Origin of the sequence: Pelosinus sp. IPA-1 (genome assembly GCF_030269905.1) — a bacterium.
GTDB lineage: Bacteria > Bacillota > Negativicutes > DSM-13327 > DSM-13327 > Pelosinus.
The window spans coordinates 461373-576715 of sequence record NZ_BSVC01000002.1 but is presented as its reverse complement, the minus strand read 5'-3'; the positions used below and the strand labels follow the sequence as shown (position 1 = coordinate 576715).

General features: G+C 38.2%; 99 protein-coding genes, 4 tRNA genes, 2 riboswitches and 1 other annotated feature (2 of these 106 cut by a window edge). Of the genes, 9 read left to right on the top strand and 94 right to left on the bottom strand.

Annotated features, from left to right (window positions below):
• The 6 genes from QSJ81_RS06440 to QSJ81_RS06415 all read right to left on the bottom strand — a co-directional run.
• Positions 1-136, bottom strand: partial view of an NAD(P)-dependent oxidoreductase gene (locus QSJ81_RS06440; RefSeq protein WP_285716589.1) — the 5' portion only. It extends 497 nt beyond the left edge of the window; the window shows 136 of its 633 coding nt (coding positions 1-136); the start codon lies at positions 134-136; its stop codon lies beyond the left edge, outside the window.
• Positions 137-709: 573 nt separating this feature from the next.
• Positions 710-784, bottom strand: a tRNA-Arg gene (locus QSJ81_RS06435).
• 80 nt (positions 785-864) lie between these two features.
• Positions 865-1260, bottom strand: coding sequence for a zinc ribbon domain-containing protein (locus QSJ81_RS06430; RefSeq protein ID WP_285716588.1), 396 nt, complete (start codon positions 1258-1260; stop codon positions 865-867).
• Between the two features lie 312 nt (positions 1261-1572).
• Positions 1573-2892: an MFS transporter gene (locus tag QSJ81_RS06425; protein ID WP_285716587.1), complete on the bottom strand. Its 1320-nt coding sequence runs from the start codon at positions 2890-2892 to the stop codon at positions 1573-1575.
• A gap of 169 nt (positions 2893-3061) precedes the next feature.
• On the bottom strand, positions 3062-3844 hold the full coding sequence (locus tag QSJ81_RS06420) for a FadR/GntR family transcriptional regulator (RefSeq protein WP_038672242.1): 783 nt from the start codon (positions 3842-3844) through the stop codon (positions 3062-3064).
• A 265-nt stretch (positions 3845-4109) separates the two neighbouring features.
• Positions 4110-5738, bottom strand: a complete 1629-nt coding sequence (locus tag QSJ81_RS06415) for an L-lactate permease (protein ID WP_285716586.1) — start codon at positions 5736-5738, stop codon at positions 4110-4112.
• 357 nt (positions 5739-6095) lie between these two features.
• Between QSJ81_RS06415 and QSJ81_RS06410 the strand changes: the two genes are divergently transcribed.
• Together QSJ81_RS06410 and ldhH are read left to right on the top strand one after the other, a co-directional pair.
• The gene (locus QSJ81_RS06410; protein ID WP_285716585.1) at positions 6096-6704 is read left to right on the top strand and encodes a LutC/YkgG family protein; all 609 of its coding nucleotides are present in this window, start codon (positions 6096-6098) and stop codon (positions 6702-6704) included.
• Positions 6705-6708: 4 nt separating this feature from the next.
• Entirely contained in the window at positions 6709-8880 is a 2172-nt protein-coding gene (gene ldhH / locus QSJ81_RS06405) for an L-lactate dehydrogenase (quinone) large subunit LdhH (protein ID WP_285716584.1), read from the top strand.
• A 59-nt stretch (positions 8881-8939) separates the two neighbouring features.
• Here the strand turns inward: ldhH and QSJ81_RS06400 are convergent, their stop codons facing one another.
• The 5 genes from QSJ81_RS06400 to QSJ81_RS06380 form a co-directional block, all read right to left on the bottom strand.
• Positions 8940-9458: a transcription repressor NadR gene (locus tag QSJ81_RS06400; protein WP_285716583.1), complete on the bottom strand. Its 519-nt coding sequence runs from the start codon at positions 9456-9458 to the stop codon at positions 8940-8942.
• A 20-nt stretch (positions 9459-9478) separates the two neighbouring features.
• Positions 9479-11083 (bottom strand): sensor histidine kinase, encoded by a 1605-nt coding sequence (locus QSJ81_RS06395; RefSeq protein ID WP_285716582.1) that lies wholly within the window; start codon positions 11081-11083, stop codon positions 9479-9481.
• 144 nt (positions 11084-11227) lie between these two features.
• Positions 11228-11303: transfer RNA gene (locus QSJ81_RS06390), tRNA-Val, on the bottom strand.
• Positions 11304-11311: 8 nt separating this feature from the next.
• Positions 11312-11386 (bottom strand) — tRNA-Glu (locus QSJ81_RS06385).
• A 5-nt stretch (positions 11387-11391) separates the two neighbouring features.
• Positions 11392-11467: transfer RNA gene (locus QSJ81_RS06380), tRNA-Asn, on the bottom strand.
• A 477-nt stretch (positions 11468-11944) separates the two neighbouring features.
• Between QSJ81_RS06380 and QSJ81_RS06375 the strand changes: the two genes are divergently transcribed.
• Entirely contained in the window at positions 11945-13057 is a 1113-nt protein-coding gene (locus QSJ81_RS06375; RefSeq protein ID WP_285716581.1) for an aminopeptidase, read from the top strand.
• Between the two features lie 216 nt (positions 13058-13273).
• Here the strand turns inward: QSJ81_RS06375 and speE are convergent, their stop codons facing one another.
• The 3 genes from speE to dcuC all read right to left on the bottom strand — a co-directional run bounded on the left by speE (position 13274) and on the right by dcuC (position 16373).
• Positions 13274-14107, bottom strand: a complete 834-nt coding sequence (gene speE / locus QSJ81_RS06370; RefSeq protein ID WP_285716580.1) for a polyamine aminopropyltransferase — start codon at positions 14105-14107, stop codon at positions 13274-13276.
• Between the two features lie 497 nt (positions 14108-14604).
• On the bottom strand, positions 14605-14880 hold the full coding sequence (locus tag QSJ81_RS06365) for a hypothetical protein (RefSeq protein WP_285716579.1): 276 nt from the start codon (positions 14878-14880) through the stop codon (positions 14605-14607).
• Between the two features lie 125 nt (positions 14881-15005).
• On the bottom strand, positions 15006-16373 hold the full coding sequence (gene dcuC, locus QSJ81_RS06360; protein WP_285716578.1) for a C4-dicarboxylate transporter DcuC: 1368 nt from the start codon (positions 16371-16373) through the stop codon (positions 15006-15008).
• Between the two features lie 230 nt (positions 16374-16603).
• Here dcuC and QSJ81_RS06355 point away from each other — a divergent pair, with 230 nt between their 5' ends.
• The gene (locus QSJ81_RS06355; protein ID WP_038672260.1) at positions 16604-16834 is read left to right on the top strand and encodes a hypothetical protein; all 231 of its coding nucleotides are present in this window, start codon (positions 16604-16606) and stop codon (positions 16832-16834) included.
• A 128-nt stretch (positions 16835-16962) separates the two neighbouring features.
• Here the strand turns inward: QSJ81_RS06355 and QSJ81_RS06350 are convergent, their stop codons facing one another.
• From QSJ81_RS06350 to QSJ81_RS06330, 5 genes are all read right to left on the bottom strand, one after another.
• Positions 16963-17421, bottom strand: coding sequence for an 8-oxo-dGTP diphosphatase (locus QSJ81_RS06350; RefSeq protein ID WP_285716577.1), 459 nt, complete (start codon positions 17419-17421; stop codon positions 16963-16965).
• 260 nt (positions 17422-17681) lie between these two features.
• Positions 17682-18476 carry an HD domain-containing protein gene (locus QSJ81_RS06345; protein WP_285716576.1) on the bottom strand — a complete coding sequence of 265 codons (795 nt, stop codon included), beginning with the start codon at positions 18474-18476 and terminating at the stop codon, positions 17682-17684.
• 11 nt (positions 18477-18487) lie between these two features.
• A complete protein-coding gene (locus QSJ81_RS06340; protein ID WP_285716575.1) occupies positions 18488-18808 on the bottom strand; it encodes a hypothetical protein in 321 nt (106 codons plus the stop codon).
• Positions 18809-18866: 58 nt separating this feature from the next.
• Positions 18867-20630, bottom strand: a complete 1764-nt coding sequence (locus tag QSJ81_RS06335) for a helicase-associated domain-containing protein (protein ID WP_285716574.1) — start codon at positions 20628-20630, stop codon at positions 18867-18869.
• Positions 20620-22374: a DNA repair helicase XPB gene (locus tag QSJ81_RS06330; protein ID WP_285716573.1), complete on the bottom strand. Its 1755-nt coding sequence runs from the start codon at positions 22372-22374 to the stop codon at positions 20620-20622. The genes QSJ81_RS06335 and QSJ81_RS06330 overlap by 11 nt, the downstream gene beginning before the upstream one ends.
• Before the next feature lie 234 nt (positions 22375-22608).
• Between QSJ81_RS06330 and QSJ81_RS06325 the strand changes: the two genes are divergently transcribed.
• The gene (locus tag QSJ81_RS06325) at positions 22609-23019 is read left to right on the top strand and encodes a hemerythrin domain-containing protein (RefSeq protein WP_285716572.1); all 411 of its coding nucleotides are present in this window, start codon (positions 22609-22611) and stop codon (positions 23017-23019) included.
• A 168-nt stretch (positions 23020-23187) separates the two neighbouring features.
• Here QSJ81_RS06325 and QSJ81_RS06320 read toward each other — a convergent pair whose 3' ends face one another.
• The 18 genes from QSJ81_RS06320 to QSJ81_RS06235 all read right to left on the bottom strand — a co-directional run bounded on the left by QSJ81_RS06320 (position 23188) and on the right by QSJ81_RS06235 (position 46694).
• Positions 23188-24483, bottom strand: a complete 1296-nt coding sequence (locus QSJ81_RS06320; protein ID WP_285716571.1) for a dicarboxylate/amino acid:cation symporter — start codon at positions 24481-24483, stop codon at positions 23188-23190.
• A 267-nt stretch (positions 24484-24750) separates the two neighbouring features.
• Positions 24751-26241, bottom strand: coding sequence for a UxaA family hydrolase (locus tag QSJ81_RS06315; RefSeq protein WP_285716570.1), 1491 nt, complete (start codon positions 26239-26241; stop codon positions 24751-24753).
• 31 nt (positions 26242-26272) lie between these two features.
• Entirely contained in the window at positions 26273-27796 is a 1524-nt protein-coding gene (locus QSJ81_RS06310) for a tagaturonate reductase (RefSeq protein ID WP_285716569.1), read from the bottom strand.
• A 176-nt stretch (positions 27797-27972) separates the two neighbouring features.
• Entirely contained in the window at positions 27973-29316 is a 1344-nt protein-coding gene (locus QSJ81_RS06305) for a glycoside-pentoside-hexuronide (GPH):cation symporter (protein ID WP_285716568.1), read from the bottom strand.
• Between the two features lie 387 nt (positions 29317-29703).
• The gene (locus QSJ81_RS06300; protein WP_285716567.1) at positions 29704-30966 is read right to left on the bottom strand and encodes an ROK family transcriptional regulator; all 1263 of its coding nucleotides are present in this window, start codon (positions 30964-30966) and stop codon (positions 29704-29706) included.
• A gap of 100 nt (positions 30967-31066) precedes the next feature.
• Entirely contained in the window at positions 31067-32257 is a 1191-nt protein-coding gene (locus QSJ81_RS06295) for a metallophosphoesterase (protein WP_285716566.1), read from the bottom strand.
• A 263-nt stretch (positions 32258-32520) separates the two neighbouring features.
• On the bottom strand, positions 32521-33213 hold the full coding sequence (locus QSJ81_RS06290) for an L-ribulose-5-phosphate 4-epimerase (protein WP_285716565.1): 693 nt from the start codon (positions 33211-33213) through the stop codon (positions 32521-32523).
• Between the two features lie 50 nt (positions 33214-33263).
• A complete protein-coding gene (gene yjfF, locus QSJ81_RS06285; RefSeq protein WP_285716564.1) occupies positions 33264-34247 on the bottom strand; it encodes a galactofuranose ABC transporter, permease protein YjfF in 984 nt (327 codons plus the stop codon).
• The gene (locus tag QSJ81_RS06280; protein WP_285716563.1) at positions 34222-35298 is read right to left on the bottom strand and encodes an ABC transporter permease; all 1077 of its coding nucleotides are present in this window, start codon (positions 35296-35298) and stop codon (positions 34222-34224) included. Before QSJ81_RS06280 ends, yjfF begins: the two co-directional genes overlap by 26 nt.
• Positions 35299-35301: 3 nt before the next feature.
• Positions 35302-36813, bottom strand: a complete 1512-nt coding sequence (locus QSJ81_RS06275; RefSeq protein ID WP_285716562.1) for a sugar ABC transporter ATP-binding protein — start codon at positions 36811-36813, stop codon at positions 35302-35304.
• Between the two features lie 150 nt (positions 36814-36963).
• Positions 36964-37974, bottom strand: a complete 1011-nt coding sequence (locus QSJ81_RS06270; RefSeq protein ID WP_285716561.1) for an ABC transporter substrate-binding protein — start codon at positions 37972-37974, stop codon at positions 36964-36966.
• 123 nt (positions 37975-38097) lie between these two features.
• Entirely contained in the window at positions 38098-39963 is a 1866-nt protein-coding gene (locus QSJ81_RS06265) for a substrate-binding domain-containing protein (protein ID WP_285716560.1), read from the bottom strand.
• Between the two features lie 5 nt (positions 39964-39968).
• Complete coding sequence (locus QSJ81_RS06260) at positions 39969-41180, bottom strand: response regulator transcription factor (RefSeq protein WP_285716559.1); 1212 nt, start codon at positions 41178-41180, stop codon at positions 39969-39971.
• Positions 41181-41195: 15 nt separating this feature from the next.
• Positions 41196-42959 (bottom strand): sensor histidine kinase, encoded by a 1764-nt coding sequence (locus QSJ81_RS06255; protein ID WP_285716558.1) that lies wholly within the window; start codon positions 42957-42959, stop codon positions 41196-41198.
• A gap of 170 nt (positions 42960-43129) precedes the next feature.
• Complete coding sequence (locus QSJ81_RS06250) at positions 43130-44860, bottom strand: methyl-accepting chemotaxis protein (RefSeq protein WP_285716557.1); 1731 nt, start codon at positions 44858-44860, stop codon at positions 43130-43132.
• Positions 44861-44884: 24 nt separating this feature from the next.
• Complete coding sequence (locus tag QSJ81_RS06245) at positions 44885-45940, bottom strand: SpoIIE family protein phosphatase (RefSeq protein ID WP_285716556.1); 1056 nt, start codon at positions 45938-45940, stop codon at positions 44885-44887.
• Positions 45941-45956: 16 nt separating this feature from the next.
• A complete protein-coding gene (locus tag QSJ81_RS06240; protein WP_285716555.1) occupies positions 45957-46262 on the bottom strand; it encodes an STAS domain-containing protein in 306 nt (101 codons plus the stop codon).
• A 54-nt stretch (positions 46263-46316) separates the two neighbouring features.
• Complete coding sequence (locus QSJ81_RS06235) at positions 46317-46694, bottom strand: ATP-binding protein (protein WP_285716554.1); 378 nt, start codon at positions 46692-46694, stop codon at positions 46317-46319.
• Between the two features lie 333 nt (positions 46695-47027).
• On the opposite strand from QSJ81_RS06235, the gene QSJ81_RS06230 reads away from it, so the two are divergent.
• Complete coding sequence (locus QSJ81_RS06230; protein WP_285716553.1) at positions 47028-48101, top strand: M48 family metallopeptidase; 1074 nt, start codon at positions 47028-47030, stop codon at positions 48099-48101.
• Between the two features lie 142 nt (positions 48102-48243).
• Here the strand turns inward: QSJ81_RS06230 and QSJ81_RS06225 are convergent, their stop codons facing one another.
• The 18 genes from QSJ81_RS06225 to QSJ81_RS06140 all read right to left on the bottom strand — a co-directional run bounded on the left by QSJ81_RS06225 (position 48244) and on the right by QSJ81_RS06140 (position 74523).
• Entirely contained in the window at positions 48244-49203 is a 960-nt protein-coding gene (locus QSJ81_RS06225) for a D-2-hydroxyacid dehydrogenase (protein ID WP_285716552.1), read from the bottom strand.
• Between the two features lie 231 nt (positions 49204-49434).
• Positions 49435-51468 (bottom strand): glucose-specific PTS transporter subunit IIBC, encoded by a 2034-nt coding sequence (gene ptsG, locus QSJ81_RS06220; protein ID WP_285716551.1) that lies wholly within the window; start codon positions 51466-51468, stop codon positions 49435-49437.
• A 439-nt stretch (positions 51469-51907) separates the two neighbouring features.
• On the bottom strand, positions 51908-53323 hold the full coding sequence (locus QSJ81_RS06215; RefSeq protein ID WP_285716550.1) for a GntP family permease: 1416 nt from the start codon (positions 53321-53323) through the stop codon (positions 51908-51910).
• Positions 53324-53587: 264 nt separating this feature from the next.
• A complete protein-coding gene (locus QSJ81_RS06210; protein WP_285716549.1) occupies positions 53588-55585 on the bottom strand; it encodes a methyl-accepting chemotaxis protein in 1998 nt (665 codons plus the stop codon).
• A gap of 196 nt (positions 55586-55781) precedes the next feature.
• The gene (locus tag QSJ81_RS06205) at positions 55782-57299 is read right to left on the bottom strand and encodes a CoA-acylating methylmalonate-semialdehyde dehydrogenase (protein WP_285716548.1); all 1518 of its coding nucleotides are present in this window, start codon (positions 57297-57299) and stop codon (positions 55782-55784) included.
• Positions 57300-57723: 424 nt separating this feature from the next.
• Positions 57724-58662 (bottom strand): phosphatase domain-containing putative toxin, encoded by a 939-nt coding sequence (locus QSJ81_RS06200; protein ID WP_285716547.1) that lies wholly within the window; start codon positions 58660-58662, stop codon positions 57724-57726.
• 66 nt (positions 58663-58728) lie between these two features.
• Positions 58729-59688 (bottom strand): protein-tyrosine phosphatase family protein, encoded by a 960-nt coding sequence (locus tag QSJ81_RS06195; RefSeq protein WP_285716546.1) that lies wholly within the window; start codon positions 59686-59688, stop codon positions 58729-58731.
• Positions 59689-59787: 99 nt separating this feature from the next.
• Positions 59788-60951 (bottom strand): twin-arginine translocation signal domain-containing protein, encoded by a 1164-nt coding sequence (locus QSJ81_RS06190; RefSeq protein ID WP_285716545.1) that lies wholly within the window; start codon positions 60949-60951, stop codon positions 59788-59790.
• Positions 60952-61031: 80 nt separating this feature from the next.
• The gene (locus QSJ81_RS06185; protein ID WP_285716544.1) at positions 61032-63956 is read right to left on the bottom strand and encodes a purple acid phosphatase family protein; all 2925 of its coding nucleotides are present in this window, start codon (positions 63954-63956) and stop codon (positions 61032-61034) included.
• Between the two features lie 275 nt (positions 63957-64231).
• Complete coding sequence (locus QSJ81_RS06180; protein WP_285716543.1) at positions 64232-64942, bottom strand: phosphatase; 711 nt, start codon at positions 64940-64942, stop codon at positions 64232-64234.
• A gap of 26 nt (positions 64943-64968) precedes the next feature.
• Positions 64969-66342, bottom strand: a complete 1374-nt coding sequence (locus QSJ81_RS06175; protein ID WP_285716542.1) for an MFS transporter — start codon at positions 66340-66342, stop codon at positions 64969-64971.
• 153 nt (positions 66343-66495) lie between these two features.
• Positions 66496-67392 carry a myo-inosose-2 dehydratase gene (iolE, locus tag QSJ81_RS06170; protein ID WP_285716541.1) on the bottom strand — a complete coding sequence of 299 codons (897 nt, stop codon included), beginning with the start codon at positions 67390-67392 and terminating at the stop codon, positions 66496-66498.
• A 134-nt stretch (positions 67393-67526) separates the two neighbouring features.
• Positions 67527-68552, bottom strand: a complete 1026-nt coding sequence (gene iolG, locus QSJ81_RS06165) for an inositol 2-dehydrogenase (RefSeq protein WP_285716540.1) — start codon at positions 68550-68552, stop codon at positions 67527-67529.
• Positions 68553-68589: 37 nt separating this feature from the next.
• Positions 68590-70527 carry a 3D-(3,5/4)-trihydroxycyclohexane-1,2-dione acylhydrolase (decyclizing) gene (gene iolD / locus QSJ81_RS06160; RefSeq protein WP_285716539.1) on the bottom strand — a complete coding sequence of 646 codons (1938 nt, stop codon included), beginning with the start codon at positions 70525-70527 and terminating at the stop codon, positions 68590-68592.
• A gap of 111 nt (positions 70528-70638) precedes the next feature.
• Entirely contained in the window at positions 70639-71427 is a 789-nt protein-coding gene (locus QSJ81_RS06155; RefSeq protein ID WP_285716538.1) for a 5-deoxy-glucuronate isomerase, read from the bottom strand.
• Positions 71424-72452, bottom strand: coding sequence for a 5-dehydro-2-deoxygluconokinase (iolC, locus tag QSJ81_RS06150; RefSeq protein ID WP_285716537.1), 1029 nt, complete (start codon positions 72450-72452; stop codon positions 71424-71426). The genes QSJ81_RS06155 and iolC overlap by 4 nt, the downstream gene beginning before the upstream one ends.
• An 18-nt stretch (positions 72453-72470) precedes the next feature.
• Positions 72471-73316, bottom strand: a complete 846-nt coding sequence (locus QSJ81_RS06145; protein WP_285716536.1) for a class II fructose-bisphosphate aldolase — start codon at positions 73314-73316, stop codon at positions 72471-72473.
• A 52-nt stretch (positions 73317-73368) separates the two neighbouring features.
• Positions 73369-74523: an iron-containing alcohol dehydrogenase gene (locus QSJ81_RS06140; RefSeq protein ID WP_285716535.1), complete on the bottom strand. Its 1155-nt coding sequence runs from the start codon at positions 74521-74523 to the stop codon at positions 73369-73371.
• Positions 74524-74861: 338 nt separating this feature from the next.
• Between QSJ81_RS06140 and QSJ81_RS06135 the strand changes: the two genes are divergently transcribed.
• Positions 74862-75638 (top strand): DeoR/GlpR family DNA-binding transcription regulator, encoded by a 777-nt coding sequence (locus QSJ81_RS06135; RefSeq protein WP_285716534.1) that lies wholly within the window; start codon positions 74862-74864, stop codon positions 75636-75638.
• A 173-nt stretch (positions 75639-75811) separates the two neighbouring features.
• Here the strand turns inward: QSJ81_RS06135 and QSJ81_RS06130 are convergent, their stop codons facing one another.
• The 19 genes from QSJ81_RS06130 to QSJ81_RS06040 form a co-directional block, all read right to left on the bottom strand.
• On the bottom strand, positions 75812-76981 hold the full coding sequence (locus tag QSJ81_RS06130) for an ABC transporter substrate-binding protein (protein ID WP_285716533.1): 1170 nt from the start codon (positions 76979-76981) through the stop codon (positions 75812-75814).
• A 309-nt stretch (positions 76982-77290) separates the two neighbouring features.
• Positions 77291-78838 (bottom strand): L-glutamate gamma-semialdehyde dehydrogenase, encoded by a 1548-nt coding sequence (gene pruA, locus QSJ81_RS06125; protein ID WP_285716532.1) that lies wholly within the window; start codon positions 78836-78838, stop codon positions 77291-77293.
• A 51-nt stretch (positions 78839-78889) separates the two neighbouring features.
• Positions 78890-80038, bottom strand: a complete 1149-nt coding sequence (locus QSJ81_RS06120) for an NAD(P)/FAD-dependent oxidoreductase (protein WP_285716531.1) — start codon at positions 80036-80038, stop codon at positions 78890-78892.
• Positions 80031-80309, bottom strand: coding sequence for a (2Fe-2S)-binding protein (locus QSJ81_RS06115; RefSeq protein ID WP_285716530.1), 279 nt, complete (start codon positions 80307-80309; stop codon positions 80031-80033). The genes QSJ81_RS06120 and QSJ81_RS06115 overlap by 8 nt, the downstream gene beginning before the upstream one ends.
• A complete protein-coding gene (locus QSJ81_RS06110; RefSeq protein ID WP_285716529.1) occupies positions 80296-80748 on the bottom strand; it encodes a 4Fe-4S binding protein in 453 nt (150 codons plus the stop codon). Before QSJ81_RS06110 ends, QSJ81_RS06115 begins: the two co-directional genes overlap by 14 nt.
• A 1-nt stretch (position 80749) precedes the next feature.
• Complete coding sequence (locus QSJ81_RS06105) at positions 80750-81838, bottom strand: NAD(P)/FAD-dependent oxidoreductase (RefSeq protein ID WP_285716528.1); 1089 nt, start codon at positions 81836-81838, stop codon at positions 80750-80752.
• Positions 81835-82140, bottom strand: coding sequence for a (2Fe-2S)-binding protein (locus QSJ81_RS06100; RefSeq protein ID WP_285716527.1), 306 nt, complete (start codon positions 82138-82140; stop codon positions 81835-81837). Before QSJ81_RS06100 ends, QSJ81_RS06105 begins: the two co-directional genes overlap by 4 nt.
• A gap of 267 nt (positions 82141-82407) precedes the next feature.
• Entirely contained in the window at positions 82408-83880 is a 1473-nt protein-coding gene (locus QSJ81_RS06095) for a sigma-54 interaction domain-containing protein (RefSeq protein ID WP_285716526.1), read from the bottom strand.
• A 159-nt stretch (positions 83881-84039) separates the two neighbouring features.
• Positions 84040-84687, bottom strand: coding sequence for an alanine--tRNA ligase-related protein (locus QSJ81_RS06090; RefSeq protein ID WP_285716525.1), 648 nt, complete (start codon positions 84685-84687; stop codon positions 84040-84042).
• A gap of 38 nt (positions 84688-84725) precedes the next feature.
• Complete coding sequence (ilvA, locus tag QSJ81_RS06085; RefSeq protein ID WP_285716524.1) at positions 84726-85964, bottom strand: threonine ammonia-lyase; 1239 nt, start codon at positions 85962-85964, stop codon at positions 84726-84728.
• Positions 85965-86015: 51 nt separating this feature from the next.
• Positions 86016-86239 (bottom strand) — a binding site (T-box leader).
• A 168-nt stretch (positions 86240-86407) separates the two neighbouring features.
• Positions 86408-87031, bottom strand: a complete 624-nt coding sequence (locus QSJ81_RS06080) for a DUF47 domain-containing protein (protein ID WP_285716523.1) — start codon at positions 87029-87031, stop codon at positions 86408-86410.
• 16 nt (positions 87032-87047) lie between these two features.
• Positions 87048-88085: an inorganic phosphate transporter gene (locus tag QSJ81_RS06075; RefSeq protein ID WP_285716522.1), complete on the bottom strand. Its 1038-nt coding sequence runs from the start codon at positions 88083-88085 to the stop codon at positions 87048-87050.
• 57 nt (positions 88086-88142) lie between these two features.
• Positions 88143-88502 carry an MmcQ/YjbR family DNA-binding protein gene (locus QSJ81_RS06070; protein WP_285716521.1) on the bottom strand — a complete coding sequence of 120 codons (360 nt, stop codon included), beginning with the start codon at positions 88500-88502 and terminating at the stop codon, positions 88143-88145.
• Between the two features lie 144 nt (positions 88503-88646).
• Positions 88647-89108, bottom strand: coding sequence for a chemotaxis protein CheX (locus QSJ81_RS06065; protein ID WP_285716520.1), 462 nt, complete (start codon positions 89106-89108; stop codon positions 88647-88649).
• A gap of 175 nt (positions 89109-89283) precedes the next feature.
• Positions 89284-89598: an immunity 53 family protein gene (locus tag QSJ81_RS06060; RefSeq protein ID WP_285716519.1), complete on the bottom strand. Its 315-nt coding sequence runs from the start codon at positions 89596-89598 to the stop codon at positions 89284-89286.
• Between the two features lie 88 nt (positions 89599-89686).
• Entirely contained in the window at positions 89687-90052 is a 366-nt protein-coding gene (locus QSJ81_RS06055) for an immunity 53 family protein (protein WP_285716518.1), read from the bottom strand.
• Between the two features lie 259 nt (positions 90053-90311).
• Positions 90312-91598: a homocysteine synthase gene (locus QSJ81_RS06050; RefSeq protein ID WP_285716517.1), complete on the bottom strand. Its 1287-nt coding sequence runs from the start codon at positions 91596-91598 to the stop codon at positions 90312-90314.
• Positions 91599-91611: 13 nt separating this feature from the next.
• Positions 91612-92769, bottom strand: coding sequence for a homoserine O-acetyltransferase MetX (gene metX / locus QSJ81_RS06045; RefSeq protein WP_285716516.1), 1158 nt, complete (start codon positions 92767-92769; stop codon positions 91612-91614).
• A gap of 80 nt (positions 92770-92849) precedes the next feature.
• Positions 92850-92950, bottom strand: a riboswitch (SAM riboswitch).
• An 85-nt stretch (positions 92951-93035) separates the two neighbouring features.
• Positions 93036-93578 (bottom strand): hypothetical protein, encoded by a 543-nt coding sequence (locus QSJ81_RS06040; protein WP_285716515.1) that lies wholly within the window; start codon positions 93576-93578, stop codon positions 93036-93038.
• 260 nt (positions 93579-93838) lie between these two features.
• Here QSJ81_RS06040 and QSJ81_RS06035 point away from each other — a divergent pair, with 260 nt between their 5' ends.
• A complete protein-coding gene (locus tag QSJ81_RS06035) occupies positions 93839-95155 on the top strand; it encodes a 6-phospho-beta-glucosidase (protein ID WP_285716514.1) in 1317 nt (438 codons plus the stop codon).
• A gap of 74 nt (positions 95156-95229) precedes the next feature.
• Here the strand turns inward: QSJ81_RS06035 and pepF are convergent, their stop codons facing one another.
• The 19 genes from pepF to thiD form a co-directional block, all read right to left on the bottom strand.
• Positions 95230-97119, bottom strand: a complete 1890-nt coding sequence (pepF, locus tag QSJ81_RS06030) for an oligoendopeptidase F (protein ID WP_285716513.1) — start codon at positions 97117-97119, stop codon at positions 95230-95232.
• Between the two features lie 105 nt (positions 97120-97224).
• Entirely contained in the window at positions 97225-98043 is an 819-nt protein-coding gene (locus QSJ81_RS06025; RefSeq protein WP_285716512.1) for a Cof-type HAD-IIB family hydrolase, read from the bottom strand.
• A gap of 145 nt (positions 98044-98188) precedes the next feature.
• On the bottom strand, positions 98189-98908 hold the full coding sequence (locus QSJ81_RS06020; protein ID WP_285716511.1) for a KDGP aldolase: 720 nt from the start codon (positions 98906-98908) through the stop codon (positions 98189-98191).
• Entirely contained in the window at positions 98908-100029 is a 1122-nt protein-coding gene (locus QSJ81_RS06015) for a DgaE family pyridoxal phosphate-dependent ammonia lyase (protein WP_285716510.1), read from the bottom strand. Before QSJ81_RS06015 ends, QSJ81_RS06020 begins: the two co-directional genes overlap by 1 nt.
• Positions 100030-100066: 37 nt before the next feature.
• Positions 100067-100729 (bottom strand): DUF4310 family protein, encoded by a 663-nt coding sequence (locus tag QSJ81_RS06010; RefSeq protein WP_038672423.1) that lies wholly within the window; start codon positions 100727-100729, stop codon positions 100067-100069.
• Positions 100730-101515 carry a DUF4311 domain-containing protein gene (locus tag QSJ81_RS06005; RefSeq protein ID WP_285716509.1) on the bottom strand — a complete coding sequence of 262 codons (786 nt, stop codon included), beginning with the start codon at positions 101513-101515 and terminating at the stop codon, positions 100730-100732.
• Between the two features lie 32 nt (positions 101516-101547).
• The gene (locus tag QSJ81_RS06000; RefSeq protein ID WP_285716508.1) at positions 101548-101886 is read right to left on the bottom strand and encodes a DUF4312 family protein; all 339 of its coding nucleotides are present in this window, start codon (positions 101884-101886) and stop codon (positions 101548-101550) included.
• On the bottom strand, positions 101886-102266 hold the full coding sequence (locus QSJ81_RS05995) for an SFCGS family glycine-rich protein (RefSeq protein WP_285716507.1): 381 nt from the start codon (positions 102264-102266) through the stop codon (positions 101886-101888). Before QSJ81_RS05995 ends, QSJ81_RS06000 begins: the two co-directional genes overlap by 1 nt.
• A gap of 21 nt (positions 102267-102287) precedes the next feature.
• Positions 102288-102596, bottom strand: a complete 309-nt coding sequence (locus tag QSJ81_RS05990; protein WP_285716506.1) for a PRD domain-containing protein — start codon at positions 102594-102596, stop codon at positions 102288-102290.
• Positions 102597-102634: 38 nt separating this feature from the next.
• Positions 102635-103765 (bottom strand): amidohydrolase/deacetylase family metallohydrolase, encoded by a 1131-nt coding sequence (locus QSJ81_RS05985; RefSeq protein WP_285716505.1) that lies wholly within the window; start codon positions 103763-103765, stop codon positions 102635-102637.
• A 12-nt stretch (positions 103766-103777) separates the two neighbouring features.
• On the bottom strand, positions 103778-105694 hold the full coding sequence (locus QSJ81_RS05980; protein ID WP_285716662.1) for a BglG family transcription antiterminator: 1917 nt from the start codon (positions 105692-105694) through the stop codon (positions 103778-103780).
• A gap of 441 nt (positions 105695-106135) precedes the next feature.
• A complete protein-coding gene (locus QSJ81_RS05975) occupies positions 106136-107488 on the bottom strand; it encodes a lipase family protein (RefSeq protein ID WP_285716504.1) in 1353 nt (450 codons plus the stop codon).
• A gap of 38 nt (positions 107489-107526) precedes the next feature.
• On the bottom strand, positions 107527-108423 hold the full coding sequence (locus QSJ81_RS05970; RefSeq protein ID WP_285716503.1) for a B12-binding domain-containing radical SAM protein: 897 nt from the start codon (positions 108421-108423) through the stop codon (positions 107527-107529).
• A 15-nt stretch (positions 108424-108438) separates the two neighbouring features.
• Positions 108439-109125: a DNA/RNA nuclease SfsA gene (gene sfsA / locus QSJ81_RS05965; RefSeq protein ID WP_285716502.1), complete on the bottom strand. Its 687-nt coding sequence runs from the start codon at positions 109123-109125 to the stop codon at positions 108439-108441.
• 13 nt (positions 109126-109138) lie between these two features.
• Positions 109139-109576 (bottom strand): peptide-methionine (R)-S-oxide reductase MsrB, encoded by a 438-nt coding sequence (msrB, locus tag QSJ81_RS05960; protein ID WP_285716501.1) that lies wholly within the window; start codon positions 109574-109576, stop codon positions 109139-109141.
• 157 nt (positions 109577-109733) lie between these two features.
• Positions 109734-110363: a thiamine phosphate synthase gene (gene thiE, locus QSJ81_RS05955; RefSeq protein ID WP_285716500.1), complete on the bottom strand. Its 630-nt coding sequence runs from the start codon at positions 110361-110363 to the stop codon at positions 109734-109736.
• Positions 110356-111168 carry a hydroxyethylthiazole kinase gene (gene thiM, locus QSJ81_RS05950; protein WP_285716499.1) on the bottom strand — a complete coding sequence of 271 codons (813 nt, stop codon included), beginning with the start codon at positions 111166-111168 and terminating at the stop codon, positions 110356-110358. Before thiM ends, thiE begins: the two co-directional genes overlap by 8 nt.
• Positions 111132-112364 carry a putative hydroxymethylpyrimidine transporter CytX gene (gene cytX, locus QSJ81_RS05945; RefSeq protein WP_285716498.1) on the bottom strand — a complete coding sequence of 411 codons (1233 nt, stop codon included), beginning with the start codon at positions 112362-112364 and terminating at the stop codon, positions 111132-111134. The genes thiM and cytX overlap by 37 nt, the downstream gene beginning before the upstream one ends.
• Positions 112354-113163 carry a bifunctional hydroxymethylpyrimidine kinase/phosphomethylpyrimidine kinase gene (thiD, locus tag QSJ81_RS05940; protein WP_285716661.1) on the bottom strand — a complete coding sequence of 270 codons (810 nt, stop codon included), beginning with the start codon at positions 113161-113163 and terminating at the stop codon, positions 112354-112356. The genes cytX and thiD overlap by 11 nt, the downstream gene beginning before the upstream one ends.
• A 98-nt stretch (positions 113164-113261) precedes the next feature.
• A riboswitch (TPP riboswitch) is annotated at positions 113262-113373 on the bottom strand.
• A 373-nt stretch (positions 113374-113746) separates the two neighbouring features.
• Here thiD and QSJ81_RS05935 point away from each other — a divergent pair.
• Complete coding sequence (locus QSJ81_RS05935) at positions 113747-114175, top strand: hypothetical protein (protein WP_285716497.1); 429 nt, start codon at positions 113747-113749, stop codon at positions 114173-114175.
• A gap of 75 nt (positions 114176-114250) precedes the next feature.
• Here QSJ81_RS05935 and QSJ81_RS05930 read toward each other — a convergent pair whose 3' ends face one another.
• Positions 114251-115343, bottom strand: partial view of an efflux RND transporter permease subunit gene (locus tag QSJ81_RS05930; RefSeq protein WP_285716496.1) — the end only. The gene runs 2075 nt beyond the window's last position; only the last 1093 of its 3168 coding nucleotides appear in the window; its start codon lies off the right edge, out of view — the gene reads right to left on this strand; the stop codon is at positions 114251-114253.

The following is a 115343-nucleotide window of genomic DNA, read 5'->3' as shown; positions in this document are numbered from 1 at the left end:
CACGTAACTTTTCATCTTGTTGAGTAACACGGGAAGGATCACGCACAATTGCTACGACTTGATGCCCTCTTGTTAATGCTTCCTTTAAAATACGCTGTCCCACAGTACCACTCGCTCCGATTAATGCAATTTTCATAATTAATTCATTCCTTTTTATTTTATTAAGAGATTGATGCAAATTATTTCAGTTTATTGTAACTGTTTTAGTTACAACCAATCTAAAAAAATAGGTTAATCAGGACCTTTTTTTCAAGTAAGCTAGCAACTAATTGCGCCATTGTTACCTTCATTAGTATTTATTGCATACAGATTTGATATTGCTCTAACGGGTTATTTAGGATTGGTTGTTTTCAGCTTCTTTTACTTACCCAAAAAACTCTACAATAATTACATGATTTGTCTTGGCACTTCCCGCGATCCATTCTGATTATTGTGAGATGTTGGCCTTACTGTTAATTTTCATCTGCATCACCTTTCCGTTGTAACCATTATAATTACAACGGAAAGTATAGTCAAGGGGTCAAATAAAAATTTGATATTTTACACTTCATTGAGAGCTTTATCTCCCTTAAAATCCTTGCAGCCCCCCCATCGTAAAAAGAAGATCCCAAAAACAAAATCACCGTCGGTTTCCAACATGGTAAGAAATAAGCAATTGGTTGCATACAAAAAGCCTTCTAGCAACAGCTAGAAGGCTTAACTCTCTTTATGGTGCGCCCGGCAGGAATCGAACCTACGCACATGGCTTCGGAGGCCAATGCTCTATCCCCTGAGCTACGGGCGCAATTATGGGCTTTAGACCACGAAATTCATTATACCACATTATGAATAACCTGTCTAATCATTTGTCTAATCAGAACCGTGTTATTTCCGATCAACCTGCGCCTGACAGTTAGGACATACCTTCCATTCCCGATTTAGATCTTGTCCACAGGAATGACACTTAGGATGTAATGTATTACTACAGTACGGACATACCTTAAAGTCCTCTTGCACCATTCTGCCGCACATGGGGCAAGGCACCGTCTCCTCTACCACAGTTGCTTCCACATCAATGATATCGGTGCCAGAGTCAGTTCTCTGTTTATCACCAACACTAACTTTACGACCAATCAATAAATATAATGGTACAACTATAATGGGCATTGCCACACTACCTACAGCCCACAGCACCGAGGTGAAAAAAGCTTGGCCTCTCCTTTGTGCATCATTATATACAAAAAAGGCAATTACCAACCCAATTAACATACTAATTCCCATAAAAAAACCACCCTTAAAAAAGTTATATGTAATTATATCACCAAGTTATTTACAGACGCAATAAATAAGAATAATACGAATGCATCCTTTTAGACGAAAAAACATATAACTCTGAATAAGACTTGCTCCATGCCATGTCTTATTACTGTCAGTAACAATATAGTAACTTGCTTATAAATTAAATCAAATGTTTAGATGGCATCGACTGGGATATAGGATTGAGTGGCGTTCGTAGGGAGCAAACGATGCCCTATATCCCATTACTTACAGACCAACAATATAGAGTTGAATTTTTTAATGCAATGTATATCGTTATCCACTGATTTCTTTTAAGGTTCTGCCCTTTGTCTCTTCTCCAAGAAACCATACAACTGCAGCTACCCCTAGCATTACAACAGTGAACATAGTAAAAACCTTGTTAAACCCATTATCACCTGCAATCATATAGCCCACAACTGTTGGTGCTAAAATTCCCCCAATCCGACCTACAGCTGCTGCCCAACCTGAAGCATAAGCACGGACTTTCGTAGGGTATAACTCGGGCGTATAAGTATAAACGACTCCCCAAGCTCCTAGATTAAAAAAGGACATGAAACTTCCCCATAGCACTACTGTCGTTTCGCTCCCTCCCTGTCCAAAAAAATATGCACATACAGCAGAAGCACCTAAAAACCCAGCCAGAGTGGCTTTGCGGCCAATACGATCTACTAAATACGCAGCGGCAAAATATCCAGGTAATTGAGCTAATGTCATTATTAATACATACTCAAAGGTTTTAAGTACCGTATACCCTTGTCCTACCATTAGTGATGGTAGCCAAGTAAAAATTCCATAATAAGAATAAACAATTCCAAACCATAATAACCACAACATAATTGTTCGTTTTAGAAACTGGGGCGTCCATAGGTCTGCAAAAACGGCTGACTTCTTTAAACTTGCTTTTGGGGCAATCATTGTTGGATTGGGCTTTATCCCCGCACTCTCTTCCAAATGACTTACAATATCATGAGCCTCTTGTACACGCCCTTTTTCGAGTAAATAGGGGACGGATTCCGGTACAGACTTCCAAATTTTAAATACATATAATGCTGGTAATGCACCAATAAAGAAAGCACTATTCCAGCCATAGTTAGGGATAATTAAATACGCAATCAATGCGGCAACTAACCACCCGACACCCCAAAAACTTTCTAACAATACAATAAAACGTCCTCTAGCTGAAGGTGGTGCATATTCAGACACTAAGGTCACAGCTACGGGTAACTGCCCCCCTAAGCCAAAGCCTACCAAAAATCGAAATAACAATAAAGATTCGAAACTCCACGCCAAACCACACAAACCTGTAGCAATGCTATAAATCACGAGAGTCGCTGCAAACACATTTTTACGGCCAAAGCGATCTGCTATCGATCCAGATAAAACAGCCCCTAATGCCATTCCTACAAGTCCAATACTACCAATAAAGCCCATTTGCGCTGTTGTCAATCCCCATGCCTTTGCAAGAGTTGGCAATACAAAAGCAATTATGCCTGTATCCATAGCATCGAACATCCAACCCAAGCCCGTAATAATTAATAAGTAATAATGAAATTTGGTCACAGGTACCTTCTCAAGTCGTGTAATAATATCCATAATACCCTCCAATGTAAAAACAACTGTCTTGTCACTGTTCTTTATTATAACGTCTGCCTTAGGTTATGACAATAGTATTATAGGAAAAGATCTGGATTATCCAAATTCCAAGGTTACCACGAGAATCTCTTAATCACTTTTGGCAAAAGAAAAAGCCTCCCAGCTAGTTTCAAGATGGAAAGCCAAAGTCTGTTTTTAAATTGTAATCTCGAGAGAATTCTTCCATTGTACTTAGGGAAGTTACTCCTCCACTTTTAAATTGAACCATTGCCTTCTCTATCATTAGCAAATGTTTGGCCATTCGGTTACTCGCTAATTTGCCTTTCTTCTGAACAATCGCTTGAAATATAGCACAATGAGAATCATATAAAATTTTCGGCATATTTTCCGTCATAAACAGTCTTTGTCTTGAGAAATGAAAAGTACTGCTCATTAAGTCAGATACGGCGCTCATTAATTTGATTAAAATGGGATTATGAGCTGCTTTTAGTATTGCAAAATGAAACTCAGCATCCGCCGAATCACCAATTTCTCCTGCATTTACTTCTTCTACCATTCGATTTAAGGCTTGGCGTATATCCTCTATATCTTCCTCTGTCGCTCGTTCTGCTGCTAAGGCAGCAATTTCAACCTCTAAAATTTTTCGAACTTCTAAGAGTTTCATAACATCATCAATATCTACATGCAATAAAAACGATAGTGGTTCTAACATACCTTCAAAGGATACTTGGCGGACAAAACTTCCTTCACCCGGACGGATGGTTATAATCCCCATTATCTCCAATGCACTAAATGCCTCACGGATTGAAGCCCTACTAACACTAAGTCGCTCTGACAATTCACGTTCGGATAACAGTTTATCGCCGGGCTGTAATTTCCCATCGACAATCAATTGTTTCACTTGTTCAATGACTTCCTCATAGATTTTTTTCGTTTTAACTGGCTTAAACATGTAATCCTCCGTATTCCTGTAGTCATGCAGAGACAAAACTTTATCATCGGTAGCATCATTATTATATACTGTCGTATTTAAAAAGATAGTGGTTAGAGATACATGGCGGGCTGCAATGTGCCGCCCGCCATGTGTCAGATAAGTGCTAGCGACTAGTAATAACTACTTCACTTTTCACTTACAACCATTTTCTTTTAATAATATACTATTTTTCGGAGTAAGTCTATATCCTATATTAGTATATTATCCTAATTCTTAACAATTATTAAGGAATCATCCATTGTAACCAGTATGCTTGCGCATAAGTCATAATACCAACGATAATAGCCAATACAAGAGAATGTTTTACGGTAAAGCTAAACAAATCTCCTTCTTTACCAACAAGCCCAGTAGCTGCTGTAGCTACTGCGATACTTTGTGGAGAAATCATCTTACCACAAACACCGCCTGAGGAGTTTGCTGCTACTGTTAAGATTGGATCAACACCAACCTGTGTTCCTGTTACAGCTTGCAAGTTGCCAAATAATGCATTTGCAGAAGTATCGGAACCTGTTAAGAAAACGCCTAACCATCCTAAGAAAGGAGAGAAGAAGGGGAAGAAAGAACCAGTTCCAGCAAGGAATAGACCAAGAGTGGAACTCATTCCTGAGTAATTCATAATATAAGCTAAACCAAGTACACAAGGAATTGTGATCAAAGGTTTTAATAATTGAGATATTGTCTTTGTTAAAATAGAAATAAATCTTGCTGGGCTAACTCCTAGTACCACTGCTGTAATCATGCTAGCAATAAATAAGGAAGTACCTGCAGCACTTAACCAGTTGATTTTGTAAAGCGCAGCCAATGCTGTTGGTTGTTTAGCGATCGGTGCAACTTGCATAACTACCTTGTCCAAACCTGGTACCAGCCATTTGATTGTTACAGCATCTAAAGCAGCTACTACAGGTTTTAAGCCCCATAAAATAACCATGACAGTCAAAATAATGAACGGTGACCATGCTTTGAATACTTTACCAAACGTTAATGCTTCTCTGTTAGCAACAAGAGTAGGTGCTGGTTCATTTTTAAACCGCCAAATTGTTGCTGGTTTCCAGTATTTTAAGAAAATAGTTAATGAAATGATACAAGCTAAAGAGGATAAAATATCAGGAAGTTCTGGTCCTACATAGTTTGAGGAGAACCATTGTACGCCAGCGAAAGAGATACCTGCTACCAAACAAGCTGGTAATACTTCTTTCATCGCTTTCCAACCTGACATAAGAACGACCAACCAGATAGGAATAATTACGGAAAGGAATGGTAACTGTCTACCAACCATAGCACTGATTTTCATTGTATCAATACCAGTAACCTGACCTGCTACAATAATAGGAATACCGATACCACCAAACGCTACTGGAGCAGTATTGGCAATTAAGCATAATCCAGCTGCATAGAGAGGATTAAAACCAAGGCCTACAAGCATACCAGCGGAGATTGCAACAGGAGTACCAAAACCTGCTGCGCCTTCCAAAAAGGCACCAAACCCAAATGCAATTAATAGAGCTTGCAAACGACGGTCATCTGTAATTGTAGCGATAGAATCTTTTACAATCTCAAATTGTCCAGTCTCTACTGTCATATTATAAATGAAAATAGCAGTAAGAACGATCCAGAAAATAGGGAATATTCCATATAAAGCGCCCATACCTGTCGCTGTAAGAGCAAGGGCTGCAGGCATTTTATATACGAAAATTGCTACAAGCACTGCAGACGTTACGGCAACTGCACCAGCAATTTGACCTGGAGTACGACGAATAGCCAGAAGATAGAAAATTACGATAATTGGAATTGCTGCGAAAAGGGATGATAACGCCAAATTGTTCATAGGATCATAAACTTGAGTCCATGCCATTAATAAACACCTCTTTTTCCTATATTTTCCATCATATTAAACTTTTAGTAGGCTGTCTTCACTGGTCTAATCTTTTCTCACCTCTCTTCGATCAACCAGTATTTAATTTTGAGACAACTGGACTAGTGGTCTGACCACTTTACAAATTTATAATTTCAACACAATCTCGCAAATTCCTGCTACTAAATTTAAAAGATTCAAATAAATATATAATTTTTTGTGTTTTCAATTTATATTTTCTTTTTTTTACTTATTTAAGAAGGATTTTAAATGTCGAACTTAGAATATATTTAGCAGACCACTGGTCAGACCACCAGACCGCGTTTAAAAATTTTTACTAAATAAAGGACGTGAATTATGAAAAAAGTAAGTAATAACTGGAAACAATCCTTCCCAGCCGATCGTTTTGGTACTCAATTTTTTGAAGAATTCTCAACACGTGCACAAAATGTTGCAGCAAAAGTATATCGCGTAAAAACAGGAGCAGAGGCCCAATCGGTTATTGTTGATATTATTAAATCGAGTGAGGCAAAAAAAGTTGTCGCTACCAGTGAGGTGATTTCCCCATCTGCAGGACTACATAATACCTTAAAAGGAATGAATGTTGAACTCTATACAGAGCAAGGAGATATTAGAACCCACGCAGACACATCGGATGTGGGGATTGCCTGTGTCGAATTTGGCATTGCAGAAACAGGTAGCGTCTGCGAAGACAGCTTCTCCATTGAACAACGTCTTGTCACAACTCTTCCCCCTATCTCCATTGTTGTCATGCACAGTGGCAATGTTGTACCTGACATAGCAACAGCCTTTGAAGTGATTTCTAAAGTATTTAACCGCGGCTATATTAGCTTCATTACTGGACCGAGCCGTACATCTGACATCGAAAGAGTTCTGACCATCGGCGTACATGGTCCAAGCCAATTCGTCATTATTGCTATTGATGAAGATACGAGGGAGGTATAATATTATGACAAGCACTAACCGTAACCTAAGACAAGAAATTAATGAGAAATTAATGGATGAAACCTTACGTGGTTCTTTAAACCGATTCGCAGAAGCCTATCCTATCGCTCGGGCCAAAGCTTATGAAAATGTAGATGATTTGGATGCATTACGTAATTCTGTACGAGATATGAAAATAGATACAGTGGAAAGATTGGAAGAAATTGCGGACCAATTTGAAGAACAAGTTACTTTACGCGGTGGTAAAGTCTTCCGTGCCAAAGATGGTGACGCTTTAAAACAGTATCTTTTTGACCTCTGTAAACAAAAAGGTGTTAAACGCATTGCAAAATCAAAATCCATGGCAACGGAAGAAATTCATTTGAATCACTTTCTGGAAGAAGAGGGATTACATGTAAAAGAAACCGACTTGGGTGAATGGATCATTTCCATTGCAGGTCATAAACCTTCCCATATGGTTATGCCCGCTATCCACCTAGATCGTAATCAAGTTGCAAAATATTTCTCTCAGGAACTAAACAAAGATATAGAGCCTGATATTGCTTACATGGTACAAGAAGCCAGAGCTGCCTTGCGCGAAGAATTTCTACTAGCTGATATGGGTATTACAGGCGCTAATTTTGGCATTGCAGAAAATGGTGCTACTGGACTTGTAACGAATGAAGGAAATGCTCGTCTAGTCGCCACGTTGCCACCGATTCAAGTGGTCATTATCGGCTACGAAAAACTCATTCCTACAATTAAAGATGCTGTACCTATTTTGAGAACCTTACCAAGAAATGCGACAGGTCAACTTATGACCAGCTATATGAGTATGATTTCTGGTGCAGCACCTGCTTTAGTAAAAAAAGATGGTCAATGGGTAGAACAAGAAAAAGAACTTCATGTTATTCTCTTTGACAATGGTCGTCTTAAAGCTGCCAAAGATGAAAAGTTAAAGCAGATTTACCAATGTGTTCGCTGTGCATCCTGTCTGAATGTCTGCCCCGTTTACACCTTGGTTGGCGGACATGTTTATGGTCATATTTACGCTGGTGGTATCGGCGCAATTCTAACAGCGTTACTAAACAGCATGGATGATTTTAAACAAATCAATGAAATGTGTATTGGCTGTCGCCGTTGTACCGAAATTTGCCCTGGAAAAATTGATATTCCTGGACTAATTGAATACCTAAGAGCCAAATCGGTAAAAGAAGATGGCCTTCCTTTTGGCGTAAAAGCAGTATTTGAAAATGTTCTTGCAAATCGGAAAGTATTCCACTCTTTATTACGCTTGGCTTCTATTGGGCAAAAACCATTTACAACAGGACGTGTCATCAGACACTTACCATTGTTTTTTGCTGGCTTAGCCGAAAATCGCAGTTTACCAGCTGTAGCCGATACACCTTTCCGCGATCGAGTTAAAAAAGTTACAAAACAAATCAACCAACCTAAAAAACGTGTTGCTTTTTTCAGTGGCTGTAATATTGACTTTATTTTCCCTGAAACAGGTGAATCTGTTTATAAAGTGCTACAAGATCTGAATATGGAAGTTGTTTTCCCTGAAGATCAAAGCTGCTGTGGTAAACCTGTATTAGGTATGGGTGACCACGAAACGGCCAAAAAGATTGCAAAACAAAATATTATAGCCTTTGAAGAAGCCAAAGCAGATTATATTATGTTTGCCTGCCCTACTTGTGCTGAAACTTGGCATGTTACTTATGTAGAATTGTTTAAAGATGATCCTGAGTGGAGCAAAAGAATTGAAAAATTGGCTCACAATGTTAGAGAATTTACTAGCTTCGTTGCTGGAGAATATGAGAAATCGGGTCGCTTGATAAAATCCCAAGGCGGACAGAAAGTAACATATCACGATTCCTGTCACATGAAACGTGGTCTTAATGTTCACACCGAACCTAGAAAACTTCTAGAATCAGCCCCTGGCTATGATTTCGTGGAAATGAAGGATTGTGATAAATGCTGCGGTATGGCCGGTGCTTTCGGTGTTAAATACACAGAACTTTCCATGCCTATCTTAAAGAAAAAAATCGATAATATCCGGGATAGTGGTGCTGAGATAATCGCTGTAGCTTGCCCAGCCTGCATGATGCAAATCCAAGGTGGTCTAGATAAACAAGCCCCTAATATTAAGATTAAACATGTTGCAGAAATTATCGCGGAACAAATTAAAGAATAATATTCACTCCAAATCACAAAGAGGTTGAGAGCAAATGCTCTCAACCTCTTTGTATCTTCTTATGAAGACATTAGAATTCCCTTATTCTTTAATTCCTCTTTTATCTTAGACAACACTTCTTCACTAGGCACTTCAACAGTATGCAAATGCACACCACCTGTGATATTTGCTAGCTGTTCCGCCTTAGAACTTTTTAGTTTGTGCAAAAATTCTCCGATTTCTCTACGTGATCCTATCATTAAGTTGGCTTTTAGCTCTCCATAAAGGGAATGCTCAACAATAACATCAATAACTTTGCCACCATTGTCAACAATAATCGATAGCTCCTCATCTACCTTGTCCTGCTTATGCTTACAGGCCAAGGTAGCCCTAAGGCTCTTGGTACTTTCCACTTGGGGCAATAAATAGCCTTGCGGCGTTGCATAAATTACATTTCCTGCTGCGCGTAAAATAGCAAAGTCGCCAACAATAATCTGACGACTGACCCCTAGCTCTTTCGCCAACCATGTGCCAGTTAGTGGCTCCTTTGCCGCTGTTAGGCGCTCTAACAGCAGTCTTCGTCGTTCTTTTGCATCCACTACTATAATCCCCCTATAGTCTATTCAGCACAAGGTAGTTTTATCGAGAATATTGTGCCCTGACCAAATTCACTCTGCACTTTAATTGAGCCACCATGGCCTTCAATAATATTATAGCATACAGATAGACCTAATCCATTGCCACCTTCCTTTGTTGTATAAAAAGGCGTGCCAATTTTTTTTAATATCTCCTTAGACATACCTATCCCATTATCTTTTACCTCCATCACGATAAAGTCCTCTTTACGTGATAATAGAATCTTAACTTCTCCATTTATCCCTACTGCATCAATTGCATTTTTCACCAAGTTAATCAGTACCTGTTTTAATTGAGCCTCATCACCCAAAATAAAAGACGATCGATTCACTAACGTTCCTTCCATGATACCGATGTATTTATGTGATAATAGGTTCATCTTATTAAAAAAGGCTAATGTTATGTTTTTTATTACAGCCTGATTCTCCATCAATAATACAACATCATGAATCATTTGCTCAATGTTGACTTTTACAAATTGAGGCGTTTTTAATGGACGAGTCAATTGCTGAAACTCATTAGTCAGTTTATCTATCCGATCAATCTCAGTTAATATGATTTTTATATGTTCTTGGTTTGGTACTCTTTCACTCTCACGGTTCATTAACTGAATAAAACCTTTAATAGATGTTAGAGGGTTACGAATTTCATGAGCCAAACTTGCCGCCAATTGATTGACACTCATTAAACGCTCCATACGAAACCTGCGTATATTTTCTTCAAAAAGCTTCTTATGTAGAAAATTTCTATACAATAAACCTGCACATAGCGTCATTAAACATAAAATTATTAGTTCTGGAAGAGACTCTTTAAATACGGTTCTATATATTTCACTAATAGGCGTAACCAAAACAACCCGCCACTTAGTGTTATCAACGGGCATATATAAATATATTTTATCTTGATTATAGACAGGCTCAGCTTTTTCACTGTCAGAAATTTGATCAAATTCCTCATTAGGAGGCATTAATTCACTTAAAAGCCCTGAAGCATAAACTTTTCCATTATTACCATCTTTTATAAATATAGTCTGATTAGAAGATAATCCATGATCCCCGATAAAGCCGCCTATTTCGGTCAGTAATATTTCACTTGATATTACCCCTTGAACATATCCCTTTTCATTATACACAGGTACACTTAAATTAATATAGGGTTGATAAGATGTGCAATGAATTACATCGGTAATTATCCTTTTACCTGATAATACAGTATTAAATTTCTCCATGTCATAGTTCGGATTTGGACAAGTCTCACGTACTTGCGATAAGATCCTACCTTGCCTATCGAATACTCTAATATTAGAAAAATTAACTATCTCCCGAGAATCGATTAACTCATTATGCACCTTTTCAGGATTAAGACTTCTTATTTCAGGATCTGCAGCCAAAAATTGTAATGCCAATAACTGTGCATTTAAATTTAATTCTAAATGCTTACTCACCATACCAAGAGTTTCACGCTGCTTCGCAACAACTACTTGATATTGGCTTTTTGCACAATAAAAGGTTACGGTACTTAACAAAAGTAAAATAAATAAAACCATAAATAAGCGCATCCAGCGACTTGTTTTATGTAATCCTGCCAAATATACCCCCCCTTTATTCTCCATAATTCGCCAAAAACAGCATATTTCCTGCTATTACTCTTTATGCTTACACATCTGGCATCTTTCGAAATAAAAAAAGTGAGCATTAGAATAAAATCTAACACTCACTTATCAATTCTTGTTTGGTGGGCGATGACAGGATCGAACTGCCGACATCCTGCTTGTAAGGCAGGCGCTCTCCCAGCTGAGCTAATCGCCCGATTTGTTTGGTGACCCGTGGGGGAATCGAACCCCCGTTATCGCCGTGAAAGGGCGGTGTCTTAACCGCTTGACCAACGGGCCACATATGGCTCCTTGAGTAGGACTCGAACCTACGACCGATCGGTTAACAGCCGATTGCTCTACCAACTGAGCTATCAAGGAATGGTAACAACATTTATTATTATATAGCAGATTAACCATAAATGCAATAGGTTAATCTATTATTTTTTATTTTTTTCTTTAAGTTTTTCGGATATAATATAAAGAAGACTTGATTCAGATAGAGTTTTAACTCCCATCTGATCTTAGCCCTTCTTATCCAGGGACTTAGCCGCTCTTAACTCCCACTTATATAATTATATAAGTGAGCCTTGGATTCGAAAATCCTTAGAGCGAACTTACTTCGAGTTTTACAGACTGTTATCCTAACCAAAGGGCAGGATATTACAGGCTGTTAACGAGATAAGTGAGCCTTGGATTCCGAAAATCCTTAGAACGAACTTACTTCGAGTTTACAGACTGTTATCCGGACCAGAGGGCAGGATATTATAGGCTGTTAACGAGATGAAACTGGGAGTCTTAGAGCGGTTTAGTCATCGGATAAATAGTCATATACAATGCATACAGGAGGCGTTTTTATTGGATCCAAGAATACAGCAACTGGCAAAAAATCTTATTAACTATTCAACTCATCTACAAAAAGGTGAAAATATTCTAATTGAAATTTTTGATGATGCCCTACCTCTTGGAAAAGCACTCATTGAAGAAGCTTATAAAGTGGGCGCTAACCCCTTTCTTTCTTTAAAAAATAATAAACTCCAGCGCAGTCTTTTACTCCATTCTACAATTCCTCAATTAGAACAAATTGCAAAGTGGGAAACTGAGCGTATGGAACAAATGGATGCTTATATCGGCATTCGAGCTAATGAAAATAGTAGTGAATTCGCTGATATTCCCTCCGAACAATTGCAGCTTTATCAGCAATATTGGCTAAAACCAGTACATACTGACCTGCGTGTTCCTAAGACCAAATGGTGTGTACTGCGCTATCCAAACAATTCTATGGCTCAACTGGCAAACATGAGCAGCGAGGGTTTTGAAGAGTTTTATTTTAATGTTTGCAACCTAGATTATTCGAAAATGGACGATGCTATGACTCCTCTAGTCGATTTAATGCAAAAAACTGATAAGGTCCATATTATTGGTCCTGGTACAGACCTCTCTTTTTCGATTAAAGACATACCCGCTATAAAATGCTGCGGCCTGCGCAATATACCCGATGGAGAAGTATATACTGCTCCGGTCAAGAATTCTATCAATGGTCACTTAACCTATAATACACCTGCTGTTTACCAAGGTGTGACTTATGAAAACATTCACCTTGAGTTTGCAGATGGAAAAATTATTAAAGCTTCGGCAAATCATACGGAAAAAATCAATAAAATATTTGATACAGATGAGGGTGCCCGTTTTATCGGTGAATTCGCTCTGGGTGTCAACCCCCATATTAGCATCCCGATGAAAGATACCTTATTCGATGAAAAGATTAAAGGTAGTTTTCACTTTACTCCGGGCAATGCCTATAAAGGCGCTTTTAATGGTAATAAATCGGCAATCCATTGGGATTTAGTATGTATTCAAAACCCAGAACATGGTGGCGGAGAGATTTGGTTTGATGATGTTCTTATCCGCAAAGATGGAATTTTTGTTATACCCGAATTAAAGGGGCTCAACCCAGAAAACTTACTATAGTCAGTAATCATTTTGAATTCAGCAAATTTCTCCATACTATGAGAAATGTTGAGATATTTTTTAACCACAGAGACACAGAGAACACAGAGAAAAAATAGATAAGGGTATTAAGATATCCCTCAGCGTACTCTGCGTCTCTGTGGTTAAATCATACTTTCTCACACAATAAGGGAAAAGGAACAGCTATTTAAAGCCGTTCCTTTATTTTTCATACTACTATTTTAATAATTCTTGCACAAAATTAGGCAATACAAATGAACTCTTATGAATGTCTTTATTGTAATAACGAGTTTTTAGGGGTTGAATATTTCCTATATTTGCAGCAGTAGGATCATACTTTTTCGACCCCATAGTAAAGCAATGTAATCCACTTGGATACGTAGGAATGTTCGCTAAATATGTTTTTGTAATAGGGAATAATTGACCAATTTCCTTATGTAAATAAGTAATAAGTTCTTGATGATAAAAGGGGGATTCTGTCTGTTGTACAAATAAACCGTCCTCTTTCAATGCCTTATATACATTCTGGTAAAATTCAGGGGTGAATAAACCTTTACCAGGACCGATTGGGTCAGAACAATCCACAATAATAACATCATACTTATTTTCAGCATCTTTCATATGCCCAATCCCATCACCAATTTTAAGCTCAAGCTTAGGATCATGATTGATCAAAGCCTGGCTAATTTCCGGTAGGAATTTTTTGCAAACTTCTACTACCATGCCATCAATTTCAACCATTTCAGCCTTCTCTACTGCATCATGTCTGACAACTTCTCGAATCGTACCACCATCACCGCCACCAATAACTAATACCTTCTTCGGATTTGGATGGGTGAATAGGGGCACGTGGGCAATCATCTCGTGGTAGATAAATTCATCAGCAATTGTAGTTTGAAACACACCATCCAGCACCAACATACGGCCAAATTGATGGGTATCAACAACAGCCACATCTTGAAAATCAGATTTTCCCATAAACAGAGTTTCTTTTATTCGGGCTTGCAAGCCTAGATTCTTAGTTTGTGATTCAGTAAACCATAAGTTCATCTTTGTATTCCTCCTACTCTTTTTCATTATATTAACATTGAAGCCACACATAGTATCCTTATGACCCACCTTAGAGCCTTTGGATAAAGAAGACTTGATTCAGATGGAGTTTTAACTCCATCTGAATCTTAGTCGCACTTATCCAGGGACTTAGCCGCTCTTAACTCCCACTTATATAAGTGAGCCTTGGATTCGAAAATCCTTAGAGCGAACTTACTTCGAGTTTACAGACTGTTATCCGGACCAGAGGGCAGGATATTACAGGCTGTTAACGAGATGAAGATGGGAGTCTTAGAGCGGTTTAGTCATCGGATAAATGGGATTAAGGATTCAGAAAGAGTAAAGCGCTCCATCTAAATCCTTTTATAACTCATTTCGCTTTATATCTATAAAGATTTGCCCTATAACAGGCCCATTACTAGTTTTCTATACAATAATAAATTTTATCACAAAACAGGCCCGCAGAAAAGGTCTAATTCTTATCTTTACATTATATCCTAATTACTATTAGGCTTACCTGGTATATTCTCTTTTATTCTAATGCCTTCAACACCTGCCCCTTTTGGGCTATTCCAAATAGAGTTAATCGCATGAGTGGCATTTAATTGAGTCATTAACCAGATATAAGTATCACGCAATTGATTAACATCAAAATTGGTACCTTTTATGCCATTTAAAATCCACGCAGCTAACCAGACAAAAATAAACATTACGGTATAGATACCAATACACATATTGGGAAAATAAATAAATTGCCTAATGTTTTGCCACATTCTTTTTCCCCCTCCACCAGATAAATTGTTTTCGAAAAATTACTTACTACATGCTATTCAACAATAAAAAAAAGTCCTCCAGTTATCCCGTTGGATAAAACTGGAGGACTTTTCATTTTTCGCTACTATCTGTAGAAGTAAATGAAGGTAGCCGCTACGTTAACAATAAGCGCACCAATCATGGGAATGGACGTACGTTTTACCACATCAATTGGTGAAACGTTCGCGATACCCGAAACAACTACAATAACAGCAGTTATCGGTGACATACTACGAGCGATACTGGCAGCAAAATGCATTGGTAATAGCATTAACACAGGAGCAATGCCCATCTTAGCCGCTACCACAGGAGTTAAAGCTACAAAAGCAAAGAAAGGTGCATTACCTGAGCCCATTACCACGGAAGATACTGCAATAATAGATACCATTACAATAATCATACCAGCACCACCAAAGCCCGCCGTTTGTGCTGAGCTAATAATCGTTTCAATAGCACCAACTGATTTTAAACCTTGGGCAAAGGTTTCCCCAGCTACTACGAGAGTAACTACTGCCGCAAATTGAATACCCATACCATCAAAAAATACTTGCAAATCACTAAATACTTTTTTAATATCTCGCCTACGAATAAACTCAAAAATCATAGATACAAACAAACTGATAAACATAGCATTTACAATGTCCATCTTGATAGTCTTAAAACCAATATCACTGAAAGCTAAAATAAGCACTAAAGGTACAATCGGTAATAAAGCAAAAATTCCTGGCGGAAGGTCTTTATCATCTTGATCATTCATTAATTCCGCTTTTTCCACAACGTGGCCTTGCTTTTTATCGAACCATTGTTGTACAAAATAATGTAAAACGGCAACGACTACCATAACTGTCAACGCAACAGGAATTTGATATTGGGTCCAGTAAGTAGCAATATCCATACCAGCCGTGTTTGCTGAAAGTACGCTACCAGGATCTCCTGGGCTCCAATCTAAGCACAAGGTAGTACCAATAACAGCAGTTGCTGCTAATCGGCTCACACCAAGACGTACTAATACAGGAAACATGGTTACCATAAGTAACATCCCTAAACCAGAAGCACTATTAATAAACAAACCTAATACTTGACCAACTAAATAGCAAGCAGCCAACATAACATAAGGAGCATGAAGTTTCTGCAATGGTTTTATGGCAATTTTAACTAACGCTTTACTCGCGCCAATATGATCCATATAGCGAGCAAAACCACCCACTGCCATGATACTAAGACCAAGACCAGCAGCCCTGCCGCTTAAAGTCTTTTTAATAAATTCAAATAAATCAAACCATACTAACCCTGTACTATCCTTCACAGGTAAAATCGTTCCCAAACCAAAAATAACAGCACACGACATAAGAATAAGACCGCCAAAAACCAAAACAGCTTGCGTCTTGTACTGTTTCAAGATCATGTAGACAACCATTGATGTAACTATAATTGCTAAAACTATACCTAACATTATTGCGATTTCCTCCATACATATTTTTTTTACTACAAGGAGTCAAATACCTTATAGCAATGCATTTTTGCATACATTATACATATTTCGCGAAATATGTCTTTTTTCCTGCTAGTGTACATATAATTTCAAATAGTTTCATGTGCTCCTCAATGTTTTTTAGTTACTTTTCGCTCTGAATCATATATAATCAATTTACAAATCACTTTACAGAATTAATGAGGTTAAATATGAGTAGAATGACAGCAGCCCATTTAAAAGCAGGTATTATTTTCGGTGATAACAATACGGGAGAGTATGTTTATTTACCCGCTAGTGAAATCGGCATGGAGGATCCTTTATGTGTTATTGAAACTACGAAGGGGCAACAAGATATTACGCTGAAACAAGCATTGTTATTTGTCCTAAAGCTTAGTTTAAAGCCAGTATCTCACCCCCGTTTAGGCCGCAGTTCCTTTTAAAGCATCCTATACTATTATTACATTACTTCAAATAAGCCTTAGGCGTTCTTACTTGGAATCAAGAAAGTGTTATACCTCTGATTCCGTAAAAAGCTTCTACCATGCGCTAGCGCATGGTAGAAGCTTTTTTAAATAATCTCTACGGTATGTACATCCTCATTATTATCGGCAAATACTACCTTACCCTTGATTTTATTGCCTGCTAGTACCTGAGGTAACCAATGTATATCATCTTGCCACATTTTGTCATACGGAATTTCAGAGATTGAAAACCATTGGGGTTTCATCTCTTCTGTTTCAACCGGTTCCCCCTGCCAAGTATGAGCGAGGAAAATATGCACATCATGCCGCAGTTCGGGATTAGCAGGAAAGATAAAATCTATGAAACCGACATTCTCTAGCTGTTCTTTTTTTACTTGGACACCACTTTCTTCTTCTAGCTCACGCGCAGCTCCCTCTAATACGGTTTCATTGCTCTTAATCTTACCACCAAAACCATTATATTTTCCTTGGCCAAAACCAGTTTTCTTCATTCCTAACAAAATATCTTGCCCTTTTACTAAAAAACATAAGGTCGTTGAATACATCCTTTTCCTTCTTTCCATTATTAGTTCAATTATCCGATGGCTAAACCGCTCTAAGACTCCCATCTTCATCTCGTTAAGAACGGCTAAATCCCTGGATAAGTGCGACTAAGATTCAGATGGAGTTAAAACTCCATCTGAATCAAGTCTTCTTTATCTAAATAAAAAACAGCTGCCCTTCATGAAGACAGTTGCCTATAAACTCTAAGTGTAAATCCGGTAAAAGTTCTTCATTATATGATTGATAAATACCTTAAACATCCCTAATCATTCATATTATTACCCATAACATTAAGATTTGTATACTCCCTTAAACATTGATATACTGAATAAACCTCTTGCGTATCAGGAAGCATAGCAATCAATTTTTCTAAGTAGCCTTGCTTTAATACAACGGAAAAAGAATATGGAAAGTAAAGATCATACAACCAGGACAAGCGAAAGAGCAATAAGTCATTCTCCGTTTTAATATCTGGATATTCTACCAACCGCCCCTGTAAAATATCTTCAATTACTTTTTCAGAATACAACAAAACATTTTCAAACTCTGTTGCTTGAGGAATTTTATTCTTATCATCCTTCGTTACTAGCATAGCAAAAATATCAAGTTTATCTGCGTCGCGAATAATCTTAGCTGGCATACTATATTTTTCTATCTCTTCCGATGGTAGGTTACGCCGATTATGATAAAGTACTGCCCTTTCCACAATTTCCTGCTGCGTACCGCTTAACCCTGAAGATTTTAATATATTAGATTGCTGTATGATTTCCACTCCCAATTGGGCATGGTTAATAGATAAAGCATCATTAAATGTCCTATAAGTCTGATACTGCTTAAATCGCCCAAGATCATGGAACAAGGCTGCTATCTTGATTAAATCTAGCTGTTCTGGAGTACATTCAAGCCATTCGCCAATCCTAGCAGCATTCTCTAAGACTCTTAAGGTATGTTCTTCCTTTAAGCGAACATGAAATTGCAGCTGCTCATCTGCCGAATAAAACCCTTGTACGTACTGATGAAACCAATCTTTTAGAAATACAAAAGCACATTCCTTCATAGAACCTCCGGTTATCTCAGCTTTTTCTTCTCTGCTTTACTAGGAACTCCTGTGAGAATAATTTGTTTATCTTGACTTGTAACCTTAATATCAAAATCTACAATACCTTCTCGGTATAAGGCTAGTTTTAACTCTAGTAACGCTTTTCCTACTTTCTCCTGTAACTCTGGAGTAAAAAATTCACTAGCATAGGCTGGACTGGATTTTTTTGCTACTTTCATAGGCTGTGAAGTGGAGATTTCATCCTCAAAATTTTCATTTTCAAATGTAATATTCTCTTTATAGTTACCAATCATTGCTGTGTCACTTAAATTTTTAGGTATTTTTGCCATCTAAATTCACCCTATCATTTTTTATTTACTTACCATTATATCACAAATGGCAGCTTTTTTAGCCCTTTCCTGCCGTTAACCAGGTATATAAACGTTCTCCAGAAACCACCCCAGGTCTAGGAACCCAATTTTTCTTTTCCAGCCATTTACGAATAATTCCTTCTCCTTCAGGTCTTATCAGCAAAGTTTGCGGACCAACTAAACCAATGACCCATTTAGAGAATTTACTTTGCGCAAGAATTTCAGTTGCCATTTCAGGATTGTCACAAGCTAAAATCATTGCTCTAGAAAACAGCGTTCGATCGTAAGCAGCAACCCACTGCTGTAAATTATATAATACATTTTCAGCAGGCAAAACCTTACTATGATCCTGTATTAAAGCAAATAAGTCGCTAATAGATGCTCCCCCTTTTAGGGCACGAAGCACACTATTGCGAGTGAAAGCACCTTGGTAAACATAGTCTTGTATTTGCGTCTCACCAAATACAGATAACATCCATAATAAGTAGGGCTGTGTACTTCTCGGCACAAAAAAAGTAAGATCCGGCTGAACAATCAACTGCTGTTCTAGTTCTGCAGGTAATACCTTGCGCCACTTATCAAATAAGGCCAAAAAGGTGATATCTAGCTCTTTAGAAAATGTATCAATTTTTATTAACTGATTTATAGCTTTGCCTGCATCCTTTTCTTCTGCTAGCCATTCTGCTGTAGAAAGGCCAAGTGGTGTTAGCCGCCAAAAATTTCTTGGCATCTGTTCTTCCTTACGCCACCCAGTTGGCAATTCAGCAGTGGTCTTTTCAAACAGGCCTAAGTACATCATAGGCTCTAACACAGTGGACTCTAACCATTCTTCACTGCTAAAAGGGTCTCTGTCGGAAAACAATACCGTCGATTCTGCTACAATGCTTTCCATCATTAAGGAGGCTCCTGTTCGCCAACATCCCTCCACTTGTGCCGCGTATTTAAATAAGCTGGCAACAAAGGGTAAGCTCCCCCCTTTATGGTAATTAATCCGAGTCATTTGCCAACTCAATATGGCTAATAAACGGTGAGAGGCAGAAGAAAAAACAAAGTCATCCCATTTCTCCACATTAAGCTGATAATAACAATGTTCTCCCTTATCAACGACTAACTGTAAGGCTTGAATTTCCTGTAACCCGCCCAAAAGCATACGCATTGTACTGGTGTATAAATTTTCATCAGCGGCTTCTTCCCAGTTGTTTGATACCATTTCACTTAGCCGAGACATTAAACGCCTAAGAGTTGATTTTGCGATGAATTTTTTAACCGTAAGTTTTGGTTTTTCTACGTAGATAAAAGCAGCCATTTCAATCAAATCAGCTAAATATTGTCCGCCACTGAATGTTGCTGAATGACTGGAAGGTAACTCCGCCTCTAAAAAATAATAGAACGCTGACATTTTATCTAATGTCTTTTTAATCTCAGGTAAAACGAGGAGTGTTTGAAGCTTTTCCCCCTCTAATAGCCACCCCTGCTTTAGCAAATTACCAACAAGGGTATCCACCTTTTTCATCGAAAAATCGGTAAACTTTTCGTAGATTTGTTGAATTGGAACTGGTATGCCCGCTGAATCACACAAAAAGTCTACTATACTTTGCTCTTCTTCATTAAGTGCTTGGTAAACACCTGCAAAGCGAGGAATATGAAAGATTGCTTCACGAAGCAATCTGGGAACGTCACCAACCCAACCACTGACATCAAATAACCAGCACATTTTATTTAATGCAGTCTTATCCAAGGCATAGATCTTTTCTAAAGTATATTTTTCGTCCACTTCCAAAGGCAGTCTTTTATTTAGCAACGCGATCCATTCCTTCCATTGGCAATGTCTCATCAAAATCTAAAATTTGATATTGATATCCTTGCTCCGTTAAAAACAATTGGCGATGATGGGCAAACTCTTGTTCCCGAGAATCCTTCGAAACTACACTATAGAAGTAAGCCGCTCTACCATCTTGTTTTGGTCGTAAGATTCTACCTAAACGCTGTGCTTCCTCTTGGCGAGAGCCAAAAGCCCCGGAAACCTGTATGCCTACTGCTGCATCTGGCAGGTCAATCGCAAAATTAGCTACTTTTGATACAACTAATACGGGGATAGTTCGACTACGAAACTGCTGATACAAGGAATCTCTTTTTGCCGTTGGCATTTTGCCAGTAATTAAGGGAAAGTTAAAATGTTCGGCAATGGTTTCTAATTGTTGAATATATTGACCTATGATTAAGATACCTTCACCGGCATGTTTATGTAAAATATATTGTATAGCCTTTATTTTATCTGGATTTTCTGCTTCTAGCCGATACGCCGTTCGCTCTGGCACTTGGGCACATTCCATACGCAGAGAAAAATCCATAGGTACACGCACTTCGGTACAAATTGCCGTTGCAATCCAACCAGCACTCTCCATTTCAATCCAAGGTACATCCAATTTTTTTGGTCCTATCAATGTAAATACATCTGCTTCCTTACCGTCTTCTCGCACTAAAGTTGCTGTCAAACCTAACCTTCGCTTGGCTTGTAACTCAGCTGTAACTTGAAATACAGGTGCGGGCAGCGTATGTACTTCATCATAGATAACTAAACCCCAAGCACGAGCGTTAAAAATCTCAAAATGAGGAAAAGGGCCGTTCTTAACTGGGCGATATGTTACCATTTGATAGGTAGTAACAGTGACTGGACAAATATCTTTTTTATCACCGGAATATTCCCCTACCAATTCAGGGGATAAATCCGTTTTCTCAATAATTTCTCGTATCCATTGGTGCACTGCACTTGTTGATGTTGTTAATATTAGGGTGTTCATACCGATTTGTGCCATAGCGCCAATGCCAATTACGGTTTTACCTGCACCACAAGGTAAAACTAATACTCCCGAACCACCAGACTCTCGGCCCCCATCGTAAAAAAGATCAATCGCCTGTCGTTGATAATCCCTCAGAGAAAATTCACGTCCATTGATATCCTCGCTTCTCAGTTCAACTGGCAGTTTTTCACCATCCACATAACCAGCCAAATCTTCCACAGGATAGCCAATTTTCACCAATAATTGTTTAATGATTCCCCTTTTTCCTGCTGGTAAAACCAAAGTACATTCATCTAATTTCCCTAAAAAGATTGCCTTCGTTTCTTTATGTCCAGCAATGGCCAGTATAGTTGGGATATCTTTGGAGTAAAGGTAGAGAACTTCTCCCGGTGCAGCCGGTTTATCCAAATCCGCCTCTACTACATTGGGAGGATAGGCCATTAATTTTACTAGGCCATAACGCCCCATATATCCTTTAATATCTCGACATACATTATTAGGTAAAGGGAATTTTACATACTCTAATAAAAACGCAAGTACTTCCTCTGCAGTTTGCCCTGTTGCAGCTGCGTTCCATAAAGATAAAGGTGTAATACGGTATGTATGAATATGTTCAGGACTTTTCTCTAAATCTGCAAAAAGAGATAGTCCACTGCGCACTATTTCAAAATCAGCATGATATGCTTCTAATAAGACAGAAAAGTCCCCCTGAACAATAATTGGATTTGCAGGATTATATACCACATTTACCTCCTAAAATTGTACCTGATTCGCTATCTTCCATTCGAGTCCAATGTTCACTTCAATTGTACGACTGTTAAAAGAATTCGTCAAAAAAATATACTTACTTTTGAATCATTTATAGCAACTTCTTAAATACAGTTATTGTGACTAGAATCACAGTAACTATGTATCCTATATTATATACTAAATTCATCAAGAATAAGAAAAAATTATTCACTTTGGGGGTTTTATACTATGGATACGACTAATTTAGAAAGACAGCACCAAGATTTCCTTGATCTAATAAAAAAAATAGCTATACATAGGTCTGAAGAGCAAGTAAAAAACAATGCTGCTACTATCTCACTTTTACTTAGCCAGTTGTCTGGAAAACTGAAAGTTCATTCAATCAGTGAAGATAAATTCTTATACCCTGCTTTAATGTACCACAAAGACCCTAAAGTCAAAGCTACTAGCCAAACATTTTATGCAGAAATGGGTGGCTTAGCAACATCATTTGATGTTTTTAAAACCAATTTTGCCACTTCCAATAAAATTACTGCAAACCCGAGAGAATTTCTTGCCGAATCGCAAAAAATTTTCACGGCTTTTAAAAAACGAATTGATCGCGAAAATCATGATTTGTATCCTTTAGTTTCTATTTAAGCTAAGTAAAACTAAATAGTAAACAGGCTTTGCTTTTTTAAAAAGCAAAGCCTGTTATTTTTTTACGGAATCAGAAAATATAACACTTTCTTGATTCCAAGTAAGAACGACTAAGGCTTCTGCCAGCGTCCGAGGACTTGGCACAAGCCAAGTCTTTTCTTATTGCAATTAGAGAGCTTGTTTATGCAGCATGTCCACGTCTGTGCTGGCATCTGACAAATCATTTAAAGCATCATGAAACCTTTTTTCATCTAGCTCATTTTCCCATTTAGAAACAATCACTGTAGCAACGCCATTACCAATGAGATTAGTTACTGCTCTAGCTTGTGACATAAACCGATCAATACCAAAGATTAAAGCTAACCCAGCCACCGGAATCGTTGGTATGGCCGAAAGAGTAGCGGCGAGAACAATAAAGCCACTTCCTGTAACACCAGATGCTCCCTTTGATGTTAACAATAATACAGCAAGGATTGTTAGTTGCTGCATTATTGTAATATCTGTATTAGTCGCTTGGGCTACAAAAATAGCCGACATGGTAAGATAAATAGAGGTGCCATCTAAATTAAAGGAATATCCTGTTGGGATTACTAAGCCAACTACTGATTTGGAACAGCCCATCTTCTCTAACTTATTAATCATACGAGGTAGTACGCTTTCTGAAGAGGCTGTACCTAGGACGATTAAAAATTCTTCCTTTATATGAGAAATAAACTTAATAATACTAAATCCTGCCCATCTACAAATAAGACCAATAACAACGAGCACAAAGACAATACAAGTAATATAGAAACACGCTAACAATTTCCCTAAAGGTATTAAAGAAGCAATTCCATATTTACCGATCGTAAAAGCCATTGCACCAAAAGTACCAATTGGCGCCAGTTTCATGATTAGGTCTACAATACCGAATAAGCAATGTGAAACCTCTGTAATTACACCGAATAATGCTGTTTTCTTACCACCCATTGCAGATAGAGCCCCACCAAACATAACTGAAAATAAAAGGACTTGTAAAATATCACCTTTTGCAAAAGCATCTACCACGGTTGATGGGATGATATTCATAATAAAGTCAGCTGTACTATGTGCTTTTGCTGCCGTAGTATAAGCTGAAATAGCTCCAGCATCTAAGCTCTTCACATCTACATTCATGCCAACTCCTGGTTGAAACCAGTTTACAACAAACATCCCCATAATTAAGGCAAATATTGTAACAACTTCAAAATAAATAAGTGCTTTGGCACCAACTCTGCCGACTTTTTTCATATCATCCATACCAGCAATACCTGTTACTATGGTACAAAAAATAATCGGAGCAATAATCATTTTTATTAACTTTATAAATCCATCACCCAGTGGTTTCATGCTTTCGCCTAACCCAGGATAAAAGTGCCCTAAGGCTATCCCACAAACAATTGAAAAAAACACTTGAAAATGAAGCGATGTACAGAATTTTTTCATTGATTTTTCCTTCCTCCCTTAACTAAAGTAACTCATTTCACTAAGTTAAAAACTTCACTTTTAGAGTTCCTACTATAGCCATACATAAAAAGATATCATAAATCCCTGAAAAAACAATGGTTTTTAGCCGAAAATACAAAATACATTACACTCCTCCCCTTTTTTTACTACTGCCCCATGAAGTTAACCCCTAAAAAACATAGGACAACGGTTTTGAGGCATAGAAATGCCCGATAAACCGTTGTCCTACTTTACTCTTTCCTTTTTTTACAATGTGACTCCATTTTTAAATATGGCAATTTCACGAAATCCCATTTCTTCTGACTTAGTAAAACGTCCAGAAGCTACCTCAATAACGTGAAGCAACAATTGTTCTGCTACCGAGTCCATTGATTGTCCTTGTAATAAAACGCCTGCATCAAAATCCATCCAATTGGATTTCCTTTGGTAAATTTCACTATTCGTCGCGATTTTCATCGTCGGCACAGCTGTTCCTAGAGGAGTTCCCCTGCCTGTTGTAAACAAGATAATTTGGCAGCCAGAGGCTGCAAGGGCAGTTGCTGCTACCATATCGTTACCAGGTGCACTGAGCAAGGTAAGCCCTTTCTTTTTTACCACATCTGTATACCCAAGTACGTCAACAACCTTGCTGCGACCGCCTTTTTGCGTACAGCCTAAGGATTTTTCTTCTAAAGTAGTTATGCCACCTTTCTTATTACCCGGGGATGGATTTTCATAAATAGGCTGATTGTGATCTTCATAATACTGCTTAAAATCATTAATTAAGTGAACGATTTTTCCAAAAACCTCTTCATTTTCGGCACGATCCATCAGAATGGTTTCGGCACCAAACATCTCTGGTACTTCCGTCAGAATCGAAGTACCTCCATTTGCAACCAGCTTATCGGAAAATTCACCAACTAATGGATTGGCAGTAATACCAGAAAAGCCATCAGAACCACCACATTTCAGTCCTACAACAAGTTCTGAAATGGGGCAGGCTTCCCTTTTATCCATTGCAGCCTGGGCGATCAGCTCCTCAACTAATTTTATACCGCACTCTACTTCGTCTTCTACATCTTGTGCAGCTAAAAACTTCACTCGTTCATTATCATACTGCCCTAGCACTTTTTTAAATTCTTCAATATGATTGTTTTCACACCCAAGACCTAGTACTAAAACGCCAGCTGCATTCGGATGATTGACTAAATCTGCAAGAATCTTCTGGGTATTACTTTGATCTTCTCCTAATTGAGAACAGCCATATGGATGGGTAAATTCATAAACCCCATCTATATTTTCTACCGCCTTACTTACATCATTTGCACCTTTGGCAATAAGTTGTGCCGTCCGGTTGACGCAGCCAACAGTAGGAATAATCCATATTTCATTTCGCACGCCAACCCGACCATTCTTTCTACGATACCCAGCAAAAGTAGCTGGAATGGTCTTTTGGTCAGGACTTTCTACTCCTTCAGGATGATACTGGTACTCTAGAATTTCTCCTAAATTGGTTTTTACATTATGAGAATGAATCCATTCCCCTATTTTTATATCTTCTGTAGCATGCCCAATAGGAAATCCATATTTCACAATGTTTTTTCCTGCGGGAATATCTTCTAAAGCGACTTTATGCCCTTTCGGAATGGTAACCTTCGGTGATACCGTAGTAGATCCTACCGTATAACTTTGGCCCACTGTAAGCTCTTCAATCGCTACAGCAACATTATCATGGCGACTAATTTGATTTAATAACAAAATAAAAACCTCCTATTGGTTGTAGAATTGATTAGCTAATCAATTCTGCAACTGTTTTTTGCATGCCCACGTTAACAATTTTATATAAATACTCTCCTAGAGTCTCTACAAAACCTTCAATTTCAGACAAATCTTTATCCCACAATTGTGTGTTTTTCAATACTTTTGCTGCAACCTCTTGGGCAGATTGTTTACTACCATCGAAATTCGACCATGTGGCGGCAAAAAATTCTAATGCCCACATATCATCTTTCATGATAAATTCACCTTTTTCTCTAGTTGCCTTCATTCCAGTACCATCAATTTTTCCATCTTTGTACACGGCAATCAATGCAGCTAAGGAGAAAACCAATTTCTTCGGCAAAGTTCCATTTAACTTATGATATTCAATGATAGATGGTAGAACCCGAGCCTTAAATTTAGAAGAAGAGTTTAATAGAATGCTTAATAAATAATGTTTAATATAAGGGTTTTGGAATCGTTCCACTACCGCATTTGCAAATTCTTCTAACATATTTTTATCTAAATCAATAGAAGGGATAATCTCATCTTGAATAATCTGCCTTACATACTTACCCATTACCTCATGATCCATCATTTCACCAACTGCTTCTAAGCCATACAAAAATGCTGCTGGCACTGATGCAGTATGCGCTCCATTCAGTATCCTTACTTTACGGGTTCTATAAGGAGTCATATCTTCTGTCCAAATGACTTGCAAGCCAATTTTGTGGAAAGGTAATCTTTCTGCCAATTCCTTAGGTCCTTCAATAACCCATAAATGAAATAATTCCCCTGTGTTTACTAAAGAATCTGTGTACCCTAAGAAGTTGGTGATTTCTTTTATTTCTTCTCTTGGATAACCTGTTACAACACGATCCACCAAAGTATTTAAGAAATGATTACTACCAACAACCCAGCACGCAAACTCTTCTGGCAAATTCCAAAGTTTTATATATTGCAAAACTGCTTTCTTTAAATTATCGCCATTGCGGTCAATCAATTCGCAAGGAATAATAACCATCCCTTTACTGGCATCACCCTTAAAGAATTGATAACGATGATACAAATAAGATGTAAGTTTTCCTGGATAGGAAGTCGGAGGTTGATTTTCAAATTTATCCTCTTTGTCAAAGGTAATTCCCGCTTCTGTAGTATTGGAAATTACATATTCAATCAATGGATCTTCTGCGCATTTTAAATAAGCATCCCATTGTGTGTAAGGATTTAAGCAGCGGCTAATAGAGCTAATTACTGCTTTTTCTTCGACTGGCTTTCCCTCACGCAGACCGCGCAACAATAACGTATAAAGTCCATCTTGTTCATTGACCATATCAGCTAGGCCTTCTTTAATGGGTTGTGCCACCACTACGCGACCATTAAATAAGTTTTGCTGATTCAGTAAATGGATCATCCAATCAGCAAACGCCCTTAAAAAGTTACCTTCGCCAAATTGAATGACTCTCTCTGGTAAAGCATCAGGATATTTTTGAACCTCTACATCTACAGGAAATTTGAAATCACTATTGACTAATGCACGATTTAATCTTGTCATTATATACTCCCCCTACATCCCTTTTATTTTTGAGAACAAGTGTATAATACTCGTCTCTTTATCGCATATGCTACATTGTTAATTTCAAATACAATAACTTATTTAATTTAATTAAATAAGTTCTTGTATTTTTTCGCTTTATGAACAATGAAATCCTGCAAATAAACAATATTTTTTTATGCTGATTTTCCCTTTAGTTCTGCAATAATCTCGCCATGTCTTTTATCGCTTAAGGTATAAAGGAAAAATATCACTATGCCAGCACAGAATATAGTAACTGCTGGATATAAAAGTAACAGACCTTTTATTCCTCTTAGGGATTCTACAGTTTGCACCGCATTTGGCACATATCCAACAAGAGATAACCCGATGCCTGAAGCAAAACCTGAAACAGATTGGGCAATTTTTCGAGAAAAGTTGAAGAATGAGTAGGTGATACCTTCTCTTCTTTCACCTGTTTTCCATTCTCCAAAGTCGATGGAATCAGAAACAAAAGCCCAAGTAACGCCATTAGGAATGCTGATACCTACGAAGGCAATACTAGCTAATATGGTAAAGGTAACAATATCTCCCGGAATTAAAAAGTTAATTAAATCAGCAACAGCACTTATTCCAAAACCAATGAGTGCTGTATTCTTCTTACCAAATCTTTTTGTCAATTTAGGGATAAAGGTAATGCCTACGCAGGAGCAACCAATGGTAATAAAGCTAATATATGGCATCAAACTGATATCGCCAAGATTATATTGACAATAATAGATCATCATTGCCGATTTGATATTGTACGCGGAAATTGTAAAGATCGTCATTAATATCAGTGCCAATAAAGGTCTATTGGTAAATACAGACTTTGCCATCGCCTTAACTGAAAATTTTTCATTAGAAGAAATTGTTTTACCAAGAATAACTTCTTTGCAATTTTTAAAACAGAAATAGAACGCTGTAATACCAATCACAGAAGTAAGAGCAACCACTACAGGCCAGCCAATACGCGGATCAGAAAATTGTTTAATAAGAGGAACTACCATTACACTGGTTATTAATAAAGCTCCTAAAGAACCAGCCTGACGCCACGATGCTAAGGAGGCCCGATCTACGGGATCTTGTGTCATTGAAGCACCTAATGCACCATAAGGAACATTCGTGAAAGAATATCCTACGCCCCATGCCATATATGTGGCATAACCAAATATCATTTTTCCAGTAGGTGAGAAATCGGGAGATAAAAATACAAATACAGATAAAATACCAAGAATAATACTTCCTCCAAACATCATCCCACGGAACTTCCCTTTATTAGGATCAAACTTTCTGGCATCAATAAAAGCACCAGCGATTGGATCCATAAACGCGTCAAATATTTTGGTAAGTAGGAATATACTTCCTGCTACCGCTGCTGGAATACCAAAGACATCCGTATAAAATTTAAGCAAATAGATCTGTCCCATATCGAACATAAACCCATTACCAAAATCACCTAGACCATAAGAAACCTTTTCTTTTAATGTTAGTTTGCTCATTTACTATTGCCTCCTTTAATTCTTCAATTTCGAAAATAGTGCTACAAGTATTCTGCAAAGAATCAATCCTTAATATTAGTTATTTCCTTTCTATTAGAGATTATTTTATATAACAGATAAGATGTATTATTCATCTATCTGATTACCCCAACTTTAGGATTTATTAAATTTTACCAGTTACTTATTTAACTTAATTAACTATCTTTTATGATGTATTCTATGTTTTCTGAAAAAGTCCTTCTTTTCAGAAATTAATTTATAAAAAAAAATAAAATAGCTTAAATACATCAGGATTTAAACCATTTTATCTGCAACCTTAGTTAGTCGCTCTAAACCCTGTCGTCAATCTAAGCCTTAGAGCAACATCGTTGGTAGTATTAACTGCTATCATCCTTTATACTTTTGCTCTCTATCATCTACTATCTCATCAAATATCTCCGTGTTAGGTGTTTTTAATATCTTTTTAAGAGCGAGGGCGCATGCTCCTATCACGCCTGAATCTGCACCTAGTTTCGAGATAACAATAGCAGTTGCATCTTCAACTTCTGAAAAAGTATGAGATGCGATCACTTCACGAAATTCTTCTCTAAAGAATTCGGCTACCATAGCTAATTTTCCACCGATAAAAACTGCATCCGGATTATAAAGATTAATCATGTGAGAAGTTGCTAACGCTACATACCGACTAGCCTGTCGTAACACTTCTCTTGCATAAGATTCTTCTCTAAGAGCAACTTCCAGTATGTCATTGATTCCAATCTCTTTTCCGCTGCCCAAATACTTCTTTAAGGCATCTTCGCCAGTAATAAAAGGTAACTCCGTATTTACCTTTCGCAAGATAGCAGGAATACCGCATATGGTTTCAAGACAACCACGATTGCCACAATTACACAATGCTCCCTGCTCAATCATGACTGTGTGGCCGATTTGCCCAGCATAACCTTGAGACCCTTGTACAATACATTCGCCCATAATTATGCCTGCACTAATTCCTTCTCCCATGTTTATATATATCAGATTTTCACAACTGGTGCCACCACCGAACCATTTTTCCCCCAAAGCCGCTACCTTCGAATTTGTCTCAATAAATACGGGCATAGCAAATTGGTTTTCTAATATCGATTTTAAGGGAAATCCTTTCCATTCTTTACCTAAATTAACCGCTCTCTTTACTGTGCCTTCCTGCCCCTGCAGCATACCCGGAAATGCGATAGCGATCCCCAAGAATTTTTTTGATTTATGCTCTTCATGGAAAATAATTTGGTTTATGATATGAATAAGTTCTTTAACCGCAGCATTAGGATCCTTCATCGCAACCTTCATACGCTCAATCGAGGTGGGCATGTTTTTTAAGTCGGCAAGTGCAACAGTAATTTCTTGACTCGTGATTTCAATTCCAATTACATAACCTGCTTCACTATTAAATTGTAAGCTAACAGGTCTCCTCCCGCCTTGTGATTCCCCTAAACCAACTTCTTTTACAAAACCAGTATCAATTAACTCACGAATAATCCCTGTAATTGCTGGTGGTGTAAGGCCAGTTAACTCCGCTATTTGTTGACGAGAAATTAGTTCATTTTCCTTAATAATGTTCACGATAGTCATTCGATTTAACTTTTTAACATATTTACTATTTCCAGGGCTTTTCATCTTTCTTCCTATCCTCAACTTTTGCTTAAATTTTCACTCTACATGCTCAATAGCTAAATTATACCCTACAGAACATACCAAGCCAATCAATTTCTTACTCTTACTTGTTTTCAAGAGTGAAGATACTAATTTCAGGTGGACAACCTAGGCGAAAAGGGATCCACTGACCAGCTCCAGGATTAACATAACCATAAGTATCGTTTTCCTGGTAAAGCCCACGCATATAGTAATAGCTAACTGGCAACAAAGAACGACCTAAGAAATTGACTTGACCTCCATGGGTATGCCCCGACAAGGTCAGAGGAATTTTTTCTGCAAAGCCCTCAAAAAGAAAGTCTGGATGATGTGCCAATAACACTTTAAAAGCTCCATTTGGTATATTTTCGACCGCTTTTTTCATAAACTGTTGTCGTATAGCATCTTTTTTTGATACATTTTCAGGCCAAGGATAATCAACACCCAACAAATAAAAAGTTGATGCTCCTACAGTTATCGGTGTATTACTATTTTGTAGTACATGAATCTTACTTTTTCCTAGTTCCACTCGAATTCGATTTATGTCTCGAAAATATTCATGATTGCCCCAGCAAAAATAGATGCCGTAAGGTATAAGGGCGTCCATCTGATTGAGTTTTTCAACAGCCGGGACAAGTAAGCTTAAATCATCAATTAAATCCCCTGTAATTACTACCATATCTGGTTTTTCTTGAATCACCAAATGAATGACTTCATCGAATCGATCTAATGTAAAAAAGGGACCTAAATGAGTATCACTAATTTGTGCAATTTTAAACCCCTTTAGTTCCTGATCAAGTCCAGGAAAGGGCAAAGTAAAATGACGGACCACCATCTCTTTTTCTGCCGAATATACGCCTGTCCCACTTACTCCTAAGGCTAATACAGGAGCAGCATATAGTATACTTTGTATAAAGGTTCGGCGACTAGTATCCGCCACTCCCTTATTGTCTTTGCTTATTTCAGTAGTACGTACCCTATGCAGTATTTTTCTGAGAGCAAATAAAATAGGGAAAAATACTAGTAAAAGAATTTGGCCTATGACCCAAACAAAGGAAAGGTCTACCAGGGGTATGATCCATTCATAATAAAATGTACTGTCTGGACGGAGTAGCCAGCTAGCGCCAACCAACGACCAGGATACTGCTGTCATTAGCCAATATATAGTGCCACTTATATAACTCTTCCAAGTAGGAAACCACTTCACTAGTAAGCGCCAATTCCCATAGGATATTATCAATATCAGCAGCATTAATATAGGTTGTATTGTTCGCATTCATTATCCTCCAATTGCTCTTTCTATCTTATCATTATAATTTGCTAAAATGTAACCATCACTATTCATTCTCCATCTAATTCATTATTTCCTAGTTATTTTTTTCTGTATTAATAAAAGACCTTATCAACCGATCGTAGTGGTTGATAAGGTCTCTTGTGTTTTTTTTACGGAATCAGAAAGTATAACACTTTCTGGTTCCAAGCAAGAACGACTAAAGCTTCTGCCTGCGTCCGAGGATTTGGCACAAGCTAAGTCTTTTCTTATTTTTTTTGTCCATAGTAAGCGTCACTGCCATGTTTCCGCAAGAAATGTTTATCTAATAATACAGAATCAATGCTTTTGCCATCTTCTTTCAACTGTGATGTATAAAGAGCCATCTTGGCAACCTCTTCTAATACGGTAGCATGATATACCGCTTCATGAGCGTCTTTCCCCCAAGAAAAAGGCCCATGATTAGCAACCAAAACACTAGGCACATGTCTAACCTCTTTATTGATAAAGGATTCTATTATTACATTGCCTGTTTCTTCTTCATAATTTCCTTGTATTTCTTCTTCTTTCAAAGTTCGTGTACAAGGTACCTCACCATAAAAATAATCCGCATGTGTAGTTCCAAAGGCTGGGATGGATTTTGCAGCTTGTGCCCATATGGTGGCATAAGTTGAGTGAGTATGAACAACTCCACCAATTGTTAAGAAGTTACGGTACAAAACCAAATGAGTGGGTGTATCTGACGAAGGTCTAAGGTCCCCTTCTACTTGATTTCCAAATAAATCGACAACTACCATGTCTTGGGGACGCATTTTATCATAATCTACGCCGCTTGGTTTAATAACAACCAAACCTTTTTCTCTGTCAATTCCACTTGCGTTCCCCCAAGTATATAACACCAGGCCATTTTTCTGCAGTTCTAAATTGGCTTCCAAAACTGCCTTTTTCAACTCTTTTAACAATGTAATTTCTCCCTTCTTCAACAACGGTATTTTCGACATCTCAGGTTCTATTATGCAATTGCTTTAGTACGTTCTTTTCGCGCAATAATAACTCTCTGCAATACGATAAATATACACAATAGGAATGCAATCGCAATCTTAGTCCACCAAGAACTTAACGTACCTTGGAACATAATGAGAGTTTGTATAACCCCTTGAATTAAGACTCCAAAGACAGTTCCTGTCACAAAGCCAACTCCCCCCGTCAGGGGTGTTCCACCAATTACTGCCGATGCAATGGCATCCATCTCTAAACCAACAGCATGTAATCCATAACCAGAAAGCATATAGAAACTAAATACAATCCCAGCCAGGGCGGAACAAAATCCATTAAAAGCATATACTAATACTTTTGTTCTCCCAACTGGCAACCCCATTAACATAGCGGATTGGGCATTGCCACCAATGGCATATACAGTACGTCCAAACTTAGTGTAGTTAATAAGATACAATGCTGCTAAGACTAAGGCTCCAGCAATAAGAACACTAATTGAAATAAAGGTGTCAAAAGGCAAGGGAATTCGATAAGTAGCAATTTGCTGATAAAAGGGATCCGTAATCATAATGGTATCAATACTTATGACATAACATAATCCTCTAGCTAAGAACATCCCTGCAAGGGTAACAATAAAAGGCTGTATATTGAAAAAATGAATAAAACTACCTTGTGCAAGGCCAAAAAGAGAGCCCATAATCAGCATTACAGGAATCACTATAAAGGGACTCCAATGCTGCATTTCAAGTAAATAAGCTGACAACATACATACTAATGCGATGACTGAGCCGATGGATATATCAATACCGCCAATAATTAAAACAAAGGTCATTCCAATAGAGGTAATAATTAAAAAGGAATTATCAATTAACATATTTAATAGCACTTGCGCTGAAAAGAAACCAGTGTAAAGCCCTGATCCGACAGCAAATAAGACAATAAATAAGAAAATCGTAATAAATAGATTTATGTACTTATAACTTAGCTGCATTCTTTTCATCTGAAATCCCCCCTTTATGAGCCCACTTAGCAAATACAACTTTTCGGAAATTAGCGGATTGCAGCAGGCAAATCAATATTACAACAACGGACTTAACAACAAGGGTAATTTCTGGGGGCACACCAATGGCATAAATTGTCGTCGTTATACTTTGAATAACTAAGGCTCCAATTAGGCTGCCTACTAAAGAAAACCGACCACCATCTAAAGAATTTCCGCCTAGAGAAACAGCCAATATTGCATCGAGTTCAATAAAAAGTCCCGCGTTATTTCCATCGGCTGAACTTACATTTGAGCAAATGATCAGCCCTGCGATACCTGCACATAGGCCAGAAAAAGCATATACGGAAAAGATATATTTACTAACACTAATCCCAGCAAATTTACTAGCTACAGGATTAATGCCAATTGACTCAATAAACATCCCAAGTGCTGTTTTGCGCACTGCGTATAAGGTAATAGCAAAAACTACTGCGACGATAAACAGAGAAAAAGGTAATCCTAATAGATAACCGGTACCAATGTATTGAAAAGGTTTGTAATAGATAGTAATAATTTGTCCTTGGGTAATCAGCTGAGCAATTCCACGACCAGCCACAAGTAATATTAATGTCGCAACAATAGGTTGGATTCCCACTCTAGAAATTAATAATCCATTCCACATCCCAAGTAAAGTAGTTGCCAGCAGTGCCACAAGTATAGCTACCGGCATAGGCACTAAGGTTACTAACTTTTGTACGCCATCCACATACTCTAATTTACCACCAATCAAAGAGGCCGCTACTGCCCCTGATATAGCAATCACTGATCCTACAGATATATCAATTCCTTTTGTAGCAATAACTAATGTCATGCCAATGGCTAAAAGCATAAGAGGGGTAGCACGATTAAGGATATCAATCGTAACGCCATAAAGATGACCGTCTTTAATTTCAATCGAAAAAAAATCTTTCGTAAAAAGGAGATTAAACAGTAAGACTATACATAAAGCGGCTAAAGGCCAGCACAGTTGAGAGCTTTTTAGTCGATTCCACATATTTTTTATATCCATCTGCTACACCCCTGCTATCGTCTGCATAATAAATTTTTCTTCAATTTCTTCACCAGAGATCTCAGCTATCTTTACTCTATCTCGTAAAACGGCCATACGATTAGAGCATCTCACTGATTCATCTAGCTCTGATGAAATAAAGATAACTGACATTCCATCCGTTGCAAGAGACAGTATGAGTTTTTGAATTTCAACTTTAGCGCCGATATCAATGCCGCGAGTAGGTTCATCTAATATAAGCAATGTTGGTTCTGTCAGTAACCATCTAGCTAATATTACTTTCTGTTGGTTGCCTCCGCTCAAATTCTTGATTAATTGATCCGGCCCTGAGGTTTTAATATTTAATAATTTAATATAGCGATCCGCAATTTCTTCTTGCTTTTTCTTCGTAATATACTTTATCCAACCTTTCTTTGCTTGTAATGCAAGGATAATATTCTCTCTAACCGTAAGATTATCAATGATACCTTCTGTTTTTCTATTTTCCGAACAATATGCCAGACCATGTTGAATTGCATCAACTGGAGTATTGATCTTGGCTATTTTCCCATTAATTTCAATTTTACCGCAATCTGCTTTATCAATACCAAAAATAGTACGGGCAACCTCTGTCCTCCCCGATCCTAACAATCCCACTAGGCCAAGAACTTCCCCTTTATTCACATAAAGGTCGAAGGGATTAATTGAACCTTTATGACCAAGGCCATGTGCCTTTAAAAAGACTAGACTACTATCTTGACTAACATTGTCTTCTGTTTTTTTGCAAGTATTTTCCAGTTCATCAAACGCTTTGCCAATCATTTTTGCAATTAACTGAACACGAGGTAATTCCGTTGTTTTATAAGAACCTACTAATTCCCCATTACGCAATATAGTGATACGATCCGATACAGCATAAACTTGCTCAATAAAGTGAGTAATAAATATAATTCCCATGCCTTCTTCTTTCAGTTTGCGGATAAGATCAAAAAGCTGCCCTACTTCCTTCGCATCTAAGCTAGAAGTTGGTTCATCTAAGATAAGAACCTTTGCTGATATATCAAGGGCTCTGGCGATAGCGACCATCTGTTGTATGGCCACTGAATATCGTTCTAAGGGTTGCGTGACATCAATATGAAGCCCCATCTTTGCCAGTAACACTTCTGAACGACTATGAATCTCCTTCCAATGAATCCTACCAAAATGTAAGGGTTCCCGCCCAATAAAAATATTTTCCGCGACAGACAAATTCGGACAAAGATTCACTTCTTGATAGACTGTGCTAATCCCTAATTGTTGTGCATGGTGAGGAGAACTTGGCTTGATTGGGTTATCCTCCAAAAAGATATGACCACCATCTAATACTTCAACACCTGTCAACACTTTAATTAAGGTAGATTTACCTGCACCATTTTCTCCCATTAAGCAATGGATTTCTCCCGCTTTTAATTCAAAATCTACATTAGTAAGTGCTTTAACTCCCGGGAAAACCTTGCATATACCTTGCGCCTTTAATAATGATGTCATTTTATCCATAATTGCTTGTTCACCTCCATAGCAAATCAATCCTTACAGTGGTAAAAAAAATAATCCACTCCATTAGGGGCCATCTCTAGCAGACAACCCCTAAATGTTTCTATCTTACATAGAACTCTGGGTGGATGAGGAAGGTATCACATTATGATTTTAATATTTACGATTTGGTAATTCCTTAGCAGCTACTTCTGCAGGGAATACACCTTCTTTTGTCACAATGCGTTTATCAATCGTCTTGCCTGCTACAAGATCTTTAGCAGCTGCCATTAATTGATCACCAAGTAATGGACTGCACTCAATACTAGCATTCAATTTTCCAGCTATCATTGCTTCAAAAGCACCTTTTACACCATCAATTGAAACAATAATTATATCTTTACCAGGTTTCAAACCAGCTTCTTCAATGGCTTGGATTGCACCAATTGCCATATCATCATTATGAGCATAAAGAACATCAATTTTTTGTCCATCAGCCTTAGCTGATTTTAAGAAGGATTCCATAACTTCTTTGCCTTTTGCACGAGTGAAATCACCAGTTTGGGATTTAATAATTTTATAATTTGCATTTTGTTTTAAAACTTCTTCAAATCCAGTTTTACGATCAATAGCAGGTGCAGAACCTACTGTTCCCTGAAGTTCAACAATATTAACAGGTTCTTTATCTTTTTTCATGAAATCAACTAGCCATTTACCAGCTCTACGACCTTCTTCCACAAAGTCAGAACCCATAAAGGTAACATAATAGTCTTCTGCTTTACCATTACTCATCTTAATGGAGCGATCTGTCAGGATAACAGGTATTTTAGCTGTTTTCGCTTCTTGTAATACTGCATCCCAGCCTGTTTCAACAACAGGTGAGAAAGCGATTACATCGACTTTTTGTTGTATAAATGAACGTATTGCTTTTATTTGATTTTCTTGTTTTTGTTGTGCATCGGAAAATTTAAGGTCAATCCCAGCTGCTTGTGCTGAGGCTTTTATCGATTCAGTATTTGCCGTACGCCACTCACTTTCCGCACCAATTTGAGAGAAACCTAGGACAATTTTTTTGTCTGCAGGCTTAGCAGCTGTTTCCTGCTTGGCACTACCTCCACAACCTGCAAATGTTAACATCATAATACCTACACTCAAAGCGACTGTGATCTTTTTCCACTTTGACATTACCCTTACCCCTCCCCATTTCTTTTAGAATAGTTCTACTATCTCTATTATAGGACGAGGGATTGTCAGTGTATTTAGAATAATCAGTAATTTTTTATATTTTTCCGTACTGTTTACCAAAATTTAATATTTGCGATTTACATGATCCTTCCTTGCAGTTTCAGATGGGAATACACCTTCCGAAGTGATAATTCTCATAGGTAATTGCCTCCCTGTCATCAAAGTTTTAACAGCTTGCATCAGCTGCGGACCGAGCAGGGGGGTACATTCCACAGTACAGTTAAGCTTACCAGCAAGCATAGCTTTAAAAGCAGCTTCAGTTGCATCCACAGAAACAATTAAAATATCCTTTCCTGGACGTAAACCATATTCTTCAATGGCTTTAATCGCCCCTAAAGCCATATCATCATTATGGGCATATACCACATCAATCTTATTTCCATAAAGAGCTAAGGCTGATTTCATAATTTCTTGTCCGCCAGCCTCCGTAAAATCTCCAGATGCGGAGTAAATAACTGTATTTTCAGGATAATTGTTAATAATTTCAGCAAACCCCTTTTTTCGATCTAGTGCCGGCGCTGAATCAAAGGTTCCTTCAATTTCAACAATGTTCTGCTGCTGGGTATCTTTCTTTTGCCCAACAAGCCACCTTGCGGCTCTGCGCCCTTCTTCCACAAAGTCACTACCAATAAAGCTGGCATACAAGGAGGCATCATCTGATTTAATGGCCCTGTCCGATAAAACAACAGGAATTCCTGCTGCTTTGGCCTCTTCTAGCACCTCAGTCCACCCTGATTCAATGACAGGGGAAAAGGCAATCACATCAACGCCTTGCGCAATAAAGGAACGGATATCTCTAATCTGGGTCTCCTGCCGTTGATCCCCCTCTAAAAATATAAGCTCAATATCTGCTTCGTGGGCTGCCGTCTTAATCGATTGCGAATTAGCTCTTCGCCAATCACTCTCTGCACCAAGTTGAGAAAATCCTAATACAATTCTCCGCTTGCTAGTAGGATTATTTTTTTTAGTTTCATTCGTAGACTTTACAAATTCTAAAACATTATCTAGAGTAATTTTATTACTCCGTGGAATAATCTTCTTAGGTAAACCTTTTTCATGGTTTAAAATGTCGAGAGCGTACTGAATGGCTTCTCGTCCCCCTGTCAAACAGGTAAATGTGCCTTGTAAAACGCCATTTTCTACTAGCTGCAATCCCCCATTAGGGCCAGAAAAGCCATCAATACCAACAAATTTTATACCAGTAATCCCTTTCTTTTTCGCTGCCTTATATGCTCCTAGTGCCATATAATCACTATGGGCAAAAACTACATCGATTTTGGGATACTGATTTAATAGTTCAGTCATTTTGTCTTCTGCCTTATCTCGCTGCCAATCGGCAACAATTGTATCTATGATACTAATATTTGCATATTTTCCAATTACTTCGCGAAAACCAGCACTTCTTTCTTGCAAAGAAGGTACCCCAGATGGGCCTTGAATCTCTACCACATTTCCGCCTGTTTTGCTAAGAAGTTCGCCAATATATTTACCCGCTTCTCTACCAATGGATTTATTATCTGGTCCAATATACAAGGTGTAATCATAACCTTCTACCGCCCGGTCTAAGACAATAACGGGAATTTTTTTATAAGCCTGGGCAACTACTGGCGTCAACGCAACAGAATCATTTGGCGATATAATTAACAAGTCGATACCCTGTTGTAATAATTCACCTACGTCACGAACTTGTTTTTCACTATTTTGAACAGCATCCGTAAATACAATGCGAACATCGCTATGCTTTGCTGCTTCTTCTCTTATCTCCTCATTCATAATAATTCTCCAAGGCTCGACCAAATTTGCCTGGGATACGCCAATAACAAATTTTACTTGATCCTTAGAGACCTGCCTTTCTTGTTTTTGGCATCCCCCAAGCATTGCTATAGCTAAAATAAGTAAGCTGATTAACAAATACTTGCCTCTAACCATTTGTATCACCTCCAGTTACCCCTTTTACGATATTCAGCAGGAGATGAACCCATGACTCTTTTAAAGGCGGTACTAAAATAATGCTGATTACTGTATCCCACCTTTTCCGCTACCTCATAAAGCTTTACAGCTGGGTCAGTCATAAACTGAATTGCTTTTTGTACTCTTACATGGGTTAAATATTCAACAAAAGAAACACCAATTTCATTCTTTAACAATCGGCTTAAATAGGTAGGACTGATTTGAATCGTATCTGCTAACTCCTGCAATGATAACTCTTCTTTATAAAAATAAGTTTCAATGTGTTTTTGTGCTAGAAGCACGACAGGCGTATAGCTAACTTTACGATTTAACTCCAATATTAATTCATGATACGTCGAAGGGATTGAGGACAAGTCCTCTGTTAATGGATGTTGAACAATAATTACCACTTGTTTTAAATGTTCCTCAATCGCTTGTTGCAAGGAAGTGCTAAGCTCGTACCATTCTCTTATACTATGGATATTTGTTATTGCAACTAAGTTATCTGCTTTGTCGTGAAAAACAATGTAGGGCTGCCATTGTTCTAGCAGCTCGCTATAAATATTTTGTATAGCAAATAACAATAGGTGATGATCCCACTCTCTTAATAGCTGCCCTCTGCTAAATTGCCCTGCTACTTTTAAGATTACCATCCCAGATATCTCAGGTATATCTAGCTCTAAAAAACGTAGCTGAGTCTTAATATATTCCTCACTTAGCTGCCCAGTAACCCAGTCATTACAAAATGCTTCTTGTAATAGGGGTAATTTTTTCCTTGTTTCTTGACTCGACCAAGTGAGATGATTATTTTGTAAACGAGAATCGAGAAGTTTTTGTTGGGCTTTTTCTAAAACAGCCTCTAACTGTTCTTTGAGAACCGGTTTTAGCAGGTAGTCAAATACTTGTAATTTTATCGCTTGTTGGGCGTAAGTAAATTCATCGTATCCTGTAATGACAATTACTATACAATCTTTTAAAACGTGATTTAATTGTTCAATAAATTGCAATCCATTCAAAAATGGCATACAAATATCCACTAATAGAATATCAGGATGGATCTCTTTTGCTAACTGCAAGGCCATTTCTCCATCCTCGGCCTCACCTACAACTTCCATATCTAATAACCCATTTTCGACTAGACTTCTCAGCCCACGACGAATTTTAGGTTCATCATCAGCAATTAATACCTTTAGCATTGAATCACCCCTAATTTAAATTAATGGATGCCAGACTTCTACTTTTGTACCTTCTTCATAAACGCTAGTATAAATTAATCCGTATTCTTTACCAAAAGACAAACGAATTCGTTCATTAACATTAAAAATACCAAACCCTGCAGCGGCTGGTTCAACATGGTTACTGTCAAGTAATTCTCGTATCTCTTTCAGTTTTTCTTTTGTTATGCCAATGCCATTATCTACTACACTAAAATATAATTTCCCCTCTTTTACACTACCAGTAATAATGATTTTACCGCCTCCTCTTCTCGCGTTAATACCATGGTAAATTGCATTCTCGACGAGGGGCTGCAGGATTAACTTCAAAACTCTATAATGTATTATTTCCTCATCATACTGTATCTCGTAGGTCAATTTATCTTCGTAACGAGCTTTTTGAATCGCCAAGTAACTGCCTACATGCTCCAATTCCTCATGGACTTGAATCATTTCTTTCCCTTTACTAAGACCAATACGAAACAGATTTGCTAGTGCACCTAGAATCTTAACTACATCTTGCGCCCCATGTTCTTGGGCCATCCACTGGATTGTATATAAGGTATTGTACAAAAAGTGAGGCTTAATTTGTGCTTGTAAGGTTTTTAATTCTGCCTCGCGTTTTCGTCGTTGTTCTACATACACCATATCTATTAAATTACTGATTTCTTTTATCATATTGTTAAAACTATTACCAAGCTGACCAATTTCATCATTGTAACGGCTATTAAAACGTACGCTTAAATCTCCTTCCTCCGCTCTTTTCATTAACATACGTAACTTACTTAGGGGTTTTGCGATGGATGCGGTAAAAAAGAAAGCGGCGATAACTGCCAGCACTAACGTAATGATTCCAATCATAATCGAATAGTGACGAAGGTTTGTCACTTCTTGTAATGTTTCATTTAAAGAAAAGACACCAATCGTTTTCCAGTTTGTATAGGTTGAATCTTTATAAATAATCTGAAACTCACTACCTTGAATGGTTTTGACAATACTATTGTTGTAATCAGTGAGCCATTCATTTTTGACTCGATACACGATGGGATTGATAGGGGCATATACAATTCCGCCATTTGCATCCATAATATAAAGGAATCCATTTTTCCCTAGAGTAATGGCTTCAATCACTTGTTTGATTTTTTCTAATTTGAGATCAATTAGAATGACACCTAGTCGTCTACCTGTAAGAGGATCCATAACGGCCTTAGCAATAGAAACAACTTCATCACCACTATAATTTAAGGTTGCTTTGATATTACGACCAATGGGCTTACTGAACAGGTGTATTACCTTTGGTGATGCAAAGGCTCGTTTATACCATGACTCCTCCGTAAGAGGGTCACGAGAAATCCGATCCATTCCGTTGCTAATATAAAAATTGTTATCATTGACTACTAATATTCCTGCAACCTCTTGATGTACATCTGAATAAGTTTTGAGTACTCGCCTGGATTCTTGAATTATATCTTCACTATCGTTTTCATCATTTTGATGTTTCATAAAGGCAATAATCTGAGGATCATCGGATAGATAGTAAATTATATTTTCCATATCGTGAATGTAAAATTCTACGTTACGAGTTACCTGCTCGATCATTTGACCCGTGTGAACCGTGGCCTGATCTTCTATTGACTTACTATAAATTACATTTCCTAGTACTCCCAAGGTAACAGTGGGCAGTAAAATTAAGGTAAAGAAATATAGCAGTAGTTTAAAACGAAGGTTTTCTCCCTTTAAGAAGGTACGGAAAGCTCCCAATATTGCACCATCCTAGGATTATTTTTCTGAATTATCTTACTTTCATTATACACAATATAACATAATAAATGGTAAATATTTCATTGGAGCAAAAAAATAATCTGTAGAACAATTGGGTTCTACAGATACTTTTTACTTGTTTTTTATGGTCCTATAAAATGCTTCTAAATTTACACCTTAAACTTTTCTACCGAGCCTTTTAATTGATGGGCCATAGCACTTGTTTCTTCCGCACTCGCAGCTACTGTCTGCATTGCAGCAGATTGCTGCTGAGAAGAAGCGGCGATTTCCTCACCGTGAGCTGCAACACTTTCAATCATTGTTGCAAGAGCATCGATTAATTTTATAATTTGTTCAGAACTTGCAACTTCTGAAGAAGTTACTTTACCAATTTCCTGTGTTTCCATTACTGTTTTCTTTACCTCTAGCAGAATGCTATCCAAAGCTTTCCCGGCTGCATTAACAGTAGAAACTCCAGATTCAACCTCTACCACATTTTGGGCCATTGCGGCGACAGCTAAATTTGTTTTTTCGGTAACCACATTCACTAGGGAAGTAATCTCTTGTGCCCCTTGGTCTGACTGCTCTGCTAATTTTCGAACTTCTTCTGCTACAACAGCAAACCCTCGACCATGTTCCCCAGCCCGAGCTGCTTCAATAGCAGCATTAAGAGCTAAAAGATTGGTTTGTTTTGCTAAGTTGGTGATCGTATTCGTTATCTGAGAGATCTGCTGAGAGTAGGTGTTAAGTTCGCCAATAATTTGACTTGAATGCTGGGTCTGCTCTTTAATATTATCCATTCGCGTAACAGAATCTGTTACTCTATGTCGCCCATCTTCCGCGGCGATCAATGTAGTTTCCGAATTTTCCACTGTATTATCAGCCTTAGATTTTGCAATTTGTATTAGACTAGATAACTCAACCAGCGCTTGTGAGGCCTCTAACATGGAGCGATTTCCTAAATCCGCTTCTTGCGCAAGTTGTTGCATATTAGCAGATACTTCTTCACTAGAAGAGGTTACCTCCTCTGTTGAGGCCGCCATTTCTTGTGAAGCAGCAGCCAATTGTTCGGACGCCGAACGAATATTACTAATCATCTCTACAAAATGTTTATGCATCTCTTGTAAAGACCCTGCTAGTTGTCCTATTTCATCTGAACTTGTTACCTCAATATCACCACGTAAATCGCCCTGTGCATATTGATGTGCAATGGCAGTCAGTTTGGTTATCGGCCTACGAATCATATTCGTTAATGTAATCGCAATAATAATACCTAACACTAAGACAAGCACACTAATAACCGTTGAGGTGGTCATTACACTCTTACCATTTGCAATACTTTGCGCAACAAGACCTTTTGATAACTCAACATTAATCGCGGCAAAACCGTCTAAGGCTTTTTCAATGGCTCCCGCTTGCGGTGCTACACGTTTTGCGAATTCTACTAATTTCACTTTATATTCTTGCGCCGCAGAATAATTTCCTGCAGCTAACAATGTGTTGTATTGTTTTGCATTAGGCACAAACTCAGATAAAACTGCATTTTTATATTTAGTGGTTTCATCAATAACATTTTGTACCTCTGCCTTTTTGTCCGGTCTAGCAAGAGCCAATAAATCCTTTTCTAATTTTATAACTTTTTCAAAGTCACTATCAACTTTACCTAGGTAAACATCATCACCATAAGCAACATAGGCACGAAGGCCTGATACAGTTACTTTATATTGATAGGCAATATCGCCGGCAAGGTTCATGCGAACATTTGCTTGCTCAATTTTCTCTAGATCATCTTTTGCATTCCCTAGTGAAATTAAGGAGTTGATAGCCATAATCAAAATTAAGGCTATCACCACACCAAAGCTAGCTGCAATTTTAGTACCTATTTTTAGTTGTAATTTCACTTATTTCATCACCTTTATTATTATTTAATGGAGCATAATTCCCAAACCTGTGGCATCATCACGACACTCTCCACTAGTAGCAATTTTTTCACACATCTCAAGTAAACTCTCAAAATTGAGTTCCTGTTCTAGTGGTTGTTTAAACCTCTCAAATAGGCCATCTGTTAAAAACAGAAAACCTTCACCTGGCTGAAAGGAATACGTATCTTGATCAAAAGTTTCTCCTTCTTTAATTCCGAGGAAAATTCCAGGAACCTTTCTTATTTGCGGCTTTTGATCTTTAACTATTACAAAATAATTAATTCCCCCTGCAGAATAGGTCAGTGTATTACTAGTAAAATCAAATTCAAATAAAAATACGCCAGCAAATTCTCCCCCCGTAAAAAAAGGCATAACTTCTTTATTCATCCAGGCTAGCTTATCCTTTACGGATTTCTTTTTATCGACTACTCGTAAGAAAAGATACTTTAAAAGATTGGTTTGAAATGCTGCTGCGAGTCCGTGTCCCATAACATCAATTACAATACCATGCAATTTCTGTGATTCTTCCTGAAAGGCGTAATCATATAAATCTCCACTAATGTATTTAGCGGGCTGGTAGATAGAAAAAGTACGAAATAAATGATTGTCTGTATCCCGTGGCAATAATCTGCGTTGCACTTTACCTGCCAATTGAATTTCTTCGCGCATTTTTCCATTAGAGGTTAGATTTCGTACCACAGCGGCTAAAACAAATTTCCCATGTAAGCTCATATAATGTGAACTTACTTCTACTTTAAAAATATCTCTGTCTTTCCTAATATGATTCGCGGTAAAAACGTAGCCATTTTTATATTTCTTAGCTAAATCCAGGTTTTCTTGTATCACCCTAGCCGAATTGTGGCTAATATCATTAACGAATTTTGTAAGGCACTCTTCCTCTGTATATTGATACATATCTAATGCCTTACGGTTCATGAAAAGAATTTTGCCATTTTCAGCATCGATTAGTACAAAAGGATCATTAATCATATTTAACAGGTCAATGCGTTGGCAATAACCACAGCTTTCACCAAAAATATTTGATTCCAAGAAATTCACGTATCCATCCCCTCATCTATGGTTGCATGGTAAAGACCTTATTTAGTCTTGTTAGTTCAAAAAGTTCTTTTACGATACCTTTGGCACCTACAAGAATTACACCACCACTTTTTTGTAATGCTTTTTTCTGTATCGCCACAAGGACACCTAAGCCCGAGCTATCAATATACTCCACCTCATGAAGATTAATAGTAAATTGTTTGTATCCTGACTCCATAAAGGCAAGCAACTTTTCTCTCAAAATTGCAGCATCTTCTACATACAAACTACCTACTAATTTAACCGTAACTTCTTCCCTGTTGGTATTCGTGTTAATTTCCATACTATTATCCCCTTTCGACATCGCGTTTTTAAACGTATATATTTTTTAAAAAATCTATACTGTATTAATTTTTTTAACAAATGTGACTTCATTTCCTAGATCATTTAAACAATAAGAATCCACATAATGTTTTATTAAATCGATACCCCTGCCATCTTCCTGCCACAGCTGAGTTGTTTTGGGCTTCTTTGAAACTAGAAAACCCTCGCCTTCGTCGCGAATCGTAATTTTCACTTCATTAGGTAACTTCACCATAGAAAGATGTACTTTTTTTGTAATATCTTGTTTATTACCATGAAAAATCGCATTATTAACACCTTCATTAATTGCAATAAATAGGCGAAGAGCATCCTCTCCACAGTATCGATCCAGCTCTTTTCTGATCGAATCCCTCAAAGTCGCAAACTCTGCAAGTGAGGAAAAAGAGTACATTACTTTAACCTCCTCTAGTAAGATTATTATTTTATTTGTTAAGTATGGAACCTATTACATTTCATATCGGCACGTCTTACAGCATAAGAGTTAAACATGATTAATCAGACACACACCGCATCAGTTACACTCTACTAAATTTCGCCATTAAATTACCTTTTCCTCCATTCATTAGCAAATACTTACAAACCAGAATTTCTAACCGATTTCATTACTTAGCAGATCCATAAGATTACAGCAATTAATTATAGTTATATACCACATTTCACCTTGCCATGCAAAAATTCCCTTGGTAAAATGATAAGTGAAACTATCTACAGGAGACGAATCATTATGAAAAAAAGCATCTTCAAGAAAATAACTTCTAGTTGTCTCGTTGCTTTTATACTTATACTATCTAATTTCGCAAATTTGGGTAAGGTAGAAGCAGCTAGTACTATGCAGACTTTACTATACGGTGGTTTGGCCTTTGCCTATATTAATGGACAGTTAAACAATCTAAATGATAATCACCAGAAGGATTTATTACAGCAAACTCAGCGCCAAACTGGCGTTTATGAAAATGAGGCAGTGACGCTCAAGGTGGATAGTATCGCCAACAGACTTATGTCAAATGGAATTGTAAAAGAGCACTATGCCGTATATGTTACGCCTGATAAATCTTTTAATGCCTTTTGTACCTTAGGACATATCGTTGCAGTAAATCGAGGAGCTGTAGAATTATTAAATGAAGATGAATTGGCTGCTGTTTTGGGCCACGAAATGTCTCATGGCGAGCACAAAGACCCGGTTGAAGGAACTAAAAAAGCAGTGGGAATTGGTGTCTTGGTCGACTTATATATACAAAACAATCCGAATACAACCAGCACCGTGCTGAGTAGTGCGGCAGGCAACTATGTAAATAATGAAGTCATTACCATGCAACAGGAATGGAGTGCGGATAATACAGGATTTGCGAATGCAGTGGCTGCAGGTTATAACCCAGGAGGAGGCGCTGCCTCCATGGTTGTACTCCGTGCCAAACTGGGCGAGCTCTGGCATGAAGGATTAAGTAAAGTGATTAATCCCAATAATCATCCAAAAACCAGTGACCGAATTAATAATTTTGCCAAACACATGACAGACTTTAGTGGCGGAGTCGTTACGGTAAAAAAAGATAAAACAGTACAACTTAAAGGCCAAGATATTGTCACTCCAACAAAAGCCTTTGGTCTGATGGCTGAAGAAAGAGCGTATTTAATTGCTGGAAATCTTGCTAGAGTATACCATAACAATGCTCTTAGCACTGCCTATGTAGACAGCGACGGTGCAGTTTATATTGGTGATCAAAGGATTATGACCCCTGCGGATAATGATGAAAGCGGCCAAGATATTGCAGACAGAATTAATCGAATTACGAGTCAGTAGAATCACTTACATAGTAAAATAAAAATAGAACACAAAGTGGGCATTAGAATCCCTTCTTTGTGTTCTATTTTTCATATTGGAAATTCTTTTCACTGCTTCAGTATTAGTACCTTTTTAACTCGTTACTTTGAAACACTTGGCGTTACTTATTTACAATATTAACAGGTTTATTTTCTAAGAATTTTGCTAGATTATCAACTGCAATATCCATCAGTCTTGACCTAGATTCTTTAGGTGCCCAAGCAATATGTGGTGTAATAATGCAATTTTTCGCAGTAAGTAGTGGATTATCTGCTTTAATCGGCTCTGTTGACACAACATCTAGAGCCGCTGCATATACTTTACCGCTATTAAGAGCTTCTGCCAAATCTTCTTCCACAACAAGAGGACCACGAGACGTATTAATAAGGATGACGCCATCTTTCATTTTTGCAATATTCGTTTTGTTAATAATTCCTTTTGTACTGTCAAATAAAGGACAATGTAGTGATATAACATCCGAGTTAGCCAAGAGTTCATCAAGGCTTACATATTGCAGTGTATCACTTTTCAAAGCGTCAATTTCATAGGAATCAAAGGCTAATACCTTCATGCCTAGTACTTGGGCAATTTTAGCTGTAGCTTGCCCGATTCTACCAAAACCGATAATACCTAACGTTTTACCCGCAAGCTCGATGAGAGGATAATTCCAATAGCACCAATCTGGGCAATTGGTCCAATCACCATTCATAACACTTTTGCTGTGTTCCCCAATATGATGACATACTTCAAGGAGCAGTGCTATGGTAATTTGAGATACGGCTGTTGTTCCATAGGTTGGAATATTGGCTACAGGAATACCTTTTTCCTTGGCAGTATCTATATCAACAACATTATAGCCCGTTGCTAATACACCAATAAACTTTATGCCTGAACAAGCAGCAAATATTTCTTTATTAATCACCGTTTTATTGGTGAAAACGATTTCTGCATCCCCAATTCTTTCAATCGTTTTCTCAGCAGGAGTTCTATCATAAACAACTACATCACCTAATGCTTTCAATTTATCCCAACTTAAGTCACCAGGATTTAAGGTATAACCGTCTAATACAATTATTTTCATACTAACACTCCATTCATTTTTTTATAGTTTAGCCCAGGCTTGAATTAAAACTCCCTTGGCTTTTTAGATTGGCTGACGAAACTACATCTATATTAACACAATTAGGAGGTCTTTTTTTCATTTCGCAACGCTAAAGCTCTTCCCTTCTCACCAGCATAGCTTGTGGTTCTTACAAAACAATAATAGCCATATCCAAAATAGGATATGGCTATTATTTAAATCTTATTTATTTTACTGAATTTTAATAAAACCAGTATCTCCGCCTTTGATACTTTGTCCTTCCTGAATTTGAACCGTTTTACCTTCTGGAAGATTCGTAAAAACAACAGGCGTTATAGTAGAAGGAACTTTTCCTTTTACATGTTCAAGATCAACTTTTAACAATTTTTGTCCAACAGTAATTTTATCTCCTTGGCTGACCAGCGCAGTAAAGCCTTCGCCCTGTAAGTTTACCGTATCAATTCCAAAATGAACGATAATCTCTAAACCATTATCCGCTGTAATGCCAACTGCATGCTTGCTATCAGGTAAGCTAGTAACAGTTCCATCGACAGGCGATATCACATTACCACTTGTAGGCTCAATGGCAAATCCATCACCCATAATTTTTTGTGCAAATACATTATCGGGTACTTTTGTAATAGGAAGTATTTTGCCATCCACAGGAGCAACAAACCTACCTAGAACATCCGCTGTTGATTTTACAGTCGCGGCAACTTGAACGTTACTGATATTATCTTCATGAGTTTCGGCAACTTTACCTTCAATAATATCTTTGATTTGACTTTTTAGTTGATCTGATTTTGGTCCAAAGATAATCTGCAAGTTATCACCTACTGTCATGACTCCAGCAGCACCTAAGTTTTTCAATTTATTTTGATCGACAGTAGCAATCTTTTTTACACTTACACGTAGACGAGTAATACAAGCATCTAAGTTTCCAATATTTTCTTTGCCGCCTAAGGCTTGGAGTACTCCACTTGCCAATCCATAACCAGTCGCATTGATAGCAGTACCTGTTTCATCATCATTTTCTCTACCAGGAGTCATCAAGTTCCACTTGCGAATTGCAAAACGGAAGCCGAAGTAATAAATTACGGCAAATACTAAACCTACGGGAATCACTAACCACCAGTCTGTACGGTTAGGTATAACACCGAATAGTAGATAGTCAATAACACCACCAGAGAAAGTCATACCAATTTTTACATTTAAGATATGCATGGTCATAAAGGACAAACCAGCAAAAATACAATGGATACCAAATAATACAGGAGCAACAAATAAGAAGGAAAATTCAATTGGTTCTGTAATACCTGTTAAAAAAGAAGTTAACGCGGCAGAACCCATAATACCTGCTACTAAAGCTTTCTTTTCAGGTTTTGCTTCATGGTAGATCGCAAGCGCTGCTGCAGGTAATCCAAACATCATAAATGGGAATTTTCCTGTCATAAAAGTACCAGCTGTGAAAGGAACACCATCTTTAAGCTGAGCAAAGAAAATGCTTTGGTCACCATTTACTACTTGCCCTGCTTTGTTTATATATTCACCAAATTGGAACCAGAAAGGATTATAGAAAATATGGTGAAGCCCGAAAGGTATTAAAGCCCGTTCAATGATACCAAAAATAAAGGCCGCTAATGTTTTATTGGTATCAATCATATTACGTGAGAAATAAGTCAGTCCATGTTGGATAGGAGGCCATGCAAAAACCATGACTACACCTAAAATGAGGGCTGCTACAGCAGTCGCAATCGGAACAAACCGTTTTCCTGCAAAAAATCCTAAATACGAAGGAAGTTCAATATTAAAAAACTTTTTATAACATAAGGAAGCTAAAACACCGACTATAATACCGCCAAAAACCCCAGTTTGTAAGGATGGTATCCCAAGAACCATGGCGAATGAAGGATCTTTTGCCGCTATTAGTTCGGGCGTAACGCCAGCAACCAGACCAATGGTTACGTTCATAATAAGAAAGCCTACAATGGCAGCTAAACCAGCAACGCCTTCACCACCACTCAAACCAACGGCAACACCTACTGCAAATAGAAGAGAAAGATTACCGAAAATAATACCCCCAGCTTGCTCCATAACTTGAGCAAAACCATGAATACTTGCTAAACCAGGAAAAATATTTAAAAGAGCGGGATTTTGAAACGCATTACCAAAAGCTAATAACAAACCTGCCGCTGGTAATAATGCCACTGGAAGCATTAATGATTTACCAACTTGCTGTAAAACACCAAATGATTTTTTTAACATAATGTTTCTCCTTTCAATTTTAAAAAGATAATTACACTAAATACGTTACATATAACGCCTAGTATAATAAACGTATTTGTCCTATTACATTGCAAGATGCATGCCAACTATAGTTTAGTATTATTATTTTCTTTTAAATTAATCCCTTTTTATAGACAAAACAGGGCTTATAGGGAAATTTAAAACAATCTCCTTTTTTATAAATCACCAAGATTCATTCCTTGTCTTATTCCTGTTTTATTTTTGTCTTATCTTTTTAATAAGAAAAGACTTAGCTTAGGCCAAGTCCTCAGACGCAGGCAGAAGCCTTAGTCGTTCTTACTTGGAATCAAGGAAGTGTTCTACTTTCTGATTCCGCAAAAAATCCTCCCTTGGTAAATGCAATGGATTTACCAAGGGAGGATTCGGGGTACCTATAAACTTTTCTTTATTACATTTACTAAGCCAGGCCTGTTAGACTATAAATCCATAAGCAAATAAAGGCTACTGCTGGTTTCATTAACGTCAGCATAAATACATCATAATAAGATTCTTTGTGTGTCAAACCACATACAGCAATCAAGGTCACCAGCGCCCCACTATGAGGAACCGTATCAATCCCTTCAGATGCCAAACAAATAATACGATGTAATATTTCTGGCTGCATTCCAATGGATTGTGCCCAAGATAGCCATTCATTCCCAAGCATCCCTAAAGCAATCGTCAACCCACCTGAAGCAGAGCCAGTAATTGCAGTCATAATATTAGTAGTAATAATTGCCGAGAACAGCGGCCCTTCTCCAATATTTAAATGCAGTAACGCATTCTTTATAATTACAAATCCTGTTAAGCTGGTTATTACACTGCCGAAGGCGTAACCGGAAGCGGTATTCAAAATAGCCATTACGGAAGAATAAGCACCGGAATTGATTGGTTTTATTATCCCACCACTTGCCGTCAATCTTTTGCGGCCGATAACAATTCCACTTAAACTACCAATCACTAAGGCAATATTAATTGACCAAATCGATTGGATTCGATCCACACTTGGGCTTAACAAGGATAATTTTAATGGTTTTAAAGGTTCCAAACTTCCCGTATTCCAATGATACGCCCAACTCCAGTGGAAAGGATTACTCATAAACAAATTAACACCGACAACAACTACCAAGGGAAAGGCTGAAATTGCCCAATGTGGCAAATTTTCTAGAATAGGTTCTGGTTCATTAACAGTGTGACTTCCATAAGTTTCACCCTTTGCTGCAAGCCTCTTATGGCGATAACTAATCCAAGCCCATCCCAAAACAAAATACGCTATTGAACCAATCAAACCAGTCACCACTCCTGCCCAAGTGGTAGTTCCAAAAAAGGCGGTAGGAATGACATTCTGTATTTGTGGTGTACCTGGCAAGGCAATCATTGCATAAGTAAAAATCCCCATCCATAAGGTTGCTGGCAGCAGCCTTTTGGGAATTCCAGCCTGACGAAACAAGATAGCTGAAAAGGGATACATAACAAAAGCAACAACAAATACGCTTAAACCGCCATAAGTTAAAGCCCCACATCCAAGTAGTACAGCCAAAATTGCTCTTTCTTTTCCCAAAGAAGATACGATCTTTGCCGCTACTGCAGTAGCCAAACCACCATCTTCCATAATTTTAGCAAAAACAGCCCCCAGTAAGAATACTGGATAATACACCTTAATATATTCCGCTACCTTCGTCATATAAATTTCACTATAAACCGGCATGAAAGCATAATCGCCTCCAATTGACGCAATAATAGCAAAAATTGGTGCAAAGAATATAATAGAATAGCCACGATAAGCAAAGAACATTAATAAAACTAAGCTTAAAATTATCATTGTAATTTCCACTAGTATCTCCTTAAACTATTACTTATTTATTTATGTATTGTGACACTCTCATATTGTAAGATGTTTTTCGGATAATTGCAACAGTTTTTCATTGTATTTGGTAATATTTTAGTATCATTTTGGTATGTTCGTGGTTACATTATGGTTATCCCTACTCTAATTAGTAGTAATTCCATCAAGATTAAGAAAAGACGCCTCCAACTAGGGTGGCGTCTCCTTTTGTCTCGTGTTACAAACTAAACGTATCATTACTAGGGTATATGTTTATATCTTAAACTTATCGACGTGTTTCTTTAGATCCTCAGCTAATTGAGACAACATTCCGCAAGTTGATGCAATTTCTTGCATTGCTGCTGATTGCTCTTCTACCGCTGCCGATACGTTCTGCAATTCCCCTGTAGCATCCTGACTGGTTCTACCTACTTGATTTACTGATGCTACAATCCTTTGACTACCTGACGAAAGTTGTTCTAACGATAAGGATATTCCTTTCACCTGATTAACTACATCCTTGACAAATTGTGATATTTGCTTAAATTCCGTACCAGCGGAACTTACAACAATAACACCTTCATCAACATTTGAAATAGCAGTGTCAATTGAATCAACTACATTATTAATATTTTGATGATTTTTCTGAATCAGCACCGTAATTTGTTGAGCTGCTAACTCAGACTGCTCTGCCAATTTTCTTACTTCTTCGGCAACTACAGCAAAACCTCGCCCTTGTTCGCCGGCTCTTGCCGCTTCTATTGCAGCATTCAACGCCAAAAGGTTTGTCTGCCCTGCAATAGTAGAAATCAGGCCTACTATTTCCCCTATTTGTTTCGAGCTATTTTCTAGCTCACCAGATGTATCCTTTGCCTTCCTTGCCGCATTAACCATGCTATCCATTTGACTAACCGCTTTATCTATCGCATATTGACCTGCATCTGTCGCCACGATGGCTTTTTCAGCAACGTTAGACATTCCATTTGCTGTATTCGCAACACTTTCAATACTTGTAGACATTTCTACAACAACTGTGGAAACCTCATTCAATGAATTAACTTGTATTTCGGCCCCTTGCGTAACAGTAGTAATCGAAGCAGCTACAGAACAAGATGCTTCCGCAGATTGTTGAGAGCTTTCACTGAACTGTTGAGCGGAATTAGCTACTTGTACAGCCGAAGAGTGTACATGAGAAATCAATTCGCGTAAATTTACTGTCATATGAGAAAAACTATACATTAACTTATCAAGTTCATCTCCACTTTTATTCAGCTTATTTTCAGAGGCAACCGTTAAGTTACCATTTGCAACGCTTTCAGCCATCCCTTCTAGTATTTTAATTCGTCTTACTATCTTTAATGTTATTAACAAAATAATTACCCCTAATAACAAAAGACCAATAATACTGGAGATTAGCGAATGCATTCCTAGTAGATTGACTTGTTCAAGCATTTCTGCTTTAGGTACAACAACAACAAAAGTCCAGCCAGTCTTCCCAATAGGAGATGACGCAACGAGAGTATCGACACCACCTAATACAACCGTTCCGGTACTAGTTGTCCCAGTCATAACCATTTTCCCGTATTCTGCCAAGGACCCATTCTCTGCTAATAAAATATTATCCTTTAACCCGAATTTAGGATGATATACAAAATTTCCTTTAGCGTCTAGAATCATTGCATAGCCCGTCTTACCTATTGTGAATTCTTTAGCCAATTTATGTATCGGTTCGATATCCATTCCAATACCGACTACACCAACAACCTTTCCATCCCTTGTAATCTTTTTAACTACACCAGCTGACAATTGTTTGGATGTCGATTCATAAATTTCAGTATAACCGACGCCATTGTTATTTAAAGCAACTTTATACCAATCCCTTCCCCGTGGGTCGTAACCTTTCGGTTTTTCCTTTTCAGTAACGCCTTGCGAATCGGCACAAGTCATATTTTCATACCCTGTGTAAGCGGACTGCGTGCCAGGCCAAGATTCCTTTACTTGTTTAAGAAAAGCAATTTCTTCTTGCTGTGTTAATACCTTATCTCCAAGTACCTGCGCTGTAACTGAAGCTAATACTTCCTTCTCTTTTAGCGAAGAATATATATTATTACTATTACTCTCAACTATATAACTTGCGGTCTGCATAATTTGATCATTAAGTAGGTTGCGTGACTCATAATAGGAATAGTAACTCATAACACTAAAAATAAACAACATAGGAATAATTAGTAGAATTAACATTTTAGACCTTAACTGCAATGACTGCCACATATTATCTCCCCTTGCATTAAATTTTTAAGGATAAAGATGCCTTTTCATGCTTAAATCTATCACTATACTTTACGGGTCTATCTTATTGAAACTTTTAATAATTTAGCTAAATCCCCCAAGGTTTCTTTATTGCACCTTGGGGGATTTATCATTCTTTTTATTAAAAACTAATTTTAATTGAAAGACTTGTTTCTACTTACTTGCGGGTCATAGTGCCTTCCCAAGTATCTACTTTCGTATGTTTCAAATCTTCCTCATCAAACCAACGACTCGTCACACATTTAGCCTCTGTGTAGAAAGCTACGCCATCTTTTCCCATGCAATGAAGATCTCCAAAGAAGGATCTTTTATGTCCTGCAAAGGGGAACACTGAAATAGGAACAGGAATACCCACGTTTATTCCTACCATGCCACCATGGGTCCTATGAGCAAATTCCCTTGCATAATAACCACTTTGCGTAAAAATACAAGAACCATTTGCAAATTGATTGGCATTCATTACAGCGAGACCCTCTTCAAAATTCTTAACTCGCTTAATGCAAACGACTGGACCAAATATTTCGCTATCGCCAATGCTCATCCCTTGCTTAACATGATCAAAGATGGTTGGTGCAAGGAAGAAACCACCTTCATAACCTTTAACAACAACATCTCTACCATCTAATACAAGGGTAGCACCTTCTTCAACACCTTTAGCAATCCAGTCAGCAACACTCTGCTTGTGTTCCGCTGACGCCACAGGTCCTAAATCAGTTGTCGGATCATAGGCAGGACCTACCTTTAGCTCTTTAGCAAATCTCAGTAAATGAGCTACAAATTCATCTGCCACTTCTTCTTCGACACAAACGACAGGCAGAGCCATGCAACGTTGCCCCGCACACCCAAATGCGGAGTTAATGACCCTAGAAGCCGCCAGTTCAAGAGCAGCATCTTTAAGTACAAGGGCGTGGTTTTTTGCTTCACAAAGGGCTTGTACTCTTTTACCATTTGCCGCTGCCGTTGAGTAAATATGAAGACCGACATTCGTTGAGCCTACATAAGAAATACCAGCTACATCTGGATGTTTTAATAAGATTTCTGCTTCCTTTCGACTACAGGTAACCAAATTGACAACACCGTTAGGTAATCCTGCTTCTATTAAAAGTTCCAACATTCTAACAGCCGTTTGCGGAACAGAACTAGCTGCTTTTAACACAAAGGTATTTCCCGTTGTAATACACATAGGAAGCATCCAACCAAACGGAATCATAGCGGGGAAATTATATGGAGCAATACCAACAAAAACACCAAGAGGTTCCCTATACATAACTGTATCATGCCCATTAGAAACATTCATCAGTGAGTCACCTTGCATCAATGTTGGAGCAGAGCAGGAAAGCTCCACAACTTCAATGGCTTTTAGAACATCACCGCGCGCTTCATTTAAATTCTTTCCTAATTCTGTAGCTACGAGCAAAGCGAGTTCTTCAAGATGGCCATCTAAAACCGTCTTATATTTGAACATAAGCTGAGCTCTAGCTGACACAGGAGTAGTAGACCATGCTGGAAAAGCAGCCTTAGCCGCTGCGACCGCACTATTCACTTCCTCTACTGTACAACATGGTGCCTCAGCAATTACCTTACCTGTATTGGAATCAGTGATTGGCATAAATTTAGTTGTAGCTGACTCCTTCCATTCCCCGTTAATACTGTACTTTAATCTTTTGGCCGTCATTATAATCCCCTCCACATTTAATTTATCAATACTTTTTAACCTAGTTGTACCTTTAGGCATTATGGTTACTTGTTGGATGATCCGTGAGTTACTTTAGAATAACTTAGTTACTTGTTGGTTATATTATACTACTACAATTAATAATATGGCAACTTTTATTTCAATATTCATAATATTTTTAGTAACTTCTGTCCAACTACTATTATTTTTTGGTACATTGTTGGTATCTTCCTTGATCTTTTTAATTTAATTACTATCTCTAAACTAATGCACTTTAAAAATATCGGGAACGCCATAAGGCGTTCCCACTGTAATCAATATTTAATTTTTAAAATTAGAACTTCATCTCTAGTACTAATTTTCTTACTGGTATTATTAAAGATAATTTTTCTCATCACTTCATCCCCCATCTTACTTCACCCTACTAATACTGGTGTTCTCTTGCCCATTCAGTCCAAGACATAGATAAATGACTTTGTTTTACATAGTCATAAAAATGTTTTGTGAATGCAGCACGTGCGGCATAGCCATCACGTTTCAACGGATCTGATGATGTTGCTACACGAATATCCTGACCGCCAATTAGCCATTGACGTGACATGATGTCGTCGTAGCTAACTTGTTCGGCATTATGTAGCATATCAACCATTGCCATAAATACAGTAGTACGACCTTCACCTGCTTCACAGTGCAAATGCAGCCAAGCATCCTTTGGAAGTTTTTTATAAAAATCCAAAAATTGATCGACGTTTTCATCAGTTGGGTTAGTATAATCCGCAACATGAATATGAAAGTATTTTACTCCAAATAATGCCGTAAGTTCTCTTTCTGTAAGTGCATGAGTAATATTTAGTTCATCCTTGGAAAGAATGGATTTATCTGCTCCTAGGCGAGCTACTTTGATAGGGGCATTTAATGTGCTATTTAATAATTCCTTTTCGATTCTATCTAGTTCAGTAGAGCTTTTACCCCAATTAGCCCTTTTGTAAGCACTATACCAACTTACTCCCATCCCGTCCAAATAGCCATGTGGCTCCAAACGTAGATCTAGTACAACCAACCGATCTGCAGGCAATTTTGTCAGCATTTTCGCAAATTCCAATTGAGAAAAAAAACTACTTCCTGATAGATTCAATTTGTCCATACCTAATCTTGAAGGCATTTTGTCGGTCGTTACCTTAAAAGCGTCATTTGCTGTTCTGAAGTCTTTGGGTAATTGTAATATGTCATCCCTATCTACCTTTAAAATACTTACTCCAGGTTCAGGTTCAGCAGCCAATGCTAGCAACGATGACTGTAAAAACAACACTAACGTTAGTAAAATACTGAAAATTAAGTTTTTTCTATTTAGCGTTTTTTTCATAAGCACTCGCCTCACTTATTTCTTATATAATTACTCATATACTCCACTGAAAGTAAACTGCTATAATTAATAATCGTGTTTCTTAGCCCATTCAGAGTACTTCACTGGAAAATCCTTAGGACTTTGTTTTACATACTCGTAAAAATGTTTAGTAAATTGTAAACGTTCAATATACGCTTTGCGCTTCCAGTTCATTTTACCATCAATAGTACGAAGATCTACATTACCAATCAAACCCTGCCTCCCAACGATATCATCAAAGCTAACTTTCTTGGCATTTTGTAAAATATCTACCATATTCATAAAGACAGTAGTTCTACCCATGCCAGCGAAACAGTGAATATGTAACCAAGCATCTTTAGGAAGTTTTTTATACCATTCAACAAATTGATCGACATACTCATCCTCTGGCCGAAAATGGTCAGACAAAGCAAGACGGTAGTAGCCGGCACCATGGGATTTAACCATTTCTTCTTCCGTAAGCGCCTTTGTCACATCCATCTGAAAACTAGTTGTTAGAACATTCTTATCATCATCAAAGTTATAAACAGTGATAGGAGAATTAGCTAGGGCTTTCTCAAGCTGTGCTGATTCAATCTTTTTAACCTCGTCCAATCTTTTTCCATCATTTCCCCAGTTGTTTGGCAAAAACCAACTAACCGCTGTACCATTTAGATAACCGTGAGATTCTTGACGCAAATCTACAACGATTACTTGCTTACTGGCTACCGGGATTTTAGCTAAAACCTGTTCAAATTCCTTTTCAGAAAAGATGCTGCTTGCTGAAGCTCTTACATCTTCCATACCAACTCTAGAAGGTAAAGTACCATCTTTCAATGTACTTTTAAAGGAATCATTAGCGATTCTAAAATTTCTAGGTAACTGAGAAGCATCTTCGCGATCGACTTTCAAAACCGGCCCTTTAGGTACATCACTAGCCACCGCTACCAGTGATGCTTGGCAAACTAATATTAGACCTAACAACATTGCGAGAAATGCCTTTTTACCAAGTAGTGCTTTTTTCATTAAGGCTCCTCCTCATTATCTTTTATACTTAACTCCTAGCAAAAGCCGTATACCCTCTCCTTTCAATAGTGCTTGATAAAGCATACCTCAAATCACTATTTATAGAGAAATTATACTTTTGACAGTCTCGCCGAGGACATTTTCACCACTTTCTACCCACAATTGATGTAATCGTTTAACACTTATCTGAGAAAACAAATAATTGCGAAATGCGTTAAACACCTTCCCCTTAAGATCTTCATCCGACATACCATAGTCTTTCTTTGCAATTTCACTAAGCTTGGCAACCATCCAGTTTGCCGCAGGTGCTGTCAATACATAATCATGATCACCTAAGTGAACCATAAACCCTTCTTGACGACGTGGCAGTGGCAGAGTATTGCCATCAGATCCCAGTAAGCCAATTTTCACAGGATTCTTATCTACCATAATACATGCAGCTTTAATCCAGCCTACTACCTGCGCTTCATCAGCAGCCCAACCAGGATGATTATGTGAACAAGCGATTGCCACAATCAACTCTGGAGAAAGCCCTCGATAAACTGTGTCAGCAATGGCTAAAACATGATGCACACCTGTACCGGCCACATTGACTTCTGGCAAGCATGATCCATCTTCTTTCCACTGAAGTACCCAAGCTTTTTGTATATCATGGATAAGAATGGCAGATATAATGAGTTCCTTGTTCATGTGGTATCCATATATATCATAATATGCATCATAAATACCCAAAGCGGTTTTCATATCAACCGCTACATGAGTCACCAATCCCCCCGGATAGGCATGATGACTTTTCCAGCCGCTGCCAGGAGCTGTATAAAAGGGTTGAACATTTATATTTGGGCCTTTACACGGGGGTAAAAACTGGTTATAAGTAACGTCATCTTTCAAATAACCAGCATCCACTAATTTTCGTCTTACAACTTCTTTTTCACTATCAGTTGGATACAATTCCATCAACTTCGGTACTGGATTTTTCAAACCTTCGATAGCGACATTACGAATAGCGTTATCTGATATTTGACTGCTACATTTCAATAAATATTCATAACCTTTTTTGACCATATCCGATTTTTCAGCCATTGCCGCAGGTCCTAGTTTGACACAATCAGCGAGTGACATTTTAGTAGCTCCGACAGTTATTCCTTTTGCCATTCCTGTTGTAGGTATCACTGTCCCAACAGTTAATGCCGCAGCTGCCCCTGCCGATAAGCGTAGAAAATCCCTGCGATTTAAATCCTTTTCAAAAAAAACGTTACTCATCCCCATCTCTCCCCTACATTTTCTTTTGTATTTTTCACTACAAAACTTTGAGCCTTAGATGGTCTTACTTCATGTTTTACTTATCCATGAATTACATCAGTATATTCTTCAAACTCTTTTGTTCTATTTAATGGCTCAAAGCCAATAGCGCCTTCAAAATCTCCTTTTTCCCAGTCACTTCGAGTTCCCCATGTCATTCTTGTTATTATTCCATCGGTAGTAGCACATATCGTATATTCATTTAACTCTGGAATAAAGGTACCGTCTAATGTAATAGAAGAATTCATTTCGGTTACAATTCTTATATATTGAGCTTTAGGTAAATCAGATATATCGATTTTTTGAATCCCACTCTGCAAGATGATCCTTTTAGACTCCTTAACATTTTCTCCGTCATCAGATACTTCAACCACCGCCATTAAAGAAGCTAGTCCAGATATTGTTACATCAGTCGTAAGAGTGGTAAAATTCCACAGTTTTTTCTCAGTTTTATAGGAGGGATGGAAAATCGCCGGCCTGCGCCATTCCGTTTTATGTATACCCCGCGTTTCCATATGCCGAAAATCTAGCCAAGCAACCAAATCGCTACTGCCAGGTCCGATTTCGTAAGGATGTTCATAGATATACTGATTTTCTTCTTGAGTAAGTTTTCTTTTATAGAAACGAGCTTGATTAATTTTCGCAGGAAGATGTGTAAAATATTTAGGCCTGCCAATTTCTTTTATGATATGACCTATATAGGAATATCCAATAAAAAGAGGAAGCCCCTCCCAATTACGCAGTGGCTCGTCCAATTTTATTCCAGGGGTCTCTGCAACCTTTTGGTTATTACAGTACGATGTCCCGCCACTCTTTTTATCAAAGGCAGAAGTATATTGAATCCACTCTCCGACGTTCACTTTGCCGCCTTGCCAAGAATATTCGGTAATTCCATGGCAGGTACCCCATTTCAAATTGCCACTTCTTTCAACACACATTCTTAATAAATAAGTAGCTCCCCATCCAGTAGAAATGCCTTTTACCATTAAGGGATTATGTCCCATTTCTTCTCTTGTAGCCAACCTATTGAGACTAGCCCAAACAATGCCAGTATACCCATCCTCGACATGCAGCGTTTTACTATCAGGAACTTCAATGTAATCCTCATCATGATCAAGGGATACCGCTATCCTGTCACCATCAACAACTAGGTTGGGCGCCCCCCTTAATAAACCATGGTTGCCGTTACCTGATAAATCTTTAACTATAGGTATTCCTTTCAAAGTTCCCTCTACGGCAACCTCTTTGCAGGCTAAATTTCCTATTCTTATTTTGTAGGTTCCCCCTTTAGGGCTTTGATAGGTGAAATCTAACTTCTTTTTCTCAAAAGGTTGCAATTCTACTTTCTGAGTAACAACAATCCGGTCGTTTACATGTAAATCAACATTTGTCGAAATATTACTTTCTTTATAGTTGGTCATTTCTACTGTCGTAAAAATAACATTGGAGGCTTTCCCTTGACCAACGTTAACTGCCAAGTTTTCAAAACCAATCGGCTCTGGTAGCAAAACATCAATGACTTCTGTTACATCACCTACTTTTATGTTATGTCTCCCCGCTTCTAAAATAACATATTCTGTCCTTACTTTTTTGACTTCACCTGGGTTTAGTACTACAACTCTTTCTTTCCCTTTAGCGCCAAATAAGTTTTGAATAAATTTTCTATCATTGTCTTCTATTGTTAGAACTACATCAGATAGACCTCTTCCCTCATTTTTAACACAACATTCAATAACTACAATTCCCTGTTTACTATCTGCTTTCAAAGTAATATCAGATACCACTATCGGTGAATTTTCCTTTACAAGAATCACTTCATCAACAAACTTGCTGTTAGTTGTACCTTTTTCAAAACCATAACTCTTAAACACTAAGGCGTCTTTTTTAATAGAAATATATCCATAATTCGATTTCCCTTCAGCAACAACTTCAGGAAAATTCGGCAAAATTCGCTCATCTTCTTTCCCATAGTCTAGTTGTGCTTCATGATCCTGGGCACTTCCTTGACTAATGTAGATAGTTTTTGCACCAACCGCCGGATTAATGGAAATATTTTTTATATAATAATGCAAATGTCCTGCGATCACTAAATTCACATTATGTTTCTCGGCAATAGGAACAATATGTTTATTTGTAAAATCATCTGTATATGGATGATGCAACACCAAAATTCTCCATGTGGCATTTTGAGCTACTACCGATTTCAAATCATCAGTAAGCCACTGTAACGTAATTGCAATATTATTTTTTGTAACCTCATCAATAGGCAACCCCGAATTAACGGCATTCATTTCAAAGAGTCCCCATGGATTGCTATCTAAAAACATGAAATGGGTATTTCCATAATTGAAAGAAACATTATGACCTGTTTGATCTGTCTGAAAAACACTCTTTTGAGCATGCATAAAAAAATCATCATAATATGGGCTAATATCATGATTTCCAAAGGCATATATAGCGGGAATTTCTTTTAGGAAGTCTGCTCCTTTATGGAACCAGTTTGCAGCGTAGTCATCTTTTTGATAACCTGTTGCCAACGATATATCACCAGAATGGATGATAAAGTCTGGTCTTTTTTCTAAAACAGCATTTGTAAATTCCTTACTTATTTTAAATAAATGAGAATCACTTAACGTGAAAATTCGAATTTCATCTGGATCCTCGCTCAATGTCTTAAAAGTGCCTTCTCGTATTTCACCTGATTCCAATATAATTTTATAAATATATATTGTATTAGGATTAAGTTGATTAAGCACTGCCCGATACATACAAATTCCTTCAGGATTATCCTTCCAAGGAGTTCCACGCTCACATTTCACATCTACTTTCATATTGTTCCGTTGTTCATTATCCCAAACTGAGACAATTGCATCAATTGGTAAGCTTGTCTCCCACGTAACTGTAATACTAGTTGTGGTAGGTGCTAGTAAATAAGGACCACTCAAAATAGAAGATAAACCACTCACTACTATTCCCCCTGCGTCATTTCCCTTCATTTTTTCCAAAAGAGTTCAATTTCTATCATCTTATAGTTTTCTAGATTCATGCCAATTAAAGTGTGTATGACCACATAGAATCCCATAAAAACACCATAAACACCTTTGTCAAATGTAAGAGTTTTAGTATCTCTTTTTATTTTTCAAGTAATTAATCGAATGTTTTAACAATTCATAAGATGCAGCTTCCTGCATCTTATGAATTATTTCATGTATAAAACTTTCATTATTTTTAGCCTAGTATACTATCTATTTCGTCTGAGATGAGAGAGCAACGTCTCCATCGATGTGTTAATTACTCGATCTAATGGATATTCAAGTTGATTAATTATAGCAAAAGCATAGTCAAATCGTCCGACTATAAGATGATAATGGGCATCAGAGCCAACTGCTAATTTTGCCCCGAAACGTTTAGCATACTGAATCATTTCCGTACAAATTGCCTCACTTCCTGGACGAGCAGCTGGTGAACTATTATTAACTTCTAAAGCTACATTATATTCAACTGCAGCTTTTACTATTTTCTCCATATCAACTGGATATAAGGGCGAATCAGGATGTCCAATAATATCTACATAAGGGTTTTTGATTGCCCCTATATACATTGCTGTATTTTCCTCGACTGAGCCAATCGGAGTTACTTCTTTATGGCAACTAGCAATCACTACATCCATTTTAGCCAAGCGCTCAGCATCAAAATCCAATTCACCAGAAAAATTCATGAGGTTTGCTTCGCATCCTTTAAAAACCTTGATCCCAAACATTTCAGGAGGGATATCTCGGTAGGTATTAAAATAAGCAATTCCCACACCCCCTGGATAGCCTGGACCATGTTCAGTTAAAGCCACCGCTTCTAGTTTGCAATCAGCCGCTGCACGGATGACTTCTGTAACAGTACTAAAGCCATGTCCACAAGCAAGGGTGTGCGTATGCAAATCCGCAATAATGCTTACCATATTCTTTTTCCCCTATCTAAATGTGATTAACCCGCTGTATTTAGCAGTTCAGCATCTTTTTTAGCTTGGGCTTTTTTTGCCCACAAGATTGGTACAAGCAGCACAATCATAAGAATTACAGAACCAATCCAAAACATCTTAATGTTATCAAAGTTATATACAATTTTACCGTTTATCATAAGTTTACTGGCATCCATCAGCATGCCATTGAGTACGTCTTGTACTGCGGCACCTGCATAAGCTAACAATCCAACTACCCCCATAGCAGCGCCAGCAGCCTTTTGTGAACAAAGATCAACTGCAAGCATGCCGCCGACAAAACAGAGTATAACACCTAAACCAAAACCAAAAATCGCCATAAATACAGTATCTAACATTTGATGTCCTGCTGGATTTAAACAAAAGCCAACTAATCCCCCCAGCATGACAAGTCCAAAAAATATAGTCGTTAACGCATGGTTTGATTTAAAGATTTTATCTGAAATAAAACCCGATGCAAAGGATCCAATTCCTCCCATTAAAGGCGTTATAGCAAGTACACTACCGGCCGCCACCAAATCATAAGCTTTAACCTCTTGGAGATAAATAACACCCCAGCTGCTTATTGAATAACGAGCAATCCCCATACAAGTAGCGCTTAATGCAACTAACCAAACGTATGGATTCTTTATTACTTCGATTTGTGCTTCTTTTGTAGTTTTCTGTTTTTCCTTTACTACTTCTACAACCTCTCCATTATATTCATTCGCAGTTGGTAAGCCATATGCTTCTGGTCGGTCAAACATAAATTTATACATGATAAATGCAATAATCAAACAAGCGAGTCCTGGATACAAAAATGCAGACTCCCAACCAAATTTAACAATTAACATTGCTGAAAATATGAATGTAGCACCTTCACCTAGATAATGAGCAATACTAAATACACCATATTGGGTAGCAACTTGACTCTTGGGAAACCATTGAGTGATACCAACAATACATGGTGCCGAGCCCATCGACTGAAACCAGCCATTGACAAACCAAAGTACCATGAACGCCCAAAAATAAGGGGTAAATCCTAGTATAACATTAACTATAGCTGAGCCAAGCAGGCCAATAGGCACTAGCTTTTTGACACTGCACCTGTCACCAAGAAATCCATGAAAGCACTTACCAAACGCGTATGCAATAAGTAATCCTGCACCAATTTGTCCCAATTCGGTAGCCGAAAAACCAGCTTGTATCATAGGTTTCTTGGCAACACCTAAAGTCATTTTCATGACATAATACATACCATAACCCAAGATCATTGCAGTCATTCCCTGCCATCTAGCCCTGGTATACATCTTCTTTACTTGCTCAGGATCCTGAATACGCGGCTTTGCTTCACCAGTTAAGAACCATTTGAATAAATTCATTTGTCCCACTCCTTTTAAAAATTATCAGAACTTACGCGGCACTAGACCTATATAAACCGCGTAAGCTCTACGCCGTCTAATTTCCATCATCATCATTTCTCTTAGCTCTATTAATGAATATAGTACTTATCCGAACTTAAGGAGATTGTATTTTTAAAGCCCCGTTGTTTGTTTTATATAATCTCTAGCTTTCATTGCGTACTCCAAAGGATTGGCTTTTTCAGGATCTTGCTCTGCTTCAACGATAAACCAGCCTTTGTAATTATTTTTTGCTAGTACCTCGAACACCGGTACAAAGTTAATGCATCCGTCTCCCGGAACAGTAAAAGCACCGAGCCTCACAGAATCTAAAAAGCTAAGGTTTGAGTTCTTAATTTTTGGCATTAAATCTGCTCTGATATCCTTTAGGTGAACATGTTTAATTCGATGGATATGTTTATTCAACACTTTCAAATAATCTTCCCCGGAGAATACTAGATGCCCAGTATCAAATAACAAATATACTAATTTTTCATCAGTCATTGCCATTAGTTTATCAATTTCTTCCTCAGTTTGAACCCCTGTTCCCATATGGTGATGGTATACGACCTTCATATCCTTTTCTTGGGCTAACTCTCCAAGTTTATTAAGCCCCTCAGCAAGCTTACTCCACTCTTCCTCAGAAAAATGTGGTTTTTTAGTAAATATCGGCATATCCAGTTTTCCTTGAATGCTGTGACCTTGCTCTGATACAACAATCACCTTTGCTCCCATCTCACATAAGAAGTCACGATGTTCTTTAAACGCTGCTGCAACTTCTGAAAATGGTTTCACCGTTAGAAAAGCACTAAACCAAGCACTAGCAATTTCAATACCACGAAGTTGTAATGCTTTTTTTAGAGTTTTTGTATCTCTCGGGTATTTATTACCAACCTCACTGCCTGTAAATCCAGCGAGTGCCATTTCACTAATACACTGTTCAAAAGTATTCTCTTTGCCCAAATCTGGCATATCATCGTTCGTCCACGCAATTGGGGCTATACCAAGTTTTACATTAGCAGTATCAAACATTTTCACATCTCCTTAGGTATTTATAATTTTTATTATATAGTGCGAATTATACAATCGTTCAAGAGAAAGAAGGAAAAGAAGGATTGTATAATCGCACCAAAGAGAAAAACAATATCTAGTTAATACAAAAAGCCTTACAAACCGAAGCTGCTTTTAATCTCTGCTGTTTTTACTGGTCTACTTTCGATTATTGATTTTTTGGCCGCAAGCCCAATAATTACAGGCTCCAGCCCATCAACAACATTAACTGGAACATCTTTATCTTCAACAATGGCTTCAACAAATTCTCGGATTTCATTAGCGTAAGCCTGCATGTATCTTTCAAGGAAAAAATGCAATGGTTTCTCAGCAACAACTCCATCACTAGTACTCAATATTGCCGTAGAGGAAGCATCGTTACCTATCTCAACGGACCCTTTAGAACCAAAAACTTCGGCACGTTGGTCATAACCATAAGAGGCGCGTCTACAATTATCAATGACTGCCATAGCACCGTTTTTTAGTTTCATTGTTATGATCGCTGTATCAATATCACCAGCCTCACCAATCGCAGGATCAACTAACACGCCTCCAACAGCATACACTTCTTCTACTTCACTGCCTGACAAATAGCGAACCATATCAAAATCGTGAATCGTCATATCAAGGAACATACCACCTGAAACTTTTACATAACTAATTGGCGGTGCCTCTGGATCACGAGAAGTAATTTTTATAATATGCTGTGTCCCAATTTTTCCAGCTTCTACGGCTTCTTTAGCACTTCTAAAATTGTGATCAAATCGACGGTTAAAACCTACTTGATATTTACATTTTGAGCTTTGCACTACTTTCATTACTTCTTTAATTTTTTCTACATCATGATCAACTGGTTTCTCGCAGAATACGTGTTTCCCAGCTTGAATTGCTTCAATCGAAATAGGTGAATGAGTATCTGTAGAAGAGCAAATTAATACGGCATCAATTTCAGCATCATTTAAAATTTCTTTATAGTCCGTGTAGGCATGTTTTATGCCCATACCATTAGCCCACTCTTTTGTTTCTTGATTTAAAAAGGGATCGGCAATTGCCTTGACTTCTGCTCCTTTAACATAGTTACTAATGCTTTCTGCATGAACCTTACCAATTCTACCAGCACCAATAATACCAATTTTCAACATATTTACTCCACCTTCCAATAATTTAATACGCACCTTTTTAATACTTTCTTGCACCCATCAAGAACTGTTCTTTTTCTTTATAAGCAGCATTAATTTTAGGATTTGAAGACACTTCAGCGATACCAACATGCCATCCCGCCCCATAGCCATGAGTCATTGTTTTTGGCAGTACTTTAATATCAATCAATGTTGATACTAGCTGCTTCTTTGCATCTTCAACAGCAAATTGTAATTCTTCTAATGTACGTACAGAATAGGTTTTTACCCCATAGGCATCAGCCTGTTTGGCAAAATCTATTTTCATAAGATCTCCATCTAGCTTACCGTTTTTCCCATTGCGCTTTCTAAACTCCGTGTAGAAGCTTCCCATTCCATTACCCATTTGCAAATTATTGATACACCCAAAGCCAATATTATCAAACAATATAACATTGATTTTTATGTCTTCTTGAATACTTGTCACTAGTTCAGAATGAAGCATTAAATAACTTCCATCACCCGTCATCGCGTAAACTTCTCGTTCTGGTTCGGCTAGTTTAACACCTAAAGCTCCTGAAACTTCATATCCCATGCAAGAATATCCATATTCCATATGATACGTTCCCGCTTCTTTAGCACGCCATACTCTTTGCAAATCACCTGGCAAACTACCTGATGCACCGACAACAACAGCACTATCATCAAATAAGCGATTGAGCTCACCAATTACTGCAGTTTGTGTTAATGCTGACTGCAAAACATGATTATACTCCGCAATCTTTTCTTCACTAAAGCAGCCATCCACTTCAGGTATAAATCCCTTTGAAGAATAATTAACTTTATTCAATCTGTCCAATTCCATCTGCCAAGCCATTTGCGCCTTCTCGATTTGATCAGTGTACGCCGTTTTGTATCCTACCTCTTTTAGCTTCTCACCTAAGCATTCTAAGGTGACCTTTGCATCAGCGACCACTTTTATCGCATCTAACTTACCAGCATGAAATTCCGAAACATTTATTGTCAAAAATTCAACGTTTTCATTTGTAAAAACGCTTTTAGAGCCAGTAGTAAAATCAGTAAATCTAGTTCCAATACCAATTACAAGATCTGCACCATGAGCAATGTCATTGGCAGCAGAATTTCCCGTAACACCAATTCCTCCTAAGTTTAAAGGATGACTGCTTACGATTGCACTTTTCCCTGCTTGTGTTTCGCCAAAAGGTATATGAAAAGCTTCTGCAAATTTCCTAAGTGTTTCGCCCGCTTCCGAATACCTCACGCCACCACCACACACGATAATCGGCGTCTTCTTTCTTGCTATCACTTCAATTGCATCTTGAAGTGCAGCTTCTGAAGGAGATCTTCGATCGATTCGATGTACCCGCTCTTTAAAGAAAGACAGGGGATAATCGTAAGCCTCGCCTTGTACATCTTGGGGCAGCGCAATAGTAACAGCCCCCGTTTCTGCCGAGTCAGTCAATACCCTCATCGCATTAATCATAGCCGTCATAAGCTGTTCCGGTCTGTTGACCCTGTCCCAATATTTACTAACTGCCTTAAATGCGTCATTCGTTGAGATGGATAAATTGTGCGGCTGCTCGATTTGTTGTAATACTGGATCTGGTTGCCTACTAGCAAACACATCGCCTGGTAGCAACAACAGAGGAATATTATTTGCTGTCGCTGTTGCAGCAGCTGTAATCATATTGGCAGCACCAGGTCCCACGGAAGATGTGCACGCGTAAATTTGCTTGCGGTTTTTTTGTTTTGCAAAAGCAGCTGCCGCATGTGCCATTCCTTGCTCATTTTTACCTTGATACACTTCTAAGCTTCCCATTTCCTCTTCCAACGCCTGTCCAATTCCCACCACATTACCATGACCAAATATGGTAAAAATGCCTCTAACAAACCTTTCTCTTTTACCATCAACTTCAATATATTGCTGATTTAAAAATTTGACTAACGCCTGCGCCGTCGTTAATTTTACTGTCTGCATTCTACACATCCTCCAGAATAAGTAATTAACTTGAAACTTTTAATTTATTGGCAATTCTGTGTGATTTTTAAATAATCAATTAATTCTAGATATAAAGAAACAAGATTTATTTTACTTTTCAGGCCAAATTTTTGCATTTTTATCAAGTAACCATTCATGGCATTTTTCATTAATTCGATCCGTCCAAGGATTATTTTCCAAATGCCGTATCATCCAACAATAATACATAGCATAACCAGGAGCCGCAATCTGCGGATGAACCACTCCTCCAGGAATCAGGGAAAAACCATTATCTTTTACTTTGAAAACATTGTCGCCAATAATTGAACAGCCAAAACCTTGCGGTTTATCAAATTTGTAATAATAAACTTCTGGTTGTGGGTGATGATGAGGAATATAGCTAGACCATCGACCAGGATAAGTAATTACTTCTCCCATAACCATATTAGAATAAGGTGCATTGGAATAGTCAAACACGGTCCGTACAAGTCGCAATGCTGCCTCATTCCAAACTCCCTTTCCGAACTGCTCGCTAGTGCAATCCTCCGGACCATATAGTTTACTTTTAAACATTTTGTCATTATCCGTTTTTTGCACTAAGATCTCGCAATCACTCAGAGCCTCAATTGTAACCACCGTATCTTTTGGAACATGTAAACACCAAGGCTCTTCATTAAATACGGAGTTTCTTACCATAGCTTTCTCTTGTCCATCCCAAGACATAGTTAACTTACCATTCAACAGCAAAAAAGCCATCTCTTTATCTTTTTCGAAAAAACTACTTCTCATTTTCGAAGACATTTTCATAATGCCTACATCCATTAACATGTTATGTTCTTGATTGGCCACCTCAGTTACTGAATTGTATCCTGATTTAATTTCTTCCAAGCATCCAATCATACTCTTGCCTCCCAATCAATTTTTGTAATGACTTCTTCCCTCTTGCTTTCAATAAAGTTCTTAATGTCTGCCACTTTCGGCATCGCTCCCGAACAACTGTGGCTAGAAACCACCATAGCTGCTGATGCCGTTCCAAACTCTAATGCTTCCTTGATATCCCAATTTTCTAAAATACCATAAATGAAAGCAGATGCATAAGCATCTCCGCCACCAAAGGACTTAAGAAGTTGTATGGAAAAAGAATTTACTTTATAAGCATTTTTATCTTCACAATAGGCGATAGAACCTTTTTTTCCGTGTTTTATAATTACAATTTTATTGCCATAATTTATATATTTATCAGCGATCTGATAATCTTTTACATCGTTATTCTCATCTAGCATTTCCGTCAAATCAAATTCTTCACGAGAGCCAATAATAATATCACTCATTTTACCTGCTAACGAGTAATAAATTGCAATTTCTGCTTTTGATTTCCAAGTATAACTACGATAATCAATATCAAATATAATCATCGTCCCATGCCTTTTTGCATATTCCATTGCTAAAAAGCATGCTTCTCTCGAAGGACTAGCCGCTAATGCAGTTCCAGAAATCAGTAAGATTTTAGAGTTTTTTATGTATTCCTCAGAAATATCTTCTGTTGATAATTGAAGATCTGCCACTCCATTTCTATACATTAATATTTGACTTTGAGTTGGGCTCAATATTTCTGTAAATGTAAGTCCTAGCACTTCTCCATTTTTTGTTTCAGATATGTTCGATATGTCGATACCTTCACTCTTAAAATAATCTTTAACGAAAACACCAAATTGGTCATCTGAAACCTTGCCAATAAACCCAACTTTTTTATTTAAACGCGCAAGTCCTACAGCAATATTTGCTGGAGATCCGCCCAAATATTTTGTAAAGGTTGTAACTTCTGATAAAGGCCTATGTAGTTCGTTAGGATTAAAATCAATGGCAACTCTCCCAAGTGGAATTACATCTATCTTTTTTGCTGAATCAAATTTAATACTATTCATATTGCAAAGCCTCCATTTTTAGATTCTATTATCGCTACCAAATATTTTAATATGATGTTTCACATTTTCATAGGTCGCTTCAACAACCGCATTCGAATGTTGAAAGTAGGTAATATCCCGGGAATTTCCAAACATAGCACCTACTTTTTTCACTACACTTTCAAAAGACGCTGTAGCAATATTTATCTTTTTAACACCTTTTGCTATACATTGCTTAAAATCATCGTCTGTAAGTCCTGAGCCACCATGTAAAACTAACGGACATGTAATACTTTCTTTAATCTCGTTTAACCGATTAAACTGTAAGTTAGGCGCTACCTTATACGTGCCATGTATCGTACCAATTGCGACTGCTAAGGCATCAACCTGAGTTTCTTCATAAAACTGCTTCGCTTCTTTAACTGAGGTTATAAGTACTTCTATATTCTCATAATCTCCTTCCGACCCGCCGACTTTACCAATTTCAGCTTCTAAGGATGCCCCCTTCTTTTTCGCGAGCTCTTTTATTTTTTTTGTCATTTCAATATTTTGCGCTAAAGGGTATTGAGAACCATCAAACATAACGGAAGAAAAACCTAATTCCAGAGCTTGTGATATCACGGATAAGCTCGATCCATGATCAAGGTGTACAACCACAGGGACCTTCGCATTTTGGGCCGCTGCGATCATCACTGGGCCAATTAAATGTAGAGGAGAATATTTCATCCGTCCCTCTGCTACCTGGATAATAATTGGAGAATTTAATTCTTCTGCTGCTTGAATTGCACCCATGACCATTTCCATATTGGCAATATTAAATGCGCCAATACCATACCCCTTAGTTCCAATGCTTTCTAAGGCATTTTCCAATGTAATTAAAGCCATGTATATCCTCCTTTGTCAATTACTCGAAAAATAAAAGATTTTTCAGATTTTTTTATTCCCATAACTTTATATAGATTTCTATAATTTCGTCCTTGTTAAAATTTCGCAATGCATTAGCCGGACTACCACTTTCAAGAGCATCTTCTGCCATTTTATCAAGATTTCGATAAAATTCATCTCTATTTATCTTCAATTCTTCTAAAGTTGGCACCTGTAACGTCTTACAAAACTGTTCTATCACACTTACTAGTTTTTGAGCGGCTTCTAGTTCACTCATAGTTTCTTTATAGATACCAATGGTTTTAGCGATCTCAGCAAACCTCGTAACATGACCAGCAATAGCATATTCTAAACATTTCGCAAGCAAAATCGCATTCGATACACCATGGGGAACATGAAAAATAGCTCCAATAGGCCTACTCATACCATGCACAATTGTTACTGAAGAATTATTAAAAGCAATACCAGCTTCCAAGGCACCTAACGACATTTCATACCTTGCTTGCATGTTCTGGCCATTTTTAAATACTACATTTAAATTATCGTAGATACGTTTGATTGCTGACAAGGCAAAAACATCCGATAAGGGCTGAGCACGTTTTGATGTATATGCCTCAATCGCATGAGTTAAGGCGTCAATACCAGTTGCAACCGTTACCGCTGGCGGAGTTGTTACCGTAAATTCAGGATCGACTACAGCGAGCTTCGGCATTAAGGCCGGTCCTTTCAACAACATCTTTACATTGTTTTCAGTGTCAGTAATAATTGTAAACTGCGTAACTTCCGACCCCGTTCCCGCTGTTGTCGGAATTGCCACTAGGTAAGGGATTTCCGTATTAATAACTTCACCCATATAATCATTGATTTTCCCACTGCTAACAGACATAAAACCAATCGCCTTTGCCGCATCAATAGGACTTCCGCCACCCAAGGCAATAATAAACTTGCAATTAGTTTGCTGAAAAACTGCAACACCTTTTTCTACAACTACGTCGGTAGGCTCGCTATTCACTTCATCGTATACTTCATAGGAAATTCCACATTTGTCCAGTATATTAGATACTCTCTCAACATTTCCGATTTTGGTCATTATATTATCACTTACAATGAGAGCTTTATCTCCTTTGTTCCTAACATGTGGTTCTAGTTGGTTTATTGCGCCAATGCCAGATAATATTTTAGATGGCATTAAAAAAATATTATTCAAATTAACCACTCCTTATTAAATTTTAGCATATTATTGTTTCTTTTTGGTTATATTATGATTACCTTTTAGTTATAAATTACTACACTTCATCATCTTTGTCAATCTTTTTCCATCATTAAATCATGACTTTATCTAACAAAAAAATTTATCATTCTTATATTTCATTGTTTTAAAATGTAATTTTATGGTAATTATATGGTTAAAAGGTTCGTAATATGTATTATTGATATTAATCACACAGAACTCCAAAACTTACTCATAAAATAACAATTTTTGCTTGTATCATGAGTGGATATTGCATATAATATTATAAGAATACTTAATTGTGAGGTTATAATTTGAAAATCAATCGACTTAGTGAAATTCAAAAGTATATACGGGAAGTAGAAAATGTATCTTTGGATACATTATGTGACGTTTTTAAAGTTTCCAAAAATACAATTCGCAGAGATGTTACTGAATTACAGAAAAAAGGGCTCATCACAAAAGTGTATGGTGGCATTACAATTAACCAGAAGAATCCCAATGAATTATTTGAATCACGAGAACCATTTGAATCTAGGGAGGGAAAAAATCAAGCTGAAAAAATAGCAATTGCAAAGCTTGCAAGTGAATTGGTAGAAGACGGCGATGTTATATTTATTGATTCCGGGACAACGACAAAACACATGATTCCTTTCCTTGCTCTTAAAGAAAATATCACGATTATTACATCAAACTTACACGTTATTCTTGCTTCTATTCCTTATCCAAAATTAAATATAATTTCAACTGGCGGAGTTCTTTATCGGGAAACCATTTCACTTACCGGCATCGGTGTCATTAGTTTTTTAAAGGATTATAATATTTCCAAATCCTTTTTAGCTTCAACAGGAGTGTCGTTAGCCAAAGGTGTAACTAATATATCCCCTCTTGAGTCGGAAATAAAACGCTACTTAGTAGAAAATAGTATCACGACTTCATTACTAGTTGATCATTCTAAAATAGATATTGCTTCTCTAATGACTTATTGTCGATTAGAAGATTTAAAATTTTTTATCACTGATAAACTCCCACCAAAAGAATATATAGACTTTTTTGCTGCAAATGATATAACCCTTTTAACACCGCAATAAGAACCTTCGATATAAGAAAAGACTTGGCTTGTGCCAAGTCCTCGGACGCAGGCAGAAGCCTCAGTCGTTCTTACTTGGAATCAAGAAAGTGTTATACTTTCTGATTCCGTTAATAAAACTACAAAAGGACTGCCAAGGCAAAATTGCCTTGGCAGTCCTTTTGTAGTTTTTAATTAAGGTTTAACTGTTTCTTTATATACTTGCTTGCCATTTTTCATTTCAATTATAACCGCACTCTTGATTGCATCATGAGTCTCATTTAATGTCAAAGCACCTGTTACACCTTGGAAGTCTTTTGTTGCAGCAAGGGCTTCACGAATTTTTTCTGAATCTGTGCTGTTAGCACGTTTGATAGCGTCTACTAAAGCATAAGCTGCATCATATCCAAGAACAGCCATTGCATCTGGCACTTGACCATATTCTTTCTGGAAAGCATCTAAGAAAGCTTTTGATTTAGGGCTGTTGTCTTCAACGGAATAGTGATTCGTAAAGTAAGAGTTATTAAGAGCATCTGCTCCACCAATTTCAGCTAATTTAGGGGAATCCCAGCCATCGCCACCAACGAATGGTACTGTGATGCCAATTTCGCGGGCTTGTTTAATAATCTTACCAACTTCGCCATAATAACCAGGTACATAAATTACGTCTGGATTGGTTGCTTTAATTTTTGTTAACACCGTCTTGAAATCTTGGTCATTTTGCAAGTAAGCTTCTTCGATAGCGACTGTACCGCCACCTTTAGTGAAGGCATCTTTAAAGAATTTAGATAATCCTTTGCTATAGTCACTGGAATTATCAATCATAATAGCAGCATTTTTCGCTTTTAAGGAATTTAGAACGAAATTAGCACCTACAGTTCCTTGGAAAGGATCAATGAAGCAAACACGGAAGGTATAGTTTTTTACCTTTCCAGTATTTTCATCTAGTGTTACTTTAGGATTTGTTGTCGCAGCGGCAACAAATGGAATTTTATTTGCTTCTGCAACTGTAGAACCTGCAATACCGTTTGAGCTAGTTGTAAAGCCAGTAACGGCAATTACTTTATCTTGGGAAATAACTTTTGTCATAGCATTAGAGGATTCGGATGGTTCACCTTTGTTGTCGGCAACAGAGATTTGAATTTGTTTGCCTAAGACACCACCATTGGCATTAATTTCTTTGAATGCTAATTTAGCACCATTCGCAGCAGCTGTACCAAAAGATGCAGTGCTTCCTGTTAATTCATATACAACACCAATCTTGATATCTTTACTTGCACTTGAGCCACACCCAGTTAACAGACCAGCGACTAAACTAGTACCAACAATTAGAGATAACCATTTCGCATTCATCTTTTTAAACACAATAATCCCCCTTTTTATTCCTATTATTTTGTAAATATTTTTCTCCCACCCTTTTCCCTACCACCCCCACCAAGATATCGAAAAAGGCGCTTTAAACAAGAGATAATTATCCCTGTTTAAAGCACCTTTGCTTTAATCTGTATTTAATTTTCATTATACCGTGCACTTCTCAACTTGACAAGTGTTTTTTCTAAAAAAACATTTTTTATTTTTTATAACATTTTAAATACTTTTTGCTGCCAGAACCGTGAAATTAGTAACATTCTTTTACTACATCATCTGAATTGATGCATAAGAACCTTCTTTTTATTATAATTTTTCGCAGATGGATTTTGCTTGTAAAAACAACAGTAAATAATCAGCGCCACCAGCTTTCGAATCCGTTCCAGATAAGTTAAAGCCGCCAAAAGGATGAACACCTACTAAGGCGCCAGTACATTTACGATTAAAATACAAGTTACCTACATGAAACTCACGGCGTGCTTGCTCTAGTTTTGCACGATTCTTAGAGTATACCGCACCAGTAAGACCATATTCAGTGCCGTTAGCAATGGCTAGGGCATGATCAAAGTCATCTGCCGAGATAACAGCGAGTACTGGGCCAAAAATTTCTTCTTGAGAAATCCGTGCTTCTGATGCAATGCCTGAAAACACAGTGGGTTCAATAAAGTAACCTTGATCACCAGCTGTTGATCCACCACATTCTAATTTTCCTTCTGTTTTGCCTATTTCAATATAACTTAGAATTTTTTTGTAGGAACTTTCATCAATTACAGGACCAATATTACTATCTGGACTGCTAGCAGCACCAATGCGAAGCGCCTTAGTTTTTTCAACTACTTTTGCTAACAGAACGTCATAAACATCTTTTACAACAATTGCGCGAGAGCAAGCAGAACATTTTTGTCCTTGGAAACCAAAGGCAGAGGCAACAATGCCAGCAGCAGCTTCCTCGATATCCGCTTCACTGTCGACAATGATAGAATCTTTCCCCCCCATTTCAGCGACGACTCGTTTAATCCATTTTTGTCCCGGGGACAAATCTGCAGCTAATTTGTTAATACGAAGCCCAATTTCCTTGGAACCCGTAAAGTTGATAAAACGAACTTGCGCATGGGAAACCAAATAATCGCCAATCGTTCCACCACTACCTGGAAGATAGTTGACAACACCAGCAGGCAACGATACTTCTTCCCAAAGTTCCATAAACTTAGCGGCAATTACAGGTGTAGAACTAGCAGGCTTCATAATCACTGTATTTCCTGCTACAATGGCAGCCGCAGTCATACCAGCTAGGATTGCCAATGGGAAATTCCATGGTGGAATGACAACGCCAACACCTAATGGGATATATGAACATTCATTCTGTTCCCCAGGATAAGGAGTGACTTCCATCCCTTTTGCGTATTTATCCATCTGACGAGCATAGTACTCCATAAAATCAATGGCTTCAGCAGTATCAGCATCTGCTTCTGCCCAGGTTTTTCCTGCTTCTTCTACCAACCAAGCGGAAAACTCAAATTTACGTCTACGCAAAACTGCTGATGCTTTAAACAAGTAAAGAGAACGTTCTGCGGGGCAAACATATTGCCAGGAAGCGAAAGCTTGCTTAGCAGCTTCTACTGCTTTTTCAGCTAAATCTACATTGGCCCGAGCTACTGTACCAACAATATCAACTGTGTTAGAAGGATTGATAGACGTAATACGTGCTTCTGTGTTAATCTTTTCCCCACCAATCACCAACTGATAATGAGCACTTTTTTCTAATTGTACCGCAGCCAATGCTTTCTCCATAGCCGCTTTGTTTTCAGGGATACCAAAATTGGTAAACGGTTCATTTTTGTATTCTGTAATCATGTATTTATTCCTCGCTTTCTTATAATAAAATACCAGACTATAATTAGTTGATTATACGACAGAAGGTTCTACAAATAGTTCACCACGTTCAAAACGTCCTGCATCAAACATTTGGATTGGGAATGCCGTTGGTTTACCCACTATCATTTCAGCCATCAATTGTCCTGTAATCGGTGAAATCATGAAGCCATGCCCACTGAATCCTGCCGCAGTATAAAAACGTTGCAATTGTGGACTATTACCAAGTATAGGAGTACGATCAGGACACATGTCATATAAGCCAGCCCACTGCCTGACAATATTTAACCCTGCTAAGGGAGGTAATATTTCCACTACTCGTTCTACCATATCACGTAAAAACTGCCAACTGGAATTGATATCATATCCTTCCGGTTCATTCGGATGACCAATTCCCATAATAAAGCTGCCATGAGGACTTTGTTGACAATACAAGTTGTGATAAAAACTCATTACCATGGGCCCCATAGTAGGTTCTACAGGCTCAGTTACAAGAATCTCATGACGTTCTGGAAAGATTGGTAGTTCCACGCCAACCATACGACCTACTTCTTTGGCATATCCTCCTGCCGCATTGACAACTGTATCTGTCTGAATATCTCCCTGGTTTGTATGGACAGACACAATTTTGCCATTTTCCGTTTCAATTCCTAACACTTGTGTATTTGTATAAATTTCGACCTGTAGTTTTTTTGCAGCTTGAGCATAGGCTTCCGTTACTTTGAAAGGGTTACAATGACCATCTTCCGCGCAATAAGTAGCACCAAGCATTCCTTTTGTATTTAGGAAGGGTACAATCTCTAGAGATTCTTCGGGTGTTACCCACTTTGCTGGAATAGCAAGAGACTTCTGCAAGACTAAATTTTGTTTAAACTGCTCTGCCATCTTCTCGGAATAAGCTGGCATAAGATATCCGTTTTGCGTAAATTCAATATCTACATCTACGTTGAGTAATTCAGGCAAATGGGATAACATTTTGACGCTTTCTCTCGATAATAGACAATTGGTTTCAGTACCCCACTGCATTCGCATGCCTGCACCGCAACGGCCAGTAGATCCACTTGCTAGGTAGTTTTTCTCTAATACTACGACTTTTCCCGCCCCTAATTTGGCTAGGTTATAAGCCGTAGAGCAACCAACAACACCACCACCAATGACTACAACATCTGCCGACTTAATCATTTTTTTCCCCTCCTAACAAGGAAGCCATTTTAATTGGTAAGGTAGAGGGGCGGAACTTTGCTAAAGGAATTTCAGAAATGGGCTTTCCGGTTGCCTTAGCAATTTCATTAGCAATAAGAGGAGCACAGGTCCTTCCCTGACAAGGCCCCATGCCAGCGCGACAAGCTCTTTTAATTTCTTCTAAAGTATGTTTTCCTAGTGCAATTTGTTCTCTTATTTCCCCTAAGGTTATATCTTCACAACGACAGATAATAATATCATTTTGCTCCATCACGTTCCTCCTTTCTCAGGCGAATGCTACGGACCTCCATAGCTAACTCCTGAGGTACAGATAACCAAATAATATTTGTTTTATTTGGTGAGTTCTGCACACGAATGACTTGGGCGCTGCCTACGCACTCACCTTGTCGATTTAGTGCATCCACCTCTTCCTTGGCACTGGGCAAAGGAGAAAACTCATAAGGAATTTTGACTAAGGCAGCTTCTTTACTATAGGTATAATCTACTACGAATATCGATACTCCTGGGCAATGAGTCATACAGACGCCACAACCATTGCAAAGTTCTTCATTTAACGAAGGACAATCATTTATTTCTTTTACCGTAATGGCTCCTCGCGGACAAGCATCTGCGCAGGGATTACAAGGAATTTGCTGTAAACATTCAAACAAGGCGACTGGACCTTCAGCAAAACGTTCTTTTGATGGCATTCTATCCAACCTCCTCTAGGACAACTTTGCTAAGTCCATTACAGATTTTCACACTTGCTGGACCAGATCGTAGAGCACTCAGTTGAAACTTTGCTTCTTGCAGATCTTTTAAGAATGTATTACTTGTATAGCCTAAAGCCGACGCAACGTAAAGTCCTGCTATTTTTCCCTCTACCATAGCCGCCGAAGCTTCTTCCACACCAGAAACATCACCTGCAACATAAATATTCTCGTGAGTCGTTCTCATATTTGCATCCCGCAAAGGAACATAGCCACCTAACTCTCCTGCATACTTCATCTTACAGCCAGCCTGCCATAATAATTCTGTTAACGGACTCAGGCCAACAGCTAGGCAAAGTCCATCTACAGGAATATATTGATCGCTTCCCTCAATTGGCTGCCAATTTTCGTCTAGTTTGCAAATGGTAACGCCTTCTAAGTAAGAATCCCCGTGAGCTGATTTCACAGAATGAGAAGTATAAATTGGTACGCCATGACGCTTTAACTTAGCGGTATGAACTTGATATCCACCTACTTGAGGTGCTGCTTCTACGATACCTGCTACCTCAACACCTGCCTGCAATAGTTGATAGGCAACAATTACACCAATGTTTCCTGCTCCTACCATTAATAATCGTTTGCCTGGTACAACACCATGTACATTCATTAAGGTCTGCACTGCCCCTGCACCATAAATACCTGGTAGATCATTATTAGGAAATGTCATTGTTTTTTCCGAAGCACCTGTTGCAATAATGATTTTCTTTGGCTTCACAGTGCAGAATGCGCCTTCATGAGAAATAGTAACAACTCCGTCAGGGTAAATTCCAAGTACTGCTGCATTCTTCCAAAGTGTTATATTTGAACATTCTTGACTTGAACTGATTAACTTATTTGCTATATCGATTCCTCGTTCACCAGCAAATTCAGCTTTTGAACCAAAAAACTTATGGGTTTGTTTGATGAGCTGCCCACCTAAGCGATCGGCCCTTTCAACTAAAAGTACTTTTGCCCCAGCTTCTGCAGCATGGATGGCTGCCATTAAGCCCGCAGGACCAGCACCAACAACTAGTATTTCTGTAGCAATCATAAAATCTTCCCCCTCCCTTCTTGCGTCTCAACAACCATACCAGCACGAAGGGGTTCGACACAAACTCGTACGTTCGGAATTTTATCTACAGTCATTAAACAAGAAGAACAGTTTCCAATTGCACAAAAAAGACCACGAGGACGATGACGTCCATGACTATGACGTAATACCTTTATATCAGCCGCATGTAATGCAGCAGCAATCGGCTCTCCCTCTACTCCTTCTAACCTTTGACCATTTAAGGTGAAGGAAACCATGGTTTGTTGTGGAAATGTCAAAATTGGATGGTTGACAATTCTCATAGATAAACACCTCCTGCCTTAAACTATTGCAACATCCGTGCCAACTATAAAAAACATTTATTTTTTTGACACATACTATTGTAATTTATCAATAAAAAAAGCCTCTACATCCTTTAAAATCACTATTTTAAAAGATACAGAGGAGTTAGTAAAAATAAATCTACAGACACAAACGATAGTACTAAAAATCATCTTGCATACCGGAATAATATCTTTGCGCCTTTTGGTTTCCCTAAATTTTATCTAAACGTTGACGATAGTGTCAGTTTATTGACACTCTAATCCTAGTCTTTGCATTTTGTAGTAGAGAGTACTGCGAGGGATGCCTAATTTTTTCGCTGCCGCAGCTTTATTATAATGTTGTTCTGATAACACCTTGGCAATCATTTCTTTTTCTAAACTAATTGTTACCTCAAGAAGACCAGCATCGATTATCCTAGTTTCCGAATCCACTACATGACAGACTAATTGATTGAAATTACTCGGCAAGTTATCCATCCCCAAGAAATTACTATCTGCTAGAACAACCAACCTTTCCAGCACATTAAACAACTCCCTAATATTTCCAGGCCAAGAATATTGAATCAGGGAAGCCATAAGGGCTGGATCTACTTTGCTAATCTTTTTGTCATGAAGGTTACCGTAATACTCTATTCCTTTATGAACCAGTTCCGGAATATCATCTAAACGTTCCCTTAATGAGGGCAAGGATACTGCCACTACATTTAAGCGGTAGTATAAATCTTCCCGAAATTCACCCTGGCGGATCATTTCTTCCAAATTACGATGGGTAGCTGCAATAATTCGTACATCAATATGGATGGCTTTATTACCACCAACTCGAAAAAAACTTTTATCTTGTAAGACCCTTAATAGCTTAACTTGCATATCTTTAGGCATATCACCTAATTCGTCCAGTAATAAAGTTCCCCCATTTGCTTGTTCTAACAAACCTACTTTTCCCTTTCGATCTGCTCCCGTAAAGGCACCTGGTTGATAACCAAATAACTCGCTTTCAAATAAATTAGGCGATATCGCTCCGCAATTTATGGCAATAAAAGGTCCACTACATTGGCTAGCATCATGAATTGCACGGGCAAATAGTTCTTTTCCTGTACCACTTTCACCTCGTAGTAATACTGGCACCTTAGTCGAAGCAACACGTCTAGCTATACTAATGGCTTCCCGAATCGCTGTACTGTGACCATATATAGCCGCAAAATAATCGGCTTGGGAATGAATCTTATCAATTTCTTGCTTAAGTGATTGCACTTCCTGATGGGTTTGCGATAATTTTTGATTTAATTGTACTACCTCTGTAATATCTCGTTCTGCACAAACTCCACCAATCACTTGCCCCCATAAACGTACAGGCCTCGCATTAATGAGCACATGAGTATCAGGACAAGGTGTATGATATTCTTCATGAACGGTTCGACGCTCTTTCATCACTTTTGTTAACATCAAATTCGAAAAAAAACCTTCGATGGGTTTCTCTATAATCTCATCCGCAGCAATGCCGTATAAAAGCTCTGCATGATGGTTCCACACTACTACTTTATCCGATTCATCAATAACACATACTGCTTCATTTACTGTATCTAGTAAGGCTTCTAACCTAGCTTGCTGCAATTGATATAAAGACAATAGTGCTTGAAAACCCTCGATAATCTTATCTGACTGCTTTGTTTCAATATATGTGGATAACTGTTCCACAGTCAAGGGAATTTGCATGCTCATAGTAGAATACCTCCCTCTATAAATACAAAAAAGATGCCCAATACAGAACGACAACCGTCCCTGTACAAGCATCTTTGCTTGTGTCAGTTTGCTGACACTTTTTTCTTTCATTATAAGATACGAAATATAAATAGGCAATAGTATTTTTTTGACATCTTGCTACTCAGTCAGATATATTTCAATTCTTTCTTTGTTTTTCCCTAAGCCTTTTCCTCTTTTTAGACGAATTGCTCCTACTTCACTAGTCCGCTTAATATGGGTTCCACCGCAAGGCACCTTGGCGAAACCGTCTATTTGCCAATAACGAATTTCCTTTTCTTCATCACTAAAGGCACTGGTTATTGGAACATCTGATTTTATTAGTTCCTTTGATTTTTCTTCAAGTAAAGGAAAGGCTGCTGAAATATTTCCTTCCCACTCAAAATCCACTCTTGCTTTATCTGAAGTAATATTTGCACCGATTTTTTTTGGATTATGAAAGTGCTGGGTCATTAATTCTAAGATAATTTCGGCAGCAAAATGCAAGCGCATAATTTTGTATCTTTTCTCCCAGTCAACAACAAGGTTAACTGTATCACCAACCTTTAGATCTTGATCTGTGTCTAACCTATAATATATTTCCTTTTCCACTTTTTTGGCCTCTACAATCTGGTAATCATTCATAGTACCAGAATCCGATACCTGTCCACCAGAAAAGGCATATACTATAGTTTCATCTAAGGCAATGCCATTTTCATCAATAGAAGTTACCCTTGCAATATGTTCTTTCAAATATGGATCTTCCCAAAATACTTTTTTGACAGTCATATTGTCACCTCATATATTAGGATTGTTTAACTTTTTTTCTAATAAATTTTTTGAATTTCTATGCCATGCTTCTGGAATGTTGATTCGATTTCCTCCACATGACAATGCCCGTTTGTTTCCACTGTTACTTCTAGCTGAACTTGTTTAAAACTATCCATAACCTTAGACTGATTATGATCTAATTTTATTACATTTGCATTCGAATCAGAAAGTATTTTTGCAACATGTAGTAACTCACCTGGTTTATCTGGTAGATTGACAGTAAAACAAAACAATCTGCCCCGAAATACAAGTGCTTTATTAATAATGGCAGAAATGGTTAGAATATCAATATTTCCACCACTTACTAAACAAACTACCTTTTTCCCTTTCGACTGTAATTTTTTTAGCCCTGCTAAAGACAATGCTCCTGCGCCTTCGGTAATCAGCTTATGTTTCTCGATTAAAAGTAGTATGGCCTCTGCTATATCAAAATCAGAAACCGTGATAATTTCATCTACAAATTCTCTAATAAACTCAAAGGTTAACGTCCCCGGCCTCTTAACTGCTGCTCCATCAGCTATGGTATCCACTTTCTCTAATTCCGTTACTTTCCCTTGAGCGAGGGATTCCTTTATACAGCAGGCTCCATCTGGTTCCACTCCGATTACCTTTATGCTTGGTTTTAGCATTTTTGCGACAAAAGCCACCCCGCTAGCCAAACCGCCTCCCCCTATGGGAACTAGTATCTCATCAACATCTTCTAAATCATTTAAGATATCTAACGCTACAGTCCCTTGCCCAATGATAACATCCAAGTCATCAAAAGGATGAACAAAAACATAATTATGCTCTGCCTCAAGCTCTCTCGCCTTTTTATATGCCTCGTCATAACTATCACCATATAAGACTACTTCTGCACCATAATTTTTCGTCGCCTCTACTTTGATGATCGGTGTAGTCGCCGGCATAACTACAGTAGCCTTAATTCCAAGTAATTGAGCAGCATAACCAATACCTTGGGCATGATTTCCCGCAGAAGAGGCGATAACACCTCTGCTTTTCTCTAATTCATTTAGTTTACTCAATTTATTATAAGCACCACGGATTTTAAAAGCACCTGTCATTTGCAGATTTTCTGGTTTTATGAATACACGATTTCCACACTCACTACTAAAAACTGGACTTTCAATCAGTTCCGTTTTTTTTATCACGCCCTGCAATTTTTGATTTGCTATATAGATATCTTCCATTGATACATAAGAATTTCCTAGTTTAAAAGGTTTGCCGTTTGACATAAAATTACCTCCTATATTTCAATATAAATAAAAAGCCCGTCCTTGAAAATATCCAAGGACGAGCTATACCCGCGTTACCACCTTAATTGCATAATAATGCCGCTTATCAGTTCTATCAAACCTAAGCCCAATAACGAGGCTACCCCGGTATTTCTTACTACTTTCAGAAATACAGTTCTAGAGTGATCTTCCCCCACCGCTCATTGTCAACTCACACCAAACGTCAACTCTCTGAAAATTAGCTAGTAGGCTACTATCTCTATCATTACTATTGTTCTATGCTTTGAAATGAATTCTATCATTGCGCTTATACAATGTCAATGATTTTTTATGATTTATCCCGTATTTTTGTAATATTAGTATTTTATAATACTATATCAGGAGACTATTGTAATTCTTTTTTAATACATACATATTTTTCAGGATTAAGGCAAGTTTATCACCTACGTAATTCGCACTACAACTTTATGCAAAATATCTGTAGTATATCCTAGATGGATGGCCGCATCTTTAATATGATGATATACCTCCCTATATTTCATGGCATACATAAGATCTCCCCGCTTAAAGAGTTCCACCATACCGTCACGATAATCAGCTTCCACCCTTAACTGTACTTCACGAATGTTTTCTATGTAAGTTTTCGACTTAATCGGATCTCCTTTTAATAAGTCAATTGCCTCAGCAAGCTGTTCCGTTCCTTTAGATAATTGTTCTACCATTTTTATAATAACTGAGTCAGCAAAAACTTCAAATGCTTCCATTTCTTCTAAGGTAGACTTAGCATATTCAACAATTTTATCCATTTCTACAGAAAGAGAATAAATATCCTGCCTATCAAAGGGAGTTACAAAAGCCTCCACTAGATTATTTTCCATAGTAAATCGAATTGCATCCGCCCGATCTGCCTCTTGGAATACAAGCTGATAATCTTCCTTTGATCTACTAGAAATCCAACTTTCTAGGCTTTTCATTCCACTACTAGTAACCAAAGCTTGATCATGTAACATCTTATTAAAATCCCATTTGACAGGAAATAATCTTTCCCAGAAGTTATTTTTAGCCATACACCCTCCTTAATAACTATCCTACTATGTAATATAGGAGCGCCGCTACCATCGCGGATGCCGGTATGGTAACACACCAAGCAACAATAATCTCTTGACCAATCTTCCAATTGACCATACGAAATTCGTCTGCCGCTCCTACTCCCACTACACTTCCCACCACTACATGGGTTGTAGAAACAGGTGCTCCTAAAACTGTTGCCAAAATAACGGAACCACCTGAAGACAATTGAGAATTCAAACTATGGATAGGACGAATGGTATAGATATCACGCCCAATCGTTTTCATAATTGACCATCCGCCAAGCATAGTTCCCAGAAACATAACTGTACCACCAAATGCATTAATCCAGAAAGGTTCCACATGACCAAAAGGATAATTGGCAGCTGCCAAAGCAAGGGAAACAACGCCAACCACTTTTTGTGTATCATTGGCGCCATGACTATAAGCTAATAATGCAGCAATAATCCATTGCACTCTCTTTATCCATATATTGATTGTTATTTTAGCATTCCTCAATATAAGATTAGAGGTAAACTGGAGGAGGAATGCAACTATAAAACCTAATAAAGGGGAAAATAGTAATGCTATCACAATTTTGCTAATACCGATAACTTGATGTTCTGGTGATAAGAGTTCTTCCCACCCCCATAAAATATATTCTTTGCCACGAGAAACCCATACTGCCCCTATTAATCCTCCTACCAACGCATGAGTTGAGCTGGAAGGAAAGCCAAACTTCCAAGTTACTAGATTCCATATTACGGCTCCCATCATAGCAGCTAATAATATTTTTAGTAATGCCGTTTCTGTAGGGACTGCAACAATTGCCGAGACAGTATTTGCCACCGCACTACCACTCGTCACCGCACCAATAAAGCCCCCTATTGCCGCCAAACAAATTGCTTGAACTGGCGTGGCAGCCCCGCAGGAAATAAAAGTCGCGACAACGGAGCTTGCATCATGCAAACCATTTGTTAATGTAAAAATAAGTGCAACCAAGATTACTATAACTAAGATTAATTCAGTAGAAATACTCATCCCTCGCTTCAATATAAACTTCTATTTACAATAGATTACCCTTAATAATATCATTTACTCTTTTCAAGCCTAAATTATTATTTTCAACCTAGCCCGTTTTTCCCGAGTAAGGGACTTAACTACCAAATCATAAGAGTGATCGATTAGCCCCCTTATCTCCTTCTCCGGGATAGTGCCATCCAATAATAATGTATTCCAATGCCGTTTATTTAGGTGGTACCCTGGTAAGATACTTACATATTGCTGACGTAAAAGTTCTGCATAGTTAGGATCACATTTTAATGAGAGATTTACCTGTCCCTCCCTACGTGATAAGAGTGCAAACATTTTTCCCATCACTTTCATAACAATTACATCTGGGCCAAAAGGATAGTCTTCAATTGCACCTTCTTTAGACAAACAGTAAGTAAACAACGGTTTAGAATCCATAATAAACTCCCCCTGCTATAACTCTTTTCCTTACCGCAAATACGTAGTAATTGACTACATTCCATCTAATATAGTAAAACCCTGCAAAAATTCATAAGAACTCTTACAGGGTTTTGTATATATAGATAGCAATATCTTTAACACTTATCCAGCGTTAAGACCAATGGACATTTCTACCGGGCAATTATCTACTATCATTTCAATAGCAATATATGTACTATTACACACCTGAATTTTGGTATTATCCTGCAAAAATATAGGAGGGTTGACTTTTACCATAAATCCTTCCTTATTTAAAGAAGTAGATGCATGAGAAACAACCATATTAAACACTTCACAGACTGCACTTTTAGCCATATCATCAATCGTATTGATTACAGTCCCCATCATCATAACTGATGAAATTTTCTTAGCCGTCTGTTCCGACATATTAAAAACAATATTTCCATCGCTTTGACTTTTCACACCAACCTGTACACTAACTCCAAGACTATCAACAAATTGTTCCTTGGAACAAATTTTACCTCTAACAATATTTACAAATCCAACTTGAGGCATCACGCCCGTAAATGCAATTAAAAAAGGGTTAATAAATTTGGCATCCAAACTTTTGTCCTCCCACACCGTAATACATGATCAGAAAATAAATTACTCCACCTAATTTCATATATTTATGCAATTTATCGAAAATCTAATCAACAGTAGATTAAATATAGAAGATGTACTCTAGTCCTTCAAGCCTTTACAAATTTGCTTGAGTAATTCTGTGCCAGAACACTGATTATTTTTTCTTTTTAAAATTTTTATCGACCTTGACTAGCCAGGTTATAAATACTATTAAAATTTCTTCTAAATTTCCAGCCCCACCGGAACCGTTAAAAATACTATTTTCTACTTTACAATGTACCCAATCATCAACACTTCTTTCCACTTTATATGCAGGAAACTCCTTACCATCAACTCTCGTATCCACTAAATTAATCGAAACAAGCCATCCTAGCATGTCAATGCTTTGAATTTTAACATTCCAGTCATGTTCCCAATTACCTTCGCAATTACTGATGTACCATTCTTCTAACAATTTAATAACATTCATTATTTATCTCCTACCTTGGTGTTTTACTTAAATAATAGTCATCCACCTCATAAACTTTAGGGGAAAGTTACTTGAAAGAAATTTTCTATTACAAATCTTCTTGGGTATATTCAAAGTATTTAAACTCATATTTATTGCGAGGCGCTTGAATCTTCTCTTCCTTACTTAAGTCAGTAACCCATTCCTTGAAAATTTCTAATATCTCTTCTAAATTTTCAGGCCCTCCAAATCCTTTGAAAGTATTATCATTTACAAGACATCGAATCCAATTATTATCACTCCTATCAAGATAAACAGTTTCAAATGTTTTTTGTTCGAATCCCGTACCCGTTAAATCAATTTTTATAGACCATCCTGGATTATCTACTGTTGTAATCTTCACACCATAACAATGCTCACAATTGTCATTACAATTATTTTTATACCAGCCGGCCAACCATTTTACTAAGCTCATTTCTTCAGACTCCTTCTGGATTTATCTATTCTAATCATTTTCCCGTTTCGAACCGTTACAGATACAATAATACATTTTAAAAATTTTTTCGTCTGCCAAAAGGTATACGTTTTAACATTTTTTATTATATTTATATATTTTTTACAAATTTCATGGCCAAATAGTAAAAGGCTGCAACTATAATATCCTCTACTAATATCATAGTTGCAGCTCTTTTTACTATATTGTTTTATTTTATAGTTACCTCAAGCATCACAATTTACTTTGCAACAGCCAAACCTTGATCCAAGTCTTCAATAAGATCTTCCACATCTTCAATTCCAATAGACAAGCGTACCATGTCATCCGGTACTCCAGCACTAGCACGTTGCTCTGATGTGAGCTGAGAGTGAGTGGTACTTGCAGGATGAATGACAAGAGACTTAGCATCTCCAACATTTGCTAATAGGGAAAATAACTGCAAGGAATCAATAAATTTTCTACCAGCTTCTAATCCACCTTTGATGCCAAAGGTTAATATAGCTCCTGCTCCACGAGGAAAATACTTTTTCGCCAAATTATAATCTGGGTGATTGGTCAATCCTGGGTAGCTTACCCAACTCACACTTTCATGTTTTGCTAAATGCTCAGCAACGGCTTGCGCATTCTCGGAGTGACGTTTCATACGTAAATGAAGAGTTTCTAACCCTTGCAAAAATTGAAAACTATTAAACGGGCTGAGGCACGCTCCTAAATCGCGCAGCACTTGGATTCGCAGGCGAATGATAAAAGCCAAAGGTCCTAAGGCTTCCGTATATTTTAGTCCATGATAACTTGGATCTGCCTCACTCAATAAAGGAAACTTTCCATTATCCCAATTGAATTTACCACCATCAATCACTAAACCACCCATAGATGTACCATGCCCGCCAATAAACTTTGTAGCAGAATGAACGACAATATCTGCGCCAAAATCTAGAGGACGGCATAAATAAGGTGTAGCAAACGTGCTATCAACAATTAATGGGATACCATTTCGGTGGGCCACTTCAGCAACTTTTTCAATATCAAAAATATCAATTTTGGGATTTCCAATCACTTCACCATATAACGCTTTTGTCTTTGGCGTAATCGCCTTTTGGAAATTTTCTGGATCCCTTGGATCAACAAAGGTTACCTTAATCCCTAAATTAGGCAAAGTATAGGAAAACATATTATAAGTACCGCCATAAAGAGTTGAAGAGCTGACAATTTCATCCCCTGCTTGGGCAATGTTTAAGATGGCTCCACTAATTGCAGCATGCCCTGAAGCAAAGGCTAAAGCTCCGACTCCACCTTCAAGAGCTGTAATGCGTTTTTCTAAGACATCAGTAGTAGGATTAGTCAAGCGACTGTAAATATTACCAGACTCTTTTAAACCAAATAAATTGGCAGCGTGCTCGCTATCACGAAAATTATAAGCAGTAGTTTGATAAATGGGAACTGCTCGTGATCCTGTTGTCGGATCTGGCTCCTGACCACCGTGAACGGCTAATGAATCAAAACGTAATTTTTCTTGTACTGACATGTTATACATCCTCCTAGTTTTTAGTTACTTTACCTATAGTTAGCTTTTTTATAAACTCATTGATCAAGGGCCTTAATAAATGAAAATCAATTAAAAAACCATCATGACCATGAGGACTTTCAAGTAAGGCATACTCGGCATCCACTCCGCAATCGCGCATAGCTTCCACCAATTCTTCTTGCTGGTAAGGAGGATATAAAATATCAGAACTTACCCCCACAACCATTACTTTCCCCGTAATTTGGGCTAAAGCATCCTCATAGCTTTTACAGCTATCTGACAAATTATAATAATCTAAGACTCGTAGTAAATATAAGTAAGAATTCGCATCAAAACGGCGCGCTAAGCTATTACCTTGATGATCTAGGTAATTTTCAATTTCAAAACATCCATTGCGGCGTTTCCGTCCAAATTTTCCTTCCATAGACAATTCGGATTGATAGGTAATCATACCTACCGATCGGGCAATTGCTAATCCTTTTTCTGGACCATTCCCGCCATAGTAATTTCCACCTTGCCAACCTGGGTCAAGAGTTATAGCTTGCCGTGCTACCTTATTATAAGCAATGGACTGAGAAGATGAATATCCTGGAGCGGCAATTGCCATAACACCATCCATAAAATCAGGATAGGTTACAGCCCACTCCAAAGATTGCATTCCACCCATGGAACCGCCAATAATTAACTTAACATGTTTAATCCCCAGCAAATCTAGTAATCGTTTCTGTACCTGTACCATGTCTAATAAAGTTATTTCCGGGAAATCCATGCCATAAGCCAGCCCATTTTCTAAGTTAGGGGAAGCTGGACCTGTTGTCCCTTGACAACCACCAAGCACATTGGCACAAATAATAAAATACTTATCTGTATCTAGGGGGCACCCTGAACCAACCAGTGGTTCCCACCAACCTTTTTCGTCATGCTGGTTATGGGCGGCTGGATGACTATCACCTGTCAAGGCGTGATGTAAGAGTATAACATTATCGCCGTTTTCAGATATATGTCCATAGGTTTCATATGCTACAATAACCTCTTTTAATATCCCCCCTAATTTGAGGTACAAGGGATTTTCTGTATCAGCTACTTTAGCCATCTTTAAATAAGGCCGCCACTTAAATCCTGGAAAGTAAGTTAACGTTGTCTGCATGCTACGGCTGTTATCTAACAGCATCCATATACCCTCTCCTCACCATCTCAAATATAAAAAAACCCCTCTTATAAATAAGAAGGGTTTTTATTACATAGTAAACCTTCTTATCTCCCAGGATTGCTCCTGCTGGAATTAGCACCACTGCATTACTGCCGGTTGCTGGGTGTCATTGGGCCAGTCCCTCCACCACTCTGGATAAGATTTAATATTTAATTGTAACGTTGTAAACCTAGTGCTATTACTATATCATGATGTAGCGCTAATAGCAACCATGTATTGGTGATTTCCTACGGATTTTTATCTTGTTCATTCTTGTCTAGCGGCTTAGCTGCCGTTGGCTGCAAGTTAGGAGAGATATTGATTCGTTCGGAGGAGAATAATATACCATCCTGCCACATTTGATAAATATAGACGGAAATTAAATGCACGACCGTCGTTGTAAATGCCCCAATCCCCGCAAGAGCATTTTCGTCAAGCCACACGAATATTCCTCGGCGGTGTAACAAGGGCTGTACCAAAAGGATTAATAGTAAACTGCCTATGATCTGAACAATTGCATACGACCAAAACCGCCCATAAGTATATTTGAGAATCCACATCGCGCCGATTGGCAATGCACCATAAACAAAACTTATCATTTCGCTAAGCGGATAAACATTCTCACGGGTCTCCCATACCTTCCAAGTAACGCCTACATCAACAATTAAAGTATTCGTTACTATTACAAACAAGGCTGCGGGCATCCATCGCTTAATTTCCTCTCTAGGCATGAAGAAGAGAGTTAGCCAAGGAAGAATTAACATAGACCATAATATTATTTGATTGCTCACAACCAAGCCTCCCATAATCGATATACACTTATTATGACCCTGTTGTGATTGCCTTATTCTGGACAAAATACAGCCTCCATTCTCCGAAAAAGGGTAAGAAGTTCTTTTATCTCACTACGAGGAATAGCTAATGCGTATTCCCTTCTCTTAAAGTAAAACTGTACTAGTACAGTTTTACTTTATCGTAATTGCGCTCCTTCTGGTAGAACTATATGATTATTCTAGAGATAAAAATTCCGAGTATATTAGGAGGTTTTATTATGAAGGGGTTAAAAATTGTGACAATCGGTGGCGGCTCAAGTTATACACCGGAGATTATTGAAGGATTCATAAAAAGATATGATGAACTGCCCATTCACGAACTGTGGTTAGTAGATATTGACGCAGGCAAAGAAAAATTAAAGATTGTAAGTGATCTTGCTAAAAGAATGGTCAAAAAATCCGGGGTACCAATGGAAATACACACGACTCTAGATAGAAGAGAGGCTCTGCCCAATGCGGATTTTGTAACGACACAATTTCGCGTAGGCCTCTTAAATGCACGAATAAAGGATGAAAGAATTCCATTAAACCATGGTTATATTGGACAAGAAACCAATGGTGCCGGCGGGATGTTTAAGACACTGCGAACTATTCCAGTCATACTTGAAATTGATAAAGATATGGCAGAATTATGCCCAAATGCTTGGCTAATCAACTTCACCAATCCCTCAGGAATGATCACGGAAGCTGTACTGAGATATGGGAAAAATAAGAAGGTTATCGGCTTATGTAATGTACCTATTGGCATGGAAATGGCAATAGCCAAACTATACAATGTTGAACACAGTAGAATTCGAATTGACTTTGCCGGTTTGAATCATATGGTATTTGGTTTAAATGCATATTTAGATGGTGAGAACATTACCAAATCAGTGATTGATAATATTGCTGCTGGCAAGATGCCGAGTACTGTAAAAAATGTTATCAATATTAATTGGATACCTGAATTTGTACTAGGATTAAATGTAATACCTTGTCCCTATCACAGATACTATTTCAAAAAAGATGAAATGTTGGAAAAGGAATTAGAAGAGTTTGCCAAAGGGGAAACTAGAGCTGAAACAGTAAAAAAACTGGAGGATGACCTGTTCGAATTGTATAAAGATCCGAATTTGGACATAAAACCACCACAATTAGAACAACGTGGTGGAGCCTACTATAGCGATGCAGCCTGTAGATTGATAAATTCAATATATAATGACAAGCGTGATATTCAACCCGTAGATACGAGAAATAATGGGGCAATTGCCGGAATTTCGCCTGACTCCATTGTAGAAGTAAGCTGTGTGATCACTAAAGATGGTCCTCAACCAATTGCTATCGGTGAGCTTCCCATACAAATAAACGGATTAGTACAACAGATTAAATCCTTCGAAAGAGTAGTTATTGATGCAGCTGTTACAGGCGACTATAATAAAGCTTTACTAGCTATGACAATGAACCCGTTGGTCGCTTCCGATAAAATGGCTAAAGTTTTATTTGATGAAATGTTAGAAGCTCACAAAGAATATCTCCCCCAATTTAAAAGCTTATAATAGCAAAAATGACGCCAGATCAAGGAATGATCTGGCGCCATTTTAGTTAAATTAAGATACTATTTAATTATGAACTATTCTTCTTTCATTAACATTTCCAATTCATCTAATAGCCGATTAAATTTCTGTAACGTAATTTCGATAGGCTCAGGGGTAGACATATCTACACCAGCATGTTTTAAAATATTGATTGGTGTATCTGAACCACCAGCTTTTAAGAAATAGGTACTGTAGCGTTCTTGGGCCGTCTTACCTTCTGTTTGTAATTTTTCAGCAAAGGCCGTTGCTGCTGAATAACCAGTTGCATATTGATATACATAAAAATTACGATAAAAGTGAGGAATTCGAGCCCATTCTATATCAATTTCTTTATCTACAACCATATCACTACCAAAATATTTTACATTAAGTTCATGATACATGCCTTCCATCACATCAGCCGTCAAGGTTTCCCCTTGCTCACTTTTTTCGTGAATTGCTTTTTCAAATTCGGCAAACATGGTCTGGCGATATAAGGTAGTACGAATATTTTCTAAGTATTGATTTAAGAGATATATTTTTGTCTTTTTATCTTCTGTGTGCTTCAGCATATAATCAATGAGTAAAATTTCATTGGTAGTAGAAGCAGTTTCTGCTGTAAAGATCACATAGTCAGAAGTAGGATAAGGCTGGTGCTTGGCACTATAGTAGCTATGCATGGCATGCCCCATCTCATGGGCTAATGTAGAAGCATCGCTATATCTTCCATGATAATTCAAAAGGACAAACGGATGTATGCCGTAAACGCCCCAAGAATAGGCACCTGAACGTTTTCCCTGGTTTTCATAAACATCGATCCAACTTGCTGCTATACCTTTGTTAAAGTTTTCGATATACTCTTCCCCTAAAGGAGCTAAAGCTTGCCTTACAACCTCCAAAGCCTCTGGATAAGTCAATTTTATGTCTATATCCTTTACAATCGGTGCATATAAATCATACATATGTATTTCGTCTACGCCTAAGGCCTTCTTCTTTAAGGCTACATACCGATGTAGTGGGGCAAGATTTTGATTGACGGTACGAATTAAATTATCATAAACAGCTACAGGAATATGATTTGGCGTAAGAGCAGCTTCCTGTGCCGAAGGAAACTTATGGGCTTGGGCGAAAAACACATGCTGTTTGACATGCCCATTGAGAGTTGCTGCCAAGGTGTTACGATACTGACCATAAGAACCCAGTACACCAGCAAAGGCTTCCTGACGAACACGCCGATCCGATGAGCGAAGGTAAGTGGTGTAACGACCTTCACTTAATTGGACCTCCTGTCCTTGCTCATCTTTGATGTTAGGAAATCGAACTTCTGCATTTGCTAAAACATTAAAAACTGTAGCAGGAGTTTCCGCTACTTCCCCTGCTTTTGATAGTAGTGCTTCCTCCTTAGGAGAAAGCACATGTTCTTTTTGCTGGATTAAACTATCAAAATAAAAGTTATAAATTGCTAGCCCTTTTTCCTGACGTCTAATTTCCTGCAATTTTTCCGTTGGCATAGAAACAATTTCAGGCTCAATAAAGGAAGTAGCGGCACTAACTTCCACATTTAATGATTGAGCTTTGCCAGTTAATGCTTGGTACTTATTATCAGCCGTATTTTCATCTTGATGCATACGGGCAAAAGGATACAACTTGCCTGTAATCATGGTTACTTCATCACGAAGTGTAAGACACGCAAGCATCTCCTTACCCGAAAGATGCAGCCTACCTTTAAATTCGGTAATCTTAGGCAACATAGCTTTCACCTTGTTGTAGTCTACCTGCCAAGCATCATCGCTTGTGTATAAATCCTCAAGATTCCATTTATATTCAGCCTGTATTTGGGCTCGGTCAGCAATCTGAGAATTTTCTGGAGCTCCTACTGCACTAGACGTAGTAGAAAGCATCATCATACTCAACGCTAAGGGGAAAACGTGGATCTGTTTAAACATAGAACACTCTCCTTTTAAAATAATTCCAGTCCTTTCCTTTATCCTAACACGAGTAAAGCCTCTAGTAAAAGCCTTATTATGCAGAATTATTTATATTGTATAGTATTATATGTTTTCTTTTAAAACATACTTCCTTAAAGCGTATTCCACTCCTCTTTCTAAATTGCTTTTAGGGATGATAATATCCGCATGCTGCTTTAATTCCGCACTCGCATTTCCCATCCCAATTCCCAATCCCACAGCTCGAAGCATTGCAATATCATTTCCTTCATTTCCAATGGCTAATGCTTGTGATAAAGGAATTCCCAATTCTCGGCAAATAGTACCTAACGCAAGGCCCTTATTTACCTCGACATCTACGATTTCCAACCCCCTTGGTGAATCTTGAAAAACAGTGACCGCATCCTTCCATTGGCTAAGCTGCTCTTTGGCATACTGAATGCGCTTTGGCTCATCTTGTAAAACAATACGAAAAGGTGCCTCATTCAATCTCCTTAGTTGTCCCCTTCCCACGACTGTATAAGGAATATTAAAATTCCTCGAAAATTCAATGGTTTTAGGCGTTGCTTCCTGTACAAAGAACATCTCATTACAATACACCTTAATATAGTAACCTTGCTCCTCGAAAAAACTAATAATTTCTGTTGACTTAGCTGCGTCGATAGGCCTTCGAGTAATAATCTTTTCCTTTTTTATATCGGCAACGTAAGCACCACAATGAGTAATCAAGGGTACTTCTATCTTTAACTGATTTGCATAAGGAATCACCGAGCAAAAGGATCTGCCTGAAGCCAATGTAACTATTACGCCTTGCTGTTTAACCTGCTGAATAACCTGAATGGTTTCTTCGGGAATTTGGCGCCTATCATGTAGCAGCGTCCCATCCAAATCAATAGCAACTAATTTAACATCTAAATAGTGCATAGAATTCCCTCCTAATCAATAAGAAAATAACCTTACTACATGGAATCAACGCAGCTTACCAATAAATTAGTGTGTAATGTAAGATAAACCACCCTTCCGAAAATTCTTTCAAAAGAGTGGTCTATCATTCTTTTCCTTTTTTACATTAGTTCCCTGACAGTGCTGTAAGTAACTCAGCAACTTTCTTAGGATCGGTTAGACCTGTTGCCTTGTCTACCAGTGCAGTATAAATGTGAGGAATGATAACTTCAGCACCATTTTCAGCACAAACCTCTACCACCTTGCCAACCGAATGAATATCAATTCCGCCCGTAGGTTCAAATATTCTAATTCCTTGCCGAACAGCTGCTCGTACCATTGCAGCAACTTCGTCTAATCTTGATTGCCCTTCAATCGGATAAAACTTTACAGAATGTATGCCAATTTCATGTAGCATAGCAGCAGCACCATCGCAAGAGATACTATCTTGGAAATTTTGACTTTGTGGTCCTGTACATACAGATACCTTTCCAAGACTTACAGGGCTAATCAACGCATTCACCATTGTATGATCGCTGCCAACACCTTTTAATCCTGCTAGGGTATAACCAGCAGCCGGGAACACTTGATTTACATGTACTGGTTTTGTTTTTATCGCCACTTCAGCAACCCGACTCCATTGAGCAGGATCTCCCGCCCCTAAACCAACAGAAACCGGAATGTTAGCTTGCTGAAATTCTAGAATTTTATCTATCGCTTCATCATTGGAGTTAAAATTTTTAACCATCATTCCAATATATACTTGCCCCTCAGCAGCCTCTACAATGTCCAAGGCATTCTGACGATCCTTAGCTAATAAATTTAAACGAACAGTTACATTTTTCATTAATTCTCTTCCTTCCCCTTACACTTACTGATGATTTCACGAATACGATTCGCAATTATTCTCTCCTGATCCAATAATAAAGGACGAGGATCAACATTGATGATTCCTATGTTGGCATAATAATTTCGAGTATAAATAGCAGGATCGCCTGTTTCTAATTCGTTAGCCAATGTTATCGCACTGATTCCCGTAATCTTTTCATCAACTGTAAGCTGCGCGCGATAAATCGCCCGCCCGGCTTCATCCTGCACAATGGCACCTTTGATACCAGGAACAGCAGCAAGTTCTTGAATCAACCAATTCATGCGATCCATTTGTCCTTGTGAATCATCTTCTTTCGATTGATATCGTTCTAAGGCCGTCATCAAACCAACAATGGATTCTTTCCCAACCTTCATTGCTCTGCCAATTCCTTTATATTGCTTATGACAGGCTTTCATTAAATCGTCTCTACCGCAGATCAACCCTGAAGTTGGACCTTCTAGAGCCTTGCCACCGCTATAAATGACGATATCAGCACCCTTAGCAATATAACATTTAAAATCTTCTTCTGCTGCTGCATCAACAAGAATAGGAATATTTCTTTCTTTGGCAATAGCAATCATCGTCTCTAAGGACTGCATCCCTTTTTGTACTGCATGATGAGATTTTATGTAAAATAATGCTGCTGTTTTTTCATTAATGGCTCCAAGAATATGGTCTTTCTCCACGTGATTGGCTTGCCCTACTTCTACAACTTTACCACCGCCTAAGGCAATCATCTGGGGAAGAGAAGCACCAAAATGTACAGAATGGCCCTTCTGAAGAATAATTTCATTTTTTAGACCATCAGTATTAGGTACTCTCTCAATAAGTGCCAAATTTTCGCCAGCAATAACAGCTGCTGTAGCTATCGCAATACCTGGCGCAGCCCCAGCAGTAGGGCAGCCATTTTCAGCACCTGTCACTTGTGCAATTTTTTTACCAGCAGCAATCATCAATTCATGAATATCAACATAATCCATAGCGGCCGCACTCAAAGCCTGAGCAATCTCGGAATGTACTGCACTAGCTCCTAGTACTGTCATTTTACCGCTTGCATTAATAATTTTACGCAAACCAAATTTTTGATAAATATTCATTTTCTGCACCCCTAATTACAAGATAGTCTTTCTCCATCTACTTTGTCAAAATAGGGAAAAAGGCTCCAAGAAGCATTGCCCCTAAAATCGCTCCACCTGCAATTGGTTTCTGCCATACGTAAAAGATGGCTGCACCAATCACTGCTCCTAAACCTACGGGAATGGAAGCCATTGTAGCTGAGATAATAATGAGAGGACCTAAATATCTTCCTGATGCATTACCTGCCCCCATCATAACATCAGCACCAAAGGTAGACGAGTTTCCACTGATTGTAAATTTACGAATTAGCACAATGATCGTTCCAATTATTAAACCAAGTGCCCCACCAGTAGCCAGCGCAAGAGGAAAAGACGCCAACGGAGCTGTTACTCCCATACCAAGAAGCATAGCAGGAACCCCAATTCCAATCCCAGTCTGCAGTGCACCTCCAATATCCAAAATGCCGACGAGGGGTCCTTCCAGAACTCGAGCAAAGAGAAAACTTGCGCCAAAAGCAGCCGCTGCACCATATGCACCAGTTTTCAAACCGCCTTCCAACATAGCTACAATAGCAATATCATTAAAGGCACCAATATGATACACATAATACATATGGGTACCAGAAAATATCCCTGCAGAAAGCATGGCTACAAAAAGAACAAAAGCCCATTCAGAATACCAAAACCCGGTTAATTCAGTTTGTTTTTCCTGATTCTCCATTTATTTCACCACCGATCCAAAGATTTTATGGAATTCGATCAATCCTGCTGGTACACCAATATGAAACTCATTTAACAATCTGGCATCAAATCCACGGAAGAATCCACTGAATACAAACAATAACACTACGGCTACTACCAAGGTCTTCGTAATATGATTCCAACCGCTTTCATCTACACCTTTACCTATTAAAATCCCTAAGACAATCCCTGGCACTGCATTTCCCATAACAAGCTGGGACAAACCTCCCAGAACAGTAGCCCATGTACCACTTCTTTGACCAGCATCAATAGCTGCCATCCAGAAAACGATAGGCATAACTGGATTAATCAGCCAGTTGGCTGCTGGAACTAGCACTTTTGTCGCAATAACTTGCAGCGAAGCCGGAATCGCTACGGCTGTTGAGTTCATCACAGTAACTACAACCATGCCAATGGCAGCACCAGCAAAAGCCATTTTTTTGGGATTATGCAAGGTTTCTTCTACCTTAGGATTTTTAGAAAGCAATGCTGCGGCTGCCCAATTTGGAATAATACGGTGTTCTACATCTTGAGTAAAAGCACCAGCGCCAACAACGGATGCCCAAGAATTAAATAAAAATCCTAAACCAAAAGAGAAATGAGAAATTGGATCACCTTCACATGCATTTAGCTCACCAAAAGTCCGAAAAGCTCCCATCCCCTGAACATTTGGTGCATGGAACATTCTAGCAGCACCTGCCCCTACGCCAAAACCGACCAAAGCACCAATAATAATTGATTCGAAAATTATCGTCATTGTATCCATCTGCCTACCCCTCCCTTAATTACTACCAACTATTACTGCATGCGCAGCACTCTTTGCACCGTTGATAATTCTTCCGTTCTTTTCTCAAACTGAATTTCTGTCATATCAATCATTCTGAGACGGACAGTTATATTAACGGCAATATCATACCTTGTCCGTTTACGGGGAAATAAAATTCCTAAAAACTTTTCAGTATAACTGGTTTCAATAGCAGATATTACTTCAACTTCTTGTGGTTCTATTTGTAAAATGATATTTTCAAAAGTCTTGGCTACCAAGGGCTTAATTTGAGAAAAAACATCATTAAAGGCTCTTTCTTTGCTCTCGCCTGTACCCTTCAAAGATAACGTATGTTTTAACTCTTTATACATTATTGTACCTCTTTATTTTTTTCTTGTAATTTTATGTACTCTTCCGTTAACCTTCTGCCCAGTTCTTCAATATCCATAAAGCCAAAGCCAACCACCTTCTTACCTGCTCGAATGGCTGTGACACCTGCATCAACAGAACGAAGGCCAAATTCAACAGGATAGCCATACTTAGTTTTTGCTGTTATAGCCCCTGCACCGCCACTGCCACAAAATGAGATCGCAAAATCAGCTGCTTCTTTGTGCATAGTATCCGCCACCTTCATATCAGCGGCAACACCAGCAATCAAGATTGGTATACCGCCAGCCTGCTCTACACCTTGCGCTACTTTCTGACCTTTGCCTAAACGGTCCCCAATTACCACTCTGACTTTCTTGTCCATTGATAAATCCCCTTTCCTTTTTTAATTACTATTTTTAGCTGTCTCAAAATGCAAGGCCAATAACACGGTTTCAGTCTCATCATTAAGTTCACTATCAATTTTTAGTAATATCTTTCTACTAAGCTCCATCATATCCGGACTGACCTGATCCATTATGAATTGATCTACCGTAGGAAGTTTTTCGCCTTTTTTAACACGCCTAATGGCAGATAACAAATGAATTCCCATACTTAACCAACGTTCCTCAGATATTTCTAGACCAACTTGTTTTGCATTGATTGCTACCATGTGCAATAATTTTTTAAACTCGGTCATTTCCTCCGGGCCCATAGGCATCTCCAAAGAAATTGTTTTAATCAGTGTATCTATCATTTACATTCCAATACCTTTCCTGCTTTTATTGTGAATTTCGCTTGGAGCAACTGGCGCCCCTTAAAAGTCTTATTTTCTGCATCAACAAATTCAAAAACCCCATCTTCTATCGCGAGAATACTAATATCTGCAATTCTCCCTACTTGCAATGAGCCAATTTCATGCTCCATCCCCAGTATGGTAGCTGGCGCAACAGTAACTGCTGCAATAACCTCATCCAAAGAAAAATCTAATGCCAAGAATTTCGATAAAGTAGTTGTTAAACTATATACTGGACCATTAAAATTAGCCAAGTAAATATCCGTGCTGATTGAATAGGGGGTAATTCCTGCCCTTTGAGCTTTCTGTAATGTTTGTACACTGAAGCTTGAGTTTCCATGACCCACATCAAATAAGATACCACGCTTCAAAGCTTGACGTACCTCAGGAAGTATTTCATCACCTTTAAAAATACCACCTTTTTTACCATGAAAAGCATGGGTAAGTACGTCACCGGCATCCAAAACATTCAAGATATCTCCAAGCGCAGGCGGCCCATTACCAATATGGACCATCAGCGGGAGTCCTACCTCTCGTGATAACTTTTTGGCTATTTTTAAAGGCTGTAAACCGCTATTTCCCAATACCGAACTACTCATTCGTACTTTTATTCCCCGAATGATCGGATATTGGGCAATTCGTTCAGCTACATTCTCTTTGTCCAGCTTAGTAAGGTCACTTAACTCATCCCGTCCAGAGCACAATCCATCACCAGCTATATTAATCCAAGCTAATACTTGGGTTGTATTCTTTTCAACAACATTTGTAACAAACCTTGGAAACGCTACTGCACCAGCACTTCCCGCATCTACTAGTGTAGTGACCCCCTGCTGTACTCCGACCAAATCAGCGTCAATACCTAGTTCAGTATCGCCAGGGAATACATGGGTATGAAGATCAATTAAACCAGGCGTAACCAAAGAACCTTGGACATCAAGTATGTCTTTTGCACTATTCTCTAAAGCAAAATCTTCTGGACAGTGGATACTAAAAATACGACCAGCATCAACAGCAATATCATATTTCCTATGGATTTTAGAAATAGGGTCGATAACCATACCATTTTTTATCAGAAGATCAAAAGCCATTTCTATACCTCCTCACGAAAAATATCGAAGCATTGCACTAATTTCACTTTTTGGTATACTATGATACTCTTCACCTAGCACATTGATCAGCTTACACCGTAGCTCAGCTAATCGCTTACTCTCAGGCTGATCACTATAGTTAAAATCAACATAGGGAGAACCAAAGGCCAGCCTGTTGACCATAAGCAAACAATGAAGCATCAAACCAGCGGCTGCTTGCTCAGAAAGATATTCCTTAAACTCACTTGTAATTAACATACCAAGTTGAAACCCCTTACTAATGATATCCTGCGAAATGCTTTCAACAAAAGGTAACTCTGTAACATGAATATTCCGAATCATTAACATAAAGGATTCCGAAAAATCATGTTTTTTTTCTGGGCTCTCTAGGGTATATTCTAATTGGGTACCACTTATTTTTTTCAATACCTCATGAATTGCCACTATATCTCGTTGCGTAAGTATGGAATTGACGACAACGAGAGGGCATTCTGTATTGATGGGCAATACACTAATCACTAAATCAATGGGTTGTATTTTCAGGACTTGCTCAATTTCAAGCACAGAACAGTACCCGAGCACACTTAAACTTTTTATTTCATTTTCCAATCTGGTTTTAAGCAGCCTAGCCGTGCCTCGTCCTGTACCGCAAACCACAATCGCCCTAAACTGTGACCTCCCATATCTCCTCTCGTATGCTGCTTGGAAGTGAAGGACGATATATGCTAAATCAGGATCTGTCAAAAACACGTTGATTTCCGCAAATACTTCAGAGCACACTTCTTTTACACACCTAAACATATCTGGATAGGATTGAATGACTTCTGCCACCAAGGGATTCGGATCAATAACGCCATATTCGTACTTTGCTAATTTATCTGTCAAATGGGCGAGCAGACTATCAAACAACTCTGTGTCATCGGTATATGTTACTTTTAAGCAGTGGCTCACTTTGCTGATGATTTTTGCAGTTATCCCTGTAACTACTGGTTGTTTATAACTATCATGATGAAGTTCATTATGATACATGCCATTGCCTAGAGACTGTAACCAGACAAAGCCAATTTCTGTATCTGATATCTCGATTCCTAAATGATTAGCAAGTGCTGCGCACTCTTCACTGAAAATACTATACACTGGATGTTCTTTTGCTTGTATAGCAACTGTCGTATCGGAAGCAGTAAGACCATTGTTAGTTTTAATCCTTTGAATGACAACACAAAATCGTATTAACGCACCAATCAGCATTCGATCAGAAAGATACTGTTCCCCTACCTTCTTAATGTTTGCAGCAATACGCCCAATGGCTTGGCATACAATTTTCAACTGGTTTTTTTCTAATAAAAAAGTGGTTATAACGTTACCTACACGAGATGGAAATTCATACTCACGTGCAATGCTGTGCAAAATATATGACATTTCATTACTATTTAAAAAACTTTGTACCACATATTCCAGCGCTAACCTGCGGTTAACCTCTGAGCTAACTGCACGTATACCATAATGAACCTTCCGTTCCATTTCAATGCGCCAGTTCTGAAGAAGTCGTTCTACTCTTTGCATATCAGCAACTACTGTATTACGGCTGACTCCCATCTTCTCAGCTAAAAGATTAATGGTAATAAACTTTTCATTGATCAATAATTCTAATGCAATATACTTGCTTCGTTCCTCTTGATTAAGGAGCAAGGCCACCCCTGCTTCATTATCTAACATACTGCGAATCTTATTGATAGCTGTAGGATCACCCTCAAGCCATATTCCAAGATTGGGCTTGGATTCTAATTGAACCACTTGTTCCTTTTGTTTTTCTAACCATAAGCGGACATTTTCTAAGTCATATTTAATCGTTCGGGTACTAACATGAAATTCGTCAGCTAAGTCTTTAATTTTAAAGGAGCGTTTTGCATCTATGATTTTTTTTAGTATTTGACGACAACGAAAAGTAAGAATAATCCTCTCACCCCTTTACTCGTACGTATACATCAGAACGAGTTAGAATTCATTAACCGTATTATATTCTGAATTTTTACTATAATAAAGTACAATTTGCTTCACCGTATATTAGTGCAAAATCAATTTCTCAAGAATACAGAACTCCTTTTACTTTACTATTTAATATAGAAAAAAGACTTCGCTTACACAAAGTCCCTAGGATATAGGCAAGGTATTCATTCTTTTTATGGGAAATCAAGAAGGACGTATTCTTTCGATTGCATAAGAAAAGACTTGGCTTAGGCCAAGTCCTCAGACGCAGGCGGAAGCCTTAGTCGTTCTTACTTGGAATCAAGGAAGTGTTATACTTTCTGATTCCGTAAAAAAAGCAGGAACAAATGTCCTGCTTTTCAAACGAGCCCTTTTCATCAAATTCTACTTCCCCTTATCTGATCCAAACCACTCCTGCCTATCATGACTCATTGTTTTCATATCGTGAATAAATGCTTCCAAGGGCGTCATATCCCGAGTACTACTTCCATAACTAGCAGTATGAACAACGGCATGATTTTCTACCCGATATACTCTTTGTTCCAAGGTGATATAATACACATTTTCTTCATCCTTAACTTTATGAGCCAGAGCTGTTGGCACTACCACCCAATCAGACTTTTCTGCTAACGCTTTTTGAAAGATGTCCTCATTTGTTCCATCTTCAGCTAACACATAATTGGGAAACGTAGAGCGATATTCATCCTGCACTGCTTCTTTCATATAGACGAACTCTGCTTGCAGTTCCTCTGGTAGTTCATTTTTAAGAGGTGCTACAAATACTCTTGCTGTTTCAGAAGTACTGAAAGACTGCTTAGGCATCAATAACTCCCCCGCCTGTACAGCTTGCAGCCGTTTCTGATAATAGTTTTTAATCGCCAAGTCTAAATATAAGGTGATTTGATGAGGCCCTGGATTTTCAAGGGTAGGCACTTGCCAGCGAATTTCTCGCCCAAATTGTTCATACCCTCCCACTAATTTTTGCAAAGCCTTAGTTACAGGGTCACCAGTAGCTACAACACGAGTTAAGTGTAACAAAGGCTCATATTTCTGGCGAAAAGCCTCATTTCCTACGGCTGGCGCGCCAAAAGTAATGACCTCCACTTGCTCTGGTTTTATCCCCATTTCTAGTAATCTTGCTCCCCCAATGGTAACCCCTGCTCCCCCTAGACTATGTCCTACTAAATATACCTTTTTGTCCCCATCCTCTTGCAGTATGTCCAAAAATGGTTTTTTTGAATTACCCACTTCTTCTACTATTTCCTTGGAAAAACCAGCCTGAACGTATTGATTAAATCCCTCATGTACCTTAGGAACTGTATCAGGCATATTTTTTCTCTGAGCATTCTCTGAAAATTCTTCTGGCCCTTTACCAGCAAAATAAACCTTGCCTACTCGTAAGTCCGTCTTTACGTCTTTTATATTCTCTGTTCCTACTGCCGAAAGCAAGTATATGGGAACAGAACTTCCTTCTTGGCTCTTTTTGGCAAATAGAAATCTAGCATCTGCTTTTTTATCTTTCCCAATGTAATACTGAATTTGCCAGCCATCTTGCACTAGAGCATCCCGAGCAATCATTCCCACCCGATCACTATATACAGCTGTACAAGCAGTGGCAGCCATGTATAAAGTACGAGCTTCCTCATATTCCTCTAGGTATTTAGCACTTACTAATGCTGGCTGTAACAATAAAAAAATTAAACTTATTACATAAATGCATTTTAAATTTTTCTTCAAAATAACCCTCTCCTACTATAACTTGGTGGGAAGTAGTCTCACTGTTCTACGTTATTGTAAGGGTCCCATTCTGTCATCGTGGATAAATGCTCCATTGCCTTTTTACAATCCATCAATAGCTTTTCTTTATCTTGGGGCAATGTACCCGCTAGGGCAACATAATTTGAAATATGATTGCTGCGAAACAAACAATGGACTTCACTTGGCAAATCAATACCGGCAATCAATCGCGATAGTTCACCCATAATCTCTACAGGAGACAATAAGGTAAATTCACCTCTTTCATATTCGGCCCTTAGTTCACTGCCTCGATACATCATTAAGGTTAAAGCACTGAGCATATTGGGACGAATTGCATTCACTGCTTGAGCAGTATGATAAGCATGTTCTTTAGAACCCGCCTTCCCTGCAAGGCCGATGATAACCATCAATGACAATTTAATACCTGCCGCGACTATTTTCTGCCCTGCTTCAATAGACTGTTGTTTTGTAACGCCCTTATTTACATGGAGCAGTACTTCATCATCGCCTGATTCCATTCCATAGTACACAAGTTTCAATCCTGCTTCTGATAAACTCTGAAGTTCTTCTGGTGTTTTTCGTAAAATATCATTGGGTCCCGCATAGCAAGATACTCTGCGGAGTTTTGGGAAACTTTCATGCAGTACTTTTAATATCTTCAATAACCTATCGGTTGACAAGACTAATGCATTGCCGTCAGCCAAGAATATTCGGCGAATCATATCCTTATACCCTTTGGCTTGTTCTATTTGCGCCATAATTTCTTCCATGGAGCGAGTACGAAAATCAACAGTTCTGTACATATTGCAATAAGTACAACGATTATGAGAACACCCAATAGTTACACGCAAAATAAAGCTATCCGCTTCGCTAGGCGGACGAAATACAGGGCCCTCAGCAATGTCAAAATACATAATCTCGCCTCCTACTTATAATACTATTTCCACTTTGTCTCCAATTACAATCGTATCTTCCTCAACAAAAGAATCATATGCTAGTAGTTTAACACCTTTTGCAGCAGCCAGTTTCAAGGCTCCGGCAAAAGCTTTGTCAGTCATACTATTAGGGCTAAAACTGATGACACCTTTCATTTGGATAAGAAAGAAAATATATCCCTGATAGCCTTCTTCAACGGCTTTCATCATTTCATATACATGTTTGGTCCCTCTACTTGTTGGAGCATCAGGAAACATAACCATACCACCCTCTTCTAATGTCACCCCTTTGACTTCAATAAACCCCTTGTTACCAAGGGATTCAAAGTAAACATCAAACCTGGAATTACCAAAGGTGACTTCTTTTTTTAAGGTATCTATGGCAGCTATCTCTGAAATACTTCCTGTCTGTAAAGCTTCCAAAACAACATAATTTGGTATTTGGGAATCGATATTAATCAGCCTATCTCCTTTATAAATACAAATAACCGAATACTTTGTTTTCCTTGCTGGGTTTTGAGAACATTCTAAAATCACCTTCGTACCTGCAATAAACAGCTCTTTGCATCGGCCTGTATTTTTTACATGAACAATTTCCTCTATTCCCTCTACCCACACATGAGCAATAAAGCGATTGATTCTTTTTATAAAAGTTCCTTCTACTATTTTATTATATTTCATAACAAACCACTATCTATTTCTCCCTATCAAATAATGTAAGATATTTTCCATATCCTTCTTTTTCTAAATCCTCTTTATCGATAAAACGTAACGCTGCCGAGTTAATACAATAACGCAGATTAGTTGGAGCAGGGCCATCGGTAAAAACATGGCCTAAATGAGAATCTCCTTCTTTACTACGCACTTCTATACGATTCATAAAATGACTATGATCGGCCTTTTCCTTAACCGCTTCTTCCGACACAGGTTTTGTAAAGCTAGGCCACCCACAACCAGAGTCATATTTGTCTAGGGAAGTAAATAATGGTTCCCCTGAAACAATATCTACATAAATACCTGCTTGCTTATGTTCCCAATATTCATTGCGAAAAGCAGGTTCCGTTCCGTTGTTTTGTGTTACTTCATATTGAACTTTACTAAGCTTATTCTTTAACTGTTCTTTATCTTTCATTACCTAACACCCCTTTTGATTTGATTCTAATTCCTATTATTCTACCCCCGAGTTAGGTGAGATATTAAGCTAAAAGTGTAGTAACTTACTAACTTCTATTATAAAAAGTTAAAATCCTGCAACGCCTTAGGAACGTTACAGGATATCTTTTGACGCTTTATTTAGTTATGATCTGACGCAGCTGCACAGCTGCTTCCCTAGGATTGGCTGCAGCAATAATTGCAGATACTATCGCGGCTCCATCCACTCCTGTCTCTATTACATCATGAATATTACTGGCATTAATACCGCCAATTCCAACAATCGGTATGCTAATTTTTTCTTTTATCATCCTTAAATCCTCAAGACTCACATGATCTGCATCACTTTTGGTCAAAGTAGGGAATAAGGCCCCAATCCCAAGGTAATCTGCTCCTTCCTCTTGGGCCCTCAGCGCTTCTTCTAGGGTAGATACAGATACCCCAATAATCTTTGTTGGCCCGAGTAAATTTCTTGCCACTGGCAAGGGCATATCCTCTTGACCAATGTGTACACCATCTGCATCTACGGCTAGAGCGATGTCTACACGATCATTGACAATAAAGGGAACACCATAGGCAGCAGTAATATCTTTAACCTGTATGGCCAACTGAAAAAAATCTAACGTAGATATGTTTTTTTCACGGATTTGTACTAAAGTAACGCTGCCCTTAATAGCTTCTTCTACTGTAGTAGCAAGATCTTTGCCACTTAATAATTCTCGGTCCGTAACTAAGTACAAGGAATAATCAATTGCCCCTTTATCCATTCGTTATCGTGCCGCCTTTTTCTAAAATCTCTGGAGTCATATTCCATACAGCATCAAATAACCGAGCGCGAAATGTTCCAATCCCTTCGCCAGCTTTCAAAGATTGTCTCGCGAGCTCCCCAGCTAGCCCCATGGTCATAACCCCTGCCGCTGCTCCGACAAACAAATCGTCATTTGCGCCACAATAAGAAGCAATGAGGGACGTAGCCATACATCCAGTGCCAGTAACCTCTGACAATATAGGATGTCCATTATGAATCAGGCAAACTTTATTTCCTTGAGCAATAACATCTTGTTTACCCGTAATTGCAATCACGCAGCTAAGTTTTTGCGAAAGATAAAGTGCTACCTTTTCCCCATCCATTTCATCAGCCACAGAATCGACGCCTTTAATTTCTGTAGCGATACCCGCTAAAATTTTCATTTCTGACATATTACCACGTATTACATCAGGACGAACGTCTTCTATAATTTGTTTTGCCGTAACTGTACGAAGGTTAGTAGCTCCTACCCCGACTGGATCAAATACAATGGGAATTCCCTTTTCTTTCGCCTTTTTGCCAACGACTAGCATGGATTCAATACTTCGAGAATTCAGTGTACCTATATTTAACACTAAGGAAGAAGCAAACGAAACCATTTCTTCAACTTCTTCTATATCATCTGCCATCACAGGAGAAGCACCTATCGCTAAGGTGATATTTGCACAATCATTCACTGTCACATAATTAGTAATATGATGCACTAAAGGCTTCTTTTGTTTTAGAGCTATAAGGCCATCGGAGATTTTTTGCAGTATTTCCATTGTTTCGTATACCCCCATATTATTTTGTAGAGTAATGCAGTAATCAACATAACAGGTATCGTCGCTCCTAAGATAAATTCCATTTTGATAAACTGATAATACATTACTACCCCAAGAGCCCAAACCACTAGTGCACTCCAGTTGATTAGCACCTCGGGTCTAACCAGCCGATTTTTAATGATAAAATACTCGGTCAAGAGTACCGCAAATAAAGGCGCAAAAACTGACCCGATAGCGATTAGAAAACTTTCGTACTCTTCCATATTGATCCACAAAGCGATCACTGTACCAATAACCGTCATCACCAAAGCAACTTGTTTTTCGTTTAACTCAGGGAAAATATTATTAAAGCTTACACCTGCGGAATAAGCATCCAAGAAAGTCGTCGTTACTGTTGCTAATACTACAATTCCCAAGGCAGATAATCCCAAATTAGCAGCTAGCATCATAGCCGAAGGTTCTGGGTTACCAGCAACAATAGCAGCTCCGAGGCCAATAATATACATCCAGCAGCTGCCAATAAAGTAGCCCAGGCCGCTGCCTAAGGCTGCGCTTGTTTTACTTTTTGCAAAACGGGTGTAATCTGCAATTAACGGTAACCAAGATAAAGGCATAATTACACTAAGTTCTAACGCTTCACCAAAGGACATACCACCAGCAGGTAGTACGCTTAAAGCGGAACTATCTTTAAATACAACGGTACTTAGTATCACCGTTATACCTAATAAGAGAAATACGGCCAACATATTAAGCCTCTTCAAGCCGCCTTCTCTGCCCAGAGCGATCCATAAAAGAACTAATCCACCAATACCAATACTCCATAAGGACATTTGATCCATACCCCAAAGTATCTTACTAATTTCATTGGCTGATCTGGCCGCAGCAATAATCATAACGGCAGTCCAACCAACTAGTTGCAGTACATTTAGGATGGAGAACAAATAGGAACCATAGGCTCCAAAAGAAATTCTGGTAGATACTAGGGCTGGTATCCTTTCCTGCGTACCTATGATGCCACATAACACCATCATAACGGTACCCACCACATGACCAATGACAATGGCAGTCACACCACTTTGAAAACCTAGAGGAGCCAACAACCCGCCTGTTAAAATCTCCGCAATGGACACAGCCGCACCAAACCACAAAAACAAATAATGGGTAAAACCAAGTGTATTATTATTTTCATTCATCATCTAACATACCTGCACCTTTATATAAATTATAGAAATGATGGACGGGGCCAACCCCTTTACCAATGGAAAAAGAATGTTCAATCGCGGTATGGATATATTCTTTAGCCCGCGCAACTGCCTCTTGTGGCAAATATCCTTTTGCCAAGTTGGCCGCAATAGCAGCTGACAAAGTACAACCCGTACCGTGGGTATTTGGGGTGGCAATTCGCAAGGAGCCAAAATGGTGGAAAATTTCCCCGTCGAATAAGACATCAACGGCATCCTCTTCTCGATGACCTCCCTTTAAGAGAACATATTTGGGCCCTAACAGATGAATGGCTTTAGCAGCTTCCTCCATATCTTTTAAGCTATGTATCTTCCTTCCACTGATTTCTTCCGCCTCGGGAATATTAGGAGTCAGCACTGTCGCCAAAGGCAATAAACAAGAGACTAATGCCTCCATTGCATCGGGCTGGAGTAAATAATATCCGCTTTTTGATATCATTACTGGATCCACAACAACATTCTGGGCATTAAACTTTTTGAGGCCATTGGCTACTGCTCGAATCGTTTCGATGCGAGAAACCATACCAATTTTAACAGCTGAAACTGATATATCATCAAAAATAGCTTCTATTTGTTTCTCTATAACAGTTACATCAATATCTTGTACAGCAAATACACCTTGGGTATTCTGAGCTGTCACGGCTGTAATGACACTCATACCAAATACCCCATGAGCACAAAAAGCCTTTAAATCAGCTTGAATTCCAGCTCCACCACTAGAATCGGAACCTGCTATCGTAAGTACCTTTTTAATAAAAATTCCCCCTTAAAAATATTCAACCACATTGCGTCTTTGTGGTTTATAATACTCTATCATGCAAAAAAGCGCATCCATAGGATGCGCTTGGTACACAAAAACTATATCGCTATCCCTCCGCTGGCATTACCCAGATCAGGTTACAGGGTCATAGATTTTATCAGATCTATATCTCAGCCAGCCTCTCCAGCCCCCCTTGCCTTATTCAGTTCAGCATCATCGTAACATATCCAAACTAGTTTTTCAACTTCTTATGTAAGGACACTTACATCTTACTCTACAACACTTTATTATAGTTAACCGATTTGTCCCGTAATAATTAAATCATTGTTTGAAAATACCTAATCCTGTTAATAATAACAAACAACCCTTTACTAATTTTTGCACCCTAAAGTCCATACCCGAATTTTATATTCATCAAAAGCCTAGGTGCTAAATGAAAAGAAAAAACATAAACTTTATTAGTTCTTATTTTTTCAGTCTTACTATAGGTAGAATGTTTATTTTTTCCTATTGCTATGATATAGAAGTAGATTTTATATCTCTTATATGAGAAGTCCCCAATAAAGGAGGTCTTATTATGTGCAAAGAGTCTTTTAAAGCAGTTTTATTCTGCATGCGCTGCAATCAAGAGGCTGTTCATGATATTAACTACAATAACAACTTAATTGTACAAATATCTTGTGAAGGATGTGGAAAAACCATTGGACCTTATCGGCAAATTACTGCAACGCCTCTACCAAGTAACCTAATACATAAAACAACCATTATCTCTTCTCCTGCCCCAACAAATGATAATAGTAACCCTGAAAACGTACTCAAAAAACCCTCTTCCCAAACTTATGGCGAATTCCTCTTGTCTCGCATCATAACAAAACCCTCTCGCTTGAACCAAGAAATCCGTAATGATCTGACAACGTTCCTTTGCTCTATTCCCGTTCGGTTTATGACGAAACCTGTACGTATCGCTAAGGAATACCACACTTTGAAAGTCAATTTACATCGATAAAACCATAAAAGAAAAGAAGACTTAGGCTCTGACGGAGTTATACTCCACTGGAACCCAAGTCTTCTTTTTCATTACTTATTTCACAGAACTTCCTGCATCATGAGATGCCTGCAATTCTTTTTTATGTTGCTTATGTTTGTTCAGAGCACCCACTCCCCGCTCAATTAGAACAAAGAGAACAGGAATTAAGAAAATTCCTAGTGTTGTAGCTGCCAGCATACCGCCAACAACGGCCGTACCCATAGAATTTCTCGCTCCAGCACCAGCTCCTGTAGCAATTACAAGAGGTAAACATCCAATAATAAAGGCTAAGGAAGTCATTATGATAGGACGTAACCTTAATTTAGCGGCTTCAATCGCTGCTTTAACAGGGTCCATGCCCTTATCAACCCTAACTTTCGCATATTCGACGATTAGGATTGCATTTTTAGCTGACAATCCAATGAGCATAACCATACCAATCTGCATGTAAACATCATTTTGTAAATTACGTACAAATTGGAATAAGAATGCTCCAAATATGCCAGTAGGAACTGACAGAAGAACTGCAAAAGGTATACCAAAACTTTCATAAAGAGCTGCCAAGCATAAGAATACAAACAGCAAGGCAAAGCCGAAGACAAAAGGAGCACGACCACCAGATATTTTTTCTTCACGACTCTGATCGGCCCATTCATAACCAAAATCACTAGGCAGCGTCTGCGCTGCTACTTCTTCCAGTGCAGCTAATGCTTGACCAGAGCTATATCCTAGAGCTGGATTACCCCCTACCTGAATCGTTCTGTATCCATTAAACCGTTTAATTACAGGAGGTGCCGTAATGGTTTGTGGTTTTAATAAGGTATTGAGTGGTACCATGACACCAGATGAACTACGGACATAGAAGAAACGAGTTCCTTCTACATCATTACGGAATTGCTGTTCCGCTTGCATAACTACTTTATAGGACCTACCGAAACGGTTAAAATCATTAACCTGTACGCCACCAAGGAAGGTCTGTAAGGCAGTAAATACATCCTTTACTGGAATACCTAACTGCTCTGCTTTTTCCCGATCTACATCAAAACGATAACCAGGAGTATCAATTCCAAATGTAGAATAAATCATCCCGATTTCCGGACGTTTACGAGCAGCGGCCATAAATTGCTTAGATATCTTATCTATTTCT

Excerpts from the sequence above, each read along its gene's own strand:
- QSJ81_RS06200 (WP_285716547.1), bottom strand. The coding sequence starts at position 58,662 with ATGAAAAAAACGCTAAATAGAAAAAACTTAATTTTCAGTATTTTACTA.
- QSJ81_RS06295 (WP_285716566.1), bottom strand. The coding sequence starts at position 32,257 with ATGCGAACAATACAACCTATATTAATGCTGCTGATATTGATAATATCC.
- QSJ81_RS06265 (WP_285716560.1), bottom strand. The coding sequence starts at position 39,963 with ATGGTTAGAGGCAAGTATTTGTTAATCAGCTTACTTATTTTAGCTATA.
- QSJ81_RS05985 (WP_285716505.1), bottom strand. The coding sequence starts at position 103,765 with ATGGCTTTTGATCTTCTGATAAAAAATGGTATGGTTATCGACCCTATT.
- thiM (WP_285716499.1), bottom strand. The coding sequence starts at position 111,168 with ATGGAAATACTGCAAAAAATCTCCGATGGCCTTATAGCTCTAAAACAA.
- iolE (WP_285716541.1), bottom strand. The coding sequence starts at position 67,392 with ATGTTTGATACTGCTAATGTAAAACTTGGTATAGCCCCAATTGCGTGG.
- yjfF (WP_285716564.1), bottom strand. The coding sequence starts at position 34,247 with ATGAAAAGAATGCAGCTAAGTTATAAGTACATAAATCTATTTATTACG.
- QSJ81_RS06105 (WP_285716528.1), bottom strand. The coding sequence starts at position 81,838 with ATGATTGCTACAGAAATACTAGTTGTTGGTGCTGGTCCTGCGGGCTTA.
- QSJ81_RS05990 (WP_285716506.1), bottom strand. The coding sequence starts at position 102,596 with ATGGGCCCGGAGGAAATGACCGAGTTTAAAAAATTATTGCACATGGTA.
- iolG (WP_285716540.1), bottom strand. The coding sequence starts at position 68,552 with ATGTTGAAAATTGGTATTATTGGTGCTGGTAGAATTGGTAAGGTTCAT.
- QSJ81_RS06365 (WP_285716579.1), bottom strand. The coding sequence starts at position 14,880 with ATGTGGCAAAACATTAGGCAATTTATTTATTTTCCCAATATGTGTATT.
- QSJ81_RS05995 (WP_285716507.1), bottom strand. The coding sequence starts at position 102,266 with ATGGACAAGAAAGTCAGAGTGGTAATTGGGGACCGTTTAGGCAAAGGT.
- QSJ81_RS06175 (WP_285716542.1), bottom strand. The coding sequence starts at position 66,342 with ATGAATTTATTCAAATGGTTCTTAACTGGTGAAGCAAAGCCGCGTATT.
- cytX (WP_285716498.1), bottom strand. The coding sequence starts at position 112,364 with ATGATGAATGAAAATAATAATACACTTGGTTTTACCCATTATTTGTTT.
- QSJ81_RS06260 (WP_285716559.1), bottom strand. The coding sequence starts at position 41,180 with ATGCTAAAGGTATTAATTGCTGATGATGAACCTAAAATTCGTCGTGGG.
- QSJ81_RS06015 (WP_285716510.1), bottom strand. The coding sequence starts at position 100,029 with ATGAATATTTATCAAAAATTTGGTTTGCGTAAAATTATTAATGCAAGC.
- QSJ81_RS06275 (WP_285716562.1), bottom strand. The coding sequence starts at position 36,813 with ATGGATAAAATGACATCATTATTAAAGGCGCAAGGTATATGCAAGGTT.
- QSJ81_RS06240 (WP_285716555.1), bottom strand. The coding sequence starts at position 46,262 with ATGGAAATTAACACGAATACCAACAGGGAAGAAGTTACGGTTAAATTA.
- QSJ81_RS06060 (WP_285716519.1), bottom strand. The coding sequence starts at position 89,598 with ATGAATGTTATTAAATTGTTAGAAGAATGGTACATCAGTAATTGCGAA.
- QSJ81_RS06235 (WP_285716554.1), bottom strand. The coding sequence starts at position 46,694 with ATGTACTCTTTTTCCTCACTTGCAGAGTTTGCGACTTTGAGGGATTCG.
- QSJ81_RS06055 (WP_285716518.1), bottom strand. The coding sequence starts at position 90,052 with ATGAGCTTAGTAAAATGGTTGGCCGGCTGGTATAAAAATAATTGTAAT.
- iolD (WP_285716539.1), bottom strand. The coding sequence starts at position 70,527 with ATGCAGACAGTAAAATTAACGACGGCGCAGGCGTTAGTCAAATTTTTA.
- QSJ81_RS06010 (WP_038672423.1), bottom strand. The coding sequence starts at position 100,729 with ATGGAGAATCAGGAAAAACAAACTGAATTAACCGGGTTTTGGTATTCT.
- QSJ81_RS06000 (WP_285716508.1), bottom strand. The coding sequence starts at position 101,886 with ATGTATAAAGAGTTAAAACATACGTTATCTTTGAAGGGTACAGGCGAG.
- QSJ81_RS06305 (WP_285716568.1), bottom strand. The coding sequence starts at position 29,316 with ATGAGCAAACTAACATTAAAAGAAAAGGTTTCTTATGGTCTAGGTGAT.
- QSJ81_RS06100 (WP_285716527.1), bottom strand. The coding sequence starts at position 82,140 with ATGAGAATTGTCAACCATCCAATTTTGACATTTCCACAACAAACCATG.
- QSJ81_RS06110 (WP_285716529.1), bottom strand. The coding sequence starts at position 80,748 with ATGCCATCAAAAGAACGTTTTGCTGAAGGTCCAGTCGCCTTGTTTGAA.
- ldhH (WP_285716584.1), top strand. The coding sequence starts at position 6,709 with ATGACAAGCACTAACCGTAACCTAAGACAAGAAATTAATGAGAAATTA.
- dcuC (WP_285716578.1), bottom strand. The coding sequence starts at position 16,373 with ATGTTAGGTATAGTTTTAGCAATTATAGTTACATCAATGGTTGTCTAC.
- QSJ81_RS06180 (WP_285716543.1), bottom strand. The coding sequence starts at position 64,942 with ATGGTAAGCATTATTGCGGATTTGCATACGCACACCCTTGCTTGTGGA.
- QSJ81_RS06430 (WP_285716588.1), bottom strand. The coding sequence starts at position 1,260 with ATGGGAATTAGTATGTTAATTGGGTTGGTAATTGCCTTTTTTGTATAT.
- QSJ81_RS06050 (WP_285716517.1), bottom strand. The coding sequence starts at position 91,598 with ATGTCAGTACAAGAAAAATTACGTTTTGATTCATTAGCCGTTCACGGT.
- QSJ81_RS06005 (WP_285716509.1), bottom strand. The coding sequence starts at position 101,515 with ATGGATACAATGACGATAATTTTCGAATCAATTATTATTGGTGCTTTG.
- QSJ81_RS06280 (WP_285716563.1), bottom strand. The coding sequence starts at position 35,298 with ATGGATATAAAAAATATGTGGAATCGACTAAAAAGCTCTCAACTGTGC.
- QSJ81_RS06300 (WP_285716567.1), bottom strand. The coding sequence starts at position 30,966 with ATGAAAAGCCCTGGAAATAGTAAATATGTTAAAAAGTTAAATCGAATG.
- QSJ81_RS06350 (WP_285716577.1), bottom strand. The coding sequence starts at position 17,421 with ATGTATTCAACGACCTTATGTTTTTTAGTAAAAGGGCAAGATATTTTG.
- QSJ81_RS06095 (WP_285716526.1), bottom strand. The coding sequence starts at position 83,880 with ATGAGCATGCAAATTCCCTTGACTGTGGAACAGTTATCCACATATATT.
- QSJ81_RS06035 (WP_285716514.1), top strand. The coding sequence starts at position 93,839 with ATGAAGGGGTTAAAAATTGTGACAATCGGTGGCGGCTCAAGTTATACA.
- iolC (WP_285716537.1), bottom strand. The coding sequence starts at position 72,452 with ATGAATAGTATTAAATTTGATTCAGCAAAAAAGATAGATGTAATTCCA.
- QSJ81_RS06145 (WP_285716536.1), bottom strand. The coding sequence starts at position 73,316 with ATGGCTTTAATTACATTGGAAAATGCCTTAGAAAGCATTGGAACTAAG.
- msrB (WP_285716501.1), bottom strand. The coding sequence starts at position 109,576 with ATGAAAGATAAAGAACAGTTAAAGAATAAGCTTAGTAAAGTTCAATAT.
- sfsA (WP_285716502.1), bottom strand. The coding sequence starts at position 109,125 with ATGAAATATAATAAAATAGTAGAAGGAACTTTTATAAAAAGAATCAAT.
- QSJ81_RS06230 (WP_285716553.1), top strand. The coding sequence starts at position 47,028 with ATGAAAAAAAGCATCTTCAAGAAAATAACTTCTAGTTGTCTCGTTGCT.
- QSJ81_RS06155 (WP_285716538.1), bottom strand. The coding sequence starts at position 71,427 with ATGATTGGATGCTTGGAAGAAATTAAATCAGGATACAATTCAGTAACT.
- QSJ81_RS06195 (WP_285716546.1), bottom strand. The coding sequence starts at position 59,688 with ATGAAAAAAGCACTACTTGGTAAAAAGGCATTTCTCGCAATGTTGTTA.
- speE (WP_285716580.1), bottom strand. The coding sequence starts at position 14,107 with ATGAACTTATGGTTTACTGAATCACAAACTAAGAATCTAGGCTTGCAA.
- QSJ81_RS06205 (WP_285716548.1), bottom strand. The coding sequence starts at position 57,299 with ATGACGGCCAAAAGATTAAAGTACAGTATTAACGGGGAATGGAAGGAG.
- QSJ81_RS06320 (WP_285716571.1), bottom strand. The coding sequence starts at position 24,483 with ATGAAAAAATTCTGTACATCGCTTCATTTTCAAGTGTTTTTTTCAATT.
- pepF (WP_285716513.1), bottom strand. The coding sequence starts at position 97,119 with ATGTTTAAACAGATCCACGTTTTCCCCTTAGCGTTGAGTATGATGATG.
- QSJ81_RS06415 (WP_285716586.1), bottom strand. The coding sequence starts at position 5,738 with ATGGCATGGACTCAAGTTTATGATCCTATGAACAATTTGGCGTTATCA.
- QSJ81_RS06115 (WP_285716530.1), bottom strand. The coding sequence starts at position 80,309 with ATGGAGCAAAATGATATTATTATCTGTCGTTGTGAAGATATAACCTTA.
- pruA (WP_285716532.1), bottom strand. The coding sequence starts at position 78,838 with ATGATTACAGAATACAAAAATGAACCGTTTACCAATTTTGGTATCCCT.
- QSJ81_RS05970 (WP_285716503.1), bottom strand. The coding sequence starts at position 108,423 with ATGTATTTTGACATTGCTGAGGGCCCTGTATTTCGTCCGCCTAGCGAA.
- QSJ81_RS06025 (WP_285716512.1), bottom strand. The coding sequence starts at position 98,043 with ATGCACTATTTAGATGTTAAATTAGTTGCTATTGATTTGGATGGGACG.
- QSJ81_RS06310 (WP_285716569.1), bottom strand. The coding sequence starts at position 27,796 with ATGACAAGATTAAATCGTGCATTAGTCAATAGTGATTTCAAATTTCCT.
- metX (WP_285716516.1), bottom strand. The coding sequence starts at position 92,769 with ATGCTGTTAGATAACAGCCGTAGCATGCAGACAACGTTAACTTACTTT.
- ptsG (WP_285716551.1), bottom strand. The coding sequence starts at position 51,468 with ATGTTAAAAAAATCATTTGGTGTTTTACAGCAAGTTGGTAAATCATTA.
- QSJ81_RS06345 (WP_285716576.1), bottom strand. The coding sequence starts at position 18,476 with ATGAAGGAATGTGCTTTTGTATTTCTAAAAGATTGGTTTCATCAGTAC.
- QSJ81_RS06420 (WP_038672242.1), bottom strand. The coding sequence starts at position 3,844 with ATGTTTAAGCCAGTTAAAACGAAAAAAATCTATGAGGAAGTCATTGAA.
- QSJ81_RS06425 (WP_285716587.1), bottom strand. The coding sequence starts at position 2,892 with ATGGATATTATTACACGACTTGAGAAGGTACCTGTGACCAAATTTCAT.
- QSJ81_RS05935 (WP_285716497.1), top strand. The coding sequence starts at position 113,747 with ATGTGCAAAGAGTCTTTTAAAGCAGTTTTATTCTGCATGCGCTGCAAT.
- QSJ81_RS06120 (WP_285716531.1), bottom strand. The coding sequence starts at position 80,038 with ATGATTAAGTCGGCAGATGTTGTAGTCATTGGTGGTGGTGTTGTTGGT.
- QSJ81_RS06340 (WP_285716575.1), bottom strand. The coding sequence starts at position 18,808 with ATGGCAAAAATACCTAAAAATTTAAGTGACACAGCAATGATTGGTAAC.
- QSJ81_RS06080 (WP_285716523.1), bottom strand. The coding sequence starts at position 87,031 with ATGGCTAAAAATAACTTCTGGGAAAGATTATTTCCTGTCAAATGGGAT.
- ilvA (WP_285716524.1), bottom strand. The coding sequence starts at position 85,964 with ATGTCAAACGGCAAACCTTTTAAACTAGGAAATTCTTATGTATCAATG.
- QSJ81_RS06210 (WP_285716549.1), bottom strand. The coding sequence starts at position 55,585 with ATGTGGCAGTCATTGCAGTTAAGGTCTAAAATGTTAATTCTACTAATT.
- QSJ81_RS06090 (WP_285716525.1), bottom strand. The coding sequence starts at position 84,687 with ATGACTGTCAAAAAAGTATTTTGGGAAGATCCATATTTGAAAGAACAT.
- QSJ81_RS06190 (WP_285716545.1), bottom strand. The coding sequence starts at position 60,951 with ATGAGTAACGTTTTTTTTGAAAAGGATTTAAATCGCAGGGATTTTCTA.
- QSJ81_RS06355 (WP_038672260.1), top strand. The coding sequence starts at position 16,604 with ATGAGTAGAATGACAGCAGCCCATTTAAAAGCAGGTATTATTTTCGGT.
- QSJ81_RS06410 (WP_285716585.1), top strand. The coding sequence starts at position 6,096 with ATGAAAAAAGTAAGTAATAACTGGAAACAATCCTTCCCAGCCGATCGT.
- QSJ81_RS06270 (WP_285716561.1), bottom strand. The coding sequence starts at position 37,974 with ATGTCAAAGTGGAAAAAGATCACAGTCGCTTTGAGTGTAGGTATTATG.
- thiE (WP_285716500.1), bottom strand. The coding sequence starts at position 110,363 with ATGGATAAAGGGGCAATTGATTATTCCTTGTACTTAGTTACGGACCGA.
- QSJ81_RS06225 (WP_285716552.1), bottom strand. The coding sequence starts at position 49,203 with ATGAAAATAATTGTATTAGACGGTTATACCTTAAATCCTGGTGACTTA.
- QSJ81_RS06020 (WP_285716511.1), bottom strand. The coding sequence starts at position 98,908 with ATGAAAAATGTAACTGTTCGTTTAAATTTATTAGCTAAGGATCGTCAG.
- QSJ81_RS06325 (WP_285716572.1), top strand. The coding sequence starts at position 22,609 with ATGGATACGACTAATTTAGAAAGACAGCACCAAGATTTCCTTGATCTA.
- QSJ81_RS06070 (WP_285716521.1), bottom strand. The coding sequence starts at position 88,502 with ATGGATTCTAAACCGTTGTTTACTTACTGTTTGTCTAAAGAAGGTGCA.